The sequence below is a fragment of the Paenibacillus sonchi genome, from assembly GCF_016772475.1.
Taxonomy (GTDB): domain Bacteria; phylum Bacillota; class Bacilli; order Paenibacillales; family Paenibacillaceae; genus Paenibacillus_AQ; species Paenibacillus_AQ sonchi.
The window spans coordinates 1036487-1151829 of sequence record NZ_CP068595.1 but is presented as its reverse complement, the minus strand read 5'-3'; the positions used below and the strand labels follow the sequence as shown (position 1 = coordinate 1151829).

The window sequence follows — 115343 nt, the reverse complement described above, 5'->3', positions numbered from 1 at the left end:
ACGCACATCCGAATACATGAGCGAATTGAAGTACGCTTTTGAAGTGGATATCCGTGCTAATAAGACCGAAATCAAAAAAGCTGTTGAGGCTATTTTTAAAGTAAAAGTAGTTAGTGTGAACACAATGCGCGTACCCGGCAAACTGAAACGTTACGGCAAATATTCCGGTTACACTCCGGAGTGGAAAAAAGCCATCGTTAAGCTTAGCCCGGACAGCAAGCCGCTTGAGTTTTTTGAAGCGGTAGAATAAATTCTGTGAAGTAAGGAGGGAAATATAGTGCCAATCAAAAAGTACAAACCGACCTCTCCGGCAAGACGCGCAATGTCCGTGTCTACGTTTGAAGAAATCACAACAAACCAGCCAGAGAAATCGTTGCTTGCGCCTCTGAGCAAAAAGGCAGGACGCAATAACCAAGGTAAAATTACGGTTCGTCACCATGGCGGCGGACACAAGCGTAAATACCGTATTATCGATTTCAAACGGACTAAAGACGGCATACCAGGTAGCGTTGCTACAATCGAGTATGACCCGAACCGTACATCGAACATTGCTTTGATCCACTATGCTGATGGAGAGAAACGTTATATCATCGCTCCTAAAGGCCTTAAAGTTGGGGATAAAGTAGAGTCGGGCCCTGCAGCCGATATCAAAATTGGTAACAGCCTTCCTCTGGAAAACATTCCGGTAGGTACAGTTATCCACAATATCGAGTTGAAGCCAGGCAAGGGCGGACAACTGGTTCGCGCTGCTGGTACAGAAGCTCAACTGCTCGGTAAAGAAGAAAAATACGTTTCCGTTCGCCTGAACTCCGGTGAAGTGCGCAGAATCCTCAGCGTATGCCGCGCAACGATCGGTTCCGTAGGTAACGAAGATCATGAATTGATCAAAATCGGTAAAGCCGGACGCAGTCGCTGGCTTGGCCAACGTCCAGAAGTACGCGGTGTTGTCATGAACCCGAACGATCACCCACACGGTGGTGGTGAAGGCCGCGCTCCAATCGGACGGAAATCGCCTATGTCTCCTTGGGGCAAACCAACCCTCGGCTACAAAACGCGTAAGAAAAACAAGGCATCTGATAAATATATCGTTCGCCGCCGCACAAAATAAGACGCTTCTGGTAAGTTAGCTTAGCGCGAAGCGTCGATTCGCGGTTTTGAAGAACCGGATGAAGGGAGGATTCATACATGGGTCGCAGTTTAAAGAAGGGGCCGTTTATCGATGGCTACCTGCTGAAAAAAGTTGAGGAATTGAACGCGGCAGATAAGAAGGTCGTTGTTAAAACCTGGTCCCGTCGCTCAACTATTTTCCCTCAGTTTATCGGACATACGTTTGGTGTATATGACGGCCGCAAACACGTGCCTGTATACGTAACGGAAGATATGGTAGGGCACAAGTTGGGCGAGTTCGCGCCAACACGTACTTACAAAGGCCATGCGGGTGACGATAAGAAAACCAGAAGATAATTAAGGTCTTCGTTTGAGAGGAGGGACAACAATGGAAGCAAAAGCACATGCAAGATCGGTGCGGATTTCCGCTCGCAAAGCGAAACTGGTTGTTGACTTGATTCGCGGCAAGCAAGTGGGGGAAGCAATTGCAATTCTTCGCCACACTCCAAAATCCGCTTCTCCGGTAGTGGAGAAACTGCTTAACTCGGCAATTGCCAATGCTGAGCATAACTATTCTATGGACGTGAACAGTTTGTTCGTTAGCGAAGTTTTCGTTAACCAGGGTCCTACTATGAAACGTTTCCGTCCACGCGCCATGGGCCGTGCAAGCCGGATCAATAAACGTACCAGCCACATTACTTTGGTGGTATCTGAGAAATAAGGAGGGATAACACGTGGGTCAAAAGGTAAATCCAGTCGGACTCCGAATCGGTATTATTCGCGATTGGGAATCTAAATGGTATGCAGGCAAAGATTTCGGTACTCTTTTAATGGAAGACGTCAAAATCCGGGAATACCTTAAAGGTAAGTTGAAGGATTCCTCTGTTTCCCGCATCGAGATTGAAAGAGCGGCAAGCCGGGTGAATGTTACAATTCACACTGCTAAACCAGGTATGGTAATTGGTAAAGGCGGAGCAGAAGTAGAAGTACTTCGCAGCGCAGTTACAACTATCGCTGGCGGCAAAAAAGTGCACATCAACATCAATGAAATCAAACACCCTGAACTGGATGCAATTCTGGTTGCTGAAAGTATTGCACAACAATTGGAACGTCGCGTATCGTTCCGTCGTGCACTGAAACAAGCAATTCAAAGAACTATGCGTTCCGGCGCAAAGGGAATTAAAACTCAAGTTGGCGGACGTCTTGGCGGCGCTGAGATTGCCCGTTCAGAAGGTTATAGCGAAGGAACAGTTCCACTTCATACGCTTCGTGCCGATATCGACTACGGAACGGCTGAAGCACATACAACTTACGGCCGTATCGGTGTAAAAGTATGGATCTACCGTGGAGAAGTTCTTCCCCAGCTAAGAAACAAGCTGCTCAGGAAGGAGGCAACTAATCATGTTGGTACCAAAACGCGTTAAACACCGCAAGCAACAACGCGGTCACATGAAGGGTATGGCAAAAGGCGGTACTGAACTTAACTTCGGTGAATTCGGTCTGCAGGCTCTGGAGCCTTCTTGGATTACTAACCGTCAGATTGAAGCTGCACGTATCGCAATGACACGTTACATCAAACGTGGCGGTCAGGTTTGGATCAAGATTTTCCCAGATAAGCCTATTACTCAGAAGCCTCTTGAGGTTCGTATGGGTAGTGGTAAAGGTAACGTTGAGAAATGGGTAGCTGTAGTTAAACCGGGCAAGATTATGTTCGAACTCGGAGGCGTGTCGGAAGAAATCGCTCGTGAAGCGATGCGTCTTGCCGCTCACAAGCTGCCTGTAAAGACTAAGTTTGTGAAACGTGAAGAATTGGGTGGTGAAGCAAATGAAAGCTAATGAACTTCGCAACTTAACCACTGCCGAGATTGAACAGAAGATCGCTGGCTTTAAAGAAGAACTCTTCAATCTCCGTTTTCAATTGGCAACTGGCCAACTGGATAACCCGACTCGGATTCGTGATGTGCGCAAGGAAATAGCTCGTGCTAAAACCGTTATCCATCAAAGAGTACTTGGGATCAGTTAAGTGACGGCGGATTCTTAATCCGTAATCAGGAAGGAGGCTAACTATGAGCGAAGAACGTAATGCACGTAAAGTGCTGATCGGTAAAGTAGTCAGCGACAAAATGGATAAAACCATCGTAATTGCTGTTGAAACCTATAAAAAGCACAATTTGTACCACAAACGCATCAAGTCCACGAAGAAATTCAAGGCACATGATGAAGAAAATGTTGCAAAAATCGGTGATATCGTGAAAGTCATGGAAACTCGTCCATTGTCTAAGGACAAACGCTGGAGACTGGTTGAAGTGGTAGAAGCAGCGGTTATCATCTAAGACGACCTATGAAGCTTGATCGGAAGGAGGAAATTAATAATGATTCAACCATTTACACGTTTGCATGTGGCTGACAACTCTGGTGCGAAGGAACTGATGTGTATCCGCGTACTGGGTGGTACTGGACGCCGTACAGCAGCAATCGGTGATCTGATCGTTTGTTCCGTTAAACAAGCAACACCAGGCGGCGTTGTCAAAAAGGGTGATGTTGTTAAAGCGGTAGTTGTACGTACCAAACGTTCGGTTCGCCGTAAAGATGGATCTTACATTTCATTCGATGAAAACGCAGCTGTTGTTGTTAAAGACGACAGAAGCCCGCGCGGAACACGTATCTTCGGACCAGTTGCTCGCGAACTTCGCGATAAAGACTACATGAAGATCGTTTCCTTGGCACCGGAAGTAATCTAAAGGAAATGTCCCAAAAAGCGTCATAGGAGGTGTAATAAATGCCTAGAGTGAAAAAAGTTCTGGAATCCCATAACAATAAACTGCACGTGAAAAAAGATGATGTGGTGCTTGTGATCAGCGGGAAAGACAAAGGTAAAAAAGGCCGTGTCATCGCTGCTTATCCTCGTGAAAACCGCGTCCTGGTAGAAGGCGTGAACATGGTGAAAAAACACCAAAAGCCGAACCAGCTGAACCCACAAGGTGGAATCATCGAGCAGGAAGCTTCGATTCATGTGTCTAACGTAATGCACATTGATCCGAAGAGCGGTAAGGTTACACGTATTGGTTACAAAGTGCTCGATAACGGTAAGAAGGTTCGGGTAGCTAAGAGATCCGGAGAGATTATCGACTAATACAGTCCCAAAGAAAGGAGGTAAAGCTTCATGGCGGCAAGAATGAAAGAACGTTTTCTGAATGAAATTACACCTGCTTTGATGCAGAAGTTCAACTATACAACTGTTATGCAAGTGCCTAAGATCGAGAAGATCGTCATCAACATGGGTGTGGGTGATGCTGTTCAAAACTCCAAGGTACTTGATGCTGCAGTAAACGATATGCAACTGATCGCTGGTCAAAAGCCGGTAATCACCAAAGCAAAGAAATCCATCGCCGGTTTCAAACTGCGCGAAAATATGCCGATCGGGGTTAAAGTAACACTGCGCGGAGACCGCATGTATTACTTCCTGGACAAATTGCTTAACGTAACTCTTCCACGCGTACGTGACTTCCGTGGGGTTTCGTCTAAATCATTTGACGGTCGCGGTAACTATACACTTGGTCTTAAGGATCAACTGATTTTTCCCGAAATCGAATATGATAAAGTAGATAAAGCACGCGGTATGGACATCGTTATCGTAACAACTGCTAAGACGGATGAGGAATCCCGCGAGCTTCTGACTCAGCTGGGAATGCCTTTCACAAAATAAGGACGGTTCATCCATTTCTCCGAAAATGTTTAGGAGGTGTCAGGCTAAGTGGCAAAAACTTCAATGAAAGTTAAACAACAACGCGAGCCAAAGTTCAAAGTACGTGCATATACACGTTGCGAGCGTTGCGGTCGTCCACATTCGGTACTGCAAAAGTTCAAAATTTGCAGAATTTGTTTCCGTGAGTTAGCTTATAAAGGCCAGATTCCTGGCGTGAAAAAAGCAAGTTGGTAAGAAGTTTATAAACGGGAAGGAGGTTTACACAAATGACTATGTCTGATCCTATCGCAGATATGCTTACTCGTATTCGTAACGCCAACACTGTGCGTCACGAAACAGTAGAAATGCCTGCTTCGACAATGAAAAAACAAATCGCGGACATTCTGAAGCGTGAAGGTTTCATCCGTGATGCTGAATTCGTTGAAGACAGCAAACAAGGGATTATCCGTATCTTCTTGAAATACGGCCCGAACCAGGAGCGCGTTATCTCCGGTCTTAAAAGAATCAGTAAACCAGGCCTTCGCGTTTACACGAAGAGCAATGAAGTGCCTCGTGTACTCGGCGGTCTTGGAATCGCGATTATCTCCACATCTAAGGGAGTTATGACCGACAAGGAAGCTCGTCAGTCTAAATCGGGCGGAGAAGTTGTCTGCTACATTTGGTAATAAACGTCACAAGATAAGGAGGTGCAACACATGTCTCGTATTGGTCGCAAACCAATCGCAGTACCTAGCGGTGTAGATGTCACTTTGGACAACGCCGTTATTACAGTAAAAGGTCCTAAAGGCACTTTGACTCGTGAGCTTCATAAAGACATGAAGGTTACAGTTGAAAATAACGAAATCACCGTTGTTCGCCCGTCGGACAACAAATTGCATCGTTCACTTCACGGCACAACCCGCTCCGTTGTCAACAACATGGTTAGCGGTGTGACTGAAGGTTTCTCGAAATCTCTGGAGCTGGTTGGGGTCGGATATCGTGCAAGCAAATCCGGAGATAAAATCGTACTGAACGTTGGCTACTCCCATCCGGTAGAAATCACACCGGAAGCAGGCATCGAGTTCGAAGTTCCTGCGAACACCAAGATTATCGTTAAAGGGATCGACAAAGAACGTGTTGGCGCATATGCTGCCAAGATCCGTTCCGTACGCGAACCTGAGCCGTATAAAGGTAAAGGTATCAAATATGAAGGCGAGCGTATCATCCGCAAGGAAGGTAAAGCCGGTAAGAAAAAATAATCGGTTTGATCTTAATTGTAAGATACCCCGTGCATCTTAAAGTGAAGCTGATTACGGCAAACTGAAGGGAGTGAAAGGGAAGTCATGATTACAAAAGAGGATAAAAACAAGGCTCGTCTCAAAAGACACCTGCGTGTTCGCAAGAAAATTCAGGGAACTGCTGAGCGTCCACGTTTGAACGTGTTCCGTTCTTCGAAACACATCTACGCTCAACTGATCGATGACGTGACAGGCGTTACACTCGTATCTGCCTCGACACTGGATAAAGATCTGAGCGCTACTATCGGGAATGGCGGCAGCGTTGAAGCTGCAGGCAAAGTGGGTCAATTGATCGCTGAGCGCGCCAAAGAAAAAGGACATACTGTGGTTGTATTTGACCGCGGAGGATACTTGTACCATGGACGGATTCAGGCTTTGGCTGACGCAGCTCGCGAAGCTGGTCTTGAATTCTAGAATATTTCTAAAAGGAGGTTAACGACTTGCGTATAGATCCGAACAGTTTAGAGCTGACAGAAAGAGTTGTACACATCAACCGTGTAGCAAAAGTTGTAAAAGGCGGACGCCGTTTCAGCTTTAGCGCACTTGTTGTTGTGGGCGACGGCAACGGCTATGTCGGTGCAGGTATCGGTAAAGCCGGCGAAGTTCCGGACGCCATCCGTAAAGGCATTGAAGACGCCAAGAAAAACCTGATCCACATTCCAATCGTAGGAACTTCGATTCCCCATCTGGTTACTGGACATTTCGGCGCAGGACGCGTGCTGCTGAAACCAGCATCGGAAGGTACTGGCGTTATTGCCGGCGGTCCTGTTCGTGCGGTATTGGAATTGGCAGGCGTTGGCGACATTTTGACAAAATCTTTGGGTTCTTCGAATTCCATGAACATGGTCAATGCAACTCTGGAGGGACTTTCCCGCCTGAAACGCATTGAAGAGGTCGCGAAGCTTCGCGGCAAATCTGTCGAAGAATTACGCGGTTAAGGAGGGGAACGTCAATGGCAAAATTGCAAATCACCCTCGTACGCAGTGTGATTGGACGTCCGGAAACACAACGTGTTACTGTTAAGACGCTCGGCCTGCGTAAAACCAACTCGTCCGTAGTTCACAATGACACTCCTGCAATTCGCGGGATGATCAACAAAGTGAGCCACTTGTTATCCGTTACTGAAATTGAAGGCTAAACGCCTCTCATAAATTAACAAAAATAAGGAGGTGCAAACGATGAAGTTACATGAACTTGCTCCAGCTCCTGGTTCACGCAAAGAACGCAACCGCGTTGGCCGTGGTCCAAGTAGCGGGAACGGTAAAACTTCCGGCCGCGGTCATAAAGGGCAAAACTCCCGTTCCGGCGGCGGTGTTCGTCCGGGCTTCGAGGGTGGACAGAACCCGCTCTATCGTCGTCTGCCTAAACGTGGTTTCATCAATCCTACCCGTAAAGAGTATGCGATTGTGAACCTGGAAGATCTGAACAGCTTTGCTGAAGGAACAGAAGTGACTCCACAGTTGCTGATTGAAACTGGTGTTGTTAAGAATTCCAAAAGCGGCATTAAGATTCTCGGTAATGGCGAACTGGCCGTTAAATTGACTGTACAAGCAAATAAGTTCTCTCAATCTGCGGTAGAGAAAATCGAGGCTGCCGGCGGTAAAACCGAGGTGATCTAATGTTCAAGACGCTTAAGAATATATGGCATATTGAAGATTTGCGCAAAAAGATCCTGTTTACCCTGTTCGTTCTGATCATTTACCGCATCGGTTCTTTTGTACCGGTTCCTGGTGTGAACAAAGAAGTACTGGAATCAACAAATCAGGGCGGCGAAGCTTTGATGGGTCTTTTGAACACCTTCTCGGGCGGAGCGCTCAAAAACTTCTCAATCTTTGCGATCAGTATTTACCCGTACATTACGGCATCCATCATCGTGCAATTGCTCTCGATGGATGTTGTTCCCAAGTTTGCCGAATGGGCTAAACAAGGGGAGCACGGGAAAAAGCAACTGGCGCAAATTACCCGTTACGGCACCGTAGTACTCGGTCTGATTCAAGCCTTTGCTACATCGATCGGGTTTAACCGGATATATGGAACTGAGATGATTCCAAATGCAACCTTTGCGGATTACCTGCTTATCGCGATCATATTGACGGCGGGGACATCGTTCTTGATGTGGCTGGGTGAGCAGATAACAGAAAAGGGAATAGGAAACGGGATTTCGATCCTGATTTTTGCGGGCATCGTCGCCGCCATCCCGGGATATATTACCACTACGGCACAGTCAAGCTTTATTCAGCCGGATCAGGTGTTCCTGAATATTCTTAAAGTCGTTATTATACTGATCGTGATTGTAGCGATTATTACAGGGGTTATCTTTGTACAGCAAGGTATCCGGAAAATCCCTGTACAATACGCTAAACGAGTGGTCGGTAACAAAATGTACGGTGGACAGAATACACATATCCCGCTTAAGATTAATGCGGCAGGTGTAATTCCGGTTATCTTCGCCGTTTCGCTACTTCAATTTCCGATTGTAATCTCGAGCTTTTGGTCAACTCATGAATGGGCTAAATGGGTCACCAACAATCTTGCTCATGATAAGCCGCTAGGCATGGTTCTTTATGTGATCATGATCATCGGATTTACGTTCTTCTATACGTTTGTTCAGATGAATCCCCAGCAAATGGCTGACAACATGAAAAAGAATGGTGGTTACATCCCAGGAATCCGTCCAGGTAAGGCAACTGAGAAGTATTTAACCAGAGTGATGTCACGCCTGACGATGTCCGGTGCACTGTTTCTGGCTGTAATCTCTATCCTGCCTGTATTGTTCGGTTCTTTGTCCGGGTTGCCTCGGCAGGTACAGATTGGTGGTACAGCCCTGCTGATCGTAGTCGGTGTAGCACTGGATACGATGAAGCAGATCGAGAGCCAACTGATCAAACGCCATTACAAAGGCTTCATCAATAAATAGTCGATAGGTTCCGGAGAAGCATGAACTCACTGACTTTCCGGCACCTATTGTGCTGTTTCTTGCTTGGTGGCGAACTTTTGGGGGAGAAGAGAAATCGTGAACATTTTATTCATGGGCCCTCCTGGGGCAGGCAAGGGGACGCAGGCAGCTGTAGTTGTAAAAGAGCTTGGTATTCCTCATATTTCGACGGGAGATGCCTTCCGCTTGGCAATCAAGCAAGGTACACCTGTTGGACTCAAGGCCAAATCTTATATCGATCAAGGCTTGCTTGTACCTGATGATGTGACCATTGGAATTGTTGAAGAACGGCTGCAGCAGTCCGATTGCGAAAAAGGTTTTTTATTGGATGGCTTTCCAAGAACCCTTTCGCAAGCGGAAGCGCTGGAAGATATCTTGAGCCGCTTGAATCGTTCGCTGGATCATGTAATCAACTTGAATGTGGACCGTGGACTGCTGATGGCGCGTCTTACCGGGCGCCGGATCTGTACCGTCTGCGGAACATCCTACCATTTGATTTTCAACCCGCCGAAGCAGGAAGGCATTTGCGACATTGATGGCGGTGCATTGTATCAACGTCCGGATGACAACGAAGAGAGCGTAGGCAAGCGCCTGGACGAGTATGATAATAAGACAGCGCCTTTGCTTGCGTTTTATGACAATAAAGGTCTTTTGCGTCAGGTGAACGGGGAAAACGAAATCAATGTCGTTTCTTCCGAAATCGTATCTTTGCTGCGGGGTTAATGTAATGATCATTTGTAAATCCGAACAGGAACTTGCCTTTATGAGGGAAGCTGGTCGAATTGTTGCCGAGAGTCACCGGCTGATTGCTGAGGCTATTGAGCCAGGCATTACGACTGGAGAGCTCGACAGAATCGCCGATCAATACATTCGCAGTCAAGGTGCTGTGCCGTCTTTCAAAGGTTACAACGGTTTTCCTGCCAGCATTTGCGCTTCAGTCAACGAACAATTGGTGCACGGATTTCCGGGTAAGCGTAAACTGATCGAAGGCGATATTGTTACGCTGGATATTGGTGCAGAGTACCGCGGTTATCACGGTGATTCCGCCTGGACCTACGGTGTGGGCAGCATTTCCGAAGAAGCTCAGCGTTTGCTGGACGTCACGGAAGGCTCCTTGTACGCGGGACTGGCGTTAGTCAAACCGGATGTGCGCTTGTTTACAATCTCCCACGCCATTCAGCAATACATCGAGGATGCCGGGTTCTCCGTCGTGCGCGAGTATGTTGGCCATGGCATTGGGGCAGAACTGCATGAAGAACCGCAAATTCCGAATTATGGCATAGCGGACCGCGGACCACGTCTGAAGCCGGGTATGGTACTCGCGATTGAGCCGATGGTGAACGCAGGGGACAGATATGTCAGAACGCTGGAAGATAACTGGACGGTCGTTACGGTAGACGGTTCATTGTGTGCTCACTTTGAACATACAGTAGCTGTTACACCGGACGGCATGGAAATTTTCACAAAACTGAATGCGTAGGTGATCTTCATGAATATTGGGAGCAGCCCGCAGATTGGTCAAATCGTGAGAATTCTCAAAGGCAAGGATGCCGGAGAGGCTGCCGTTGTTATCGCAGTTGTGGATAGCAGATTTGTATATATTGCAGATGGGGACAAACGCAAGTTTGATGCGCCGAAGAAGAAGAATATTCAGCATTTGGAGCTCATACCCTTCATCAGCAGTGAGATTGTAGACAGTTTGGAAGAAACCGGCCGGGTGACGAACGGAAAACTGCGTTTTGCAGTCATGAAGTACGGTAAGCCTGCTGGAAAAAGTGCTAATGAGAAAGGAGACTAACTGTGGCTAAGGAAGATGTCATTGAAGTGGAAGGTACGGTCATTGAGCCGTTGCCGAATGCAACGTTTAAGGTAGAGCTTGAGAACGGTCATCAAATACTTGCCCATGTGTCCGGGAAATTGCGGATGCACTTTATCCGTATCCTAACCGGGGACAAAGTGGTCGTGCAGTTATCGCCTTATGATTTGTCTAAAGGCCGTATAACTTACCGTAAATAGATGGGAACTACAACAAAAGTTTTGCTTCGCAAAACTTTGAGGAGGTAATTAACATGAAGGTAAGACCTTCTGTAAAGCCCATTTGCGAAAAATGCAAAGTCATCCGCCGCAAAGGGACTGTTATGGTAATTTGCGAAAATCCGAAACACAAACAAAAACAAGGTTAAGAAGGGGGTGTAGCGTAAAATGGCTCGTATAGCTGGAGTGGATTTGCCACGTGATAAACGCGTTGAGATCGCCTTGACTTATATTTTCGGAATCGGTAAAACGACTTCCCAGAAAATTTTGAATGAAACAGGCATTGACGTTAACACACGTGTCCGTGATTTGACGGAAGATGAAGTCAGCAAATTGCGTGAAATGATCGACAAGTCAGTGAAGGTTGAAGGTGACCTGCGTCGTGAAATTTCCTTGAATATTAAACGTCTTACTGAGATCGGCTGCTACCGCGGTGTTCGCCACCGTCGTGGATTGCCTGTTCGCGGTCAACGTACCAAAACAAATGCCCGTACCCGGAAAGGCCCGCGTCGTACGGTAGCAAACAAAAAGAAATAAGAAGGGGTGATAAGAGACAATGGCTAAACCGAAAAAAGTCGTACGTACCAAACGTCGCGACCGTAAAAATATCGAGAGCGGCGTGGCACATATTCGTTCCACGTTCAACAACACTATCGTTACGATCACGGATCCTCACGGAAATGCAATTTCCTGGGCAAGCTCCGGCGGTCAAGGATTTAAAGGTTCCCGTAAATCGACTCCATTTGCAGCGCAAATGGCAGCCGAAACTGCTGCAAAAGCAGCTATGGAACACGGCATGAAGTCCGTTGAAGTTATGGTTAAAGGACCGGGCGCGGGCCGCGAAGCAGCCATCCGTTCCCTTCAGGCCGCTGGCCTTGAAGTCAACCTCATTAAAGACGTAACTCCGGTTCCTCACAATGGATGCCGTCCGCCGAAACGTCGCCGCGTATAATGAAATCAGAATTGTGATTGTGGTATAATTCTGACGCATCTGCTAATAATAGGTGTTTAGGCATACTACATGATGCACCTGATGGGGTGACAGTTTCATATAGGAGCGACGTTTGAAGGAGGGGTACACTCGTGATAGAAATCGAAAAGCCGAAGATTGAGACCGTAGAAGCCAATGATGAAGGAACCTATGGGAAATTCGTAGTTGAACCGCTGGAACGTGGATATGGCACGACTCTGGGGAACTCGCTTCGCCGGATCCTGCTTTCCTCCCTGCCGGGAGCCGCAGTGACTTCGGTCCAAATTGACGGCGTTCTGCATGAGTTCTCGACCGTTCCTGGCGTAATGGAAGATGTGACGGAGATCATTCTGAACCTTAAAGCTCTTTCCCTGAAGATTCATTCAGACGAAGAGAAAGTGTTCGAGATTGATGCTGAAGGTGAAGGCATCGTTACCGCAGGTGATATCCGTGCGGACAGCGATGTTGAGATCCTGAACCCGGATCTTCATATTGCAACGCTGGGACCTGGCGCGAGACTTCACATGCGAATTTTTGCAGGCCGTGGCCGCGGTTACGTCCAAGCGGACCGTAACAAACGCGAAGATCAGCCCATCGGCGTTATTCCGGTGGATTCCATCTATACGCCTATCTCCCGTGTGAATTACGGCATCGACAACACTCGTGTCGGTCAAGTGACCAACTACGACAAGCTGACGATGGAAATTTGGACGGATGGCAGTATTAGACCGGAAGAGGCTGTAAGCCTGGGAGCCAAAATTTTGAACGAGCACCTCGTTTTGTTCGTAGGTCTTACGGATGAAGCGAAAGACGCCGAAATTATGGTGGAAAAAGAAGAAGACAAAAAAGAAAAAGTGCTTGAGATGACAATCGAAGAGCTGGATCTTTCTGTTCGTTCTTACAACTGCCTCAAACGTGCCGGTATTAATACCGTACAAGAGCTGACTACGAAAACGGAAGAAGATATGATGAAGGTCCGCAACCTGGGCCGCAAATCTTTGGAAGAAGTTCAAGAGAAGCTTGAGGAACTGGGACTGGGACTCCGTACAGAAGAATAGCTGGCAGATTGCTTGAGTAAAGGAGGGAAAACAAATGGCATACCAAAAATTGGGCCGTGATTCCAGTGCGCGCAAAGCGTTGTTCCGCGACATGGTAACGGATCTGTTTCTTTATGAGCGCATCCAGACAACAGAAGCTAAAGCGAAGGAAGTCCGTTCCATCGCTGAAAAGCTGATCACCAAAGCGAAAAAAGGCGATCTTCATGCCCGCCGTCAAGTCGCTGCATTTGTTCGTCGCGAGACTGTAGATGGTGAACAGGATGCAATCCAGAAATTGTTCGCTGATATTGCTCCTCGTTACACAGAGCGTCCAGGCGGATACACTCGTATCCTGAAGCTGGGACCTCGCCGTGGCGACGCTGCGCCTATGGTTTATCTTGAACTGGTAGACCGCGCGTAGGATCACAAGTTATGATTTCCGGATGTACCCCTTAACGCACATACTTTTGATTTAGTATGGGCAGAGAAGTATTAACGTTATTGTGCTGCAGGGGCAATTGAGCCCTGCTGTGCAATATCCGCGGGAATCACCTTGTATAGAGTAGAAGGAGCTCCCGCCGGGGCTCTTTTTTTAATGTTGAACAGCTGCTGCAGTATGGAAATGGTGAAAGGAAGAACGGAATGCGTAATCTGTTGATGAAGGTCAATTATGACGGCACCCGCTATGATGGCTTTCAGACCCAGCCTCAGGGCAATACGATTCAAGACCATCTGGAACATGCCATTCTCCATCTAACCGGCGAGACGCTTAAGATTACGGGCTCAGGACGGACAGATGCAGGGGTGCATGCCTATGGCCAGCCGTTCAATTTCCTGACTGCTTCTAAAATTCCGCTTGAGCGGTGGTGTCTGGCGCTTAATGCCCGGCTGCCGCAGGATATCGTAGTCACTGAGGCACGGGAGGTCTCGCTTGAGTTCCACTCCCGCAGAGGGGCTAAGCGCAAAACTTACCGTTACACGATTAACGGCAACCGGTTCCCGGACCCGTTCCAGCGGCGCCTGCAGTATCATCATCCGGTGAAGCTGGACCTTCCTGCAATGCAGCAAGGTTTGGCCCATATCATTGGTACCCATGATTTCACGTCGTTCGCGTCCAGAAAGTCTACTAAGACTTCTCATGTCCGGACGATTTTTGAGGCTCATATGGAGGTTGACCATAGTATGTGCCGGAACGGGACTGCAGACCAGGGAGTGATTCACACTTATATTACGGGCAGCGGCTTTCTGCAGCATATGGTCCGCATTATAATGGGAACGCTGATACATGTGGGTGAAGGCAAAATCCGTGCGGAGGCGGTTGCGGATATTCTTGCAGCCTGTGACCGTGCGGCAGCGGGGCCTACGGCTGTAGCTCAGGGATTGGCACTGTGGAGCGTGGAATATGACGAGGCAGGGCTATAGGGTTCAACGCATTTATTTTTCTGAAAAAATATGCATTGAAAATTAGAAATCACTTGCGCTTGTTATGTTTATGCTGTAATATAAAAGTTGTGTTTTCTTGATGGCTATCCCACAGCCCCGATCAAGGAAATGCCAAAACCAAGCTTTTTTTAACTCACATAATCGTAATTTAATGAGAACTTAGATATACGAAACAGATGATTTTCGTACGAGAACAAGGAGGAAACATTCATGCGTACCACCTATATGGCGAAGCCGAACGAAGTTGAACGCAATTGGCACATTATTGATGCCGAAGGCAAAACACTTGGTCGTTTGGCCAGCGAAGCCGCTGCTTTGATCCGTGGCAAACACAAACCGCAATTCACTCCACATGTTGATACGGGAGATTTCGTAATTGTTATCAACGCTGAGAAGATTCACCTGACCGGCAAGAAATTGCAAAATAAGAAATACTACCGTCACTCGATGCACCCAGGCGGCTTGAAAGTTACTGTTGCTGAGGACCTGCTGAAAACAAAACCTGAACGTGTCATTGAATCCGCCGTACACGGTATGATTCCTAAGACTCGCCAAGGGGATCACATGAAGCTGAGACTCAAAGTATATGCAGGCGCCGAGCATCCACATGCAGCACAAAAACCTGAAGTTTACGAACTTCGCGGATAAGAATAGAGGAGGACAGTTTCATGGCACAAGTACAATACTATGGGACAGGTCGTCGTAAACATTCGGTAGCACGTGTTCGCCTTGTACCGGGTGAAGGACGCATTGTCATTAACAAACGCGAGATGGACGAATATTTCGGTGTGGAAACATTGAAGATGATCGTAAAACAACCTTTGAACCTGACTGAAACACTGGGCAACTACGATGTAATCGTTCTTGCTCACGGTGGCGGCATTTCGGGTCAAGCCGGAGCAATCCGTCACGGGATCGCCCGTGCCTTGCTGAAAGTTGATCCTGAATACCGTGGATCTTTGAAGAAAGCCGGATTCCTGACTCGTGACCCACGCATGAAGGAACGTAAGAAATACGGCCTTAAGGCTGCACGTCGTGCGCCTCAGTTCTCGAAACGTTAAGATCTCTTGTATATTAAGCCTCTGGCCCTTTGGGCCAGGGGCTTTGTTAATTTTTAAGAAAACCGCCATTCCCCAAAATACTCCAAAAACATTTCTCCCTTACACTACAGATATCCCGAGTTAGTATGTATCATAATCATTCATGCCTACATTGGCCCTGCCGGATTGCCGGCGGGGTACTTTTTTATTCCGAAACAACTGGAATCGGTGGCGCTCAAACTCTGTACACAACTTTCACCCAAAATGGATAAAACTATTGACTTCAGCTCTGAATGTCTTATACTATTCCATATAAGATTAGTTGGAATTAGCGGATTTGTTTGTTATGTGGAATACCAGGATGGAGGAATATAATAATGAACTTATTGGAGAAAGAAGATTTAATCAGAGTAAAGGCCGAAGAATTGGAACATGCAACACCGGAGGAAATCATCCGCTGGGCCGTAGAGACTTTTCCTAATATAACCTTTGCCTGCAGCTTCGGTGCCGAAGATGTAGTGCTGGTAGACATGCTTCAGAAGGTTAGTCCGTCCACAGATGTTTTTTATTTGGATACGGATTTTCATTTTAAAGAAACGTATGAGACCAGAGATATAATGGCCGATAAATACGGTATGGAATTTGTTCGTGTATCGCCGCAGATTACGCCGGCAGAGCAAGCCGTTCAATACGGCGAGGCGCTGTGGAGCACCGACCCCAATCAATGCTGCGCAATCCGCAAGGTAGAGCCGCTTACCCGGATTTTGTCGCAGTATGATGCCTGGATTACAGGAATCCGCCGTGACCAGGCACCAACCCGCGCCAATGCCAAAAAAGTCGAATACGACAATAAGTTCGGTCTTGTTAAGTTTAATCCGATTGCCAACTGGACTTCCGAGGATGTCTGGAATTATATCCGTGAGAACGATGTCGTTTACAACCCGCTGCATGATCGCAATTTCCCGAGTATTGGGTGCGAACAATGCACACGGGCGGTTATGCCGGGTGAAGATCCGCGTGCGGGCAGATGGTCAGGTTCGGATAAAACAGAATGCGGACTGCATAAATAAGGACAGAATTTGAATTGCACAGAAGGAGAGAGCGCATAAATGACTTCGATACTTCCTCATGGAGGAACACTGATTAGACGTGTAGCTGAAGGCGCACAGAGAGAAGAACTGCTTCAGCAGGCTTCAGGTTACAAATCAATACCCGTGAATACCTGGACTTTATCGGATTTGGATTTAATCGGGGTCGGTGCATTTTCGCCGCTTACCGGCTTTCTGAATGAAGAAGACTACCACTCTGTTGTCAAAAGCATGCGTCTTGCTGACGGCACGGTATGGAGCATCCCGGTTACGTTGTCTGTCGAGGATGAAGTGGCTTCCGGACTTGCCGTGGGCGACAGAGTGTCGCTGATCGGTGCGGAAGACGGGGTTATTTATGGACTGCTTGATATTGAGAGTATTTATGAGGCGGATCAGCAGTTTGAGGCGCAGAATGTGTTCAAAACGACGGACCCTGCACACCCTGGCGTGAGCAAATTACTGGCTAGGGCGTCAACCTATGTTGGAGGACCTATTACTGTTCTGAACCGTCCTGCGCCTGAGAAGTTCAAAGAGTTTTACTTCGATCCCGCAGAGACACGGCAAATCTTTGCTGAGAAAGGCTGGAGAACCGTTGTAGGCTTTCAGACCCGCAATCCGGTGCACCGCGCTCATGAGTACATTCAGAAATGCGCTATGGAGGTTGTGGATGCGTTATTTCTTAATCCTTTGGTGGGGGAGACGAAGTCTGATGATGTGCCGGCGGATGTACGCATGAAGAGCTATCTTGCTTTGTTGGAGAACTATTATCCGAAGGACCGCACCTTTCTAGGCGTGTTCCCCGCTGCCATGCGCTATGCCGGACCGCGGGAAGCGATCTTTCATGCGATGGTGCGTAAAAATTACGGCTGCACCCATTTTATTGTCGGCCGCGATCATGCGGGGGTGGGTGACTACTATGGCACCTACGAAGCTCAAGAGATTTTCTCGAATTTCACGGCGGATGAGCTGGGAATCACTCCTCTGTTTTTTGAACACAGCTTCTTCTGTGTAAAATGCGGAAATATGGCTTCAAGCAAAACCTGTCCGCATCCGGGGGATCAGCATTTGACGCTTTCAGGCACCAAGGTCCGGGGACTTCTGCGGGATGGCAAGTGTCCGCCACCGGAGTTTACGCGTCCTGAAGTAGCAGAGATTCTCATCGAGGGAATGTCTGTAGAAGTCACCGCCCAATCCTAAATAGCCAGTACTATTTGGCCCTCTTGTCCCATATAGATGAGTAGAATCTATCGGGACGAGGGGGTCTTTGTTATGTCTGGCCGAAAGCAGGGGAAAGTCTCGGTCTGGATCTCGTGGAGCAGCATTAAAAAAGGCATGCTTGGTGCTGTCCTGCTGGCGGTGATGATCGGGATTATTGCCTATGATATGCCAACCGCCAAAACACTGAATTACTGGAGTCTGCCGCTGTCGGGCAAAGTCATTGCCATTGATGCCGGGCATGGGGGCCCTGATGGGGGAGCGGTCAGCCGGGAGGGCCTGATTGAGAAGGATATTAACCTTTCGGTTTCTCTATATTTGCGGGATTACCTGCAGCAGGCGGGAGCGATAGTGGTTATGACCCGTGAAGGGGATTACGACCTGGCCCAGCAGGATACGAAGGGCTACTCCAAACGGAAAACAGAAGACCTGAAGCAACGGGTAAGAAGCATTGAAGAGAAGAGGGCAGATTTGTTTGTAAGTGTGCATATGAACAGTGTGCCTTCAGGACGCTGGAGCGGTGCCCAGACCTTCTATTACCCGAATAACACAGGCAACAAGGCTTTAGCGGGTTTTGTGCAGGCTGAGCTGAAAGCGACACTTGAGAATACCGACCGGATAGCCAAGACTGTAAATACTGTATATTTGCTGAAAGCTTTGAAAATGCCTGCTGTGCTTGTGGAGGTTGGCTTCCTGTCCCATCCACAGGAGTCGGCGCTGCTTGGAGACGATGTCTACCAGCGGAAGGTGGCCACCAGCATCTACCGCGGGATTTTGCGGTACGCCTCGGAACAGCCTTAGCCGTTACTACGTTTTGCGGAAGGGTAATGTTATAATAGATCCAAAATACCGGAACCTTACCCGTCCGGAGAGAAAATAGAGGTGCTTTCCATGCTGACCAGGGAACAAATTCAGGAACTATTGCAGCCGCTTACTGACCCGGAATCCGGAAAAAGCCTTATTGAATTGCAGCTGATTCGCGATATCATGGTCAAGGAAGACCGGATATCCCTATCGCTCGTATGTCTGGATACCGATGAGAAAAGCCGTATGGAGCTCGAGCAGAAGGTTCGTGATCTGCTGACAGAAGGAGGCGCGGGCAATATTCATATCCGGCTGCGTGATGCAACCGATTATGAGCGCTCTATCCTTCGCGGAGAGAGCACGGAGGACAAGCCGGAGCCGGAACAGGGCGGGGCGCTCAAAGGACACGCAGCGGGCCTTGAGGGGCACGAGCTGATCAATAAGGATTCAGGAGTGAACTTCATCGCGATTGCCAGCGGCAAAGGCGGAGTAGGCAAGTCTACTGTAACCGTTAATCTGGCGGTCGCACTGGCCCGGAAAGGCAAAAAAGTCGGACTGATTGATGCGGATATCTACGGCTTCAGCATTCCGGATATGATGGGAATTGAAGAAGGACCGATCGTGGAAGAAGGAACGATTATTCCTGTAGAACGTTTCGGAGTAAAAGTCATGTCTATGGGCTTTTTTATCCGCGAGAATAGCCCCGTGATCTGGCGCGGGCCAATGCTTGGCAAAATGCTCCGCCAGTTCTTCAGCGATGTCGGCTGGGGTGAGCTTGACTATATGCTCCTCGATCTGCCCCCAGGTACAGGCGATGTGGCACTTGATGTCCATCAGATGCTTCCGCACAGTAAGGAGATCATTGTTACCACCCCTCATGCGACAGCAGCCTTTGTGGCGGCCCGAGCGGGCTCAATGGCCCTGCAGACCGATCATGAGGTCCTTGGAGTCATTGAGAATATGGCTTATTACGAGTGTTCGTCCTGCGGAAAGAAGGATTATATCTTCGGCCGGGGAGGCGGAGCAAGACTGGCGGAAACCCTGCACACGGAGCTGCTTGCCCAAATACCTCTGGGTGCACCGGATAATCATATTTCCGAGCCGGACTTCTCGCCGTCAGTATATAAGGCGGAGACCGCAACGGCGCAGCTGTTCGCTGAAATTGCTGACAAGCTGATTGCCAACAATGAGCAGTAAACCAAAAGAGGCCGTTCCCTTTACCGGGAGGGCCTCTTTTGTCTTAGGAACCTGAATCATCGCCGCCTTGTTTACTTCCGCCGCTGCCCTTGTCCTCTCCTTCTTTACCCGCCCCCTTTTTTCTACCTTAGGCTGCAGTTCGTCCTGGACCACAGTCTTCAGAAGATCGAGCACCTCCATGCGGAACAATGGATTCTGCATGGCTTCCTGCATGATGGTCATGGATTGCTTGCGGTAATCGGAGGTTTTGGTAAGATCAAGGAACATCTTCATCATTTCAGGTGATTTCATGATTTCGGCGACTGACTTTTGGTATGTTGGATCTTTGATTAGCTGAAGGTGAAGCTCCTTGCTTTGTGAATTGACCGCTTTGGCAAAGTCACCTGCGAACTTCGGATCGGTCATGATTTTTTCAATTTCCTTCTGGTACTCCGGTGCTGTAATTGTGTCCTTTACCGCGACGCGGATTTGCTCAGTGGTTTGCAGCGGCATCATTTTCATGCTTAATCCGCTGGTGCTGGTTCCTTCAGAGCCGGAGCTTGGGGTGGACAGAGCCTCCTCGACCGCTTTTTTTCCCTCTTCGCTTTTCAATATATCTACAACCATGGTCTTCATTTCCTTGTAACTGACTTGTCCGGAAGAGGAACCGCTCTGTTCGCTTCCACATGCCGTTAAGGCCATAACCATGCTAAGCACCAAGCTTCCAGTCCACAAAGTCCTCCACTTCATTGGCGCTGCCCTCCTTTATGGGATTCCTGCATGTAGTATGCCGCAGAGACAAGCTTTTATGTTGCCTGGCAATGGTTTTTTGTCGGTAAGCTTGGTAAAATAAATCTGACATGTGGGAGGTGAACAGGCTGAATATAAAGAAATGGTTTTTTTTATTCTGGACGACGCTCTTGATCGGGGCTGGAGGGGCAGTCATTGCCGGGTTGGCACTGCAGACCGTAAACGGCACCATTCATTTTAAAAGCACAGCCGACACTTTGATCTACCCTTTGATTCTCCTTGGCTACGGTATGCTTGTGAGCGTTTACGCCCAACTGGGGTTTTTTGCGTATCTGATTCTGAACTACATGGGAATCGGGGTGTTCCCGCGGAGGGTTTGGCAATACGTTCAGTTAGTTTTGGCTGTACTTGCACTGCTTGAGCTGATTTTTCTGCGTACCTTTGTTGGGAGCGGACGGGATGTTTCCTCCGATTGGCTTTTAGGCATCGGCATTCTGCTTACTGCCCTTATTGTTGCTTATTTCAAAGTGCGGAGCACGAACCTCACAGCCTGGATTCCGACATTTTTCTTTATGACAGCCATCACCATCGTTGAGATCATTGGTGTACTTCAGATTGGGGTGGACAGTGCCACTGTATTTATTGTGATTCCGCTGGTTGCCTGCAATGCATTCCAAATTCTGATGCTGCACCGTATCCTGAAGCCGATATCCGCATAAGCTGCAGCCAATAAACCCCGGTCCTCAGTCTTGAGAAGTCGGGGTTTTGTTGAAAATATAAGCAGGACGGCGTTGGTCCGAAGCTTAATCCGATTAGAATCGGGAGCATCAGGTTAATCTTTAAGAACAGTTACATAACTAAAAAACGGTTGAGACGACTAGGAGGGAATATATGAACATCAAGCGCTATATGATAAAAGACACAAATGAATCTGTCCTGAAAAAACTCGACCCCGACGAGAGCGGGGACTTCAAATCCAAGGAAGAGGCAGAAGCCAAAACGGCAAAGCTCAAAGAGCGTCTTGCTGAACTCCAGGATGTCCTTTTTGCCCAGAAAAAGCATTCCCTGCTAGTCATTCTTCAAGGAATGGACTCCAGCGGAAAGGATGGCACGGTCAAGCACATTTTCTCCGGCATTAATCCTCAAGGGTTCATGGTCACCAGCTTTAAGAAACCTTCTCTGGAGGAAGAGGCTCACGACTTTCTGTGGAGAGTGCATATGAAGACGCCGCCCAAGGGATACATCGCCGCGTTCAACCGGTCGCACTATGAGGATGTTCTAGTGCCGCGTGTGCATGGAGATTTGAAAAAGAAGAAATGAAGCGCCGCTTCCGCTACATTCGCGAGTTTGAAGCTATGCTGGCCGAAGAAGGCACAACCATCATTAAGCTCTTTTTGCATATTTCCAAAGATAAGCAGCTTGAGAAGATCCAGGAGCGGCTGCACGACCCGGCCAAACACTGGAAATTTGATGCCAGTGATCTGCAGGAGCGGCAGTATTGGGATGATTATCAGGCAGCCTATGGTGATGTCTTCAAGGAAACCAGTATAGATACCGCACCCTGGTATTGGATTCCGGCCAATCACCGGTGGTACCGCAATTACCTGGCTTTAGCCATTGTTGTCAAAACCCTGGAGGGCTTGGATCTGAGCTACCCGAAACTGGATACCCCCACACCCGATATTTCGCAGCTCATCTCTCCAAGACATTAATAACTGTTGGCCCGCATCTGTACCAGGAGCACTGCGATACCACCTTGATTTCTACATCCCGGCGGCATCCTCCAAACCATCATTTAACATGGCGGAATCCCGGACTTCTTTGCCTTCAGCACTGCCCTGGCTGATTAGTTCGGAGACAGTGACAAATTCATAACCCTGGCTGCGCAGATTATCGATAATCTGAGGAAGGGCCTCATGGGTCTGCTTGCAGGAATCACTGGCATGCAAAAGCACAATATCACCGGGATGCGCCTTGCTGGTCACTCTTCTTACGATATTGTCCACGCCGATGTTTTTCCAATCCAGCGAGTCAGTATCCCACTGAATGACCTTGTAGCCCAGATCGGTTGCCACCTGAAGCACTCTTTTGTCAAAATCACCATTCGGCATCCGGATCAAATTTGGCTCTTTCCCGGTTAGCTCCGTCAATACAGTATGGGCTGTGGTGATTTGGTTTTTTATTTCTTCATTGCTTAAGGCACTGTAGTTCACATGCTTGTGGCCGTGGCTGCCGATTTCGTAGCCTGCGTCTTTAATGCTTGTAACGATTTCCTGATGCGTCTTGCTCCAGGGGGAAGAGAGGAAGAAGGTCGCTTTATCTACCTTTTTATCTTCGAGCACCTTCAGAATCGGTCCGGGCCGTTTCTCTCCCCAGCTGATGTCAAACGTTAAGGCGATGAGCTTCTTTTCCGTCGGCACACTGTAAATGGCGGAAGGGGCCGTTTCCGAAAAAACGGTAATATTCCCTCTCTCGACATAGACGACACCGGCAGCAAGAAGCGCAGCGGCAAAGATATAAATGAACCGTTTTATCTTTTTGCCGCTGAATACATAAAAAGAATTCATAATGTCAGCGCTCCTCTCCCATGCGAAATGCTTGTTTGTTCTAAATGTATGCTCGTACAGGGCGCTTATGACCGTAGATATGTCCAACATACTTTTAGGAGGTAATTATGCTATCTTTTCCCGCTTTCGCCAAAGATTTATCCACCATCCGCAAGGCCTTATTGTTCGCACTTTTATTATTTGTGGCGGGAGGAGTTATAGGCTGGATTGGCACCGGCAGTCTGCAAAAGCTGCTTTCCGGTCAGTTGGAGAGTTTAAGTAAAATCAGCGGTAGCCTCAAGGAATCCGCACATCCGCAGTGGAGCTTTTTTCAATTTATATTTCTGAACAACAGCATCAAAGGCGTGCTCATAATCTTCCTGGGTGCTATTTTTGGCATCCTGCCTGCATTGTTTTTATTGATTAATGGCGGCGTAATCGGCTATCTGATTCATATCTCGGCCATGCAGGGCATGGATTTGTTTGACCTTATTGTCAAAGGACTGCTCCCCACGGCATTATTGAAATTCCGGCCATCATCATCGCCTGTGCCTTTGGTTTGCAGTTTGGCTGGAATGTAATCTCCGATCTATTCAGTTCAGCTGCTGCAAGAGAAAAGAGAAGCGGGGCGTGGCCGGCCTTTATGCGCCAAACCTTAAGAGCCTCCATATGGATAGTGATCCTGTTATTCGTAGCGGCCATCATTGAGAGCACAATTACATTTTCACTTTTATCATAAAATTCCACAGAAATGAGCATAACATTAAAGGCATCCGATTTTGGGTTTTGCCGGGGAGGAACACATGCGGGGATTTCGGAGAAAGCCATAAGGAATTTTTTTATAATTATGGTTACAGACACGACGCTCCGGTTAATCTAGTTTAAGTGGATATATAAACCCTCTCTTCCCCTCCAATGGACTATCTTCAATTGCACAAGCAACGGCGCTTACGGATTTTGTTGGACTTAATTTCATGAAGGAGGCCAAGCATATGTTGGGAATGTTGTTCAACGAGAAGGAATGCAAGGAGCTGGACTATGTTTTGCGTAAAGAGCTTGATGAAATGCTCCTTGATTTAAGTGATCAGCGCTTGGACCACAATATCAGGCATGCTATTGCCAATCGATATAAGACTGTATTTCGGATGTATGCACGGTTTGCACCGCAGAAGGAGCTGTCCAAGTATGCATGGGGAGGACGTTATTCCCAGTCTAAACATTAGAACCTTTGATTTTAATTAAATAGGTTGACTAAAAGGGAGCCGCTGTGATACATTATATCTTGCGCTCCTTTTCAATGTTTTGGAGAGCGGCAAATGGCAGGCAAAGTTGAAAAAAACTTTTTTCAAAAAAAACGCTTGCCAAATGCATATACGCTGTGATATATTATAAAGGTCGCCGCTGACAAGCGACGATGAATGAAAAAGACATTGATCTTTGAAAACTGAACAACGAGTGAGTGGGATTTCACGCATGTGAGATCCAAAAGAGATGAGTTTCACAGCGTGTTTCACGCTTTAGAGATTTCATCAGAGAATGCAAATTCTCGTCAGATGTTTCAAAATGAGCTATCGCTCTTTTAATAACATTTCGGATGGTTATTTTCTTGAAGCAATTCAGGGAAGTAGTCGCTCGAAAAAACCTTATTGGAGAGTTTGATCCTGGCTCAGGACGAACGCTGGCGGCGTGCCTAATACATGCAAGTCGAGCGGAGTTATGAAGGAGCTTGCTCCTGATTAACTTAGCGGCGGACGGGTGAGTAACACGTAGGCAACCTACCCTCTAGACTGGGATAACTACCGGAAACGGTAGCTAATACCGGATAATTCCTTGACCCACCTGGGTTAGGGATGAAAGGCGGAGCAATCTGCTGCTAGAGGATGGGCCTGCGGCGCATTAGCTAGTTGGTGGGGTAACGGCCTACCAAGGCGACGATGCGTAGCCGACCTGAGAGGGTGAACGGCCACACTGGGACTGAGACACGGCCCAGACTCCTACGGGAGGCAGCAGTAGGGAATCTTCCGCAATGGGCGAAAGCCTGACGGAGCAACGCCGCGTGAGTGATGAAGGTTTTCGGATCGTAAAGCTCTGTTGCCAGGGAAGAACGTCCGGTAGAGTAACTGCTGCCGGAGTGACGGTACCTGAGAAGAAAGCCCCGGCTAACTACGTGCCAGCAGCCGCGGTAATACGTAGGGGGCAAGCGTTGTCCGGAATTATTGGGCGTAAAGCGCGCGCAGGCGGCTGCTTAAGTCTGGTGTTTAAACCTTGGGCTCAACCTGGGGTCGCACTGGAAACTGGGCAGCTTGAGTACAGAAGAGGAAAGTGGAATTCCACGTGTAGCGGTGAAATGCGTAGAGATGTGGAGGAACACCAGTGGCGAAGGCGACTTTCTGGGCTGTAACTGACGCTGAGGCGCGAAAGCGTGGGGAGCAAACAGGATTAGATACCCTGGTAGTCCACGCCGTAAACGATGAGTGCTAGGTGTTAGGGGTTTCGATACCCTTGGTGCCGAAGTTAACACAGTAAGCACTCCGCCTGGGGAGTACGGTCGCAAGACTGAAACTCAAAGGAATTGACGGGGACCCGCACAAGCAGTGGAGTATGTGGTTTAATTCGAAGCAACGCGAAGAACCTTACCAGGTCTTGACATCCAACTAACGAAGCAGAGATGCATTAGGTGCCCTTCGGGGAAAGTTGAGACAGGTGGTGCATGGTTGTCGTCAGCTCGTGTCGTGAGATGTTGGGTTAAGTCCCGCAACGAGCGCAACCCTTGACTTTAGTTGCCAGCAGGTAAGGCTGGGCACTCTAGAGTGACTGCCGGTGACAAACCGGAGGAAGGTGGGGATGACGTCAAATCATCATGCCCCTTATGACCTGGGCTACACACGTACTACAATGGCCGGTACAACGGGAAGCGAAGCCGCGAGGTGGAGCCAATCCCAGCAAAGCCGGTCTCAGTTCGGATTGCAGGCTGCAACTCGCCTGCATGAAGTCGGAATTGCTAGTAATCGCGGATCAGCATGCCGCGGTGAATACGTTCCCGGGTCTTGTACACACCGCCCGTCACACCACGAGAGTTTACAACACCCGAAGTCGGTGGGGTAACCCGCAAGGGGGCCAGCCGCCGAAGGTGGGGTAGATGATTGGGGTGAAGTCGTAACAAGGTAGCCGTATCGGAAGGTGCGGCTGGATCACCTCCTTTCTATGGAAAATCGTTCTCTGCAATGAGAACATTCAAATCGGAAGCTTTGCTTCCATTAGAACCCTCGGGTTCGAACACTCACTCGTGTTCAGTTTTGAAAGAGCAAGTCTCTTTCGTATACGTTTGGTGGCGATAGCGGAGGGGTTCCACACGTACCCATCCCGAACACGACCGTTAAGCCCTCCAGCGCCGATGGTACTTGGACCGAAGGGTCCTGGGAGAGTAGGACGCCGCCAAGCGGACAATCAATCCTTTGATTGATTTCCTTATGTTATATATGTTATATGGGCTTTTAGCTCAGTTGGTTAGAGCGCACCTCTGATAAGGGTGAGGTCGGTGGTTCGAGTCCACCAAGGCCCACCATATAACATTAAATTCTTTTGGGGCCATAGCTCAGCTGGGAGAGCGCCTGCCTTGCAAGCAGGAGGTCAGCGGTTCGATCCCGCTTGGCTCCACCAAACTTGTTTCAAAAAAGTATATGCAAGAACTTGATCCTTGAAAACTGGATACCGAAACGAAAATGCGTTTTAGAACATCTTTTAGCTGAAACTTGTGTGAACAAGTTGAAATAGTTATTAGTGACCGATATTTTCCTAACGGAAATAAAGAGCTTTGAATTCATTCAATGTTCGATATTTCTCCTACGGAGAAAATCGTGGTTAAGCTAATAAGAGCACACGGAGGATGCCTAGGCGCCAGGAGCCGACGAAGGACGTGGCGAACAACGAAACTGCCTCGGGGAGCTGTAAGCAAGCTTTGATCCGGGGGTGTCCGAATGGGGAAACCCGGCTGTGGTAATTCGCAGTCACTCACACCTGAATTCATAGGGTGTGAAGAGGCAGACCAGGGGAACTGAAACATCTAAGTACCCTGAGGAAGAGAAAACAATAGTGATTCCGTCAGTAGCGGCGAGCGAACGCGGAACAGCCTAAACCAAGGAGCTTGCTCCTTGGGGTTGTGGGACGTCTCACATGGAGTTACAAAGGAACCGGGTAGGCGAAGAGGTCTGGAAAGGCCCGCGATAGAGGTAAAAGCCCTGTAGCCTAAACCCTGTTCCCTCCGAGACGGATCCCGAGTAGTGCGGGGCACGTGAAACCCCGTATGAATCCGGCAGGACCATCTGCTAAGGCTAAATACTACCTGGCGACCGATAGTGAAACAGTACCGTGAGGGAAAGGTGAAAAGCACCCCGGAAGGGGAGTGAAATAGAACCTGAAACCGTGTGCTTACAAAAAGTCAGAGTCCTCTATATGGATGATGGCGTGCCTTTTGTAGAATGAACCGGCGAGTTACGTTTAACATGCAAGGTTAAGGTGAGAAGCCGGAGCCGCAGCGAAAGCGAGTCTGAATAGGGCGACTAAGTATGTGGACGTAGACCCGAAACCGTGTGATCTACCCCTGTCCAGGGTGAAGGTGCGGTAACACGCACTGGAGGCCCGAACCCACGTACGTTGAAAAGTGCGGGGATGAGGTGGGGGTAGCGGAGAAATTCCAATCGAACTCGGAGATAGCTGGTTCTCCCCGAAATAGCTTTAGGGCTAGCCTCGGTGAATGGAGTCGTGGAGGTAGAGCACTGATTGGGTGCGGGGCCCGCAAGGGTTACCAAGCTCAGTCAAACTCCGAATGCCATGGACTTCTTGCCGGGAGTCAGACAGTGAGTGCTAAGATCCATTGTCAAAAGGGAAACAGCCCAGACCATCAGCTAAGGTCCCCAAGTGTGTGTTAAGTGGGAAAGGATGTGGAGTTGCACAGACAACCAGGATGTTGGCTTAGAAGCAGCCACCATTGAAAGAGTGCGTAATAGCTCACTGGTCGAGTGACTCTGCGCCGAAAATGTAACGGGGCTAAACACACCACCGAAGCTATGGCTTGGATCGACTTCACTGCGCCTTTGAGGCGTGTGTATCTAACTAGACATTGATGCCGGAAATCATCTCAAGGGATGAGCGGCTAAATGCTTCCAGGGGATACACACAGGCTTCGAAGCTGGAGTGAAGTCGATCCAGGGGTAGGGGAGCGTTGTATGTGGATTGAAGGTGTACCGGAAGGAGCGCTGGACTGCATACAAGTGAGAATGCCGGTATGAGTAACGAAAAGATCAGTGAGAATCTGATCCGCCGAAAGCCCAAGGTTTCCTGAGGAAGGCTCGTCCGCTCAGGGTAAGTCGGGACCTAAGGCGAGGCCGACAGGCGTAGTCGAAGGACAACAGTTTGAAATTACTGTACCACCGTAATCCGCTATGAGCGATGGGGTGACGCAGGAGGGTAGTGACGCGGACTGATGGATGTCCGTCCAAGCAGTGAGGCTGGTGTGTAGGCAAATCCGCACACCGAAAGGCTGGGCTGTGATGGGGAGCGAAAATTACAGTAGCGAAGGTCATGATCTCACACTGCCAAGAAAAGCCTCTAGCCAGGAGAAGGTGCCCGTACCGCAAACCGACACAGGTAGGCGAGAAGAGAATTCTAAGGCGCGCGGAAGAACTCTCGTTAAGGAACTCGGCAAAATGACCCCGTAACTTCGGGAGAAGGGGTGCCTCGGTAGGGTGAATAGCCCGAGGGGGCCGCAGTGAAAAGGCCCAAGCGACTGTTTAGCAAAAACACAGGTCTGTGCGAAGCCGCAAGGCGAAGTATACGGGCTGACGCCTGCCCGGTGCTGGAAGGTTAAGGGGAGCGGTTAGGAGGCAACTCCGAAGCTGTGAACCGAAGCCCCAGTAAACGGCGGCCGTAACTATAACGGTCCTAAGGTAGCGAAATTCCTTGTCAGGTAAATTCTGACCCGCACGAATGGCGTAACGACTTGGGCGCTGTCTCAACGAGAGATCCGGTGAAATTTTAATACCTGTGAAGATGCAGGTTACCCGCGACAAGACGGAAAGACCCCATGGAGCTTTACTGCAGCTTGATATTGAATTTGGGTACGATCTGTACAGGATAGGTGGGAGCCGTAGAAGCCGGAGCGCAAGCTTCGGTGGAGGCGCCGTTGGGATACCACCCTGATCGTATCTAGGTTCTAACCTGGTACCCTGAGCGGGTACGGGGACCGTGTCAGGCGGGCAGTTTGACTGGGGCGGTCGCCTCCTAAAGAGTAACGGAGGCGTTCAAAGGTTCCCTCAGAATGGTTGGAAATCATTCGAAGAGTGCAAAGGCAGAAGGGAGCTTGACTGCGAGACCTACAAGTCGAGCAGGGACGAAAGTCGGACTTAGTGATCCGGTGGTACCGCATGGAAGGGCCATCGCTCAACGGATAAAAGCTACCCTGGGGATAACAGGCTTATCTCCCCCAAGAGTCCACATCGACGGGGAGGTTTGGCACCTCGATGTCGGCTCATCGCATCCTGGGGCTGAAGTAGGTCCCAAGGGTTGGGCTGTTCGCCCATTAAAGCGGTACGCGAGCTGGGTTCAGAACGTCGTGAGACAGTTCGGTCCCTATCTGTCGTGGGCGTAGGAAATTTGAGAGGAGCTGTCCTTAGTACGAGAGGACCGGGATGGACGTACCGCTGGTGCACCAGTTGTTCCGCCAGGAGCATGGCTGGGTAGCTACGTACGGACGGGATAAGCGCTGAAAGCATCTAAGCGTGAAGCCCCCCTCAAGATGAGATTTCCCAGTATGTAAGACCCCTTGAAGACGACGAGGTAGATAGGTTGGAGGTGGAAGCACGGCAACGTGTGGAGCTGACCAATACTAATCGGTCGAGGGCTTATCCAATAAACTAAAATGCAATTTTCGTTTCGGATTCAGTTTTCAGGAATCAAATTCCTGAAGCATTTACGCTGTAAATGCCCGTTTGGTGGCGATAGCGGAGGGGTTCCACGCGTACCCATCCCGAACACGACCGTTAAGCCCTCCAGCGCCGATGGTACTTGGACCGAAGGGTCCTGGGAGAGTAGGACGCCGCCAAGCATATATTCCCTGATAGCTCAGTTGGTAGAGCACTCGACTGTTAATCGAGTTGTCACAGGTTCGAGTCCTGTTCGGGGAGCCATGCTCTCATAGCTCAGTAGGTAGAGTGCTTCCATGGTAAGGAAGAGGTCACCGGTTCGAATCCGGTTGAGAGCTCCACAAATTTTTACGGCCCGTTGGTCAAGGGGTTAAGACACCTCCCTTTCACGGAGGTAACATGGGTTCGAATCCCATACGGGTCACCAATTATTTTCCCTTGAGGACAACCATACATATGGAGGCTTAGCTCAGCTGGGAGAGCATCTGCCTTACAAGCAGAGGGTCGGGGGTTCGAACCCCTCAGCCTCCACCATAATCGTTCTCATATTGAAAGTGATTGTGGGCATACTATAGGTATCCATCATAGGGGATTAGCCAAGCGGTAAGGCAACGGACTCTGACTCCGTCATCATAGGTTCGAATCCTATATCCCCTGCCAAATGGGAGCCATTAGCTCAGTTGGTAGAGCACCTGACTTTTAATCAGGGTGTCGAAGGTTCGAGTCCTTCATGGCTCACTTTTATCAGTATCATGCGCGTGTGGCGGAATGGCAGACGCACCAGACTTAGGATCTGGCGTCTTACGACGTGGGGGTTCAAGTCCCTTCACGCGCACCATGTTTTTGCGGACGTGGCTCAGCGGTAGAGCATCGCCTTGCCAAGGCGAGGGTCGCGGGTTCGATTCCCGTCGTCCGCTCCATAATTTTAATTTTGCGCCCTTAGCTCAGCTGGATAGAGCGTTTGACTACGAATCAAAAGGTCGGGAGTTCGAATCTCTCAGGGCGCGCCATTATTACGGGATGTAGCTCAGCTTGGTAGAGCACCTGGTTTGGGACCAGGGGTCGCATGTTCAAATCGTGTCATCCCGATTTTACACCTGTGCGGGTGTAGTTCAATGGTAGAACTTCAGCCTTCCAAGCTGATAGCGTGGGTTCGATTCCCATCACCCGCTCCATAATTTTATACGCTTCGGGATGTAGCTCAGCTTGGTAGAGCACCTGGTTTGGGACCAGGGGGTCGCATGTTCAAATCGTGTCATCCCGATAACTCAGCTTGTGAGCTGACAATGAACTCTTACTTTTGTAAGAGTTTTTTTGTATTAGGAAATTATGATTTCCTTTTCTTGTGGTTTCGGAAATTATGTAATGCTAAACCATGTGGATATCTTGGAAGCTTGAGATGATATAGACGATGTAGGAGGATTGCGCTCCAGCCAGGGGTGATTTAGATCTAGGTAGGGGGAGAAAAAGTGTGGGGAGCAGCAGTAATGGCTCGAGTAAACCAGTTTACCTTATTCCTCTTGATAGAGTCAGAGGATGTATGAAGGGCCCACCAGGCAATCCAAAACTGGAATCCAAACTGCCACGATATTTTGTGAATGGCGGCGGAGGGGAGGGATAGTATTTTTAATTCAGATAAAAATCGATGAAATATTAATTAATGGTATATATTATCATATTTCGCCTATTAAAGAACGTACGTTCTTTACTCATCTAAAAAAAGATGACTTCCGGTGGGATGCCAATCCGCAGGTAATAGCGCAATAAAGGCTCCTCTAGTTCGGGTGAACTCCCCGATGACAAAAGCTTGATGGCAAATAAATTAGCTTGGCGTTCCAGCTTTCCAGGTGAAAAATAAGAATTCTCCTCCAGGAAGAACCGGTTGATTCCTTTATGCAGGCGGTCATGGCCGAGCTCATGCGCACAAACAAAACGCTGCCACTCCAAAGGAAGCTCATTATGAATCACGATAAATCTTCGTCTAAGCTTCCGGTAATACAAGCCTTTCGTACTCTGTCCAAGGTTCATGAACCGAATATGAATGCCCAGTGCTTTGGAGAGCTCGAAGGGGCTGTTCGTTTTATATTTTTTGATCAACTTATTGATGATCTCATCCATATTCTTCACCCGCGCATAATAATGTATGTGATGTTATTCAACTCTTGCCTCCGTTTGAATCGTGCTTGGGTATAGTTCTTTTGTTCATCTGCTTGGCATCCCAGAAAAGGCCGGTCAGCACATCTTTAATCCGCTGTTTGTCTTCTTTATTCAAGGGAATCCCGTCAAACATAAGCTCCCCGTCATCCTCCAGCATTTTGCGGAAATCCCGCTTATCCTTACTTGTGGCCCATTCCGGAACCTTATCCTCAGCACCGCTCTGCATATCCTCGGATAAATAGCCTGCATGTTCCATTAGCTCCTCATAAGGTACAACAGCAGCCTCTGCGATCTTGCGCAAGGTAGCTGGTTTCGGCACCCCTCTCCGTCCGTTTTCGATCCGGGAGATCTGCGCACCGCTGATGCCTGCAAGAGAGGCCAGTTGATTGATTGTCAGCCCTTTATGTTCCCGAAGCTGTCTCAGATAATTGCCGAATTCTTCTGCCATCGTTGATCACTCCTTATCGCCTATTGCTCTATTAATAATAATATAAGCTATTATTGTCAATAGGTAAACATAAAGTGAACAATAATGCCAAAAGGTAATACTAGTCGTCTGTCTAAGATAAATCGTGATAATAGCTATTTTTTCCTTACAAACGGCCTTATATGGGATTTTACGGAATTGGTAATCAGGTGGTATATTATTGAAAAAGGCGAACAATATACGAACAATGAGAATTTTACCACATCTCACAGGAAACTTCTGCAATAATCATCCGAAACCAGCCCAAATGCAAAGGAGTGCATATATGATGATGAATTTATCTTCTTTACCTGAACTGGACCGCCGTCGTACTCAAACCACTATAGAGAGCATGTTGGAGAAGTACCGTATTTTTAAGACGGTTACTTTTGAAGCAAAGGAAGCGGGGATTACGTATTCCTACTCCGAGAGATTTCACGGTCCGACCCATACCATTACTGACCAGACTGCGGCCATAGCCGCTCATAACGTAGATGTTCCTGCCGCAAGAAGAGCCTACTGTGCTGCATTGGATTCTGTAGTGGACAGGCTGGACAAGCGGGAGCAGCAGCTCGTGCGGGAACGCTATATGCGTAGAGATGAGGTATATGATTACACCGTGTACAATCATGTGTTTGATCCGCCGGTCAGCAAGGATACCTATGTTAAAATACGGTCTAAGGCATTCTACAAGATGGCGCTTGCACTGACGGATCTGGGGCTGTTATCGCTCGATTCATTAATGAAAAACGGATCATCTATGAAGCAAGAGGAGCTGATGAGCAAGGGACTGCCCAGCGTATATTAAGGGTGTGAAGTGTAAAATAAATAAAACATTGAAGTTCAAATAAAAAGCGAAGGCTGTATTGTCCGAAGGGATGATGCAGCTTTTTTTGTTGGGGAGGAATGTACCCTGGCAGCCCATCGAAAGGGACTTAAGTTATCACCGCCTAAAAACCGCCCAGAATCCTCTCAATGTTCTCTCTAATCTCGTCCTAATACCGGCTCCATGCGGATATAAAGGGGGTATGATGTTAGCATGGCAAATGAAGCAGAAGAACACCGCAGGAGCATGAATGCTCCAAGGATTCAGCCTCGTTAAAAGGCGAATGATTGATTTTTCGCGGTGAAAGCTTCTTCTGGCACCTGCCACAACAAGGCGGATATTACTCCTGCAGAGGGGGATATATCCGTTTTTAATTTACCTATGAGGGGGAATACAGCGCTATCTATTAATGGACTTAAAGGTAAATGCCATCGGGTGACCGTGCCAGCAGGGTCAGGAAAGGATGCTTAATATGTCTGTACAACAATTGCGGAATCATATCAATGCTGCTCTTGGCCGCTACTTTCCGGACGTACCGGTATATGTCAGCGGGGAAAAGCCGCAGGGTGCTTATTTTGAGCCTGGGTTAATCTCGGCAACTCTGGACAGGCAGCGGGAAGGCAGATATCTGGCGGTCTATCGTTTTGGTATCCGTTATGAACAAGGCAGCCGCTTGAATGCGGAGAATATGGCTGATGGATTAAGTGAAGCTTTGGCTTCAATGGAGCGTGAAGGCGAGGCCTTTCGCGTAATCAGACAGGCTTGGGAGGCAGGCACAGAAGGGAAAGGGCCGCTGTTTACGGCTGATTTCATGATCTATCTGCAAACTGCAGCAGTGGAGAGGGTGCCTATGAGGCATATGACGGGAGGAGAAAGGCTGAAATGAATACAAATGAAGTTAGTGATACAGCCTTCAGCACAAAGCAGATTGTAAACTCGCTGCACTTTTCCCCGGGGAAAAAGATGTGCTGAATGTTATTTTGCTGGAGGATCAGAGCTACACGCTGGAAGAAGCAAGAGAGCAACTGAAGAGCTTTTTAACTAAGGAGGTTATCTAATGGCTGGTGGAACATGGACAACGCAAAATAAGGTGCGCCCTGGGGTGTATGTGAATGTAGCATCAAATCAGAGTGCAATTGGAAAAATGGGGACACGCGGCATTACAGCGCTCGCGCTTTCTCTTTCGTGGGGAGCACCGGGAGTCATTACAAAGATTACAGCCCAGGAGGATTTTGAAAAGCTGCTTGGCTACGATTTGGGACATCCCACCCTGCTGCCGGTACGTGAAGCACTGAAGCGGGCCAGCACTGTGCTGCTATACCGATTGAATGAAGGCGTGAAAGCAACGGTAACGAATAATGGTCTGCAGGTTACGGCCAAGTACGGCGGCGAGCGTGGGAATGATATCTCTGTAATCATTGAAAAAAATATTGAAAATAATGTTTTGTTCGATGTAAAAACACTCTTGGCTGGAACAGAGCTGGACAAACAAACTGTCGGCGACGCCGATGAACTCGCAGCTAATGATTATGTTACGTTCCAGAAGAACGGGACTGAAGGCTTGACCCTGACGGCAGGTATACGTCTTGCGGGTGGAGCGGGCGGTACAGTAACGAACGCTGCGCATAGTGATTTCCTGGGTGCCCTTGAAGTTCAAGAGTTTCAGACCGTCGGGCTGCTGTCCAAGGACAATTCACTGAAGGCGCTGTATAGCGCTTTTGTGAAACGGCTCCGGGATATGGAAGGCAAAAAGGTACAGGCTGTAGTGTCTGATTATGCTGCTGCCGGCCATGAGGGCATTATTAGTGTGAAAAATGGGGTAGTACTCAGCGATGGGACTGCAATTGATGGTGAGCATGCGGTTGCCTGGGTAGCCGGTGCCACGGCAGCTGCTGCCGTAAACGAGTCTCTAACTTATCAAGCTTATGATGATGCCGTAGACGCCGATGTGCGCCTCAGCCATTCTGAGACGACAGATGCCCTGCTGAACGGTGAATTCCTCTTCACTTACAGCGGCGGCAGGGCTGTTGTAGAGCAGGATATCAACACTTTTACAGCATATGCACCGGATAAAGGCAGAGCCTTCTCCAAAAACCGTGTACTCCGTGTGCTGGATGGAATTGCAAATGATCTGAAGTCTATCTTTGAAAAGTACTATATTGGCAAGGTTGCCAATAATGAAGATGGCCGGACATTATTCTGGTCGCAATGTGCGACTTATATGAATGACCTGCAGAATATCGGGGCGATTGAAGATTTTAAGGCCCAGACGGATGTTGTGGTTGCTGCCGGTACGGACAGTGACAGCATCGTTGTGGATGTAGCTGTAAAACCAGTCGATTCCGTGGAAAAAGTATATATGAAAGTGAAGGTGGTCTAAGATGGCATTTTTGAAGGCTAGCGATACTCTTTCCGGCCAGGAAGGCCGTGCTTACGCTGTGATTGGTACACAAACAGAAGAGATGTTCTATGTAAAAACGCTTGAGGCTACCGTGGAGAAAACAAAAGCGGAAGTGAAAACACTCGGACGCCGGGGGTGCAGCATAAAGCGACCGGATGGTCGGGTAGCGGCACGATGACGATTTTTTATATGACCAGCCGTTTCCGTCAAATGATGCTTGACTACATGCATACCGGTGTGGACCAGTACTTCGATATTGAGGTTACCAATGATGATCCTTCATCGAGTGTCGGGGCGCAGCGGATCATTCTGAAAGGTGTTAACCTGGACAGTGTAATTATGGCTTCACTGGATACGGAGTCGGATGCGCTGGAGGAAGAAGTCAGCTTTACCTTTGAGGATGTGCAGATTGCCCAGGCATTTGGCAGCCCTGCTCTTCAGTAATAAGAGAAATACAGATCTGAGCAAGAACGGCCCGGACGCGGCAGGCGGCGGGTCTCTTCTCTGTCTGTCCGGTAAAACTTAAGCCCATAAACTTAAGCAAATGCTTCCGAAGCGAGTTATATTGCGGAGAAGCTCAAGCAGATAATGCTTCATATAACTTTTAGGAGGATCATCATGAGTGAATTAAGTATGTTTTTTGCGCAAAATGTGGCTTGTGATACAACGGAGGAATTTGTGGTTTCCCAGCGCTTTAAGGATAAAGAGGGCCAACCCGTGGCCTGGAAGCTGCGCAGTATGACCGAGGATGAGAACCAGGAATGCCGCAAGGCGGCTACCCGCAAGGTTAAGGGAAAAAGCGGGGTGTATACCTCCGAGATTGATCCCAATGACTACATGGCCAAGTTGATGACTTCGAGCGTAGTGCACCCCGATCTGAAAAATGCGGAACTGCAGCGTTCCTATAATGTGCTTGGTGCAGAGGCCTTGCTGCGTAAAATGCTGCTGCCCGGCGAATTCGCTGCGCTTGGTGAACGGGTTCAGGCGCTTAACGGCTTCGGCACCGATATGAACGAATTGGTGGAAGAAGTAAAAAACTAATTAACGGGGGCGACAGTGAGGCCAACCTGGCCTACTACGCCCTCCATGAGCTGCATATTTTGCCGCATGAACTGATGAGGCTGTCCTCACGCGAACGGGCTGCCATCTATGCGATGATCGCTGTCCGGGTGGAGAAGGAGAAGCGGGAGCATTCGCGGAGCAAGGGGAAGAGGAGATAGGGGATGAAGGGGGTGGAAGAATGAGAATAGATGTTTCTAAAGCGGTGATGCTTCCGGTCAAGTCGCTTGCGATCTGGAAAGTGATAAATAAACAGTCCCTGCGCATTGGTGTCCAGCTGGATTTTGCTAATCGTTCGATTAAGGGAATGCAAGCCGCACTTACACGCTCCAGCGATGAATTAAACCGCTCCTTGGACAAAGTTAACCAATCTTTGCTGGATATTAATGATACGCTGCTGGAAGGCTTCAAGCGAATGCCGCAGCAGATTCTGGTCTCCAGAGACATTGTTGTCGGACAGAGTCAGCAGGTTAGTCAGTCCCAGCAGCTTGGGGTGCGTATGCTGAATGCTTCTCCAACCGTACAGGCGGCTAAGAAGGAAGAAGAAAAGGCCAAAAAGGTGGAATGGTGGAAAGGGTTCGAAAAGAAAGCAAAAAAGGAAGAAAAGGAAGAGGAAAAGAAGCCTGAAGTTAAAGTTGAACCCGTACCTACACCCAAGATCAATTTGAAAAAAGAGCCTCCGGTTCCGCCGGCCCCTCCAACGCCGCCACAGCCAGATTCCAAGATACTGAATTTTTTGAAGACTGCGGACTGGGTTACCCCGTTCAACAAGATTAAGTCTTTCGGGGAGAAGGCAGTCAAGGCTGCTGTAAAACCAGGAGATATTGCAGACTGGAACAAGTTGAATAAAAATGTGGATAAGGCAATGGGCCAAATAGGTGTAAAGGCGCTGGGGGCCCTGCGGCCTGTAATGGATACACTGAATCAAGCGCTCACCTCCGGCCAACTGGCCCCAACGATTGACGCATTGGCAAATGGCTTTTTGGTGATAGCCAATGTAATCGGGATGATTGTGGATGGATTATTATGGCTGGTTGGTGTAGTGCAGGAGAATTGGGCGATTATTGAGCCGATTCTTATCGCGATAGCGGTTGTCTATCTGGCGGAAATGATCGTTCAGGTATATTTGCTTGCTGCAGCCTGGCTGGCTGCGAACTGGCCGATTCTAATCGTGATTGCGGTAATCGCGGCTCTGATCTTAATCTTTCAGAACCTGGGGATATCGGCGGGGCAGGTTGTAGGGGCTATCGCGGGGGCGTTCAGCTGGTTGATGGCGGTTTTCCAAAATATTTGGATAGGCCTGCAAAATGGATTTTATGTGGTTTGGGATGGCATTGTTAATGGATTTAATGCTGCTGTTCTTTTTGTGAAGCAATTGTTATATGGCTTAGGTATGGGTACGCTGGATGTCCTCTATAATATGGCGGTTGGTGTTGAGAGCTTTGCTGATGGTTTTGTGAAGGTTATGGTAGAGGCGATCCGTTGGGTGGTTGACAAGTTCAACGGCATGGCTGAAGCGTTAAGCAAAATTCCTTTCTTCGATAAGATGGGGATCGGCACTATCAAGCTTGATCTGGATGGGCTGAAGGTTCCCCATGCCGCCAGCGAGCTGGTGGATAAGTACCGTAAAGAATTCAAAACACTGGAGCCTCCTGAGGATATCACTAAGCAGGAAACGAAGCATAAAGAGTATGTGGATACGAAAGATGCTTTTAACTCCAGCTATACACAGGCTAAAGAATGGACAGACAACAAGGTCGAAAGTATTTCGAGTGCATTTTCTGATAAAGGGCGCGATGCCAAGAAATTAACAAAACCGCCAGCAGACGGGCAACAGATTCAGAACACTGCCGGTCTTTTTGCCAATCAGGGCGGCAACCTGAACAATGTGAACAGGGTAAATGAGGTCGGCTCCATCAACGACACCGTAGACATCTCCAGCGAAGATCTCGAAATGATGCGCGAGCTGGCGGAGATTCAGGCCATTCAGAACTTTGTGGAGCTGACGCCCACAGTGCAGGTGACTACCGGGAACATCAACAATGCCGGGGACATCGATACGATCATCAACAAGATCGGGCAAAAGCTGAATGAGGAATTTGTCTCTACGGCGCAGGGGGTGTATACGTAACGTGGAAGAATACGGTTTTTTCTTGAGTTTTAATGAGCTGGAGGATCTTTTCCGGTTGCCTGTGAATCCGGAGACGCTGGAAATCAAAGAGTCGGGAGACAGCAAAAGCTATACCATTGTCGATCTGGGTGAAATCAATGCCATTGCCTATCCGAAGCTGACGGAGATCACGATTGAGAGTATCTTCCCGGCGCAGCATTATCCTTTTGTGCTGGTGCGCAGTGAGGGGCCTAACCGGCTGCTGCGGCCTTTTGAATATGTAGAGATGATCCAGAAATGGATGAAGAGCCGCAGGCCGATCCGGTTTGTGTTGTCCGGGGTAAACTTGAAGGGGGAGCAGGATGACTCAGCCATACCGAATGATTTGGCCTTGAATATGGCCATGAGTATCGAGGGCTTTACTTGGAAGCTTAGCGCGGGCACCTCCGGTGACGTGGAGTATTCACTATCCCTCAAAAAGTACGTGTTCTACCAGGCCAGTCCTGTAAAGATCGTCAAGGGCCAAGTTAAGGCAGAGTCAAAGCGGGCGAGTGATAAAGCGGCCCCCAAAACATACACGATGAAAGCGGGCGACAGTCTGTGGAGCATTGCCAAGAAGGTTCTCGGTGATGGCCAGAAATATAAGGTGATACAGAAGCTTAACGGCATCAAGGACAGTGAGCTGAAAAAGCTCCCCATCGGCAAAGTCCTTAAGCTGCCGTAGGAGGGAAAGCGTATGGAACTGCTGTTGAAAAATAAAGAAGGACTCCTGTGGGATATTGCCGGGATTGTCTCAGATCTCTCCTGGAAGACGTCCCGGGCAGGCAAGCCGGCAACGCTGGACATGACTATTATCGACAGCGGCATCTATCAGCACCCCAAATTTAAGATCAGCAACGGGGATATTGTCCAGTTCCGCAAAGATGGCATCAATGTGTTCTACGGCTTCGTGTTCAGCATTGAGACCGGGAGTGACCAGCAGATCAAGCTGACGGCTTATGACCAGATCCGCTATCTGCTCGGCAACGGAAGCTACGTGCTTCAGGATGTTACAGCCGGTGAGCTCATTACAAAAATTGCCAAGGACTACGGATTGAAGACCGGAGTGCTTGAAGAAACCACATACCGCATGCCTTCTTTAATAGAAGATGATAAGAAGCTGCTGGATATTATTATGAGGGCTATTGGCGGTGAGCTGGAGAAGAAGGGGCGGCTAATGGCTTTTTATGATGACTTCGGCCAGCTGACGCTGCGGGGAATGGACTCGATGAAGCTTGATCTGGTGCTGGGAGCAGGGCATTATCTTTATGACTATTCGCTCAAAAAAAGCATTGATGATGATACCTACAATACGATCTATCTCTATAAGGACAACAAAGAGAGCGGCAAGCGGGAGTTCTACCCGGTCAGCGACCCGGAGAATGTGAAACGCTGGGGTATTCTGCATCTCTACAAAAAAGCCGATGACAAGGCGAACGCCGCACAGATTCAAGAGAACGCAGACAACCTGCTGAAGCTGCATAACCGGGAAAAAACAAGTCTTTCCGTACAGGCCATAGGCGATCTGCGGGTTCGTGCAGGCAACCTGGTTTATGTGCTGCTGGATGCGCTGGATGTCAGGCTGTTTCTGGTGGAGCAATGCAGCCATAAGATTTCTGGCGGGGAGCATACCATGTCCCTGGATATAAAGGTGGTGTAGAAATAATGCTCGATATTATTAAAAAAGCAAGTCTCGGCGCCGTAGGGAGTACCAACCCTGTGGCTTTTTCGTATGGGACGGTAACCGTGGCAGCACCGCTGCAGATTCAGGTGGACCAGCGGTTTATTTTGTCCGGCGCTGCTCTGGTGCTTCCCGAATCGGTCATGGAGAGCAAGCTCGAATGGGAGGGACGGGAAATTGTTCTGCGCCGGGGGCTTGAGAAGGGTGACCGTGTCCTGATGGTCCGGATGCAGGGCGGGCAGAGTTATGTTGTACTGGACAGGCTGGTGGATCCGGTATGATACCCGTAATTGGAAATGCAGGCCCGATCACCGCAACTCTTGAAGGAGACACCTCCCTGGAGAACACTGAAATGTCCAGTCTGACCTACAGAATGGATTGGGACAAAAAACGAATTACGAGCCGGTTGGACGGCCTTGAAGCTGTACAGCAGGCAGTGGCCAAAATGCTGCGGACAGACCGTTATGAGCATCTGATCTACAGTTCTGATTACGGGACTGAGTGGGGTCTTGTGCTGGGAAAAGACAGGCTGCTGGTGAGAGCTGAAATCAGGCGTATTGTCAGTGAAGCATTGCTTCAGGATGAGCGGATTATCGGGCTGGAGGACACTAAGGTTTCTTTTAACGGAGATAATCTGAGCTTTAGCTGCAAGGTAATTACGCAGTACGGAAATTTCGAGCTAAGAAAGGAGATGAGTGAGGGTGTATGAAGATCAGACGTTCGAGGCTCTGCTTGAGCGGATGCTGGACCGGGTGCCATCCAGCCTGGATAAACGTGAAGGCAGCATCATTTACGATGCGCTGGCTCCGGCGGCCGCCGAAATGGCCCAGATGTATATTGAGCTGGATGTAAACAGCAATCTGTTTTTCGCGGATACGGCTACTGGTGAATATTTGGAACGCAGCATTGCCTGGTCGGGAATAACCAGACGTGCCGCAAGCAAGGCCGAGCTTAAAGCAATGTTCTATAACAGTGCTAATGAACTGCTGGATATTCCGCCGGGCAGCCGTTTTTCGCTCGATTTGCTGCATTATACGGCGGTGGAGAAGCTGGCTCCGAGAACCTACAGGCTGGAGAGCGAAACAGCGGGGGAGGAAGGCAACCGGTATTTTGGCTCCTTGCTGCCTATTGATTATATTCCTGATCTGACACGCGGAGAGATAACAGCTCTGCTGATTCCCGGTGAAAATGCCGAGGATGACGAGGCGCTGCGCCAGCGTTATCTGGAGTCGGTCAGACGCCCGTCAACGAGCGGCAACAAATATCATTATATGGAATGGGCGCTGCAAATAGACGGCGTAGGGGGAGCGCGGGTTTTTCCGTTATGGAATGGACCGAAGACGGTAAAGGTGGTCATTGTGGATGCCGCGAAGCGGCCTGCCTCAGAATTGCTGGTGTCCCAGGTGCAGCAATATATCGATCCTGTCTCTGGACAGGGTGAAGGCCAAGCGCCGGTGGGTGCGGTAGTGACTGTGGCGGCTGCAGCCGGGAAAAACATCAGCGTGAGCGCCAAGGTTACACTTGCTTCCGGTTATAGTCTGCAGGCGGTAATCGATGCTTTTAAGGAGATCCTGGAGAAATACCGCAAGGAAAAGGCCTTTACTGCGTCCTATATCAGCCAATCTGTAATTGGCTCGCTGCTGCTGGATACAGAAGGCGTTGTCGACTATAGCGGGCTGAAGCTGAACGGCGTAACGGGCAATGTCACTCTAAGCGAAACTGAAGTGCCGCTGTTCAGCAGCGTCGCGCTGGAGGTGTAGGCTGATGGGATACCCGCAGCAGATCGATGAATTTACGGACAAGCTGAACAAAAAAGCAAACGGCGGCAGCTATGTTGTTGAGGAGAAACTGTTGCTTACAGATGGGGTTTACAGCGGTCTGCTCGCGCATGACAACATTAACAACCAGAGCATTGCGGTGTACACAGGTTCCCGTTACAGCGGAGTGGAGCTGCGGAATTTCTCGGTTTCTTTTCCGGATGAAACGCCTTGGCGGAGGATGATTAAGATTTTTGCCGAGGTCCCTGAAGTCTATGTCACTTATGAGACACCGGGCGATACTGTGGAAGCCGATGATATCAATGTCCTGCAGTGGGGGCTGACTGCTGCCCAAAGGGAGCTGGAACGCTACAAGGCAACGGGACGCATAGACGGAGGATCTTTTAGAAGAGAGGTGTAAAATGGCACAAACCATTCAAGTAAAACGCGGCACCCGGGCGGAGCTTGCCGCTTATGGAGTTCTGCAGGCGGGCGAGATGGGCTTCTGCACAGATACCAAGGAAGTCTATATTGGTGACGGCACCTCCAACTCCATGGTTGGCCGGGCGATGTCCGGTCCGGAGGCTTCACGTCCGGCAGCCGCTTCTGCGGGGCGGGTATACATTGTAACCAGCGGAACGAACAGCGGCTATTTGTATTTTGACGATGGCGCGGCCTGGCGCCGGATCAATGTGCAGAAGCTGAGTGATCTGACAGGGTCAGTGGACGAGGTTGCCGATGGGGCAACCTATGCCAAGGTACTGAAGGCAGACATCACGGCAGGACATGTAAATAAGATCTCTGACGGCACAAATATCAAAACTGCAGCTGAGATCAAAACCCATATCGACGATGCGTCCAAGCACCGTGTAATCAATGATGCGGGAACGGCTATTACCGATCTGTGGTCAGCACAAAAAATCAGGAATGAGATCGAGCTGGCCAAGCATAACATCGAGCCGCAGAGTTCAGTGAAGGACCAGAATCTGGCCATTCCCCCGGTGAGTCCTGCGGAGGGCGACCGTTACATTATTCCTGCGGCGGCAACAGGCGTCTGGGCGGGCAAAACCAGTCAAATTGCCGAGTATCAATCTGCGGCATGGGTGTATTATACACCGGCTGTGGGCTGGACGGCTTATGTTGACGATGAGCAGAAAATCTATAGCTGGAACGGCAGTGCCTGGGTTCGTACGGGTGGAGCATTACAGACGATTACAGCCGGCAATGGCCTTACCGGGGGCGGACAAGCCGATTCAGTAACACTGAACATTGGGGCAGGCTACGGGATTGGTGTGACCGCCGATGCGATTGCAGTGACCGCCGGCAAAGGGATCACCGTCGATGCGAACGGTGTAGCGGCCAATGTAGATGGAAGCAGCATCGTATACGACACAGTTAATGGCAACCGGCTGATGGTGGGTGCTATTGACGGCGGCACATTCTAGGGGGCGATGATAATGGCTCTGAAAACTTTAATTCAAATCCGCCGCGGCCAAGAAAGCGCACTGGGAACTCTTGCTGTTGGCGAACTCGGGTTCTGCACCGATACAGGCAAGCTCTATATCGGAACTGGCAGTGTCAACAAACTGCTTGTAGCTTCACAAAGCACCGGTGATATGCTGAAAAGCATCTATGACACCAACAACAACGGCAAAGTGGATTACGCGCAGGCGGCGGATACCGTACCTTGGTCAGGGGTAGACGGGAAGCCGGCGGTGTATCCGCCAGCGGCTCATACGCATGAGTACATGCCTAAAGGTCCGCTGAGCTGGAATCAGCTTAAAGGGGTGTAACTATGACCTATGGCGAGAATTTATACGGGACCCTAAGCTATTCTTCCAGTCCCGCCACACAAGACGGGCCGGAATTTAGCAAACCTGACCTGATGAAATACCTGCCGGAGTATTATCAGGGTGTACTTGAGATGGAACAGATCCAGGATAGCCATGCTGCGGAATGCGGACAGCTGGCCTATTCGATAGAGGATTCAGCATTGCAGACGAATGTGGAGTCGGCAACCTGGGGGCTTGCGCGCTGGGAAAAGGTGCTGGCCCTGACCACAGACAATACCAAATCCTATGCCGCCCGCCGGGAAATGATCAAAGCCAAGCTGCGCGGAAGCGGGACCACTACGCCGGAGATGATCCGGCGGACGGCGTCCGCTTTTTCCGGAGGGGATGTTCAGGTTGTGGAGGTGCCGGGAGCGTACAGCTTTGAGGTGCGTTTTGTAGGGACGCTGGGCATCCCGGAGAACATGGCAGGGTTAATCCAAATCATAGAAGAGATTAAGCCTGCCCATCTGGATTATAAGTTTGTGTACAGCTATACCTGGTGGAATTCGCTGAAGTCACTCACCTGGAATGCTGCGCACGCCAGAACATGGAATGAATTAAGAGTATACGAATAGGAGTGTGAACTATGCAGACTACGGGCAATTTGGGGCTGAAAAAGCCGGATGGCACAGATATAGTTGATATCGCCGATTTGAACGGCAATATGGATGTTTTGGATACTGCCGTTAAAAATGTGCAGGATCATACCGTGGATACGGTAAAGCATATTACAGCGGCGGAACGCACCGCTTGGAACGCTAAGGCTTCCACAGCTGCAGCCACTGCCAGTGCTGCCGGGCTGATGGCCGCAGCGGATAAGGCGAAGCTGGACGGAATAGCGGCCGGAGCCAATAAATATGTGCATCCCAATCATACCGGGGATGTGACCAGCACAGGGGATGGGGTTACCGCGATTGCTCCCGGGGTTATTGTAAATGCGGATATTAACGCGGCTGCGGCAATCGATGCAACCAAGATCGGCACTGGCGTTGTATCGAATGCGGAGTTTGGGTATTTGGATGGAGTCACCAGCGGGATACAGGGACAACTCAACAGTAAAGCGCCTCTGGCGACAACCCCGCAGCAGACGACGGCGGATATTACCTATTATGTGCGTACGGATGGGAACGATGGTAATAATGGATTGGCGAATACGGCGGGTGGGGCGTTTAGGACGATAGCGAAAGCTCTTAATGCGGTTCCGTCAGTTGTAAACCATACCGTTAACATAATGGTTGGCGCTGGAACCTATACAGAATCATTAGTTATATATGGATTCACTGGTCGCGGTTCGCTTTCAGTGGCAGGATCAATTTCTTCCGCCGCATCAACTTATATCGTTACAGGACAGATTGCTTCAATGAGAAATGCATGCCGCGTACAAATAATTGGATTTAAAACAACATTTTCAACTGGTTCAGCAATTTATGTAACCAATACAAACGAAACATTTATTCAATATTGCACAACAGATGTAAGTACATCTAACTTCGGCGTATACGTCGAAAACGCAAAGGTTTACTTGAATGGTTGTGTTGTTTCAGGGAAGACAGATGCGGCTTTTTATGCTCACGTAAATAGTGAAATATTTGTACAGGATTGTGGCGGATCGGCTAATAATGTAGGGCACAAGGCGGCATACGGCGGTAGAATACACATAGCGGGAACTTATGTAGGCTCTACTCTGATGCAAATCTCAGTAGAGGGCGGAATGGTCACGAAAGGAATTGGGGTTATCAACCCATGGGGCGATAATACACAAGATCAACGAGTCCATGCACGAGTGCAACTTTCGCAGCAATATGTTATGGTTCCAAGTGTATGGAGCAAAATAATATTTGATGCAAAGATTAAGGATCATCTAGGGAATTTCCAAACTTCATCTGGCACATATCGATTTGTAGCTCCAGCGCCAGGGATTTACAATATTAACACTGGTGTTACCGTACTCTCTTTGCCAGCAACAGGGAGCATACAACTTGTGTTAAGAGTTTCGGGCTCTGACTTTTACCGTCTTGGTTACAAGGATAACGAAAGTTCTACTGCCAGAAACTACTACATGAACGGATCTGCGTCACTTTACCTTGGTACCGGAGATTATGTTGAAATTTACTTTTATACTACACACTCGGTCACGTTGAGCGCTGGCGCTGATACATTTATCGACGTAACAAGAATCGCATAGATAAGGAGAAAAATGACATGTTGAATCCGGCTTTAGCAATCTTATATATGTATCCAAGTGCAGACCCAACCAAGGATTTTATGGTACAAGACGATGGAGACGGAAAAGGCCCATACATCGCCGCCTGGAATCTGGACAAACCCAAACCCACAGAAGCTGAACTGCAAGCAGCCTGGAAAGCCTACCAGGAAGCCGAAGCCAACAAGCCGCCGGAACTTACTGAACTTGAACAGCTCCAAAAGGAGAATCTTCTGCTGAAGTCGCAAAACAATGCTCTGTCCGAGCGGGCTGACTTTATTGAAGATATTATTGCAGAGATGGCGATGAGGGTCTATCAGTAATAACCAGCCTGTTCTATGTGGTTGAAGGTCAAAATGGGAAGAAGGTGATTTTTAATGACTATGTTTTTCGCACAGCGTGTAATCCTGGGGAAAACCAAGTTTGTTGAAGTTCCGGCTACATTGAAAGCTGGCGTAAAAGAAATCCTGGTGGATAGCGGACTTGAATATCTGGCCAAAGAAGAATAGGGTAATGCTGGCGCCCGCTGTGGCGTTTTTATTTTGCCCCCGGGGACAAGGGGATTATTCTAAAACTATATATATTGAATTTGAGAATCAATTAAGGGGAAAGTGACGGAGGAGAAGTTTGGAACTGGAAGAGCGGTAGCGTCCGCCTTTGTCTGCGGATTTCCACCGCGAAAAGCGGTATAAATTCAAGAAATCTGCAGATAACAGCGGCCGGAAGTCCAAACATTCCCCGCAGTTACGACCAGACCTAATATGAAAATCTAAAGTTCAACCTACTAAAAAGAAAGGGGTGAAACAATGGACAGCAACGATATTGCAAACTTGGAGAAAATTCTTCCCCTGGCTGATAAATATGGGCTGGCTTATATCGTGGCTTTGATCCTGCTGGTGATTGTTCTGGTGCTTTTGCGCTCGATTGTCAAAGGGAATCTGGTGCCGCGTGAACTGCTCGAGCGGGCTGAAGAAGACCGGGACCGTCTGCAAAATATTCTGGATAAAGAACGCTCAGATTTCATGGCACCCACGCTTGAAGTGCTGCAGAGACTGAAAGTTGATTACACATCAAGCGGTGTGAATGTAGTAAATGAAGAAGATCGGGGAGGATAACGTGCTGAGTAGATGGATCAAACGATTATCGCCCCTGCACCGGGAAAAGGAAAGGGAGCTGACCCAAGCCTCGGCCCGGGTAATGTTCTCTATCCTTCGATATAAGGACGTATCCAAAGAGATTCAGGAGGAGATCCAAAATAACGGATTTGCCGAATTTCTAATCTATGATCGGGGTGTCAACAATGGGCGTAATTGATGTTTTGCTGTTAATTGCATATTCGATGTCTTTGATTTGTGCGCTGCTGCTGATAGCTGCGCTTTTTTTGTATTTTCGCAGACGTCTGCGGGCAAAGGCGGTCAGCCTGTTTATGGTGGCAGCCTTTTTCTTTCTGAGTGCCTACACCTTCCAAATGGCAATCGCCTTGTGGATTTGCTTCACTGCAGTGCCTGGAGCAGGTGCTGTGCTGGCATCACTCCAAACAGAGGCCTTGGCGGTTGCCCAGACCGGAACCACGATTGGGCTGCTGATCCTAACCTTATTGGTGTTAACGAAACGTCAAGATTTGTTCATTGTTCTCCAGGAGGGCAAGAAGGGAGGAGCAAGCCATGCTGACCCTGACACAAATCAAAAATAAATCCGCTTCCCGCCTAATCGGCCTGCATCCCGTCGTACTCGCAGCAGTGGGTGCTCTAATCGAACGCAGTTACGCCTGCGGTGTCCCGATCCTCATTACGCAAGGACTCCGGACGGCTGCTGAGCAGGATGCGCTCTATGCTCAAGGACGCACGAAGCCGGGGGCGATTGTTACCAATGCCCGGGGAGGACAGAGCTACCACAATTATGGCTTGGCGGTTGATTTTGCATTGCTGCTGCCGAATGGCTCAAGCGTGTCCTGGGACATGGTGCGCGACGGAGACAATGATCAGGCAGCGGATTGGCTGGAGGTGGTGCAGCAGGCTAAGCGACTGGGGTTTGAATGGGGTGGAGACTGGACGAGTCTAAAGGATTATCCCCATTTTCAGATGAGCTTCGGATTAACGCTTTCCAAGCTGCGAGCGGGAGTACAGCCTTCATTACAAGCGGTGGAAGCAGCGTATAAGCTAATCAACGGAAGGACTAAGGAGGAACAGAATCTGAATAGTGATGTGATTACAATAGTAAAAGTAAATGGCGCAAAAATAGCCGACGGCCGGTTAGAGAACGGTGTAACTTATGTGCCTGTACGTGCTGTAGCGGAGGCGCTGGGAGCTTCGGTTGGTTATGATTCGGTTACCCAAACTATTGAGATTACAAGTGGCAAATGGCCGCTAGAATAACCGCAGCTGTATATTATGAATAATAAGCAATAATCACCCTGGATTGGAAATATTAACATATTTGAATGATAAACGCGAAACTGAAAGGAGTGACTTTTATGATCCAAAGTGATATTCTGGATAATGTATTGGCTTTTGCATCGGTATTAGCGGTATTTACACTTGCCTTGGTGCAGTTGATCAAAAATAATATCAATCTTCCGCGCAATGCAGTGCCTTTTATCGGACTTGGGATTGGGCTGCTCATAGGGGCTGCTGCGTATCCTTTTACCGACCTGGGGCTTACGCTCCGGTTATGGTCAGGGGGGCTTGCCGGATTATCCGCGACAGGTTTATTTGAATTAGCCTTCAATGACCGCCCGGGAACCACTTCAAAATAAAGCGTGAATTTAATTGACAGCCGGCTCCCTGGAGCTGGCTTTTTTTGTGTTTCTGCGTGATATATTATTACACCAAAACTACATAAACCCGACGCAGATCAGGCAGCATAAATAGGAAGAGCTACATATATTTTTTTAGACTGTATAAACAGCCGGATTGGTGTATAATCGTAATTGCTGTATCGCTTTACCGCGTAATGAAGTTGGAGATTTCCGGGCAGTTTTATTGTATGATATGAGGAAAGCTTCAAATAGACAATGTTAAAAGCATTGATCCGGAAGAGGATGGGGGGAGCAGCATGACCGAACTTACGACTGCCGTGAGCAAAAGCAACTCTAACAATCTGCTGCGGCGTGACGTACGGTTCCTGGGGAATATTTTGGGCGAAGTCTTGGTTCACCAAGGCGGCAACGAACTGCTGGAGATCGTAGAGAAGATCCGCGAAACCAGCAAATCGCTGCGCTCATTGTTTTTGCCTGAACTGCACAATGAATTCAAGGAGCTAATCAATTCACTTGATCCTGAGAATCGACACCAGGTGATACGGGCGTTCGCTATTTATTTTCAATTGGTGAACATTGCCGAGCAGAACCACCGGATTCGCCGAAAACGCGACTACGAACGTTCAGCCGGGGAGACTGTACAGCCTGGTTCTATCGAAAGCGCGATTCAGGAGCTCCGCGAGCGGGATTTCTCACACGAGGATGTTCATGAGATCATGAACGGCCTGTCACTGGAGCTGGTCATGACGGCTCACCCTACGGAAGCCATGCGGCGGGCGATCCTTGATATTCATAAGCGTATCTCCGATGATGTGATGGGTCTGGATAACCCTACCCTGACATTCCGGGAACGCGAACAGCTGCGTGAGAAGCTGCTGAATGAAGTTATTACCTTGTGGCAGACGGATGAGTTGCGTGACCGCAAGCCTACGGTATTGGATGAAGTCCGCAATGGAATGTACTATTTCCATGAGACGATTTTTCAGGTGCTGCCGGATGTGTATCAAGAACTTGAACGATGTCTAAGCAAATATTATCCGGGCCAGAATTGGCATGTTCCAACCTATCTGCGTTTTGGCTCGTGGATCGGCGGGGACCGTGACGGCAACCCTTCAGTAACGGCGGCTGTGACCTTACAGACTCTGCGTTTGCAGCGTAAGCTGGCGATTCGGGAATATCAGCGCATTATGCGCGAACTGATGCAGTATCTGAGCTTTAGTACAAGCATCGTTAAGGTAACGCCGGAGCTGCTGCAATCCATTGAACTGGATCGGGGCATTATTCATCTGGATAAGGCGAAATCCTGGCATAATGATAATGAGCCGTACCGGATTAAGCTTGCCTATATGATCGCGAAGACACAGAACGTTATGGATGATGAGAAAAAAGGTACGCCTGAGCGCTACGCTTCACCGGAGCAATTTATAGATGATTTGAATGTGATTGACCGCAGTCTGCGGCATCACTATGCCGACTATGTTGCGGATACCTACATTAAGAAATTGATTCGCCAGGTAGAGTTGTTTGGATTCCATACCGCAACTCTTGATGTCCGCCAGCACAGCCAGGAGCATGAAAATGCGATGACCGAGATTCTGGCCAAAATGAATGTTACGCAGGATTATGCCAAACTGCAGGAGAGCGAGAAGATCGAGCTTCTGGAAAAACTGCTGAATGATCCGCGTCCGCTAACTTCGCCGTATCAGACCTACAGCGAAAGCACGGAGGAATGTCTTGCTGTGTACCGTGCCATTTTTACGGCGCAAGAGGAGTACGGCAAACAATGTATCACTAGCTACCTGATCAGTATGGCTGAAGCTGCGAGCGATATTCTGGAGGTTATGGTGTTCTCCAAGGAAGTCGGCTTATTCCGCAAAGACAACGATGGAACGGTTGTTTGCACACTTCAGGCTGTGCCACTGTTCGAAACCATTGACGATCTGCATGATGCACCGCAAATCATGCGGACATTGCTCAACCTGCCGATCTACCGTGATGCGGTTAGGGCGATGAATGACCTGCAGGAGATCATGCTGGGATATTCGGACAGCAACAAGGATGGCGGCGTGGTTACCGCCAACTATGAGCTGCGGGTGGCACTTAAGGAAATTACGGCTACGGCGGATGAATTCGGCATCAAACTGAAATTTTTCCATGGCCGCGGCGGAGCCCTTGGCCGTGGAGGCATGCCGCTGAACCGCAGTATTCTGGCACAACCGGCCTCGACGATTGGCGGCGGCATTAAGATTACAGAGCAGGGCGAGGTCATCTCCTCACGGTACTCGATGCAGGGAATCGCCTACCGCAGCTTGGAACAGGCAACCTCCGCGCTGATCACGGCAGCGATTAATGCCAGATCACCGCAGGCTGATCTGTACGAGCCTAAATGGGAAGAGATTGTGGCCCGGATTTCTGAAGTATCACTGAGCAAATATCAGGACCTGATCTTCCGTGATCCGGATTTCCTGAACTACTTCAAGGAATCGACGCCGCTTCCTGAGGTTGGAGAGCTTAATATTGGGTCGCGTCCTTCCAAACGAAAGAACAGCGACCGCTTTGAAGATCTGCGTGCAATCCCGTGGGTTTTTGCCTGGACACAGAGCCGTTACCTGCTTCCTGCATGGTACGCTGCCGGAACGGGGCTGCAGAGCTTCTACGACGACAAGGAAGAGAACCTGAAGATCATGCAGCATATGTATGAAAAATTTTCGTTCTTCACTACGTTAATTGATACTCTGCAAATGGCGATTGCCAAGGCGGATCTGATTATTGCCAAGGAATACGCCGGCATGGGCAAAAATGAGGAGGCGCGTCAGCGCATCTTCGGACAGATCGAAGCGGAATTCAAGCTGACCTCCGAGCTGATTCTCAAGATCACCGGACAGCAGGATATTCTGGATAACGTTCCTGTCATCCAGGAATCCATTCGCTTGCGGAATCCTTACGTTGATCCGCTCAGCTACCTGCAGGTGCAGCTTTTGTCTGAGCTGAGAGCCCTTCGTGAAGCCGAGGGCGATGACGCCGAGCTTCTGCGCGAGGTGCTGCTTACAATCAATGGCATTGCCGCCGGACTGCGGAATACCGGCTGATATTATAGTGGACCTGGAAGCCGGCCCGTCCGCTTCCCAATCCCCGTCCGCCTCTGTACTGGAGGCCGGACGGGGATTTTGCTTTGGTAACCGGGACTTGGGAATCCGGTAGGGACGGATTCAAAAAACGAAGCTGCAAGGATCAAGCAGCTTCCTGCCTTTTGCCCCTGCCCATTGTTGCCGATATGGATTTTGGGCAAAGCGGCAAAGTAACGCTAGGGTATAGGTGAGGAGAAGGCATGGAGAAGAATTTTGGAACTGTAGGAGCGTCAGCGTTCGCCTTTATTGTCAGATTTCAACCGCTGCTCGCGGCTTCAATCAGGAAATCTGACAATAACAGCGGCCGGAAATCCAAATGTTCCACGGAGCCGCGATGAATCTGCGGATATTCCTGAATACCGCCGTATCCACCTGCCCCTACTGTGCAATTGCTTTTGCCCAATATATATAGAAGGTAACAATACTATCCTTGATTTTTACACAAACTTGAATTACGATTTAAGAGCTTGTACCGTGGACAATCAAGAGATGAACGACCAAGGGCGGCAAGTCTGGGGGAGTTAATCGGTGGAGAATTTGGAAGGCAGATTGACAAAGCTCGCCTTGAAGGGCGACCAAAGGGCATTTGCCGAGCTTGTGGAACTATATAAAGACAAAATATATCATTTGGCCTACCGGATGCTGAACAACCGCCATGAGGCGGAGGATATTGTTCAGGAAACGTTTTTACGCGTGTACCGGAATTTGGACCGTTACGATGACAAACAGAAATTTTCAACCTGGATCTACCGCATCGGCACGAACCTTTGTATTGACCGGCTCCGCAAGCGGCGGCCGACGTATTCATTGGATGCCGAGATGAATGACCAGGAGGGGATTGACGGCTATTCCATGATCCCCAGCGATAATGTGACCCCGGAAACAGAACTGCTGCTCTCCGAGACGCAGAGTCTGATCTATGAGGCCATCGACAGCCTGCCTGTGAAATACAGGTCGGTGATGATTTTGCGCTACCTGCAGGATTTATCTCTTCAGGAGATTAGTGACGTCATGGATATGCCTGTAACTACGATTAAGACCCGCGTGCACCGCGGACGGGAATTTTTACGTAAAAAATTAGGCCCCAAAATGTAAAAATAGATTATTTTTTATGAAACGCCTGACGGGCAGCGACGTATGTAAGTTAAGCAAGTCTTATGCGCTCTGCCCCTTTGCCATGTAATAATTAAATAGCACTCATGAAAGGATTGGCTCCTATGGAATGCAAACTGGCCGTCTCTATGATGCACGACTACCTGGATGACGACTTGCCCGAACTGCAGCAGAGGGAATTGAAGGAGCATCTTCTATCCTGTACAGATTGCCGTGCCAAGTTCAAAGAATTGGAACAGACCGATATGCTGATGTTTTCCCTGATGCACCAGAATCCTGTGGCTTCTGAGGATCTTGTAGGCCGGATTATGAATTCATTACCGCATGTCAAGAAGGAGCGGGCTTTTATTACCTGGATCAAGCGGCATCCTGCGCTTACAGCGGCGTCCGTATTTATTCTCGTAATGCTGATGAGCTCCGTTACTTTTTGGAATCAGGACCGGCAGCTTGTTGTCAGGGGAAGTGACCTGGAACAGGTTGTCATCAAGGGTGATACGGTTATTGTACCTTCCGGCAAAACAATATCCGGTGATCTGACGGTGGAGAATGGTAAAACTCAGGTGTATGGTGAAGTGAACGGCAATGTGACGGTGATCGACGGCTCCTTGTATCAGGCTTCAACAGCCCATATCTCCGGGCAAGTCAAAAGCATAGACCAAGCGGTAAGTTGGCTCTGGTATAAAGTGACGAACATGTTCTCTGAAGTTGCCTACCGTTAAATAACACTTGGTCACTTTTAGCAGAAATATCATTTGCGCCTCTTTTTCCGGAAAGATGGCGCTTTTTTGCTGCCTGGAAATATCATGCGGTGAATCCCTGCGGGTCTAAACTTGCAACCTGGGCTGGAACGTTATAACCTAGATATGTTAGAGAACTTACAGACATTTTACATAAACCCAGCTAATATGAATTGACGGGGGTTTTGGCATGAGTTATTTTTCAGACATGACATGGAAAGATTCCATTAAAGATATAATCGATATACTGATCGTCAGCTATATTATTTACAAAGTGCTCAATATGGTGCGCGGAACCCGGGCGGTTCAGCTGCTCAAGGGGATTCTGGTGCTGGTTGTGATTTGGGCACTGAGCACACTGCTCGATTTGTATACCCTCAAATGGCTGATGAACCAGATTTTTACCTTCGGGATCTTTGCGATATTTATTATCTTTCAGCCGGAACTGCGAAGGGGGCTGGAGCAGCTTGGCCGGGGCAAGTTTTTTGGACGGGCTGCCGAGAACGATGAAGAGATCAGCAAGCTGATCGGTGAAGTCATTAAAGCTGTGAATTATTTAGCGCAGCGAAAAATAGGCGCGTTAATTGTCTTCGAAAGAGCGACCGGGCTCAACGAATATACGGAATCCGGTATTCCTATGCGTTCTGTGGTCAGTTCCGAGCTGCTGATCAATATTTTTATTCCGAATACGCCGCTGCACGACGGTGCGCTGATTATGCAGGAAGGGCAGATTGCCGCTGCCGCCTGTTATTTGCCGCTGTCGGAGAATCCGTTTATCAGCAAGGAACTGGGGACCCGTCACCGCGCCGCGATCGGGATTAGTGAAGTAGCTGACTCTGTCTCCGTTGTAGTCTCGGAAGAGACCGGACAGATTTCGCTGGCGATTAACGGGCAGATCGTGCGCGATATTAAGGAAGAATCCTTGATCTCCAAGCTGTATGAGGAACTGCGTGCCACTTCATCGCTCAAGGAGAAAAGCTCCGCTTTCTGGAAACGGAAGGGGGATAAGAACAATGGATAAGTGGATGAAGAACAACAATTTTAACAAAATTCTTGCCCTTGCCTTTGCGATTATCCTGTGGACCATCGTCCATGTAGATACTGCACCTACCAGCCAGACCACGGTCAACAAGGAGTCCAAAATTATCGAAAATGTTAAGATAGAGGTCAAAGGATTCGATGAGGACAAATATGTAATCACATCCCAGGATGCCGTAAGCGTCAGACTCGAGGTCCTGGGCAAAAAATCGGATCTTACCTATAAATTTTCGGATGCCTATAAAGTGTGGATTGATTTAAGCAACATTCAACCGGGGGATACCACACTGCCGCTTCATTATTCACTTCCGAGCGGAGTGACGCTGCAGGATATTAACCCCAATGAAGTGAATGTCCGTGTGGAACTGCGGAATACCAAGTCTTTTCCTGTTTCCATCGTTACTAAAGGGAAGCCGGCGGCGGGTTATCAGGTGGGTGCACCTGTCATAGATCCAGCGGAAGCGCAGGTTACGCTGGCTTCAAGTGAGCTTAGCAAGGTGTCCAAGGTACAGGGGACCATTGAACTGGATGGAGAAAGCGAGACGATTAAGGATAAAAAGCTGAAGCTGTACGCAGTTGACAGCAGCGGCAATGAGATTAAGGATGCGGTCATCGAGCCGTCCGCTGTTACTGTGGATCTGCCGGTCACTATGCCATTCAAAAGCCTGCCGCTTGACATCAGCTTTACCGGCCAGCTTCCAGGAGCGTTGGCGTTGTCCCGGGTGTTGCCCGGGCAGGACACGGTAACGGTATATGGAACCGAAGAGTCCTTAGCCGGTTTATCCTCCTATGAAGCAACGCTGAATTTAAGCGCAATAGATTCCGCAGGTACAAAAGAGCTGAAGCTGGAGCTGCCTGCTCCGGAAGGCACGGTGAAGATTGAACCTGCAGTCTTGAATGTGTCTGTAGTGACCTCGGAAGTAGCCGAGAAAACCATCGATAATATCCCCATTAAGCTGGAGGGGGTAGACAACGGGCTATCCGCTCGGATCACAGATCCAGCCAGCAAAGCTGTTGCTCTGACAGTATCTGGAGCCCCGGCTTTGCTGAATCAGCTGGACAAAAATAATATCAGTGTGGTGGCGGATGTTGTTGGCCTCACGGCCGGTAACCATGCCGTAACGCTGCATGTCTCGCTGCCCAGGTTCATTGCTCTCGCAAATGCATCGCAACGGCTCACGGCAACGGTAGAACTGCTGGCTCCGGCCACGCCGGAACCCACAGCAACGCCGGATAACAGCAGTGCAGCAGTGACCCCTGAGCCAAGTACGGAGCCAGCCTTCGTTGAAGAGAGCCCGACAGCACCTCCACAGAGCCCGGACACTGCTGAGCCTACAGTCACGCCAACCCCTTCCGAAGGGGTACCGGAGAACGGTGCTAATTCAGGTGCTCTTAACGGAGTTGGCAACAATATAAGCAGTACGGATGGAACGTAACTTTTTCAGCCGGTCGGCGTCTAACCTGTGAGTCAGAAGCACACGAAACAAGAATTCATTCATACAATAATTCATTAAGCTGAAGCAGCGTATTCTAAAGGAGAAAACAGATGGGTAAGTATTTTGGAACAGATGGCGTGCGCGGAGTTGCAAACCGTGAATTAACTGCAGAAATGGCCTATAGCATCGGCCGCTGCGGAGGATATGTATTGGCAGGAAATGTGGAGAAGCCTAAGGTGGTTATAGGCATGGACACGCGGATTTCGGGTCCACTGCTGGAATCGGCGCTTGTAGCGGGCCTGTTGTCCATTGGGGCCCGGGTCATTCGTCTGGGTATCGTAAGCACGCCTGCGGTGGCTTATATCACCAGATTGCTGAAGGCTGATGCGGGAGTGATGATTTCTGCTTCGCATAATCCGGTTGAAGACAACGGGATTAAGTTTTTTGGCGGAGACGGCTTCAAGCTGACAGATGAAACCGAGCTGCGGATTGAAGAGCTGATGGATGCCGAAATCGATGAATTGCCGCGCCCTGTAGGTGCGGGTCTGGGGACAGTAAGCCTAGATAATGATGCAAAATATTTATATTTGGACTATCTTAAAACAACGATTTCCCATAGCTTCGCTGGACTTAAGGTGGTACTGGACTGCGCTCATGGAGCAGCCTATGAACTCGCGCCGCGCTTGTTCAGAGAGCTGGGGGCGGAAGTGATTGCCATCGGTTCGGAACCGGATGGACTGAACATTAATGACGGCTTTGGCTCCACACATCCGGAGACGCTGCGCGAGGAAGTTCTGCGTCAGGGCGCGGATCTGGGACTTGCTTTTGACGGGGATGCTGACCGCTTGATTGCCATTGATGAGAATGGTGACGAAGTCGACGGAGACTTTATCCTCTGCATTTGCGGGGATGCAATGAACCGTGCCGGCAAGCTTAAGGATGGCACCATTGTATCCACAGTAATGAGCAATATCGGGTTCTACAAAGCGACAGAGCAATTGGCGCTGAACACGGCAAAAACCGCAGTCGGTGACCGCTACGTAATGGAAGAAATGCGCCGGGGTGGATATAATTTGGGCGGGGAACAGTCCGGTCATGTTATTTTCCTGGATTACAACACCACAGGTGACGGTATTCTGACCGCGATCCAGCTGGTGGACACAATGAAGTCATCGGGCAAGAAGCTCAGTGCGCTGAAATCGATGATGACCAAATATCCGCAGGTGCTGGTGAATGTTCGCGTACAGGATAAGACCAACTATCCGAACAATCCGGCGATTGAAGCGGCTATTCAGGAAGTGGAAGGCAAGCTCGGCGATAATGGCCGTGTGCTGGTGCGTCCTTCCGGTACAGAGCCGTTGATCCGCGTGATGGCGGAAGGTCCGGATAAGGCGGAGCTGGATCTTTATGTTGGTCACATTGTTGATGTTGTTCAGCGTGAACTGGTGTAATTAATCAGATTAAGTTAGAGTTGTTCGGCCGGTGAAGGAAGTGCTTGATCTGCTTCAGCGGCTGAATATTTAAATTTATGTCCATTCATCTGTACGAACTGTCAAAAGTATTCCTGTGATACAGCATTGCAAAAACGATGTAAGGTGCATATAATAGATTAAGTGTCATTCCAGAAGGAAAGCGGGGATAGTAAGGTTGGCAACAGCAAGCGCCAGAGCTTGATCTTGCGCGGGGAGAAGGGACAGCAGTTGCCCGTAGGGCGAGGCTTGAACGGATCACGGCAGATGTAAGCTGACGAGGTGGAGGTGTTCGAAATGTTCGGCGGGGACCTCCCGGTGATGCACCAGAGCCGTAAACGGGAACGGAAAATGCGAGGGCGACCTTTCACACAACGTTTCTGTGGGTGCAACCAGAAGTTATTTTTCATTTCATGGGCTAGTGCAGTAACGGAGAGAAACACAGAGCGTTCTGCTGCGGCAGAGGAGAAGACTGTGCATTTCATGAACATAGACACAAGGGAAACGGATACTGTTCTTTTTTAAGGATGGCGTAATCGTGTGAACTTGGTGAGCCTGAAATACAACAGAATATTTGCTTTTTCTCAAAAACATGCCGCACGGCACGTTTCTTTCCTTATGCCGCCCACAATATAAATTGGACGGGGGAAATTATAATGTGTGGTATTGTAGGATATATCGGGAATCAGAATTCGCAGGGGATCTTGGTAGAGGGCTTGAAGAAGCTGGAGTATCGCGGTTATGATTCGGCAGGGATTGCCGTATTTACCAAAGAGGGCCTTCAGGTTGTAAAAGCACAAGGCCGTATGGCGAACCTGGAATCCAGACTGGAAGCAACTCCACTTACCGGCAGCGCCGGAATCGGGCATACACGGTGGGCGACGCATGGTAAACCTTCCGATGAGAACTCCCACCCGCACACCGACGAGAGCAAGAAGTTCTCGGTCGTACACAACGGGATTGTGGAGAACTACCTTGACCTTAAGGAAGAACTGATTGCCGGGGGATGCCACTTTACTTCCGAAACGGATACGGAGGTGATTTCCCACCTGATCGCCCGCGAATACAATGGTGATATCGTAAAAGCTGTACAAAAAGCGATCACCTTCATGCGCGGTGCATTTGCACTGGGAGTTCTTACTGAATATGAGCCCGACAAACTGGTGGCTGTGCGTCAAGCAAGCCCGCTAATCATTGGTCTGGGCGAAGGCGAAAACTTTATCGGGTCCGACATTCCTGCTTTGCTGGAATATACCCGCAACGTATATATTTTGAACGACGGCGAAATGGCTGTACTGACACGGGATGCTGTCGAATTGATGACGATTGAAGGCAACTTTATTTCTCGGGAAATGATTACTGTCGATTGGGATGCAGTTACCGCAGAAAAAGGCGGCTATGAGCATTTCATGCTGAAAGAAATCCACGAGCAGCCAAAAGCATACCGCGATACGATGCGTGGACGTACGAATGCTGAAGGCAGCAAAGTGATTCTGCCAGAGCTTAACCTGACGGAAGAGCAGATCAAGAACATCCGCAACATCCAGATCGTTGCCTGTGGTACGGCTTATAATGCCGGACTTGTTGGACGCAATCTGATCGAGTCCCTGGTACGTATTCCTGTAGAAAATGATATCGCTTCGGAATACCGTTACCGTTCGCCGATCGTTACACCGGAAACCCTGGTTATCGTAGTTAGCCAATCCGGCGAAACTGCGGATACACTGGCAGCGCTGCGCGAAGGGCAAGCGAACGGTGCGCATGTACTGGCAATTACTAACGTAGTGGGCAGCTCCATTGCCCGTGAAGCTAATGATGTGCTGGTAACCCTGGCTGGACCGGAAATTGCCGTAGCTTCCACCAAAGCCTACACTTCACAGATTATCGCATTCACGCTGCTTGGTCTGTATCTGGCTGAAGTGCGCGGTACTCAGAGCGAAGCACAGGTCGCTGAGATTTTGGCCGCTATGCAATCCCTGCCAGAGCAGGTAGAACAAATTCTCGCCCAAAAAGAAGCGATCAAAACCTACGCTGAGCAGATTGCTGATCATAAGCACCTGTTCTTCATTGGCCGCGGCGTTGATTACGCTGTTGCTCAGGAAGGCTCGCTGAAGCTGAAAGAAATCTCCTATATTCACTCCGAAGCTTACGCTGCGGGCGAATTGAAGCACGGCACCCTGGCGCTGATCGAAGAGGGCGTTCCGGTGATTGCCCTGGCCACCCAGGAATCCGTTCTGGAGAAAACCGTCAGCAACATCAAGGAAGTAAAAGCCCGCGGCGCAGACGTCCTGGCGATTACGCACGAAGAGCATGTTACCGACCTGTTGAAATCCGTCGATCAAGCCTTCGTGATTCCTAAGACCCTGCCGCTGCTGACCGCTGCATTGTCCGTAGTTACGCTGCAATTGCTCGCCTACTACGCTTCGCTGGCCCTGGGCCACGATGTCGATAAACCACGAAACCTGGCGAAAAGCGTTACGGTGGAGTAAGGGGTTAAGGTATTATAAAATCTTTGTCCGGTGAAATAAAACAGTGGAACCAGTAATAAATGTCGTGAACCACTATGTAAATGTAATACGCCTAGAGAGCAGCCTGAAAGAAATAATTCAGGCTGCTCTCTTTTTATAAGGACTATGAAAAGTGGCGGTGAAAAAGATGAGCGATTGCGATTTTTATCAACAACCGAACATTGAATGTCGCAGTAGCTATGGTGGCTTGGTCTTACCGCAAATGAAAGAAAAAATGTTAAACGAATTAAAGGTTTTTTTGTTGAAAAGTTTGGAACACGTTTATACAGATAACGAGAAGAACATGTTTTTCCCCATTTTTGCACAAATCAATATTGAGCAGTCTGCAGGCTAGCAGGCTGTTCATTTTTTTGTAATCTTTCGGACAGATTAGTTTGTCCGTTAAGGAACCAATGTTAACGTGGCTATTACATATTGGAAGCCAATCTCTACTTCGTATACTTTAAAAGGCGACTGATCATACCTTTTCTTTAGTTATTCGGGGTACTGCGATGTTTTGAGAGTATTCTGTAATGCGTAAAGATGCACATTATTGGATCCGATCCCCAGATAAATACAGCTCTCTTGCAGTCTGAATGAAGAGTTTCACCCCGTGCGAGGACTCCTTTAAAGAAGGAACAGCCAGGTGAATCTCTCTAACGGGTTGCGGATCAATTGTCCTGATGCGGACATTTGGCGGTAGTGACGATAGTGACAAAGATGTTCTCGAAACGATCGAGACGCCAAGCCCTTCTTGAATCATACTCAACGCCGTGTTTATGTTGTGGCCGTTATATTTGGCGTGCAAAGTGGTTCCGAATTCTTTGAATAACTCGATAATCGGCGTTACAAAACCACCTTGGCACACAATCATAGGCTCATTATCTAAATCCGTTATATGAATTGTTTGACGACTTTGCAATGGATGATCATCCCGGTGGACCAGACATAATTCATCACGAAAGAAAGGAATCGTTTCAAGTTCGTTGCATGGCGGAATAATCCATCCGACATCGATTATTCTGGATTCTAGCCAATTTTTAATCTCTTCGATTGTCCCTTCAAACAGTTCGAATGTCAGCCCCGGATGTTTCTCCCCAATGATTCGCAGTATTTTCGGCAAGAAGTACGCGGACACAATTGGGAATACACCAACACGAACGGTGCCAACTTCAAATCCTTTTTCAGCGGTAACCTCCTGCTCAACCTTATTAAATCCATTTAAAATCTCTCTGAATATGACAAGCAGGCGCGCGCCAATATCGGTAAGATGAATAACCCCGTTTCTTCGTTCCCGTATCATGAGAGTAACTCCTAATTCTGATTCAAGTGTAGAGATGGCGCGGCTTACAGCAGGTTGCGACATATGCAGTTGTTCCCCAGCCTTGGTAAAGCTACCGGTCTCGACGATCTTCACAAACAATATGAGTTGAGAAATATTCATAACAAATTTGATATCTCCTTAATGACAATAATGCATTTTATTTATTTTTCGAGATATTGTACCATAAGTGAACATCATTATACAAAGGGGACTGATAATTCATGCAGCTTTCAAAAGCACATACTTTTTTGCTTTTAACGTTTTTAGTAGCAATGTGGGGGGTGAACTGGCCGTTATCTAAATATGCGCTCGAATTTGCAACACCATTGCTCTTCGCCGGTTTGAGGATCACGATCGGAGGTTTCATTTTGCTTCTGTTCGCTATACCACGTTATAAATACATTAATTTGAAGGATACTTGGCATATTTACCTGATCTCCGCATTGCTAAATATTATTCTCTTTTTCGGCTTTCAAACGTTTGGACTGAATATGATGCCTGCCGGTTTATTTTCGACGATCGTGTTTATGCAACCCGTTTTACTTGGAATCGGAGCTTGGTTGTGGTTGGGTGAATCCATGAACGGTTTCAAAATAGTTGGCCTTATTCTAGGCTTCATAGGAGTTGCTGTTATCAGCATAACTGATGGCTCTAGTAATATTTCGATCCTTGGCATCTTGCTTGGTTTAGCCAGCACAATTACTTGGACATTCGGTACGATTTATATGAAGAAAACATCCACTAAAGTCGATGCGATCTGGTTGACTACTCTTCAGATGATCTTTGGTGGAATTGTATTGTTAATTGCGGGGACAACCGTTGAGAATTGGACGGATATCATTTGGAATCAGCAATTCATCTCGACATTGTCGATTATTGCGATCTTCTGTACGGCGCTAACCTGGCTTGTTTTCTTTTTGCTTGTCAGATCAGGCGAAGCCGGAAAAATCGGATCGTTTAACTTTCTGGTCCCACTCATTGCAATAGTGATCAGCGTTTTCTTTTTGGGAGAAACGATTACTACGAAGATGGTGGTGGGACTTGTTCTAATTATCTTAGGTATTGGACTGGTAAATTTCAAAATGAAATCACTGCAAAAGCATAGCAATATGCACAGGGGATAATTAGATGAGACAAATATCAAGAACTTCCTTTAAGTCTCACATTTATTTTAAGATTAATTTTTACCAAGAGATCGGCTGGCGTTTTTCTTAAAGTAGCTTGGACTTCAATAGATCTAAGAAAGCGACCGCTATACTCTTTTTAATGAAGGGAAAAGTGGCGAAGGAGAAGTTTGGAACTGTAGGAGCGGTAGCGTCCGCCTTTGTCTGCGGATTTCCACCGTTAATAACGGTATATAATCAAGAAATCTGCAGATGGGCAGCGGCCGGAAGTCCAAACATTCTCTGGAGTCACGACCAATCCCAAATAGAAAAATCACAAGTTCAATTATATAGTTTATTTATCACAGGCTTTACCACAATTTCTTGAAAGGATATCGGAAGCTCTTGGATGAGGTTCAGCCAAATTTTGACGCCATAACCGCCATCAGTGAAAAATATGATGTGGTTGGATATCATTTGTTCACGTTGGATACTCCAGACGGTGCTGCTGCGGAATGCCGGAATTTTGCGCCGCTGTACGATGTTTCCGAGGAAAGCGCGACAGGAACATCCAACGGTGCCCTGCTCAGCTATTTGTACCAACATGGCCAACGATCTTTGCGGGAAGTGGAGCATGTCATGTTCAGGCAAGGGTATTCGATGGATTGTCCTTCAGAAATCAAGGCACGATTGCGCCTGAGCGAGAGCGGTGAAATCAACCAAGTTCGGGTTGGCGGTGCAGTGGCTGGCATTGAACGAAGACATATCATCATATAAGCGGAATCAAAAAGCCTGTTTGCAGCCACCATATTATAGGCAGCAAATAGGCTAATTCTGCTATTGGCAAGGCGAGTCTAGATAGCAGAGGATGCATGCGTGAGCAGACGGGTTAACAGTTCTTCTTAATTCAACCAATCATCTTCCTAGAATTTGATCACTTTGCGTTTCTCGGTGCCATCGAAAAAGCCCTCCGGCAATGCTAGGTCGCTTGCGTTGAAGATCGTGAACGACACATAGTTGCATTGCGCTTCCTCAGAATGATTCAGTTTCCTCACTCAGACTCATGAATTCGCAGGATTTCATCCTGTAGTTAGAACGAAGAAGACAATGTAGGGGGAGCTTGGGTCAGGGGGACGTAAAACTGGGCATGCGGGAATAAAGGTGAATATTCATGCACCTATATTGTTCCATATGTGCACGTTTCCACGTCGCCCTAGCGATTCTCACTCCCATGTCTCAACGGGTCATAGCCCTTTTTGCGCAACGTCTCCCGATACTCCGTGCTTCTTGTCATCCTGCAAATACTTGAGCTGGTGAGGATCGAATGATCTTAGGCAGCCTGTAAAAGGATATGATTGTTATAGGCAGTGCCAGCCTTTCCCATTATCTGATTCAGAATAACCTTATCGACGGGTATCGGATTAATGTAGAGCAAACGCTATTGACAGACCGACTACTACGTGTTACTTTATAGTGGTAGTAAGTAACACTGCATACCTGTCGTACAGAATAGTAAGGGGTGATTGTGCTGGAAAACCTAACGGAAATGCTCAAAGGCGTGCTTGAGGGCTGTGTCCTTGAAATTATAAGCCGCAAAGAAACCTACGGCTACGAAATCACGCGGCGGCTGAACGCCCTCGGCTTCACAGATGTTGTGGAGGGAACGGTGTACACCATCCTGATCCGGCTTGAAAAAAACAAGTTGGTGGAGATCACAAAGAAGCCATCCGATATGGGACCGCCGCGAAAGTTTTTCGCGATCAACGATGCGGGGCGCGAGGAGCTGCGGAGGTTCTGGGAAAAATGGGAGTTCGTATCATCAAAAATTAACGAGTTAAAGGAGAGAAAATAATGAACTTTTGGGAAAAAATCACCGGCAGCGACATGACTAAAGAATTCAAAACTTTTGAAACGCGAGCCAAAAAGCTGCCGGCTGATTATCAAGCGGCATGGGAAAAAATTAATGCCAATCTTTGGCCGCATTCAGATTTTACCGGTCGCAACCTCTTGCCAATTCTTGACGGTGTGCTTGGTCTGCTAGAAGAAACGGCGGCGGACGGTCAAAGTGTCCAAGAGGTTTTAGGCGACGATATCAAAGGCTTCTGTTCAGCGCTGGCCGGCGAAGAAGGGGCAAAGTCGTATCGCGACAAGTGGCGTGAGCAACTCAACAATAATATTGCTAAAAAATTAGGTAAATAGGAGGAGGATAAAATGAAAATACGAGATATCATCGAAGGCAAAAAAGAGTGGCGAGCACACGTGGCGCGTGTCAAAGCGCTCCCGCAAGATTATCAGATTGTTTATAAAGAGATTCAAAAATATCTCTTTAAGGTCGGCCCTGCCCAGCTGACCGAAGGGACGGGGTTGCTCGCGGGGATTGTCGATCTTTTTGAAGATGGCGCGGCCTTGGGGAAAGGCGTGCTCGAAGTGACGGGCACTGACGTAGCGGCTTTCTGCGACGATCTAATCAAAGATTCAAAAACTTACGCTGACATCTATCAAGAATCTGTTGCCAAAAAGATAACAAGGCCATGAAAAAGAGTACGGATAAAACAAAGTAAAAGGGGGATACCGGGATGGGAAAAGCAATTGAAGTGAAAGGTCTGCGAAAGTCTTTCAAGGACACAGAAGTCCTAAAGGGCGTCGATTTTGAAGTGAAGCGAGGTGAGATTTTCGCTCTGCTTGGTTCTAACGGCGCGGGCAAGACGACGATTGTCAGAATCCTCACCACGCTGCTCAAACAGGACAAGGGCACCGCCACCGTAAACGGATTTGACATAGCGTCAAAACCCGGGAATGTGCGGCATGCGATCAGTCTGACCGGGCAATTTGCCGCCGTAGACGAGATATTGACCGGGCGGGAAAATCTGATCATGATTGCCAAGCTGCGGCATCTGGATCATCCGCGTCAAATTGCGGACGATTTGCTGAAACGTTTCGGCTTAACCGATGCGGCCGACCGTAAGCCATCTACTTATTCGGGTGGTATGCGCCGTAGGCTCGACATCGCCTTAAGCCTTGTGGGAAAACCGCAGATTATTTTCCTCGACGAGCCAACCACCGGGCTTGACCCCGAGGCACGTATCGAGGTTTGGAAAATTGTAAAGGAGCTTGCGGACGGCGGCACTACGGTATTCCTGACCACGCAGTATTTAGAGGAAGCCGAGCAGCTTGCCGACCGGATTGCCATTCTGCACGAGGGCAGGATTATCGCCAGCGGTACGCTCGCAGAACTGAAAAAGCTGTTTCCATCCGCAAAGGTGGAGTACGTTGAAAAACAGCCGACACTAGAGGAAATATTTCTTGCAATCATCGGTAAAAAGGAGGCCATCTAATGGAGGCGGCAAAAAAACATTTTTTCAGCGACATGAACGTTATGCTTGGTCGTTCCATGCGTCATATTTTCCGCAGTCTGGATACCATCTTCACGGTCTGTATCACTCCGATTGCAATGATGCTGCTGTTCGTCTATGTGTTTGGCGGCGCAATCGAAACGGGTACGGATAACTATGTGAACTATCTGTTGCCTGGCATACTACTTATGGCTATTGCCAGCGGGGTGGCCTACGTGGCTTACCGCCTGTTTATGGATAAGCAACGGGGCATCATTGATGAGCGGTTCCACTCCATGCCGATTGCGCGTTCGACTGTGCTGTGGGGGCATGTGCTAACCTCGGTAGTATCCAACGTCATTTCTATTGTGGTCATCATTCTCGTAGCACTTATTATGGGCTTTCGCTCGTCGGCAGGGGTACTGTCCTGGCTTGCCGTAGCCGGTATACTCGTGTTGTTTACGCTGTCTTTGACTTGGGTTGCGGCCATTGCCGGACTGTCCGCAAAAACGATGGAAGGTGCAAGCGCCTTTTCCTATCCATTAATCTTCCTGCCGTTTATCAGCTCGGCATTTGTACCGACTGACTCGATGCCGAAAGTTGTTCGCGTCTTTGCCGAAAACCAGCCGGTGACGTCTATCGTAGAGACCATCCGTGCACTATTGTCAAGTCAACCGGTAGGCAATGATATCTGGGTCGCTTTAGCGTGGTGCTTAGGGATAATGATCGTCGCATATCTATTTGCGATGCACGCATACAAACGGAATGCAGCTTAATGTTTGTATGCAGGGCCTTCCACATTGTCAAAGCGTTAGCTTCACCAGTTTGCCCGTTGAGATCAAGGCTGTCGAAGTGAAGTGATGTTTTATTACTCCTTTGGAGGCCGTTAAGCTAAAGGGAAACAATAGTTGAATAAAACAGCGGTAGTCTAGGACTTTATTCGTCCAAGGCTGCCGCTGTCTTTATTGTTGGGTCCAGTCTATTACTTATTTTATGGAATGTGTCGTTTTTTAAAATTGAAAAGCTGCTTGGAGCAGACATGTACCACATCCATGAACAGGTACTTTCTCGATATCGAACGCTCGTGATACGGACAAACTCCTTGACATTAACCCCCCGGGGGGTTAATTTCTTAGTATGTCTATATACCAAGGAGTATGGAAAGGATCGATTGATGTGGCAAAGACAATAGAAATTGCAGATACCACTCCAAAAGAAAAAATACGGATTATTTTAGCACTCGGTGTTCCTGCTATGATTGAAAATCTTCTTCAAACAGTAGTTGGTTTTGTGGATACCTTATTTGTTTCGAAAATTGGTTTGAACGAGGTCACGGCAGTAGGCGTATCCAACACGATACTCAATGTTTATATCGCGATCTTCCTCGCTATTGGTGTCGGGACTTCTTCGATGATTGCCAAGCGGGTCGGTGCCGGAAAAATAGAAGAGGCCAGGCAGATTGCCCGGCAATCAACATGGCTCTCTATCATCGCCGGACTTTTGTTCGGCATCATCACCCTGTTTTTTGCCGAACCTCTGCTGCGCATCATGGGCGCTGAACCGGAAGTGTTAAGCAGTGGAGTGGTTTATTTTAGAATTGTCGCTGTTCCATCAATTTTTATTTCAGTGATGACCGTGTTTGGCAGTATATTACGCTCTGCCGGTGATACCAAAACACCGATGAAAGTAGGGATATGGATCAATTTGGTACATATTATTCTGGACTATGTACTGATCTTCGGAATATCCGGTATCCCGGGCTTGGGGATTGCCGGGGCTGCATTAGCCACAGTACTGGTACGTATAATCGGCTGTTTTGCGCTGTACAAGTATATCCGGAAGTCGCCGCTCTCCTTTTCACTCTTCAAAAAAGATGGGAATGAATTTACAAAACCGCTCCTAAAACTCTCCGGGCCAGCTGCCGCAGAACGCTTAATTATGCGGCTGGGTCAGGTTTTATATATGGGGCTGATCGTCAGAATTGGAACTGAAGTGTACGCAGCGCATACGATAGCCGGGAACATTGAGATTTTTTCATATATGCCGGGTTATGGATTGGCGATTGCTGCGACAACTTTAGTCGGACAATACCTGGGAGCGAACCGGCACCGGGACGCATACCAGTTTGGAATATATACTTCTGCTGTTGCGGTTGTCTTCATGGGAATAGCGGGTGTCCTGCTGTTTGTACTTGCTCCGATTGCCGCAGCATGGTTCACCGGCGAGCAGGGAGTGATAGATATGGTTACTACAGCTCTTAGAATTGATGCATTCGCTCAACCATTTTTGGCGGTAGGACTGGTCTTGGCGGGAGCACTTCAAGGTGCTGGAGATACGAAAAGTCCAATGTACAGCACTGCCATCGGGATGTGGCTGATCCGGGTAATCGGGGTCTATGTACTTGGTATTCAGCTTGATTTGGGCATCGCGGGAATTTGGTTGTCAATAGCCATTGATCTGGCAATCAGAGCCGTCTTTTTGTTTTACCGGTTCAGAAAGACGGTTGGTTCCATGCCAGAGGCTGTTTCCGAGTAAACTTTCAGGGGGCAAATACGTAAAATGCTTATCCAAAGAATAGCTGCTGGTGTTTTATATTTTGTTTTGTTTGTACTTATTTTCATATACAGGGGTGAAATTATGCCATGGCTGAAGGATCTGGATTCAAGCAGCTGGCCAATCATCCTGCTGATCTCTGTTATGCTTGGAATGGTTCCCGTTATCCCCTTTGCTTTGGTATCGAGCATATTAGGAGTCAAATACGGACTATGGGGAGGAAGTGGCATGAGCGTCATCGCCTCATCACTTGCTGCCATTTTCGCCTACTGGATTTTTGGGCAAGGAGGAGCTGGTGGAGGGAAACAGAGTTCCATAAATAGGATTAACACATGGAATGAACGTATACGAAACCATACCTTCTTTTTCGTTCTGATCGGGCGTATGCTACCTTTTATCCCTGCTGTTTTCATCAATGGATATGCGGGGTTGTTTAAAATCCCGTTCGCTCCGTTTTTAACGGCCACTGTCATTGGTAAAATTCCGATGATGCTTGTGTTTGCCTATGTTGGTGTTTCCGTAACTTCCGGTTCGCTTTATTGGGTTCCCTTGCTTCTAATCTATAGCGGATTTTTAGGTGTAATTTACATGATCTATAAACGTCTGTTTTCTCAAACAACTTGAAAGGTTAGAAAAAGGGCTTCAGCCATATTTACTTCCGTTCATCGATAACCGCAGATGCCTTGGAGGAAGGTGCCCCATGCAGGTTTTAGTAACGGAAACTTCATCTTCTCAGAAAATTACAGCCTATCCCTCTTACAGATTGAAATTTCTTTTTAGCTATCTGCCCGATTGGACAGTCTCCAAAGACAACGGTACTATTTAGATATGCCTTAAATTGCGGTAGTAGTGCATATATCAAGGATTCAATTAGGGAGGTAAGACATATGTCTGAAGAGCATCATCATGAACATAAATATCGGAAAGATATTATTAACCGCTTGTCAAAAGTGGAAGGACATTTGCGTTCAGTCAAAGAGATGGCCATCAATGGCCGTCAGTGTCCTGATATCCTGTTACAGATTGCAGCCGTTCAGAAAGCACTGGATGGTGCCGCAAAGCTTCTGTTAAAGGATCATTTGGAGAACTGTGTGGTTGACGCAGTTCACCATGGAGATGAAGCACAGGTTATTGCGGAGCTAAATGCAGCGATTAATAGTTACATCAGATAGCAGACACGGGTTGGCTCCTTCATACGTTTAAAGGAGCAAGATCAATGAGAAAGAAGCTGAGTTAAAGGCAATCCAGGCGCAGCTTAATCCTTAATTTCTTCAAAACTATTTCCGCAACAAATCCGGCAATCTCTGATATTAGCCCAGTTCCTTTCGCATACGTTTTTTCATTAGACAGCAAATACACCCCGGGAAGGCGCTGAAGTGCACCCCTTAGAATAGACATTGGAATAAACCCCTGGTTTATCCGATGAATTCTAGGGGGTGCATTTTTTATGCCAGCGATTAAAGGAAAGAAGTCTAAAACGTATTCTTATGAAACAAAGCTGGAGGCAATACGTCTTCATATGGTCGAAGGTTGGACCTATCGTAAAATTATGGAGAAGTTCGAAATTACAGACAGACATCGGTTGAAAACATGGATGAGGAAATACCGGGAACTGGGAGAGTTCGGACTTGTGGACCAGCGAGGACGGCGAGAACAATATGTCGATCAAGAAAGACAGGTCAAATGGCTCAAACAGGAGAACGAAATGCTAAAAAAGTGCTTGGAAATCTGGATGCAGGAGATGAAACAGAGCGGTATGTAACAATTGAGAGAGCCTCAAGTGAATATCCGGTTCGTCATTTGTGCAAAGTGTTTGGGGTCTCCAGAAGCGGATATTACGCCTTTCTAAAGCGCAAAGCATTCGATCGGGACCGAGAAGATAGAGAACTTGTGAAGAAGGTTTACGAGCACTACAACGGAGTTTACGGATACCGACAGATCCAGTTATTCTTGCTGCAGGATCATGGAGTCTGGATGAATCATAAGAAGGTGCTACGGCTCATGCAGGTACTTGGAATCCGGTCACGAATAAGGCGAAAACATCGCTGTAATTACGCATCTTCGGACGGAGGGCGAGTCGCTAAAAACCTACTGAAGCGAGATTTCAAGGCGGATGCTCCTAACCAAAAATGGGTTACCGATGTGACTCAATACCGGGTGGGAGAATCGTGGCTCTATCTTTCTGCGGTGAAAGATTTGTTTAACAATGAAATTGTAGCCTACCACATGAGTCAGAAAAATGACAATCCACTGGTTCTACAGACCTTTGAGAAAGCCTTGAACAAGACAAAAGACGTGACCGGACTGATCGTTCACAGCGACCAGGGATTCCAATACACGTCTCATGCATACCATGACATGCTGCCAAAGGTTGGCGCCCGAATCAGCATGTCCCGCCGAGGAAATTGTTATGACAATGCCTCCATGGAGAGCTTCTTCTCGCATCTCAAAACGGAAGGGCTCTACCCTTATGATATCCGAAATCTGGACGAGGCACAAAGACGAATTGAAGCCTATATTCAATTTTACAACCAGTATCGACCGCAACGAAGACTAAATAAGCTGCCTCCGGTGGAGTACCGGAAGCAGCTTACAGCCTAGGGTCTTTTTTCAGTGTCTACAAAATAGGGGCTTGACCAGCGCCGAACAGGTGCCTTTCCGGGGTTTTACTTTTAGCCAATCAAGGGGCATAGGCGGCTGGTGCCTGAACGAAATCCAATAAAAGTGGAATTTTACCCAATGATCGGTTCCTTATGCCTGCGGACCATCGGTTCTATAATTATGTATGCGGTTACACGAAACCGAGGAATCAATATAAAGGGGAGGCAAAGTATGAAAAGTATGAAACGTGTTTTAGTAGGGATCTCTACTATGCTTGTGATGACAACTGCTCTTACAGCGTGCGGCGGAAACTCGAATTCTAAATCTAACTCATCCAGTCCAAGCGAAGCTCCAGCAGCTTCGGCTAGTGCATCAGCGGCACCAGCCAAGGGAGATGGCTCGAAGGTCACCATCAATCTCTGGAGCTTCACGGACGAGATTCCGAACATGGGCAAAAAGTATCTGGAAACTCATCCTGACGCAAATGTGGAATTTAAAACTACGGTGATTGCAACCACAGATGGCGCGTATCAGCCTGCTCTTGACCAGGCCCTGGCCGCTGGCGGGAAGGATGCTCCGGATATTTTTGCGGCTGAAGCGGCGTTCGTCCTCAAATATACACAAGGCGATGCATCCGGCTATGCTGCTAACTATGCGGACCTGGGCCTTGACGATCAGATGGTTAAGGATGCAGGGATTGCCCAATACTCGGTCGACATCGGCAGCAAAGACGGCCAACTGAAAGGACTCGGCTACCAGGCGACCGGCGGAGCCTTTATCTATCGCCGCTCGATTGCCAAGGATGTTTTTGGATCGGATGATCCGGCCACCATCAAGAATGAAGTTGGACCTGGCTGGGAGAAGTTCTACGAAGCGGCTGCGAAGCTAAAAGCCAAAGGGTATGGCATCGTTTCCGGAGACGGCGATATTTGGCACGCGATTGAGAACAGCTCTGAGAAAGGCTGGATTGTCGACGGCAAGCTGCATATCGATCCGAAGCGTGAAGAGTTCCTTGATCTCTCCAAGAAGCTGAAGGATAACGGTTATCACAACGATACGACGGACTGGACGGAAGCATGGTACGCAGATATGTCCGGCTCCGGGGCCCAACCGGTCTTCGGTTTCTTCGGTCCCGCTTGGCTCATTAACTATACGATGAGCGGACAAGTAAAAGACACGAGTGGCGACTGGGCAGTTACCGAGCCGCCGACAGGCTTCTTCTGGGGAGGCACCTGGCTGCTTGCCAACAAAGACGTTACCAAGGACGATGCCAAGAAACAGGCGGTTGCAGACTTTATCAAGTGGGTGACGCTCGATACCTCCGAAACCGGGCTCCAATATTACTGGGCTAACGGAACGATGAAAGAGGGCGAGCAAGGCACGAAGGACAGTGTGGCATCCTCTGTCGTCATGGCGAAGTCCAACGGCGAAGTTCCGCTGCTCGGCGGACAGAACATGTTCGATGTGTTCGTTCCGGCCAACGCTAACGCTTCAGGCAAGAACTTAACCCAGTACGACGAAACGATTAACAAGCTATGGCGCGAGCAAGTACGCGAATATACTGCGGGCAACAAAGACCGCGCTAAAGCGATTGAAACCTTCAAGCAGCAGGTCAAAGACCAGCTTGGTATCGATAGCGAATAAGAAAGAATCGAAGGGACGGGAGTTATCCCGTCCCTTCATATAACTAAAGGGGTGAGAGCATGCGCCGCAAAGGTGTGAACTACTCAAAATTCGGCTATATCTTCACGTTGCCGTTTGTTTTGGCATTTCTGATCTTCTCGTTATATCCCATTTTGTACACCGCAGTCATCGGGTTCACCAATATGCAGGGGCTGATACCCAAACCGGTTCATATTTTGGATAACCCGTTTCAGAATTTCAAAGATCTCCTCTTTGATAACGTCTCATTCCGGAAGTCTCTAATCAACACCGGGTTGCTCTGGATCGTCAATTTCATTCCTCAGATCGTTCTCGCGCTTTTACTCACTGCCTGGTTCACGAACAAGCGCCTCAACATAAAGGGACAAGGTGCGTTCAAGGTTCTGCTCTATATGCCGAATATTATCACAGCAGGTACAATCGCCGTGCTTTTCAGCAGTTTGTTTGCTTATCCGATGGGTCCCGTAAACAGTATTTTTGAGATGCTGGGATGGTCCGACGCTCCGATTTTCTTCCTTCAGGATAAAACAACAGCGCGGGGCATTGTGGCGTTCATCCAGTTCTGGATGTGGTACGGCAACACCATGATCATTCTTGTCGCAGGCGTTATGGGCATAAATCCCGCGCTCTTCGAGTCTGCGGCGATTGACGGCGCCAACGGATTTCAGACCTTTTTCCGTATTACGCTGCCGAGCCTCCGTACCATCTTGCTATTTACGCTGATTACATCGATGATCGGTGGTTTGACTATGTTCGATATTCCGCAGCTGTTTCTTGCAGGCGGACCGGACGACTCCACGCTTACCACGTCCATGTTCATCTATGGGCAAGCGTTCAAGGGAAGCTATATGTACAACCGCGCTGCAGCCGCAAGCATGATCATGTTCGTCATTGCGGCCATATTGTCTGGATTAGTGTTCTATCTAATGCGTGACCGCGACGCGGGGAGAATAAAAAAAGCGGAAAAGAATTATAAAAAATCTGCCAAAGCAGCAGCCGTGAGGGAGGTATAGCAGATGGACCACAATCATAAAAACGGAACCGTTACCCGAAAGCTAAACAAGTCGATTATCTATATCGTCTGCATCTTTTTGGCGGTGCTGAGTATCCTCCCTTTTTGGATCATGTTTGTAAATGCTACCCGCTCTACAGCGGAAATCCAAAGCGGTCTGTCACTGCTTCCTTCGACCCATATGATGAGCAACCTGCGGGTGCTGCTCGATAAGAGCTTCGACCCTATACAAGGGTTCCTGAATTCGTTTACTATCTCCAGTTCAGCAACCATCTTAACCGTTTACTTCTCGTCCTTGGCGGCCTATGGGCTTGTGACTTATGACTGGAAGCTGCGCAAGCCATTCTTTACCTTTATCTTATGTGTGATGATGATTCCTTCTCAGGCAAGTGCCATCGGATTCTATCAGTTCATGTATAAAATACATTGGACAAACAGCTTTCTTCCCCTGATTCTGCCTGCGATAGCAGCCCCGGCGGTGGTGTTCTTCATGCGCCAATACCTGCTCGCAACGCTGTCGATAGAGATCGTAGAAGCAGCGCGCGTAGACGGGTCCGGCGAATTCAAAACCTTTAACCGGATCATCCTGCCGCTGATGATGCCGGCTGTGGCGACGCAAGCCATCTTTGCCTTTGTGGCCAATTGGAATAACTTGTTTATGCCGCTGATTTTGCTGACACAGAAGGAAAAGTATACCATGCCGGTCATGGTGAGCTTACTGCGCGGCGATATTTATAAGACGGAGTTTGGCTCGATCTATATGGGGCTGGCCTTGACGGCTTTACCGCTGTTTGTGGTGTACTTCCTGTTATCCCGCTACATTATCGCAGGCGTAGCGCTCGGAGGCGTCAAAGAATAACCCCTTTCCGGGCAATTAAGTCTAATGGCGGCCAATTTTAATCATTTGGTCACCCGTTTAAGGATGTCTTGAAGCTAATGCTTCGGAGACATCCTTATTTGTGTTTCTGTGTAAACTCATGACTCTAAATGTTTATTTTGCACTGACTGGCCCAGGCAGCTTAAGCGTAAAAGCCGACCCCACCCCCGGCTCGCTGCTGACCTCAATCCTTCCTCCGCTTAAGCTGATAATGCGGGCAACCAAAGGCAGGCCGAGGCCGTTGCCTTCGGCAGAGCGGGCGGGGTCGCCCTGGTAGAATTTCTCGAAAATATGCTTGCGGACCTTCGGGGTCATTCCTATTCCTGTATCGGAGATGACCGCCGTAATCCAAGGGGTGCCGGGCCGGAGAGAAACCGAGATTTCTCCGCCTTCCGGCGTGAATTTGATCGCATTGCCAAGCACATTGAGCCATACCTGCATCATCAGCTCTTCATTCCCGTAATAGTGAAGCTCGTCCAGATCAATGTTAAGGTTCAACTGCTTAGGCCCCCAAGCCGATTCCAGCAATAACAATGCCTGCCGGAGCTGCTCATCCAGGCGGTATTCTGTTTGTTCTGTGAGCAGTTCCTGGTTTTCGAGCTTGGATATTTTGAGGATATTGCCGGATAGGGCGGACAACTGCCTGGCGCTGTCTATAATCATTCCGGTGTATTCGTCATGCTCTTTTTTACTGAGATTATCTTCCTGCAAAAGGGTGGCATACCCCTCGATCGCCGCAATGGGTGTCTTGAACTCGTGAGACACATTGACCACGAAATCATTACGGAGCGTCTCGATGCTGCGCAGCTCCTGAACCATAATATTGAAGTGGTGAGCGGCCTCGCTGATTTCGCCCACCCGGTGCGATTCATCCAAATGAATCTCGAAGTTGCCTTTGGAGACTTCCTTGGCCGCCTTGATCAGATCCGCGATGGGAGCCAGTATTTTCCGGCCTACGGTCACAGTGATCGTCGTCCCGATGACGAGGCTGAATAATATAATGGTCAGGACCGGCGGGAAAGGATTTCTATGCTGCATGGCATCGTTGCCCAGACGGATATATAGATAAGCCAAGATCGCCATGACTAAGAGGAAGGACACAACAATTACAAACACCAACGATACAAAATGCCACCACAAGCCTCTGTTTTTAGGGGGGCTTATCCTCATCCCAGCTTCACCGCCTTATAGCCGAGTCCTCTTACGGTGACAATTTCAAAGTCAGTGCTCTCCCTGAAACGCTCGCGCAAGCGGTTAATATGGACTACCACCGTATGCTCGTCAGATTCCGTATCCATTCCCCATATTTCATCCATCAGCTGCTGTTTGGTAAAGATTTTATTCGGATAGGAGATTAGTTTATAGAGTAAATAAAATTCCTTCTGCGGAAGAAGGATGCTCTCCTGTCCCTGGATAACGGTTAAAGCGTCATAATCCAGTACGGTTGCTCCCCACTCAATCCGGCGTTCGCTGATAATTTTGGCACGCCGCAGCAGTGCCCCCACACGCAGAAGCATTTCATTCACATTGATCGGCTTCACCATATAATCGTCGATCCCAACGAGAAATCCCTGTTGTTTGTCGGCAAAGGTCTCCCGTGCAGTCACCATAAGAACCGGAAGATTATTGTTATTGTCTCTGAGTGTCCGCGTCAGCTCGTAGCCATCCATGAGCGGCATCATAATATCGCAGATGATCAAATCGATGTATTCCTTATCCAGTACCGTGAGTGCATCCTCGCCGTTAACTGCCGGGATTGCCCGGTATCCATTTTTGGTCAGGACTGTACAGAAGAGCTGCCGTAATTTGCTGTCATCCTCAACTACAAGAATATTAAACATGAGGTTTCCTCCCGGGATGCTTCATAGGGTTCAGTATATAGATGGCTTAAGTATACATCATGAACATCAAGTGAATCTCAACTGCGAAGTTGAGGTTTAGTTTATATTTAGCGCTTATACTGGGGCCAGCAAGACAAGAACAGAGAAAGAATAGAGAGAGCAAAGAGTACAGGGATAGAAAAAGGAGACTGGATAAGATGCTGCAATTAAAAAACATCACGAAAAGCTATAAGACCGGAGATTTCACGCAGGTTGCACTGGATAAGGTGAATCTGAATTTCAGGGAAAGTGAATTTGTTGCGATTTTGGGCCAAAGCGGATCGGGCAAAACCACACTGCTGAATATTATCGGCGGGCTGGATCAGTATGACAGCGGAGAGCTGGTTATCAACGGGCAGTCAACAGAGCACTTCAAAGACGGTGATTGGGATGCGTACCGCAATAATAGTGTTGGCTTTATTTTTCAAAGCTATAATCTGATTTCGCACCTGAGCATCACGGATAATGTGGAGATGGGGATGACGCTCAGCGGGGTAACCGCAGCCGAGAAGCACCGCAAGGCGCTTGAAGCCCTGGAGAAGGTCGGACTCAAGGAGCATGTCCACAAAAAGCCGAACCAGCTCTCCGGCGGACAGATGCAGCGGGTAGCGATTGCCCGCGCCCTGGCCAACAATCCGGATATTATTCTCGCGGATGAGCCGACGGGGGCGCTGGATACGGAAACCAGCGAGCAGATCATGGAGCTGATCAAAACCATAGCGGAGGATAAGCTGGTCATCATGGTTACGCATAATCCGGAGCTGGCTGAGAGTTATGCGGACCGTGTCATTCGTTTTTCGGACGGTCATGCGGTTTCGGACAGCAACCCGCTGGCGAATCAGAAGACCTCAAGCTCTTATAAGCTGAAGGAAACCAGCATGAGCTTTTTTACCGCCCTGAAATTATCCGGGAAAAATATCGCGACCAAGAAGTGGCGGACGGGCCTGACTGCTTTTGCCTCAAGTATCGGAATCATTGGCATTGCCTTGATCCTGTCCTTGTCGAATGGATTCGATAAGCAGATTAACACCTATGAAACGGGGGCGCTCTCCAACTTCCCGATCCAGATTTCTCAGACGCCAATAAATGTAGAACTGGGACCGCCAGCCGGCAAAGATTCTGAGCTTCCCCCGTACCCCAAAGAGAAAAAGCTATACCCCTATGATCCCAGCGAGAATTCATCACAGCATACAAATGTGCTCACCAAAGAATATATCGGGTATTTGAATCAGATTGACCCGGAGCTTATTGATGGTATTTCCTATACCCGCACCGTGAATATGAATGTACTGGTTTCGGATGGGGATAAGGCGGCTGTTCTGGACAAAAGCAATATCAGCTTCACCGCATATCCCAGCAAACAGGGGAGTGAGGCGGGGAGCTATCTGGAGCAATATTATGATGTGCTGGAAGGAACATTCCCTGCCAAGCCGACGGATGTTGTACTCATTGTGGATGAATACAACCGCCTGACCGATGCTGCGGTTCATGCCCTGGGGCTGGATTATACAGCGGACAGTATCGGTCTTGGAGATCTTATTGGTAAACAACTGAAGCTTGTTATGAACAATGACTATTACCGTAAAAACGGCGGGCAGTTTACTGTAAACGGAACAGCTGCGAATGTAATGGACCTCTATAATAACCCCAAAGCAGTAACTCTGAACATCGTTGGGGTATTGCGGGGCCAGGAAGGTTCAAGCATATCTACGCTGTCTCCGGGCATTGCCTATTCGGATGAGCTTGCCGCTTCGTTTATAGCAGATGCACAGAAATCGGAAATTGTTCTGGCGCAGGAAAAAGCAGATTTCAATGTGCTGACCGGCCAGGCATTGTCTGATGGTGTCACAGGCGGCGGGGCAGGAGCCAGCCCAGGGCCGATAGGGAGAATGAGTTCTGCGGGAAGCTTAGTACCGGGCGCTGCTTCCTTAACTAAAGAGGATGTGCTGGCGTCTCTGGGGGCAACGGACATCCCTAACTCGGTTTCGCTGTACCCGATTGATTTCAGCGCCAAGGAATCGGTCACGGCTTATCTGGATAAATGGAATGAAGGACGTGATACCAAGGATCAGGTGAAATATACCGATTTGGCCGCTATCGTTACCAATATATCCGGCGGTATTATGGACGGGATTACGATGGTGCTTGTTGCTTTTGCGGCGATTTCCCTGGTGGTGTCGCTGATCATGATCGGGATCATCACCTATATCTCCGTCATGGAACGGACGAAGGAGATTGGAGTCCTGCGCGCGCTGGGTGCCCGCAAGAAGGATATCACACGGGTATTCAATGCCGAGACCTTTATTATCGGAGCCTGCTCAGGCCTCCTGGGAATAGGTATTACCTACCTGCTGACGATTCCGGTAAATGCCATACTCTATAATCTGACTGAGCTGTCGAATGTCGCCCAGCTGAATCCGCTGCATGCGCTAATTCTGGGTGTGATCAGCGTGGGGCTTACAATGATCGGCGGATTCATTCCGGCCAAGATGGCCGCGAAGAAGGATCCGGTTACTGCCTTGCGCAGTGAGTGACGGCTATAGCGGCGAAGCTGTGAACTAACTACAGACGCCGGAGCCCTAGAATGAATGCAATTCTAGGGCTCCGGCAATTTTTTTGTGAAGAAGCGCTGAGGAGAAGAGGAGTATGGAGGCGCCCGCTATGCGGAAAGAGAGTCTTCTCCAGCCTCCGCTCTCGCCTATCGCATCCGGACGTAATGATCCTTGGACGGATCGAGCAGCTTAAGCTCCTTGGCCTGAACGATTGCTTTGGTGCGCCGGTTGACTTTTAGTTTGGCAAAGATGTTTTTGACATGCACCTTTACTGTGCCTATGGCGATAATCAGTTGATCGGCAATTTCCTTATTCGATAATCCTGCCGCCAGTAAGGCGAGGACCTCAAGCTCACGATCTGTGAGCGGCTCTTCCATTATAGGGGACAATAGCGGGGGTTCTTCGATTAGCCCCGGCTCCGGGAGGGATGGCTCAGCCGAGTTTTGCAGCATGCACATCAATATTCCGTTTGAAGCCATAGCCTGAAGAACAGCCATCCGCTCGTACGCGAACACACCGCTTGCCAGCCTGTTTTCGAGATAAAGAATCCCGAGCATATTACTATGAACGGTTACCGGTATGCAGAGCGCGGACCCGGGGCGATGCTTCGCAATATACGGGTTATGAATAAGCCAGCTGTCCTCGTCCCCGGAATAATGGACATCCTCCTGCGTACGAAAAACATATCTGATAATGCCCTCAGGCAAGAGAGAGCTGTCATTCAACTCTAATGGTGTGGGGGCAACCTGCGCTTCAGAATCAGCATATACCTGTATATAGAGTCCATCATTACTGCCCATCAGCAGAGCACCCTTGCTGGCACCGGCGTACTTCATTATGGTATTCATGATCTCTGCAAGCACCGTATCGATGTCCATCTGATTGGTTATCGCCTGGGTGGTTTTGAGGATCGCCGCAAGATCAAAGTTTTCAAAGGCATTTGGCATATTACGAGAGGCGGATGTTTCTGCCGCTTGCCGTGCTTTGTCAGGCTCTGCCGGGCTCTGCAGGCTTTCGGATGCTGTATCGGCATCCTCATCCCGCTGCCAGCGCCGCATAAGCTTTTCTAACTGCGCGAGCTTCACTTGTACGCCCCACCCGGTATATGCCTCCAGGGCCAATTGCAAATAAAATACAGCCGTTTTTTTATTACCGCGACTCCAGTAGTGGCTGGCGGCAAGCTCGCCCGATAGGCTGGTCACCTGTATATCATCTTGCTCCCTGGCTTCACGAATGGCTTTGTCATACAATTCTTCAGCTCTCATGAATTCGCCGGAAGCACGGGCAAATTCGGCTTGAAGGAGCTCGTATCTGGGCCGGTAATTATCCGGGCTCCATGCCGCCCATTTTTGGAAACGGTCGAGATGGCTTAGGAGACGCTTCCTGGTATGAGCCCCGGCCTCTTTCCATGGCTGTGCAGAACCGGCCAATATGGCGAGCGACTCATAGAAAAGGCATTCCGGCAAATGCGGCAAATGTGTCGCGTAGTCTTTATAGGATTCCGCCCGCCGCGCCCATTGAATGGCATCCTCATAATTACCGAGCAAGTAACAAAGCTGGGTTTTATAAGTGTTGTATTGAAATAAGGTGGTGGCTGAGGTCTCCTCAGTCTGAATCCGGCAGAGAAACTCTTCCTCCTCAATACCAGCGCTGCTGAAGGAGTCTGGCGCAGCCGTCCTCCCTTGAAGGGCAAGAATAAATTGTTGATACAGATAGAAGTTTTGCTTCACGAACCCGTCATTTGTAGTATCAAGGACCGCCATATATTCGGCTATGGTTCTTGCAAATTCACTTAACGGTGCTCTGGTATAGAGCGAATTAACATGCGCACCAATTGCATAGCTGGCAAACACATAGTCTCCCGATTCCAGGCCAAAGCGAAGCGCCTTGGTCAGGTATCCCTCACCTTCGAGTGCATTTCCGGCAAATTGGCAGAGTACTCCGCCGAACATAGTATAGGTTTTGCTTTTAACTGAAGTGATATTATAACGCTCTGAAAGCTCCATGCCGACCTTGCCAAGGGCGTAGCCCTTATCGAATTTGCCCCATGCACTTCCCAAAAGCATGCCATAAGCTGAATAAACTGCTGCGGAAACAGGGGTATTTCCATATTTAATGGATAATTGAATAGCTCTGCACATCAGAAGGAAATAGATCTTTTTATTCGTGAAGAAGGTGGAGGGAATAATCGCAAGAATGAGATTCATTGCAGCTATCCGGTTATGATCGGACATTTCCTCCAAATCAGCGAGCTTATCGTACCGGTTGCGTAGAAGAACCTCAATTCGCATCGCTTCTATCATCAGTACGAATTTTCCCGGATCGGGCGGAATGATGATATGATGCTCCCGCAGGCTTTCGAGACCGAGTGCAGTGCCCTCCAAATATTTGCCTTGATTAATATACTGCATAATCCGGATCATTTGAACTCTGCTCCGCTCCGCCGGATTGCGCGCAGACCTGAGCAGGGAATCGATTTGCCGGTCAGACTCCTTGAGATTTCCACATAAATATTCACATTCTGCTTGCTCCGCATGCAGTTCGAAGCAGAGCCCGAAGGTTTTGTTCCAGGCTTCTTCGGACAGCAGTTCTACCCCTTTTCTGAAATAAACCAGCGCAACATCGTAGGCGGAAGCAGCCTTGGCACGATTGCCCGCGTCAAGATTTAATTGTACGAGTCTAAGGTTCTCCGCTTCATCCATGTTTTTACCGGAGCCTTTGTTCAAATGGTTGACCACATCAAACAAGTCCTCTTCATCCCCGGCAGCCTGCAAGGTTGTGCCTATTCGGATATGAATGGCCTGCTTCGTCTCATCCTCCATCTGACTGTAAATCAGTTTCTGGATATTATCGTGGGCAAAACGGAACTTATCTGTATCATATGGCAAAATCATGCCTTCGGCTTCAATCACGGCCCATTCCGCATTGACCTCCCCGGTCTTCTGCTTAGCAACGCGGGCTATCAAATCCGGGTGGAAGGTGCTTCCCGCGCAAGCCGCAATTTGGAGCAGCTCCTGCGCAGCGCTTGAGAGACGCCGCAGCCTGTGCTCCATCAAATCATTGATGGCATAGCTCGGTTCCTGCCCGATAATCTGTCCTAAATTCCATTGCCAGCATTGACTCCCATGGTTATATTCCAGGATACCGTCGTCTTGAAGGTGCAGCAATATTTGCTTGAAATGAAACGGGTTGCCGCCTGATTCAGGATACAACAGCTCCGTAAAGGATAGTGCAGTATCCTTCCCGCTATTGAGCGTCTCCATTACAATATGGTTCATTTGCTCAAGATTAAGCGGTGACAGATGAATATGGCGGATAACTGCCTGGTCGGTAACGCTCCCGTCCAACTCGTATCCTGGCAGCTTGCTGCAGTCTGTTTCGTTAGGGCGATAGGCGCAGATGAACATCAAATATTGGCATTCCGGGTCGCACAGCAGCGCATGAATTAACTGCATCGATGAAGAATCCGCCCACTGCAAGTCATCGATAAACAGGACGAGGGGATGTTCTTTGGAGGCCAGAGCTTGTACAAATTTGCGGAAAACATAGATGAACCGTTTCTTTGATTCATTGGCCGGAAGCTCCTCCGCAGGCGGCATTGAGCCGAGGATCAGCTCCACTTCAGGGATAATCGCAGAAATTACGTTAGCGCTTGCCCCAAGTGTTCCCTGCAGCTTTTGTCTCCATAGCTTGGACTGTTCCTCGCGTTCTCCCAGCAAATGCCTCATCAATCCACGAAAGGCTTGGATAATCGGATGATAGGGGCTTTCTTTAGATATTTGCTCGAACTTTCCGGCGACATAGAAAAAATTACGGGTATGCTGCTGTTTGCGGAAAACCTCGTCCATGAGGCTCGTTTTGCCGATTCCGGCTTCCCCCGAAACGTAGACCATCTCTGTTGATCCGAAGCAAGCAGAATAGAAGGCTTGGGTCAGCATGGAAATCTCATATTCTCTTCCGTGAAACCCCGGTTCCATGAAAATAGTTTCTTGGGAACGTCCAATTTTGTCCAAGTCTGCCAGTAAAAAACCGACATTCTGGTAGCGGTTGTCCGGATTTTTGTCGAGCAGCCTCATTACAACAGCCTCCAAGCCGTCAGGTAAATGTGACTGTTTCTGTGCAAGTGGAGGAGGGGCTTGTGCCAGGTGCATATACACCCATTCCAGAGGATCTTCGGTAAGAAAGGGCAGATGTCCGGCCAATAATTCGTAGAAAATAACGCCGATAGAATATAGATCACTTCGCTCATCTACTGTCCGCAGCATTCTGCCTGTGTTCTCAGGTGAACAATAGGGTAAACCCGTGTCAGACATACTATAGCCAGCCGTAGGGACGTAACCGTTATCTGAGCGATGCAGCGCATAACCTGAATCTATTAAATAAGCCTCTTGGCCAATGGAACGAACCCCGATCCGCTCCGGCCGCAAATCGAGATGAAGGGTCTGTAGCTGGTGAAGCTGCAGGACACCTGCCGTGATAGACCTGGCAAGGGGGAGAAACACCTCCGGTTTCACGCAGGGCTGTCCCTTCATGAATTCTCTTAGCGTTATATCTGCGTCATGCTGCAGGTTAAAACCAGAATCAGCATTTTCGGATAGTGAGCTTCTGATAACACTGTGGATTTGTTGATTTACTTTCATTTTCGGACACCTCTAATGTTAGGCTTAGTAGCGAATACATTTCATTGTAATGGAAGATACAACTTTTTAGGTATAGAGAATTTTAAATATTAATTCTATGCTAAAGGCATGGCTAATTGGCTGATTTATGAAATGGGAGAGGTCTAGGTGAATAAATGGAGAATGCCCTAATTGCTTTTATTAGTATTCTTCTTCTTGGCGTTGTGATCTTTGTGAAGATTTGGTGGGATGGACCCGGGATAAGCTTTAAGTTTACAAAATGGTATTTTGGCATTTTTTTATTAGCGGCGCTGATTGTCGGGGGAGGCACTTTTTTCGTGAGTTAAGTCATTATATCGGTAAACCTGTCCGGTTTTGGTAGATAAAAATGCAACTTGCATAAGCGTTATTTCGATTTATGGGGAAATCAAGAATGGAGGATATTTAGTGAAAGGTATACAACGATACAAGCGCTGGCTTGCCTTGACCCTGATTTTCATGGTGCTTCTTGGTCCGGCTTCTGAAGGGTATGTATCCGCAGCAGATCCAATGCTATTGGATCAAAAGCAGGAAAATGCAACAGGGAATGTATGGGTTAATTCGGATTATGGAAGATATCAGACCTTTACTCCGGCGATTACCGGGAATCTCAGCAGGATTGATCTGAACATTATGGATACCTATGGTTCCCCGGGAGCCCTGAAGCTGAAAATATATAAGGAAAGCGGCCTTTCGACATTGCTCGCTGAAGCGCAACTTGCTTCCTATAGCCCAGGCTGGGTGTCGGTTGACTTCTCAGGAGCATCGCCTTATTTGCAGAAGGACACGATGTATAGAATGGTTGCTTCCACGGAGTTCGGAGGATCGAGTGGTTTCGGGTGGTATGGAAGCTCAGGGAGCCCGTACCCAAGAGGATATTCAGCGGCTGCCAATTATGACTTCTCTTTCAGAACGTACATGATTGCTGATTATTCCACATCCCCTGCATTAAGTGAGATCTCCAGTGCTGAATCTAGTCTTGTAGCGGACGGGACGAGCCAGACGACAGTGACGGTGAAGCTGAAGGATGCGCAAGGCAATGCGCTGACCGCCGGAGGGGCGACGGTGGGAATCACGTCGACATCCGGTACGGTGAGTCCAGTAACGGACAACCATAACGGGACCTACACGGCGACGCTGACAGCGCCGACCACGGCCGGAACGGCGACCGTAAGTGCAACCGTCGGCGGTGCAGCATTGACAGAGACGGCAGCGGTCCAGTTCGTGGCGGGGCCTCCGTCGATTGCGAACAGCACAGTGGAAGTGGGCACCAGTTCATTGACGGCGGATGGCACGAGCCAGACGGCAGTGACGGTGAAGCTGAAGGATGCGCAGGGCAATGCGCTGGCGGCTGGAGGGGCGGCAGTAACGGTTGCAGCGACGCAGGGTACGGTAGGTCCAGTCACGGACAACCATAACGGGACCTATACGGCGACGCTGACAGCGCCGACCACGGCCGGAACGGCGACCGTAAGTGCAACTGTCGGCGGTGCAGCATTGACAGAGACGGCAACAGTCCAGTTCGTGGCGGGAACTCCGTCGATTGCGAACAGCACAATAGAAGTGGGCACCAGTTCATTGACGGCGGATGGCACGAGCCAGACGGCAGTTACGGTGAAGCTGAAGGATGCGCAGGGCAATGCGCTGGCGGCTGGAGGGGCGGCAGTAACGGTTGCAGCGACGCAAGGTACGGTGGGTCCAGTCACGGACAACCATAACGGGACCTATACGGCGACGCTGACAGCGCCGACCACGGCCGGAACGGCGACCGTAAGTGCAACTGTCGGCGGTGCAGCATTGACAGAGACGGCAACAGTCCAGTTCGTGGCGGGAACTCCGTCGATTGCGAACAGCACAGTCGAGTCAGGAGATGCTTCGTTGACGGCAGACGGAACGAGCCAGACGACAGTGACGGTGAAGCTGAAGGATGCGCAGGGCAATGCGCTGACGACTGGAGGGGCGACGGTGGGAATCACGTCGACATCCGGTACGGTGGGTCCAGTCACGGACAACCATAACGGGACCTACACGGCGACGCTGACAGCGCCGACTACGGCCGGAACGGCGACCGTAAGTGCAACCGTCGGCGGTGTTGCATTGACAGAGACGGCAACAGTCCAGTTCGTGGCCGGGTCCCCGTCAATTGCGAACAGCACAATAGAAGTGGTCACCAGTTCATTGACGGCGGATGGCACGAGCCAGACGGCAGTTACGGTGAAGCTGAAGGATGCGCAGGGCAATGCGCTGGCGGCTGGAGGGGCGGCAGTAACGGTTGCAGCGACGCAGGGTACGGTAGGTCCAGTCACGGACAACCATAACGGGACCTATACGGCGACGCTGACAGCGCCGACCACGGCCGGAACGGCGACCGTAAGTGCAACTGTCGGCGGTGCAGCATTGACAGAGACGGCAACAGTCCAGTTCGTGGCGGGAACTCCGTCGATTGCGAACAGCACAGTCGAGTCAGGAGATGCTTCGTTGACGGCAGACGGAACGAGCCAGACGACAGTGACGGTGAAGCTGAAGGATGCGCAGGGCAATGCGCTGACGACTGGAGGGGCGACGGTGGGAATCACGTCGACATCCGGTACGGTGGGTCCAGTCACGGACAACCATAACGGGACCTACACGGCGACACTGACAGCGCCGACCACGGCCGGAACGGCGACCGTAAGTGCAACCGTCGGCGGTGCAGCATTGACAGAGACGGCAGCGGTCCAGTTCGTGGCGGGAAGTCCGTCGATTGCGAACAGCACAGTCGAGTCAGGAGATGCTTCGTTGAAGGCAGACGGAACGAGCAAGACAACAGTGACGGTGAAGCTGAAGGATGCGATGGGCAATGCGCTGACGACTGGAGGGGCGGTGGTGTTGGTCACATCGACATTAGGTACGGTTAGCACCGTAACGGACAACCATAACGGGACCTATACGGCGACGCTGACAGCACCGACAACGGTAGGGACCGCAAAGATAAGTGCCACTGCCGATGGCAGTGCGCTAGCCTCAACGGTAACGGTTCAGCTTTTACCGGGTGAAGTAAGCTCATTTCACTCTACAGTTACGGCAAGCGATCTGGTCGTACGGGCGGATGGCAAAAGTCAAGCTTTGATCTATGTGAAGCTTAAAGACGAATATGGCCATCCGCTTGCTGGAAAACGGGTGCAGCTTCAAGCTCAAGATGGAAGCTCTGTTATTAAAGAAGTTTATGGAAGCTCCGTCACCAATGAAGTATATGGATTGACCAACGCGGAAGGCCTTGCCGCATTTGCGGTCAGCAATGTAGTGGCAGAGAAAGTGACATATTCTGCTAAAGAAGAAAGTGGTCTATTAATGGACCAAACGGTGGATATAACATTTACGTACGACCAGCCTCCAGTGATCAAATTGCAGGTTGATTCTGCCGCTCCAACCTTCTCCAGTGTGCGTGTTGCGGTTTATGCGTCAGTATATGGCGAATACAATAGCATTTCTTCAATTAAATGGGCAGCAGGAAGCCGTCCGGTCTCTTATTTTGATACAGAGGGAACACCAATTAAGGACCATTTCACCGTACAGGAGAATGGAATTTATTCAGTCTATGCGGCAGATACAGCGGGCAACGCGAATGTTAGCCTGATTGAAATCCAGAATATCGTGCCTTTGAGCAGCAATTCGAACTTGATGGGCTGGCAGCTAATCGGACTTGGCGGGACGGTGAAGTTTGATTTTGACGCGGGGAAACTAAACAACACGCTCGAAGTCAGTGATTCGGTGTATGGTTTGAAGATGCTGCTGACCCCTGCAAATGTATATGCTGCCGTTAGTGTGAACGATCTCCAGGTAGACAGTAATGTCCCAACCAGAGAGTATGTTCTTGCAACAGGTCCAAATAAGTTTGAGATCCGTGTCAAGGCGCAGGACGGTTCAATTAAAACCTACACGCTCAACGTGATTCGTTCAGCGGCCAGTAAGGTTCCGGATTCCGGATCAGTTCCGGGCAGCCCTTCGGTTGCTCCCGGCCCTTCGAGTCAGCCGTCGCCTGGCAATGCACCGGTGGTTTGGATTAATGACAAAAAAGTAACGGGGCTTGCCACACGTAAAGTAAATGCCGATGGAGCAAAAGCTATTGATGTTCTGCTAAATATGGACAATCTGTCCCAGGTCCTTGATTCGCTATCCAATACAGCTGAAGCTAATCTATCGATTTCAGTAGAAGAAGAGGCGGATCAACTGGCGCTCAGGCTTACCGGCAGTATAGTCCCAATCCTGGCCGGCAAGACGGCTGTAATTACTATAAAAACACAATTTGGCCAATATCGCCTGCCACTGGCTGAAATGATTAACCGGGAGACCACTTGGTCAAACGATGTGGAGGCCCGGATTATCATCGAGCGTGGCAAGCGGGAAACAGGACTGCAAGTGGAGGCCAATATAAATGGTTTTCAACTGGCAACCGATCCAGTACATTTCAATGTCCTTGTAACGGGGAATGGCAAGAAAAAAGAAGTTACCGGCTTTAACCATTATGTAGAAAGAGTCATTTACTTACCCGAGAATGCCGGAGCGGCATCAACAGCTATCCTATGGGACCAGAACTCAGGGGTGCGCCCAGTACCAACGGAATTCACCATAGTTGACGGGCACCGGGCTGCTGTTATCCGCAGTCTCACGAACAGCACTTATGTAGTGGTATCCAAAACATCCCCATTAACAGATATTCAGGGACACTGGGCGGAAGCGGAAATTTCCCGAATGAGTAACAGAATGATTGTACAGGGGACAGAAGGAGGACGCTTCGCTCCTGAAGCAGAGGTTACACGGGCCGAATTCGCTGCAATGCTTGCAAGAGCGCTGGGGTTGCCGGAAGGAGACAATTCTGCAGGGTTCCGGGATGTAAACGGCTTGAGCTGGTACAGCGGGGCTGTGGCGGCAGTAAAAGCATCCGGGATTATGAATGGTTTCAGTGATGGGTCATTCAGACCTGACCAGAAAGTATCGCGGCAAGAAGCGATCGTAACGATCATGCGGGCGCTGCGTGTAGCGGATGCTGCTCCAGCAAGCAACATTGGAGTACAAGTCGATCTGTCCCTTTACACTGACAGCAGTCAAATTGGCGGCTGGGCAAGTGAAGCGCTGCGGACAGCGATTTATGAAGGTCTTATGAAAGGGTATGGCAATGAATTGCGCCCGCAGCAGGCATTAACCCGTGCTGAGACGACCGTATTGCTGCATAGAATGCTGCTGCAAACAGGACTAATTAATGGGTGATGTTCCTGCCTTAGCCTAAGATGGCTGCAATGTAAGCACAACCGCCAGGTTGCCTAAGAAGCAACCTGGCGGTTTTATGCTTTTTTTTAAAGGGCCTATTTCATACCGTAACTAAGCTGATCAATGTGCCGGTAGGTCTGCCGGTATTTCAGCGGTGACCGGCCGGTGATTTCCTTGAACACACGCCCGAAGTGGGTCATGTGTATTTGTGGATTGCCAATTTTGAAGACCTCGTTTAGTATATAAGCACAGGCTTATATGTCTGGGGATGGAGAGGCTGTCATGGAGGAAACTACTGTCATTGCAGATATGTCCGAGCTCGCTGATGACCTGAAGCTGTTAGGTGATAGAACGCGTCTCCTGATGCTGTCTCTATTAAAGGAACGGGAATGGTGCGTGTGCGAATTTGTTGAGATTTTTGACATCTCCCAGCCTGCCATCAGCCAGCACCTGCGGAAATTAAGAAGCAAAGGCATCGTCAACGAACAGAAGAGAGGCCAGTGGGTACACTATTCCCTTAATGTTGAGGACAAGCCCCATATCCAGGCCGTGCTTCGGTTTACACCTGATGCTTCCACTATCCTGGCCATGCTGAATAAAACACAGGTGACAGCTTGCTGTGAATTATTGCATTAATCAAGACGTTTTTTGAAAGGCCCGGATGAATTCCGGATGTACACTGGAGGTTAACTTTTGGGGATTTTAGCAGGTCTTATCTTTGTTGTAACACTGGTATTTGTCATTTGGCAGCCCAGGAATCTGTCCATCGGGTGGTCTGCCTGCGGCGGGGCGATACTCGCTTTGCTTGCCGGTGTAGTCCGCTTTGGCGATGTTATCGATGTCACCCTGATTGTCTGGAATGCCACATTGGCATTTATCGCGATCATTCTGATTTCTTTAATCCTCGATACAATTGGTTTCTTCGAATGGTCTGCATTGCATATGGCCAGAGCCGCACGCGGGAGTGGTACCCGGATGTTCTTCTTCGTCACGCTGCTTGGGGCAGTGGTGGCCGCGTTTTTTGCCAACGACGGTGCGGCGCTCATTCTAACCCCGATTGTGCTGGCTATGGTCCGTGCGCTGAATTTTGATGAGAAGAAGGTCTTTCCGTTCATCATTGCCGGAGGATTCATTGCCGATACCACTTCATTGCCGCTTGTTGTGAGTAATCTGGTGAATATCGTATCGGCGGATTTTTTCGGGGTGACCTTTAGGGAATACGCTGGCCGTATGCTAATCCCTACCCTGTTCTCCTTGGGGCAAGTGTTCTTGTTCTGTATCTCTTTTTCAGAAGAAGCATCCCGCGGAATTTTGACAGCTCACAGCTGAAAAACCCGGAAGAGGCTATTAAAGACAAGCAGATGTTCAAGCTGTCCTGGTTTGTGCTTGCGGTTCTGCTGGCCGGATATTTCGTCAGTGAATTCCTGAACATTCCGGTGTCGGCCGTGGCCGGGATTGTCGCAATCTTTTTCCTCGTTATGGCAAGGAAGAGCCCTAATGTGCATGCTATGGAAATAGTGAAGGGTGCGCCTTGGGCGATTGTGTTCTTTTCCATTGGCATGTATGTTGTCGTGTATGGTCTGCGCAATGCCGGTCTGACGGATGTCCTGGCTGATGTGATTCAGGCTGTAGCCGATCAGGGGCTGTTCGCTGCGAGCGTGGGGATGGGCTTTATTGCCGCTGTCATCTCTTCAGTAATGAATAATCTGCCTACCGTGATGATAGATGCGCTGGCGATTGATGCAACGCATACCTTCGGGCTGATCAAGGAAGCTTTAATCTATGCAAATGTTATCGGCTCCGATCTGGGACCCAAGATTACACCAATCGGCTCTCTGGCAACGCTGCTGTGGCTGCATGTGCTGTCAGCCAAAGGGGTAAAAATATCCTGGGGAACCTATTTCAAAACAGGTATTATCCTGACCATCCCCACGCTGTTCATCACGCTGCTTGGCCTCTATATAACCTTGAAGCTATTTTAAAACTCAAAGGAGATTGTGAATCATGGACAAGAAAACCCTTTATTTTTTGTGTACAGGGAACTCCTGCCGGAGCCAGATGGCCGAAGGCTGGGCCAAGAAATACTTGAGCGATGAATGGAAGGTGTACAGCGCAGGAATAGAGGCCCATGGTCTGAATCCGAAAGCCGTACAAGCCATGAATGAAGCGGGGATTGATATTTCAGCGCAGACCTCGGACATCATTGACCCGCAGCTGCTGGGAAACGCTGACCTTGTCGTTACGTTGTGCGGCGATGCCGCTGATAGATGCCCGGTTACACCACCACAGGTGAGACGTGAGCACTGGGGATTCGATGATCCGGCAAAAGCGCAGGGAACGGATGAAGAGAAATGGGCGGTTTTCCAGCGGGTACGCGACCAGGTGGGCGAGCGCATTAAGCGGTTTGCGGAAACCGGCGAGTAAATAGGGGAACGGCCAAGTGGCGGGAGCGATTGCTGCGGGGGAACATAGGAGAGAACTATAGCGGCGAATTATCACCGAGCTCATTACGGGCAAAAGCGAATTTCAGCGTGTTCACCCAAAAGGGTGGAAATTAGCCAGATTCGTTTGCTCTTTTCCAACTAGCGCATGAAAAGACGCAGGTGAGCAATGCTAAGTGGAAAAAGGGAACTTATTTTTCCTGAAAATCAACAATTGAGTGATTTAAGTGGAAAAAGGGAACTTAAGTGGGTCATATTACCTTGTCAGGGGCGAAATGAGCGGAATTAGTGTCCCTTTTTCCACTTCATCTGCCCGAGGGTAGGGTACTTCGGCAAATTAGGTAACCTTTTTCCACTTAAAGAGTTGCCGTAGGATTCATGGGGAGTCGTTCTCCAGGTAACGCTAGAACCAAGACGGCTGCGCTGTCCCGTGGAGCACGGCACAGCCGTTTTGTTCTTCTGGGTTTACAAAGGTGTGAAAGGTCTTTACTATCTTCTTATAAATTGAGGTAAACACCACTACCCAGATGAAGATGAAGGGAATGGATCAAATTTGGCAAAAAGAAGCTTTCTGATACTGTATGGACTTGGGGGCAGCGGACCGGATCATTGGCAGACCTGGCTGTCTCACGAGCTGCTGGAACGGGATGAAACGGTATATTACCCCGAATTTCCTGAGAAGGATCAGCCGCAAAGAAAAGACTGGATGGAGACGCTTGATCAGGTGACCGCGGGCATTCCTGAAGAAGAGGAAGTTACCGTGATTGCCCATAGTCTGGCCTGTATCCTATGGTTCCATTACGTATGCTCGGCTCCCCGCCGCACTATGAAGCAGGCCATTCTGGTATCTCCTGTATCTCCAGCGACAGATTTCGCAGAGGTGGCAAGCTTTTTTCCGATTCCCGCAAATCTGGAGGAAGTGGTGAGCGGCGCAGAGCGAACGGTGTTCATTCATTCCTCGGCAGACCCCTTTTGCTCAGTAGAAGATGCGGTGCCTTATATGAAACTGGGCTTGCCCAATCTCATCCTCCCGAACAGCGGGCATATCAACGTGGAATCCGGTCATGGTCCTTGGCCTATGATGCTGGAGCTGTGTCTTCGCAATTCGGTCATTTTACCATAACCTATAACAAGGGATGCTGGACCGCCACAGGTAAACCTTATGGCGATGCAGCATCCCTTGTTTTGTAAGGTCAGGCGGCTTTTTTTACAGAGCGCCTTTCGCAAGCTCCCGGCGCACAATCGGGGCAACCTTTGTGCCCAGCAGCTCGATGGCGCGCAGGACTTCGCGGTGCGGCATGGTGCCGACATTTACATGCAGGAAGAAGCGGGTAACGCCGAGATTTTTGCGCAGCAGCAGAATCTTCTCGGCGACATATTCGGCATCGCCTACATACAGGGCACCCCGCAGGCTGCGGGCATCGTCATAAGTCGCACGGTTATAGGCTTGGCCCCAGCCCCGTTCGCGCCCGATCACATTCATCTGGGCCATTGTTGACGGATAGAACAAAGCGGCCGCCTGTTCAGTGGTTTCACCGACAAAGCCATGCGAGTGTGTGGCGATCTGCAGCTTGTCGGGGTTATGCCCTGCTTTGGCGGCAGCGTCCTTGTAGAGCTGGACCAGCGGAGCGAAGCGCTCCGGCATGCCGCCGATGATGGCGAACGCGATGGGAAGGCCGAGCATGCCTGCCCGGATCGCAGATTCGGGATTGCCGCCGCTGGCAATCCATACCGGCAGCGGGTCCTGGACGGCGCGGGGATAAACCGGAAGGTTGTTGATCGCCGGACGATGACCGCCGCGCCAGGTAACCTTTTCCGAGGCTCTAATCTTCAGCAGCAGCTCCAGCTTTTCTTCGAACAATTCGTCATAATCATCCAGACTGTAGCCGAAGAGCGGGAAGGATTCGATAAAAGAGCCCCGGCCCGCCATGATTTCCGCCCGGCCGCCCGAGAGGCCGTCCAGCGTAGAGAAGGCTTGGTAGACGCGCACCGGATCATCCGAAGACAGTACAGTAACGGCACTGGTGAGCCGGATATTCTTCGTCATAGCCGCCGCCGCAGCGAGCACTACAGCAGGGGCGCTGCCGGCATAATCCGCGCGGTGATGTTCCCCGATTCCATATACATCCAGGCCGACCTGATCGGCGAGTACAATTTCTTCTACCGCTTCACGCAGTCTTTCGGCGTGGCTGATGACCTCGCCGGTCACCGGGTCCGGTGTAGTCTCCAAAAATGTGCTGATGCCGATTTCCATACTGTTTTCCATCTTGGACATTTCAATCCGCCTCCTTTTTTCGTATCTTTATCTTACTATATTTTTTAATGTTTCTCAACTTTAGTAAGTGGAATTGGATCATAAAAAATACCCGCCACCCATTAAGTATGGGCGGCAGGCGGATGCAGTAGTGCTGTGTTTAGGATTTTTTTTTGCCAACGGCAAGCTGCACAATCATGATGACAAGAACGAGCAAGGCAATGAGCTGGTCTGTACTCATAGGGGTCCGGCCTCCAATCCTTAAGTATAGGATGGCTCTTCGGACCGCATCCCCTCTCCCAAGGAGCTGCTTTGTTCCCCTAATACAGACTATGAAGGGATAACTGAGGTTATTACTTCATCCCCTGAATCATTATGCTGCTGAATGGATCTCCTGTGGAACCTGTGATCCTTCCTCCTCATGCTTTTCGCTCCGGCCCGCCATATCCCGGATAGGTGACGACAGGCCATTTGATCTTGCGCAGCGCATCTATCAGCTCCGGCCCCACGTTCAGATTGCTGCTGACAAGCTCTTCAGGCGTGAGGGCCATCCATTGGTTCAGTGAAACATCGGCAAAGCGGTCACTTTTGAACATTTCCAGGAACCAGAGGGTTTCCTTGCCGGTATTCTGGATATAATGTCCGAAGGCAAAAGGAACATAGCCGACATCTCCGGCCCTGTAATTGAAGGTACGGGCGGCACCGTTGCCGCCAAAGACCGTCATGCGGCCTTCTCCGGCCAGATAATACTGCCACTCATCGTTGTTCGGATGCCAGTGCAGCTCGCGCATCGCCCCCGGCTCAATCTCGACGAGCGCTGCGGCGATCGTCCTGGAGATGGGGAAATTCGAGCTGTCAATGATCCGCACGCTTCCGCCCGGCGTTTTCAGCGGAGGCTGGGCCAGCAGCCGGTGCTTGAAGCTCAGCGGAATTTCGCCGAAGGGAGATTGTACCTTTTGACTCTGCAGGGAGCCGGGGACCTGGTCCTGGTAGATGTAGACCTGATCCTTCGGAAGATAGTCAAAGGCCGAAGGCGGCACCCCGAAATTGGCCGACAGCACTTCCTTCGGTGTATGGGCGAACCAGTCGGAGAGGGACAGGGTATTGAGATCGGAGAACGTGCCGTCGTCAAAAACAAGCAAAAATTCGCAGCCTTCTGTAAGCCCTTGAATGGAGTGGGGAATACCCGGAGGAAAATACCACAGATCCCCCGGGCCGATATCGGCAATAAAGTTCCGGCCGTTCTGGTCCACCGCTGTAATCCGTGCACTTCCAAGCAGCATATAGGACCATTCGGCCTGCTGATGCCAGTGCAGCTCCCGTACGCCGCCCGGAGTCAGGCTCATATTAACTGCGGCAAGGGTGGTGGCAACGGGCAATTCTCTAACCGTTACCTCTCTGGACCAGCCGCCGTGATTAAGCTGCATATGGGCGTCGGAGAAAGAGAATTTCAGATTGGGAATGAGTCCATTGTCCGTAACCGGAGGGATGAACATATCCGGGTTCTCCCGGTCCCGCATCACATCGCGGGGGCCAAGGTCTACGTTGCCTGCGCCGTCGCTGCGTATCGGCTGGGGAATGCCTGCTTTTTTGGCTGAACCATGTTCCGGGGATTCCATGGGTCTGGCTCCTTTCCTGATTGCAATTGCTTAATAGAGAATATATGCCGGAAGGCCGTTTGAAGATGCCCACAATTGCAAATCAGGAATTGACAGAGACCGCTCGAAGATGGATTCTTAATAATGGAGTACTAAGAGAACATTAACCAGAAGATTATAGAGAGCAGGGTATACACATATGACAGACAGCGGACCAATACGCTACCGCTTCAGCGAAGCCCCGATATGGGAGCTGCAGCGCAAATATTATGAAGAGCTGGGGATGCAGGCCTGGAAAAACGACCAGGTTCCGCAGTATATTACAAGCAATCCGATGATCGGGACCGGCTATGCGGAGATGATCTTCGGGTTTTTGCAGGACCGGGCGGGGATGGGGCACACCACGGAGCCGGTCATTATTCTGGAGCTGGGTGCAGGTGCCGGGCGCCTCGCGTTCCATGTGCTGCAGAAGCTGTGTGAATTAATGGATTATGCGGGGCTGCCGCTGCCTCCGTTTACCTATGTCATGAGCGATCTTCCGTGGAAAAATATCACCGGCTGGCAGCAGCATCCCGGCCTGATCCCTTTTGTGGAGCAGGGCATCCTCGATTTCGCGCGTTTCGATGCCGTTGCGGATACTGAACTGCATCTTATAGAAAGTGGAAAGGTGATAACACCGGGGATGCTGGCACAGCCGCTGATGGTGATCGCCAACTACTTTTTTGACAGTATCCCGCAGGAGCTGCTCTATGTAGATGAAGGCAAAATATATGAGTGCGAGGTATCGCTGCAGTACCCGGAACAGTCAGACACGATGGGGCCCTCCGAGGTGCTGAGGGATCTGATTCCGGAGTATCACTACCGCCGGGCAGCAGGCTATGAAGAGAAGTTCTACCCGTACCGCGAGGTAATCGCGTTCTATCAGGAGAAGCTGGAGGATTCGCATGTACTTTTCCCGGCGGCGGCGCTGGAATGTATGGAGCGGCTGAGTGCGCTGTCCGGGGCAGGCTTCCTGCTGCTGACCGCCGACAAGGGCGACCACCGGCTGGAGAACTGGGAATTTGCTGAGCCGCCGAAGCTGATCCATCATGGCAGCATCTCACTTACAGCCAACTATCATGCGCTGGTGTGCTATTTTGAACAAAAAGGCGCATTGGCTTCATTTACCGAACATCATTATAAGAACCTGAATGTGGGCTGCATCTTTATGCTGGAGGAGCCGCTGCGCCATGTCCAGACCCGTCTGGCCTACCGCAGGTTCATCGAACGTTTTGGGCCCGATGACTTCTTCAGTCTGAAGCTCTGGATCGACCAGAACTACGACACCATCGGGCTGCAGCAGATTCTGGGCTTCTGGCGGCTGGGCGGCTATGATGCCGAGCTGTTCATCCAGAGTGCCGAGCGGATTTCCGGCCTGCTGGAAGATGCCAGCGATGAGGAGATTCTCGATTTGAAGCTGGGGATCGACCGGATGTGGACAGGCTTTTATCCGATGCCGCAAAAATATGATCTCGCCCTGGACAGCGGGCTGCTGCTGTTCGAGATGGGACTGTACGAAGATTCGCGGCGTTTTCTGGCGCAATCGCTGCGGGAGACGGAGGATGAGCCGGTCGTCACAGTGCTCTATTGCCTGGCCATCTGCAGCTATGAGCTTGAGGATCTGGAGGCCGCGCTGGAGTACACCCGCCAGGCGCTGGTGCTGGAGCCGGAGCATGAGGAGGCATTGGATCTCCTGGCGGCGCTCAGCGGGGGCTGAGGCTGTCTTTACAGCAGCGCAGTTATTTTGTAAAATACAAGAAATTATAATCAAATGCGATGATGAGAAGAGTAGATATATCCGTTCTTTTACAGAGAGCCCCGGACGCTGAAAAGGGGCAAGGAAAGGTGTATTGAACCAAGTCTCTGAGCGGCGTACCGGAACTAAGCAGATGCCGGGGATGGTGCGACAGGAGCTCCTGTTACAGAGCTAGAGTATAAGCCTTGCCTGCCGGCAATGCCGTACTTAATGAGATTAATATGGCGACATATTAATAAACCTGGGGTGGTACCGCGAGAATCTCGTCCCCAAGACCATACGTCTTGGAGGTGGGGTTCTTTTTTGTTGGGAAAGATTCAGAGCGGTCATCACATTCATACAGGAGGTACACACATGGGGAACGACAATGCAATGGAAACCGCAGCAGCGGAAAACTACATGGATAAGCTGATCAAGGAGGATATAGAGTCCGGCATCTACAGCAGGGAGATCTGCACAAGGTTCCCGCCGGAGCCGAACGGATATCTGCATATCGGCAGTGCGTTTGCCATTCACACCAACTACGGGCTTGCACACAAATACGGCGGCACCTTTCATCTGCGCTTCGACGATACGAATCCGCTCAAAGAGGACATGGAATATGTAAAAGCGATCATTCAGGACATCGAATGGCTGGGCTGCAGCACCGGAGAACATATTTATTACGGCTCGGACTATTCGGAGCAAATCTACAACAGCGCGCTGAACTTAATCCGCAAAGGCAAAGCCTATGTCTGCGATTTGTCGCCGGAAGAGGTGACCGCCTACAGAGGCACACTGACGGAACCGGGAAAAAACAGTCCTTACCGGGAACGGTCTGTGGAGGAGAACCTCCGCTTATTCAGCGGGATGAGGGAAGGGGGTTATCCTACCGGTTCCCGGGTGCTGCGGGCCAAAATCGATATGGCTTCACCGAACATCAACCTGCGTGATCCGGTGCTGTACAGAATTATTCATGCGGAGCATTACCGCACAGGGGAGGCGTGGTGTATCTATCCGATGTATGATTTTGCCCACCCGATCCAGGACGCTATTGAAGGCATCACCCATTCCTTATGCTCGCTTGAGTTCAAGGACCACCGCCCCCTCTATGAGTGGGTGCTGGAAGAACTGGGCATTGAAGAAGCCCCAAGGCAAAGGGAATTCGGACGGGTCAATCTCACAGGGGTGGTTACCAGCAAACGTTATCTCAGAGCACTTGTTGCGGGGAACTACGTGGACGGCTGGGATGATCCCCGGCTGCCCACACTGCGCGGTCTGCGGAGACGGGGATTTACCCCGGAGAGCATCCGCAGTTTTGTCAGAGAGATTGGCATGGTCAGGAACCAGACGATGGTGGACTTCTCGATGCTGGAGCATTGCCTGAGACAGGACCTCAAAGCCAGTGTGCCAAGTATAATGGCCGTGCTTGATCCGCTAAAGGTCGTAATTACCAATTACGAGGCGGGGGAAACAGAGTGGCTGACTCTAGCCAATAATAGCGAAAATGCAGAGCTGGGTGTGAGAGAGGTACCGTTCTCAGGCACTGTCTACATTGAGCGGGATGATTTCATGGAGGAACCGGCACCGGGGTTCCGCAGGCTGGTCCCGGGCGGTGAGGTCCGGCTGAAGGGGGCTTATATCATCAAATGCAATGAAGTCATCAAGGATGCCGGAACCGGTGCGGTCCGCGAGCTGCGCTGCACCTATGATCCCCTGACCAAAAGCGGCGGGGCAAATAGTGGACGCAAGGTCAAAGGCACCCTGCACTGGGTCTCGGCCAGTCATGGCATACCGGCGGAGGTATACCTGTATGAGAAGCTGCTGGAAGACAACGACGGTCCCAAGGCGGAAGGCGAAGCCTGGGAGGAGTACATCAATCCGGACTCCATGAGGCTGATGCGGAGCTGCCTGCTGGAGCCTTTTGCGGCTGGCGCCAAGCCAGAGGATAAATTTCAATTTATGCGCCAGGGCTACTTCTGCGCCGACAACAAGCTGAGCCGTGAAGACCGGCTGGTGTTCAACCGGATTGTTCCGCTGAAGGATACGTGGAAGAGCGGGAAATAAGCCGCCGTGAGCGGGATGAAGAGACAGGTAATCGCAGCGGGCGGGAGCCGGGGTGGCCCGGACCCCGCCCGTTAATTTTTGAGCAGAAGCAGATGAACGGAAGTTTCACTTTATAGGGCTTTGTTACATAAGAATAAAGTAACCTGCTCTAGGCTGGAGAGATATTCGCATGAGTGTATTTTGTGCAACTGATTTCTGGGGTTCTGCTGCCTGTACTACGAAACATTAAGCGCACAAGGGTTAATAAATAGGGTATGGAAATGATGCCAAGCATTAGTTTCGTAAAGGCATTTACATTTTTCAAAACACAGATTATAATAAAACTAAATTAAATGTTGCACCAGGGAAACTTTCATGTGTATAGACAACTTTTCCGGGCAAGAGGAGGGATTGATAATGATGGAGCAGAATTTGGCAGAAACACCTCCAATGATACACAGACAAAAAAACAGACTCACCGCGCAGGCAGTACTGAACGGGGATGTCAAAGGATTGAAGAGGCTCCTTCCTTTCCTGGGCCCGGCTTTTATCGCTTCAGTAGCCTATCTGGACCCCGGGAATTTCGCTACCAATATTACAGCAGGCTCCAAATATGGTTACCTCCTGCTGTGGGTTATATTCGCGTCGAATCTGATGGCTGTTCTGATCCAATCGCTGTCCGCCAAGCTTGGCATAGCTACCGGCAAGAATCTGCCCGAGGTAGCACGGGAGAGATTCCCGAAGGGCGTATCCATCTTTTTGTGGATTCAGAGTGAGCTGGTGATTATCGCCACCGATCTGGCGGAGTTTATCGGGGCAGCGCTCGGACTGTATCTGTTGTTCGGCATTCCGATGCTGCCAGCCGCATTGATAACCGCTGTTGGTTCATTCGCCATTCTGGAGCTGCAGCGGCGCGGGTACCGCACACTTGAGGCCGGAATCGCCGGTATGGTGCTGATTGTCGTACTGGCCTTTACGTTCCAGGTCATCATGGCCAAGCCGGATGCCGGGGCAGTCGCCGCCGGGATCTTCACCCCGCAGTTCCAGGGTGTGGACAGCATTCTGCTGGCTGCGGGCATCCTGGGTGCGACGGTAATGCCGCATGCGATCTATCTGCATTCTTCGCTGACACAGAGCCGCGTAGTCGGAATCGATGACAAGGAGAAAAAACAGATTTTCAAGCTGGAGTTCATCGACATTCTGATTGCCATGCTGATTGCCGGTGCGGTCAATATGGCGATGGTGGTTGTGGCCGCCGCGTTGTTTTTCAAGAACGGCTTAGTGGTCGAGGATTTGGATATCGCCTTTGAGCAGTTCCGCCATTTGGCAGGACCGGTTACTGCGATTTCCTTCGGACTGGGTCTCTTGATTGCCGGACTCTCCAGTTCGTCAGTGGGGACGATGGCAGGGGATGTGGTCATGCAGGGCTTCATTAATAAAAGAATCAATCTCTACCTGCGGCGGGCGATTACGATTATTCCTCCGCTGGCCATCATCGCCTTCGGCATCAATGCTACAAGCGCCCTGGTCATGAGCCAGGTGGTGCTCTCGTTCGGGATTGCCTTTGCCTTGATTCCGCTGGTGATCTTCACCAGTGACCGCAAAATCATGAACGGGCTGGTGAACCACCGGATTACTACGGTTCTGGGCTGGATCATCTCCGCACTCGTTGTATCGCTGAATCTGTTCCTGATTGTAGAGATGTTTGTCTAAGTCTTCCAACCAAGAGCGTAACTGTATTTCATACAATTAAACTACAGCTAGCGCTAAAAAACGAATAGTAAATTTGCTTTTAACTGCAGTAAATACATCTATCGAGTCAAAGGGAATAGATTGTTAGGATTAGGAAAAAGCCCGCCCCCGGCATCTGTCAGGTTGTACCTGAACGGATGACCGGAGGCGGGCTTTTTTGAAATATAAGAAAGTTCCCGCTGGAACGCTGCCTTCCCTCAAAAGGAAGGCAGCGTTCCAGCTTGGCTGCCCAGCATGGATTATTTGCGCTGAAGACTAGGCTCTGCTGAATGGAGGTAAGATTACTGCTTCACGATATCCTGTACGGATTTGTCGAGCTTCTCCAGGAGCTGATCGTGATTCAGCTGGCCGCCCAGATATTCCTGCATAGCTGCGCCGAAGCCTTGAGTCACGCCGTCAGGGAACATATCCCAGTTCCAGCCGAGGGCTTTATCGGATTGCTCCTGCACGGCGACGGCGACCTGGCCGATATCCGCTGCATCCGTTTCAACGTTGGTTTCAGCGGGGATGAATTTGAATTCCTTAGTCAGATATTTCTTGCCGGTTTCCGAGCTCACGAGCCAGTTGAGGAATGCTTTGGCTTCTTCCGGATGTGCCGATTTGCTGTTCACAATATAGTTGTTAGGCACACCTACGAGAATGGTTCCTTCTTCGTCGCTGATCGGCAGAGGGAGCAGGCCGAGGTTCAGGTCCGGATCAATTTTGTCGATATCCCCTTGCGTCCAGTTGCCCTGCATCATCATGGCCGCTTTGCCGGATGCGAAGTCTGCAATCTGAGTAGCATAATCTGTAGTCATTTTATTATCCTGTGCATTGTCAAAAATCACATCCACCAGGTCAAGCCATTGCTTGAACACCGCGTTGCCTTTAAAGGTTTGGGTACCGGCTTTGAGATCATCGATGAATTTCTTCGGGTCCGGCTGATGAGCCAGGCCTACGTTCACCAGGTGCATCCCCATGGACCACCACTCATTGGTCGCTTCAAACGGCGTGATGCCTGCAGCTTTCAGCTTGGCTGCCGCGTCTTTGAGCTGTGAAAGTGTTTTGGGTTCTTCTGTAATCCCTGCTTTGGTGAACAGGTCCTTATTATAGATGAGTCCGTAGCCTTCAACGTTCATCGGCATCCCGTACAGCTTGCCGTCGACGGTAGCCGGCGTTTTGGCGGTTGGAATCAGATTGGCCACCCAAGGCTCGTTCGACAGATCGGTGGCACGGTCCATATAAGGAACCAGAGCCGTATAACCGCCATTGTTGAAAATTTCCGGTTCAGAGCCGGAAGCAAGCTCTGCTTTGAGCAGCGCGCCATAATCTTCACCGCCGCCATGTGTTTCCACTTCAACTTTCACACCGGTTTCTTTCTCATATTCTTCGGCCAGTGTGTTTAATTGCTCGGCAATCTCGACCTTGAACTGGAACATTTTGATCGTTACATCCTTGGCAGGAGCTTTGGTGGACTCGGGTGCAGCTGTCTCTGTTCCTGTGTTGACAGCGTTTCCACCGTTTGCGGAATTATTATTGCCGCCATTGCCGCAACCTGCGATAATAAGTGTGCAAACGGTTGCGATAACAAATGCGAACTTTCTTTTCATAGTATAACCTCCCTGGTCTAGTGGTCCTACAATCTGATCGTAATGCAAATTTGAATGAGCTTACACTTAATATTTTGCTCAAAAAAGTGGATATTATTGCAGAGGGTCTAACCCTTAATGGAGCCTGCGGTGACACCTTCAACAATATAACGCTGCAGAGACAGGAAGAACAAGAGAATCGGCGTAATGGCCATGACCAGTCCGGCGAGAGCAAGATCCCATTTCTTGGTGTACTGGCCGAAGAACTTGGTAACAGCCACCGGCAGTGTGGTCAGGTCCTTATTGCCTCCAATGACAAGCACCGGCAGCAGGTAGTCATTCCAGATCCACAGGGTGTTCAGAATAATGACGGTAACAATGATCGGCATCAGCAGCGGGAAGACGATTTTGAAGAAAACGCCATAAGGGCTTGAGCCGTCAACACGTGCAGCTTCCTCCAGCTCTATAGGCACACTCTTGATGAAGCCATGGAACAGGAACACGGACAGCGGCATTCCGAAGCCGAGATAGCAGGCCACAATGCCGTACAGCTCACCGCGCAGCTCCAGCATGCTGGTCACCCGGACCAATTGCAGCATCAGAGACTGGAACGGAATGATCATCGCCGATACAAGCAGCAGGAACACAAAGGAATTGAAGCGTGACGGCTTTCTGACAATCTGGTAGGCTGCCATGGAGCTGAACATCACGATGAAGATTACGCTCAGGACTGTGATTTGCAGGGAGTTCCAGAACGCCTGGGGAAAATTGATCGCATCCCATACTTTGGAGTAATTATCCCAGTGAAACATCTGCGGGAACGATGCCGCATCAATCAGGATTTCCTTCAGCCTCTTAACCGAGTTGCTCAGCACCAGGTAGAACGGAGACAGGAAGACCACAGCCAGAAGAATGGCGAATATCTCAAGGATGAAATTGCTCAGACGATATCTGCTAGTCTGCATTATGCGGACACCTCTTTCCGTTTGGTGAGCCAGACCTGTGTGACGGTGATCAGCGAGACGGCGAAGAAGAAGAGCAGCGCTTTGGCGGTGCCGAGGCCGTAACGGTTGTTGATCAGTGCTTCCGCGTAGATGTTGTAGGCAAGCGACTGGGTTGAGGTTCCCGGCCCGCCTTTGGTCAGCGACAGGTTGAGATCGAACATTTTGAAGGCATTGGAAGTGGTCAGGAACAGGCAGATGGTGATGGATGGCATGATTAGCGGGACATAGACACTCTTGAACAATTGCGGAGCGCGTGCCCCGTCGATCTTGGCCGCTTCAATCAGATCCTTCGGAATTCCGGCCAATCCGGCGATGTAAATGACCATCATATATCCGGCTGTCTGCCAGACGAATACGATCACGAGACCCCAGAAGCCGGTGCCCGCTGTACCCAGCCAAGGCAGCTGGAAGAAGGAAATACCGGTCATCTCGCCGATGGTAGCGAAACCTTTGGTGAAGATAAACTGCCAGATGTAACCGAGCAGAATGCCGCCAATTACATTGGGCATGAAGAAGATCGTGCGCAGCACCTTTTTGGTCTTCAGCGCCGTCATCAGCAGGAATGCAAGCAGCAGTGCCAAGACATTGGCTGCAATAACGGATACTACCGTGAAGCGTAAAGTAAAGAAGAGGGAATCCCAAAACTTGTCATCATTCATAAAAATCCGTTTCCAGTTGTCCGCACCGGTCCAGACCGCTTTGTCCAAATCCAGTCCGTTCCAGTTGGTGGAGGAATAGTAAAAGCCGAGAATAAAGGGTGTGACCACAATGGTCAGGAAGAAGAGCAGGGCGGGCCAGAGGAAAATAATTTGCTGTCCCCAGCCCCGTTGCAGACGCAGAGCTTTTCTCATATGGAGTCTCCTTTTTGTATAGTTAATCTTCGGGTTCACATCTTCATTATAGGAACCGGCAAGTATGACTAACACTCAATTTGATGATGATAAAAGTGGATTATATTGCAGGGATGCTTGCGCGGCGGATATTCGGCACAGTAGTATACGGGAAGAAGCAACCTTCGGCAAAACCTACAGGAGGACAAAGCATGTTCAAAAACAGCATACGGACCCGGCTGATGGCGCTTGTGCTGCTGGCCTCTGTGATTCCATCAGCGATTTCAGTTACGTTCTCTTATCTCTATACCAAGGAATCGGTCACGGAGCAGTCCGTGAAGCAGAATACGAAGCTGCTGACGCTCGGGGAAGCCAAACTGAGCAGCTACTTCAGCGGTATGAATCAGCGGGCGATGTCGCTGTACAGCGGAATCAATGTGCCCAGCTCTTTTTATACCATTCTGCTCACCTCTAAAAGCCAGCAGGATGTTCCGCCCGGCTCCGCAGTCCCGGATAACCGGGCTGTGATCTCCACCCAGCTTTCCAACCTGTTTCTCTCGGACCGGAACACTTTTCAGATTCATCTGTATGTGCGGGCAGCGCAGCAGTCCAATCTGCTGCGGGGCGGGTATTTCCGCCAGGAGGCTAACAGCCGCTATGCTTTGGGTGAGCACCTTGAGGGGACGTACCGCCCCTACATCGAGGTCACCCATATAGAACATCAGTACGGGATAAGGTCCGGTTTTCCTAATTTGAAGCCGGGGATTGAACCGGTATTTACAGCCCATTTTCCAATTTACAAGACCCCAAGCTCCGACGTTCTGGCCGACCTGTCGATTGACTATCGCCTTGCGGAGCTGGAGGGGATTGTCAAATCCATGTACAATTCCGATACGGAACGCCTGTATGTGTTGAATGATCAGGGGCAAGCGTTATTCGCATCTGATCCCGATTGGATCGGTAAGCCGGTTAAGGCGGGCTGGAGCCAGCTTCCCGGGAACAGCGGCAGCGGTCATTTTACCTGGAAAAAGGACGGATTCAAGGGGATTGTCATGTACCGGCATATTGAGGACCCGTTGTTCAAAGGCAGCATTATCAAGCTGGTTCCCTATGAAGATCTGTACGAAGATGCCCGGGTCATCACCCGGTTCAATACCGGTATTGGTATATTGTTTCTGCTCGTGGGCGGAATCAGCGCAGTGCTTATCTCTATTGGCTTCACCAGACCGATCAAGAAGCTGATCTCCTTCACCCAGAAGGTGCAGATCGGACAGCTGGATGCGCGTATGGATGTGGAACGGGAGGATGAATTCGGCCTCCTGACGCGCAAGATTACGGGGATGACCCGGACGATCAACGATTTGATCCTCAATGAGTACAAGCTGGAACTGGCGAATAAAACCAACCAGCTAAAGGCGCTGCAGGCTCAGGTTAATCCGCATTTCCTGTATAATGCCCTGCAGTCCATCGCCAGCTTGTCTTTGCGGTACAATGCGCCCAAGGTGTATGATCTCATCTATTCCCTTGGCAGCATGATGCGTTATTCGATGAATACTGAACGCACACAGGTCCCGCTCCGCGATGAAATCGAGCATGTGCAGAACTATGTCATCCTGCAGACGGAACGGTTCGGTGAAGAGAATCTGCGCCTGGATGTCGATGCGGAGGAGGAAGCGCTGGATGTGGTGGTGCCCAAAATGATTCTGCAGCCGATCGTAGAAAATATCTTCAAGCACGGCTTCGCGGACGGCATCCAGGGCGGGATCATCTCCATCAGGTGTGCGCTGGATGGCCAAGGCCGGTTAATGCTTGCCGTCAAGGATAACGGCAAAGGAATTGCGCCGGAACGGCTGGAAGCCATCTTGGCCGGACTGGCAGAGAGCGGCAGAACGGAGCGTGAGGAGATCGGGCTGTACAATGTGCTTGCCCGGCTCCGCCTGCAGATGAGCAGCGGGGCGCAGCTGCTCCTGAGCGGAAATGAGGACAGAGGCGTAACCGTTACACTCCTTATTCCGCTGGACAGCATATAAATCACTTACAGAAAGGGGCGGCGGACAATGAAGGTGCTGATCGTAGATGATGAGAAGCATGTGCGGGAGGCCATCCGCTATTTTGTTCCGTGGGAGAAGTATCATATTACAGATATTTATGAGGCGTCGAACGGGCAGGAAGCGATGCGGATCATGCAGGAACAGCAGCCTGCGATTGTCTTTACGGATATGCGGATGCCGCTCATGGATGGAGCAGAGCTGCTGGAGTGGCTGCACAGCCATTATCCGCATACCAAAACCATCGTAATCAGCGGCTATCAGGACTTCAACTATGTGAAGCCGGCGATTGTCTACGGCGGAACGGATTATTTGCTGAAGCCGCTGAACAGCAAGCAGCTGATTGCCGCCGCTGAACATGCCTTCAAGCTGTGGCTGGAGGAGGAACAGGAGCGGCACCAGGCGCACCGCCAGAATATGCAGCTGAATGTGCTGCGGCCGCTCTACTGGGATAAGATGCTTTCGGATCTGGTGGCGGGACAGGCTTCTTTTCAGGAAGTAAGAAATTCACTGTGTGAAGAATTGGGGATGCCGCTATTCGTGGCTGAATGCCGGGTTGCGCTTATCTCGCTCCAGGGGGCAGACTGCCGGCTGCTGCACAGATTTCAGGGCGATGTGGGGCTGACCTCATTCGTGCTGGCGAATGTCTGCAACGAGGTGCTGGCGCCGAAGCAGAACGGCTTCGCCTTCCGCAGCTGGCAGGGCGGAGCGGATATTGTTCTTCTGCTGTGGAGTGCTGTTGCTGAGGCGGAAGAAGAGATGCACCGTATTAACGAGTCCATTAGACAGACTTACGGCGTGCAGATGGATATCGGACTCAGCCTTCCGGTTGCTTTTCCGGAAGGGCTGCAAAGGGCTTTCCGCCAGGCGCGGCAGAGTCTGAACGAGCGGAATCTGCTGCAGCGGGAAGGACGGATTCATCTGTTCCGGGAGCAGTCCGGATCAGGTGGTCCTGAAAAGAACTACGCATATGAAACGCAGCTGGACAAGCTGAGAGTCGCTGTCCTCTCCGGTGACCAGGACAAAATGGAACGGGTCGTGGATGAGTGGTCAGATCAGCTGGCCGGTCTGCCGCTGCTTACGGAGAGCCAGTTCCAGCAGCTTCAGGCGGATATTTCGGAAGTTCTCCGCCGCTTGCGGCCGGACGGGGAGATTTCGTTTGAGCTTTGCTATGACAGCGAGGGGCTTTTTTCTGTGGAGAACTGGCGGAGCCAGCTCAAGACATTGCTCCAGCGCCTGTCGGAGGGGAATGCCCAGACGCCGGACAACCGGCTTGTCGAGGAGATCCGGCAGTATCTCCAGCAGAACTATGCCCGGGATATGACATTGCAGCATATTGCGGAACGCTTTTTCATCAGCAGGGAGAATGTCTCGCGGAAGTTCAAGCAGATTACAGGGGAGAACCTGTCCGATTATTTGACCGGCCTCCGGGTAGACAAGGCCAAAACACTGCTGCAAAATACAAATCTGCGGCTGTCGCAAATTTCGGAGCTGGTCGGCTATGAGGATGAGAAATATTTCAGCCGTGTATTTAAGAAGTCTACCGGGCAATCGCCCAGGGAATACCGCAAGCAGGGAGAGAACTATATAAGTTGAACTTAAAGAATTCATAAAAGGGAAGAAGTGCGAATTCTTACGACAACAGCGGCTGGAAGTCCAAACATTCCCCGCAGTTACGACTATACCCCACAATGTAAAAATAAAGTTCAACTTATATAGTAACAATTTTTCCAGCTTTAACCCTTTCAGCATTTCCAGCTTTTGACCGATAGTAAAGATAAGGGAAATATTCATTCGGTTGATTCGGGAGGACGGGGTATGGAAAGGTATTTAGGCAAAAAAATAAAAAATGACTTGATCAATTCCTACGGGGTAACGGTAATTCCCGCGAACAGCATTCTGAATGCTGAACATTTGGAGCTGATCCGCAAGCAAAAAATCAATATTCTCGATATCATCTTTGCGGGTGAAGAGGGACAAGCACCTTCCTGCAAGGAACTGGCTTACAACGTGGTGAATAAATCGAAGGATTTATTTGAGTCCTTCCGGATCTCCCGCAAGGTTCCGCTCGCGGATATCCGGAAGGAAGTTGTGCCTGCGATTCAGGAAATATCCCGTCATTCCGATATTTTTGCGTTATTTGATGCGATTCAGGGCAAGGACGACTATACATACCAGCACAACATCGGAGTAGGTGTATTGTCGACACTGATCGGCAGATGGATGAATATGAGCGAATCGGATCTGTCGGTGCTGTCACTGGCCGCAACCCTGCATGATATCGGCAAGCTAAAAATCCCTTCCGAGATTTTGAACAAACCGGGCAAGCTGACCCCGGATGAATATGAGTTAGTTAAGAAGCATACGATTCTGGGCTACGAAATGCTCAAGGAAACCACGGGAGCGAACTCCCATATCACGCTGACGGCGCTGCAGCACCATGAACGGAATGACGGCAGGGGGTATCCGCTGGGGCTGAAGGAAGAACAGATCGATGCCTACGCCAAAATCGTCGCCGTCGCCGATATCTTTCATGCGATGTCCTCCAGACGCCCCTATCATGAGCCTGTGCCCTTCCATATCATCGTTGACCAGATGAGAAGAGGCAGCTTTGGTGCGCTGGACCCGCATATTGTCTCGGTATTCCTGGAGAATATTGTGAAGCGGACGGTTGGCCGCGAGGTTATTCTGACCGATGGGCGGGTCGGTGAAATCGTCTACTTGAACCCCCACGATATTGAGACCCCTTTAGTTAAAGTCGATGATGAATATATTGACCTCAGCAAGCTGAATACGATTAAGATCAAGGAGATCAGTATCGAGTAGCAAGCAAGGAGCCCCTGTATTTAGTCAAAATAATCCGCCAGCCCGTCGGCGATGGCCTTGGCTGCTTTTTTCTGATATGACGCAGTTCGGACGATAGATTCGTCAGAGCGGTTGCTCAGAAAACCCAGCTCCACCAGCGTCGCCGGGAGGCTGTTTTCCCGCAGAATGTGATAGTCCCCGAAAGACAAGCCGTTGGACTTCAGACCAATGCCCTGCCGGAGCCGGTTCTCGATGGAGCGGGCCAGCCGCAGATCATTATTTTCCGAATAAAAAAAGGTGAGCGTCCCCGACACCTTCTTCGGGAAGAATTGTAATGAATGCTGACAAAAGCATCCGCCCGGAGCTGCTGCCCGATCTGCACCCGCCGTGACAGGGAGGGCTTTTGGTTCCCCCGCGTGCGGGTTAGCTCCACCCTTGCCCCTTTTGCCCGCAGATAATCGCGCACATAAAAAGCCGTCTGCAGTGTCAAATCCTTCTCCATTGTGTCGTAGCTTGTGCCCAGCATTCCCGGGTCGCTGCCCCCATGTCCGGGATCAATGACAATCAGCTTGCCGCGGATGCTTCCGGAGCGGTTGCTGCTCCCGCTGTTTCCTGTGCTCCCTGTGTTTCCTGTGTTCCCTGTGCTTGAGCCTCCTCTGGCAATATACTGCCCTGCTACCCAGCCGACCTCTCCGCCCGTGGTGCGGATTCGCGCCCAATCTCCCTGACGCAGCAGAACTGTGACGGAATCCCCTTCTTTTAAGGAGCCCAGCACTTTATAACCCGTTCCCGGGCCTCCCCTGATCCGCAGCGATGAAGCGGTGACCTGTACGGTTCCGCCGGCACTGCCGGAGGAGCGGCTTGAGGTCTTCACGGAAGCGGCTCCGGCCGCGCTCCCTGACGCTGGAGAGGCTGTTCCGCCGGTTCGCTTAAGATAGTACCCGGCAACCCAGCCGGAGACCGAACCGGCCCGCACCTTAAGCCAGCCGTGCTGCTCGTCCGTTACAGTGACCAGCGCTCCGCTTTTCAGCGCTCCGGTCACAGACGCGCTTGCGGCCGGTTCACTTCGCACATTCAGCGAAGAGGCGTAGACCTTTGCCGTATAAGCTCCGGCTGCATGGGCTGATTCAGGCTGTCCAGGGTTGGACAGTAATAAAGTGACTGCCAGCATGGCAGTGGATAATGTTTTTTTCATATTATGTAAGATCCTCGTTTCAGAAATAGGTTAAAGGTTTATTACCCGTTCCTGCCGGAGGGAAACAGCAGACGCTTAAAATTTTAAAAGAAAAACAGCCTCTGTTCCAGAATTGCATTCACCTGTATAATTGTTACATATTGGAAGCCGACAAAGGAGTGCCGACGTGACCAGACCGAAATTATTCATTGGATCTTCAAGAGAATCTATCCGTTACGCGCGGGCCATCCACGAGCAGCTGAAGCGGGAGGCCCAGGTGAATCCGTGGTATGCCAATGCCTTCCGGGCAAACGAATACACCATGGAAGCGCTCGAACGTCATCTGGATGAGAGTGATTTTGCCGTATTTGTATTCTCGCCGGATGATGTAGCGAGGATCCGCGGCAAATATTATTATGTGACCCGTGACAATACACAGTTTGAAATGGGGCTGTTCTGGGCGAGGCTGCGGCGGAGCCGCGTCTTCTGCCTGCTGCCGGACCAGGTGCCGGTTCGCAAGGATCTGATTCCCGGCGAGAATATTGAGGAATATCATCTGCTCTCGGATTTGTCTGGACTTACGCCTCTGGAATACGAATGGCAGCATGAGAACCCCGTGGCTGCTGTGGATGTCAGCTGCGGTAAGATCATCGACAGCATTCAGGCGCTCGGCAGCTTCCGTGATCCGCAGCAGGAGCTGGAGCAGCTGAAGCTTGAGCTTAGGCGAAAAGAAAGTATCCTTCACTTCTTCTGGCAATATAATAGTAATGTGACTTCTCCGGAGGACCGTGAAAATTACCAGGCGCTCAGCGAAGCGGTCCGCAATTCGTTTCTGCCTCCCAAGCACTGCCGGGTGATCGGTGCGGCCATGTGGCAGGCCCGCGGGCAGGAAGCTCTGGTGCAGGTCGGCGGAAATGTGGGACGCGGGCATGCCTATCCATTTTCACCGAATGAAGAAAAGGGCTCCCGTCCAGGTGTGCTTGAGGCTTTTCTGACCAAGGAATGGACCTTTTTTCAGCGTACAGAAGTTGCTGAGGTCTATATCCTATGCTATCCTTTAGGTGAGAGGCATGTCCTTTCTGTGCATTTTTCCGGAAGCGACGGATTATCTGCGGAGGATCTGACCGAGGTCGTGGCGTACAACCGGGATTTGTTCCGTACCGTCAATCATTTAGTGGGAGGGGACTGACACGATGAAGAACATGAAGAATGCAGTAAGTTTGTCCAGTGCTGTCCGCCGAACCGCAAACGGCAGCAGCAGAGGCGCCAAAGGCCGCACGAAGCGCAAGGCAGGGACCGGAAGTCCCACTAATCTGTCGCCTTCAGCCATCAATGTCTATATTGCGCCTTCGCTTGAAGGTGGAGATGACGAATACAAGAAACTCATCAGCGGGAAGGTTGATAATAACAAACCTTCGTTTGCTTAACCGTAAATAGGGCCCCCGGTTCATGCTGGGGGCTTTTTTTTATGTAGGAAATTATACAATGTCAAAAAATGCGGAGATCTTGGAAGCCTCAGAGGATATAAGCGATGCAGGAGGATGGGGCTCCGTCAGCGGACTGAAGCGGACAGAGGGGGCCTTATTTTGCCAAAAATCTTGTTTTTTCAGCGGTTACGGACTCAGGAGCCGTTATATCGTTCGATGGAGCCTGGAATAAAGGGGAAAGGGACAAATAAGGGCATCTCAGTCCGTCCTGCGGAATAGGCGAATCTTCTATCCATAACGGCTTTCCTGTCCGCAACGGCTGCGGATGGATCGAAGGGAGCACAGCGTGTCCGCAGAATGACCCACACCATAATCATACGGCCCCCAATGCATGTCTTAATGGACTTTTGGGCAAGGTTGTGTATGTGGTTTTACAACACTCTGGGCGAGCATTGCGCATGTGGTATAACAATATGAGCTCTAAGCAAGTCAAAGGACGCTAAGCCTGCCTAAAGTACAACGATCCGTCGTCAGCATGCCCGGTTGATATTGGAGCGGTGGGAATCCCTGTGGCCGTAAGTCTCATGTTGTTATTTACCAATCAGGGGGAATTTTATTCTGAAAATATTACGCCAGAATTTTATATGCTGTTTGTTAAGCGAATTCACTTAAAAGGGTGGAAAATCAGCCAGATTCGCTCGCCTTTTTCCAACTGGCGCTTGCGAAGCAGCAGGTGAGCAGTGCTAGTTGGAAAAAGGGAACTTATTTCTCCCCAAAATCAACAATTGTGAGCTTGAAGTGGAAAAAGGGAGCTTAATTGGGCCACATTTCCTGATAAAGGGCGAAATGTGTTAAATTAGTTATCCTTTTTCCACCTCACCTGCGGAGAATAGGGGTGCTTGAGCAAATTAGTGATCCTTTTTCCACTTGGGATTGCCGAAGGATTCATAACAGGGTTCTCCAGGCGAAGCTAACTGAATCCCAAACAACTACCTATTCCAGCCAAGGACGGCGAATCCTTTTCTGCTTGGCGGGCGGGCAGAATTCGTCACACAAGAACTGAAAAGGTAAGCGGAAATGCAGCTGCCAGTCCTTTTTGGCCGTCTGCGGTTATAACAACTGCTCTCGTCTGCGGGAGCCGGTTCACCCACTGGCGGTCCAGCAAAAGTTGAAGGATAGCAGCGCCCAGTGCCCCCGCGAGATGGTAACGTCTTTCGCTCCAGTCCAGGCATTTGGGGGCAAAAGCGCGCCGGCATTTTTTTACCTGGTCCAGATCTATTCCCAGCCTCTTCAAGGCGTGCTCCCCCTGGGCTGTAACGGAGAAGCCATTCGCTTCCTCGGCAATAATCCCCTCAAGCCGCAAAGCCTCCGTTAACTGCACCCGAATTTTCCCGCCAGATGGTCGTAGCAGGTTCTGGCATGACGCATGGCCTGATCCTGTACGGAGTGGCGGAGTGAGCTGACCTTCACCGGAGGCGAGATCGACAGCAGCAGCTCTATCACCTGGGCGATTTCCGGACTGGAGATGCCATAATAACGGTGTCTGCCCTGGGTATGAACGGTGAGTATGCCGCCTTCCGCCATCTTGCCGAGATGGAAGCTGGCGGTTTGGGGTTTGATCCCGGCGGCAGAAGCCAGCGCTGAGGCTGGGTGGAGACCGCCGTCCATCAATGCGGTCAGAATGCTTGCCCGGGACGGTTCTGTGATCAGAGATGCCACTTGGGCAACGGCTGGATTGGCTTGCATGGTATATCCTCCTTCTGCATTCCATATTTCGATGAATATTGTAAGAGTTCTATTTTACAATACAATCAATACATTTGCAGAGGAGATTTTAAGATGATGAATCCATTTGTGCAACCCCGGGGGACGGTAACTATACAACCAAAAATTCTTTATTACGGGACACCGGTCATCCTGTTGACGACACTCAATGAGGATATGACCGTAAACATAAGTCCGATTTCATCCTCATGGGCTTTGGGGGAGCATATTATCCTGGGCCTGGGGACGGGCGGAAAAGCACTGGAAAACCTGCAGCGGAAGCCTGAGTGCGTGATTAATCTGCCTGACGCTTCGCTATGGGAGCAGGTGGAGGGGCTGGCCCGGCTCACAGGAAAAAATCCGGTTCCTGCTGAGAAGAAGGAGGCCGGATTTATTTTTGAAAAGGATAAATTTGCTTACTCAGGACTTACAAAGGCCGAATCCGCTACAGTACAAACGGCCAGAATTGCTGAATGCCCGATCCAGATTGAAGCACGGGTGAACCATATCCGTATTCCGGAAGATGCAGCGCATTTTGCAATTGTAGAGACGCAAAGCATGCAAGTACATGTCCATAAGGAACTGGTTGCCGGTGAACATCATATTGATCCGGCCAGCTGGAACCCGCTGATCTATAATTTCCGCCATTACTTTGGCCTGAGCCCGGAGCTTGGCAAATCCTACCGGTCGGAAACGTAAATATTACGGTGTTCAAAGTCCACGTGCGGGAGAGATGCCGCTGTTCTTCTTCGCAATTTCCCGCCGCACAACCGGAGCAACCTCGGTGGCAAGCAGTTCAATAGCGGCTGCCACCTTGGCATACGGAAGTCCGCCGATATCGAGCTGGGTCATGAAGCGGTTATGGCCGAACAGCTCATGCTGGTAGAGAATCTTTTCGATAATCTGCTGCGGGCTGCCGACAGCCAGTGTATTGACCGGAGATACGAAGCGGCCAAAATCCCGGCGCGAGACACGGTATTCCTGACCGGGATGCGGACTGATGGCATTGCGGTAGCTGTAATAATAAGGGTAATATTCGTCCAGCGCCTGCTGTGAGGTCTTGGCAATATATCCATGGCTGGTGATGGCGATCTTCAGGTCTGCTGCGGCATGTCCCGCTTCGGCTCCGCTCCGGCGGTAGGTGTCGGCAAGGTTCTGGAAAGGCTCCGGACTGCCGCTGAGAATAGCAATCGCCATCCCAACGCCAAGGCTTCCGGCCTGTGCGGCGCTATCGGCGGAGCCGCCGATGCCGACCCAAAGGGGGAGCTTCTGCTGCAAGGGGCGTGGGGCTA

The 115343-nt window shown here is 49.8% G+C and carries 111 protein-coding genes, 14 tRNA genes, 4 rRNA genes, 8 pseudogenes and 1 other annotated feature (2 of these 138 running past the window's edge); of the genes and pseudogenes, 119 read left to right on the top strand and 18 right to left on the bottom strand.

Annotated features, from left to right (window positions below):
* From rplW to JI735_RS05230, 35 genes and pseudogenes are all read left to right on the top strand, one after another.
* Positions 1-250, top strand: the 3' portion of a protein-coding gene (gene rplW / locus JI735_RS05400) for a 50S ribosomal protein L23 (RefSeq protein ID WP_019908225.1). 44 nt of this gene lie to the left of the window's left edge; 250 of the gene's 294 nt are visible here — the last part of the coding sequence; the start codon falls outside the window, past its left edge; its stop codon occupies positions 248-250.
* A gap of 27 nt (positions 251-277) precedes the next feature.
* Entirely contained in the window at positions 278-1108 is an 831-nt protein-coding gene (gene rplB, locus JI735_RS05395) for a 50S ribosomal protein L2 (protein WP_020427065.1), read from the top strand.
* Positions 1109-1185: 77 nt separating this feature from the next.
* Positions 1186-1464: a 30S ribosomal protein S19 gene (gene rpsS / locus JI735_RS05390; RefSeq protein WP_019908227.1), complete on the top strand. Its 279-nt coding sequence runs from the start codon at positions 1186-1188 to the stop codon at positions 1462-1464.
* Between the two features lie 31 nt (positions 1465-1495).
* Positions 1496-1828 carry a 50S ribosomal protein L22 gene (gene rplV, locus JI735_RS05385; RefSeq protein ID WP_019908228.1) on the top strand — a complete coding sequence of 111 codons (333 nt, stop codon included), beginning with the start codon at positions 1496-1498 and terminating at the stop codon, positions 1826-1828.
* 13 nt (positions 1829-1841) lie between these two features.
* Positions 1842-2506, top strand: a pseudogene (gene rpsC / locus JI735_RS05380) (30S ribosomal protein S3).
* A 2-nt stretch (positions 2507-2508) separates the two neighbouring features.
* A complete protein-coding gene (gene rplP, locus JI735_RS05375; protein ID WP_020427064.1) occupies positions 2509-2943 on the top strand; it encodes a 50S ribosomal protein L16 in 435 nt (144 codons plus the stop codon).
* On the top strand, positions 2933-3130 hold the full coding sequence (gene rpmC, locus JI735_RS05370) for a 50S ribosomal protein L29 (RefSeq protein WP_019908232.1): 198 nt from the start codon (positions 2933-2935) through the stop codon (positions 3128-3130). The genes rplP and rpmC overlap by 11 nt, the downstream gene beginning before the upstream one ends.
* Positions 3131-3173: 43 nt before the next feature.
* Complete coding sequence (gene rpsQ / locus JI735_RS05365; RefSeq protein WP_020427063.1) at positions 3174-3440, top strand: 30S ribosomal protein S17; 267 nt, start codon at positions 3174-3176, stop codon at positions 3438-3440.
* Positions 3441-3479: 39 nt separating this feature from the next.
* A complete protein-coding gene (rplN, locus tag JI735_RS05360) occupies positions 3480-3848 on the top strand; it encodes a 50S ribosomal protein L14 (RefSeq protein WP_020427062.1) in 369 nt (122 codons plus the stop codon).
* A gap of 38 nt (positions 3849-3886) precedes the next feature.
* Positions 3887-4240, top strand: coding sequence for a 50S ribosomal protein L24 (rplX, locus tag JI735_RS05355; RefSeq protein WP_019908235.1), 354 nt, complete (start codon positions 3887-3889; stop codon positions 4238-4240).
* Positions 4241-4270: 30 nt separating this feature from the next.
* Positions 4271-4813 carry a 50S ribosomal protein L5 gene (rplE, locus tag JI735_RS05350; RefSeq protein ID WP_020427061.1) on the top strand — a complete coding sequence of 181 codons (543 nt, stop codon included), beginning with the start codon at positions 4271-4273 and terminating at the stop codon, positions 4811-4813.
* A gap of 48 nt (positions 4814-4861) precedes the next feature.
* On the top strand, positions 4862-5047 hold the full coding sequence (locus JI735_RS05345) for a type Z 30S ribosomal protein S14 (RefSeq protein ID WP_036589425.1): 186 nt from the start codon (positions 4862-4864) through the stop codon (positions 5045-5047).
* A gap of 32 nt (positions 5048-5079) precedes the next feature.
* Positions 5080-5478: a 30S ribosomal protein S8 gene (rpsH, locus tag JI735_RS05340; RefSeq protein WP_019908239.1), complete on the top strand. Its 399-nt coding sequence runs from the start codon at positions 5080-5082 to the stop codon at positions 5476-5478.
* Between the two features lie 30 nt (positions 5479-5508).
* A complete protein-coding gene (rplF, locus tag JI735_RS05335; RefSeq protein ID WP_038597058.1) occupies positions 5509-6051 on the top strand; it encodes a 50S ribosomal protein L6 in 543 nt (180 codons plus the stop codon).
* Positions 6052-6135: 84 nt separating this feature from the next.
* Positions 6136-6504 (top strand): 50S ribosomal protein L18, encoded by a 369-nt coding sequence (gene rplR / locus JI735_RS05330; RefSeq protein WP_039832602.1) that lies wholly within the window; start codon positions 6136-6138, stop codon positions 6502-6504.
* 26 nt (positions 6505-6530) lie between these two features.
* A complete protein-coding gene (gene rpsE / locus JI735_RS05325) occupies positions 6531-7028 on the top strand; it encodes a 30S ribosomal protein S5 (protein ID WP_019908242.1) in 498 nt (165 codons plus the stop codon).
* Positions 7029-7042: 14 nt separating this feature from the next.
* Complete coding sequence (gene rpmD / locus JI735_RS05320) at positions 7043-7228, top strand: 50S ribosomal protein L30 (RefSeq protein WP_019908243.1); 186 nt, start codon at positions 7043-7045, stop codon at positions 7226-7228.
* A gap of 40 nt (positions 7229-7268) precedes the next feature.
* A complete protein-coding gene (gene rplO / locus JI735_RS05315) occupies positions 7269-7709 on the top strand; it encodes a 50S ribosomal protein L15 (RefSeq protein WP_020427058.1) in 441 nt (146 codons plus the stop codon).
* A complete protein-coding gene (gene secY, locus JI735_RS05310; protein WP_020427057.1) occupies positions 7709-9007 on the top strand; it encodes a preprotein translocase subunit SecY in 1299 nt (432 codons plus the stop codon). The genes rplO and secY overlap by 1 nt, the downstream gene beginning before the upstream one ends.
* A 96-nt stretch (positions 9008-9103) precedes the next feature.
* On the top strand, positions 9104-9748 hold the full coding sequence (locus JI735_RS05305; RefSeq protein ID WP_025706581.1) for an adenylate kinase: 645 nt from the start codon (positions 9104-9106) through the stop codon (positions 9746-9748).
* A gap of 4 nt (positions 9749-9752) precedes the next feature.
* Positions 9753-10505 carry a type I methionyl aminopeptidase gene (gene map / locus JI735_RS05300; protein WP_020427055.1) on the top strand — a complete coding sequence of 251 codons (753 nt, stop codon included), beginning with the start codon at positions 9753-9755 and terminating at the stop codon, positions 10503-10505.
* A 9-nt stretch (positions 10506-10514) separates the two neighbouring features.
* Entirely contained in the window at positions 10515-10823 is a 309-nt protein-coding gene (locus tag JI735_RS05295) for a KOW domain-containing RNA-binding protein (protein WP_039832603.1), read from the top strand.
* Positions 10824-10825: 2 nt separating this feature from the next.
* Entirely contained in the window at positions 10826-11041 is a 216-nt protein-coding gene (gene infA / locus JI735_RS05290) for a translation initiation factor IF-1 (protein WP_018753971.1), read from the top strand.
* Between the two features lie 53 nt (positions 11042-11094).
* Positions 11095-11208 carry a 50S ribosomal protein L36 gene (rpmJ, locus tag JI735_RS05285; protein ID WP_003322638.1) on the top strand — a complete coding sequence of 38 codons (114 nt, stop codon included), beginning with the start codon at positions 11095-11097 and terminating at the stop codon, positions 11206-11208.
* Positions 11209-11227: 19 nt separating this feature from the next.
* Positions 11228-11596 carry a 30S ribosomal protein S13 gene (gene rpsM, locus JI735_RS05280; protein WP_020427053.1) on the top strand — a complete coding sequence of 123 codons (369 nt, stop codon included), beginning with the start codon at positions 11228-11230 and terminating at the stop codon, positions 11594-11596.
* A gap of 19 nt (positions 11597-11615) precedes the next feature.
* Positions 11616-12011, top strand: coding sequence for a 30S ribosomal protein S11 (gene rpsK, locus JI735_RS05275; protein WP_020427052.1), 396 nt, complete (start codon positions 11616-11618; stop codon positions 12009-12011).
* Positions 12012-12142: 131 nt separating this feature from the next.
* Positions 12143-13087, top strand: a complete 945-nt coding sequence (locus JI735_RS05270) for a DNA-directed RNA polymerase subunit alpha (protein ID WP_019908253.1) — start codon at positions 12143-12145, stop codon at positions 13085-13087.
* Positions 13088-13121: 34 nt separating this feature from the next.
* Positions 13122-13487: a 50S ribosomal protein L17 gene (gene rplQ / locus JI735_RS05265; protein WP_020427051.1), complete on the top strand. Its 366-nt coding sequence runs from the start codon at positions 13122-13124 to the stop codon at positions 13485-13487.
* A 221-nt stretch (positions 13488-13708) separates the two neighbouring features.
* The gene (truA, locus tag JI735_RS05260) at positions 13709-14488 is read left to right on the top strand and encodes a tRNA pseudouridine(38-40) synthase TruA (RefSeq protein ID WP_039832604.1); all 780 of its coding nucleotides are present in this window, start codon (positions 13709-13711) and stop codon (positions 14486-14488) included.
* Positions 14489-14719: 231 nt separating this feature from the next.
* Positions 14720-15157 carry a 50S ribosomal protein L13 gene (gene rplM / locus JI735_RS05255; protein WP_020427049.1) on the top strand — a complete coding sequence of 146 codons (438 nt, stop codon included), beginning with the start codon at positions 14720-14722 and terminating at the stop codon, positions 15155-15157.
* A 20-nt stretch (positions 15158-15177) separates the two neighbouring features.
* A complete protein-coding gene (gene rpsI, locus JI735_RS05250; protein ID WP_020427048.1) occupies positions 15178-15570 on the top strand; it encodes a 30S ribosomal protein S9 in 393 nt (130 codons plus the stop codon).
* A 356-nt stretch (positions 15571-15926) separates the two neighbouring features.
* Positions 15927-16619 (top strand): phosphoadenylyl-sulfate reductase, encoded by a 693-nt coding sequence (locus JI735_RS05245; RefSeq protein WP_039832605.1) that lies wholly within the window; start codon positions 15927-15929, stop codon positions 16617-16619.
* A gap of 39 nt (positions 16620-16658) precedes the next feature.
* On the top strand, positions 16659-17834 hold the full coding sequence (gene sat, locus JI735_RS05240) for a sulfate adenylyltransferase (RefSeq protein WP_039832606.1): 1176 nt from the start codon (positions 16659-16661) through the stop codon (positions 17832-17834).
* Positions 17835-17906: 72 nt separating this feature from the next.
* Positions 17907-18653, top strand: coding sequence for an N-acetylmuramoyl-L-alanine amidase CwlD (gene cwlD / locus JI735_RS05235; protein ID WP_039832607.1), 747 nt, complete (start codon positions 17907-17909; stop codon positions 18651-18653).
* Positions 18654-18743: 90 nt separating this feature from the next.
* Positions 18744-19853, top strand: coding sequence for an Mrp/NBP35 family ATP-binding protein (locus tag JI735_RS05230; RefSeq protein ID WP_039832608.1), 1110 nt, complete (start codon positions 18744-18746; stop codon positions 19851-19853).
* 43 nt (positions 19854-19896) lie between these two features.
* Here the strand turns inward: JI735_RS05230 and gerD are convergent.
* Positions 19897-20582 (bottom strand): annotated as a pseudogene (gerD, locus tag JI735_RS05225) (spore germination lipoprotein GerD).
* A 128-nt stretch (positions 20583-20710) separates the two neighbouring features.
* Here gerD and JI735_RS05220 point away from each other — a divergent pair.
* From JI735_RS05220 to JI735_RS36825, 3 genes are all read left to right on the top strand, one after another.
* On the top strand, positions 20711-21301 hold the full coding sequence (locus JI735_RS05220) for a KinB-signaling pathway activation protein (protein WP_039832615.1): 591 nt from the start codon (positions 20711-20713) through the stop codon (positions 21299-21301).
* Positions 21302-21473: 172 nt separating this feature from the next.
* Positions 21474-21902: a polyphosphate kinase 2 family protein gene (locus JI735_RS36830; RefSeq protein WP_267919162.1), complete on the top strand. Its 429-nt coding sequence runs from the start codon at positions 21474-21476 to the stop codon at positions 21900-21902.
* On the top strand, positions 21899-22294 hold the full coding sequence (locus JI735_RS36825; RefSeq protein ID WP_267919161.1) for a polyphosphate kinase 2 family protein: 396 nt from the start codon (positions 21899-21901) through the stop codon (positions 22292-22294). Before JI735_RS36830 ends, JI735_RS36825 begins: the two co-directional genes overlap by 4 nt.
* Before the next feature lie 51 nt (positions 22295-22345).
* Here the strand turns inward: JI735_RS36825 and pdaB are convergent, their stop codons facing one another.
* Positions 22346-23149 (bottom strand): polysaccharide deacetylase family sporulation protein PdaB, encoded by an 804-nt coding sequence (gene pdaB, locus JI735_RS05210; protein ID WP_039832611.1) that lies wholly within the window; start codon positions 23147-23149, stop codon positions 22346-22348.
* Between the two features lie 107 nt (positions 23150-23256).
* On the opposite strand from pdaB, the pseudogene JI735_RS05205 reads away from it, so the two are divergent.
* From JI735_RS05205 to JI735_RS05110, 20 genes and pseudogenes are all read left to right on the top strand, one after another.
* Positions 23257-23867, top strand: a pseudogene (locus tag JI735_RS05205) (stage II sporulation protein M).
* 253 nt (positions 23868-24120) lie between these two features.
* Positions 24121-24351, top strand: coding sequence for a hypothetical protein (locus JI735_RS05200; RefSeq protein WP_020427019.1), 231 nt, complete (start codon positions 24121-24123; stop codon positions 24349-24351).
* A gap of 420 nt (positions 24352-24771) precedes the next feature.
* Positions 24772-26330 (top strand): 16S ribosomal RNA (locus JI735_RS05195).
* A 122-nt stretch (positions 26331-26452) separates the two neighbouring features.
* A 5S ribosomal RNA gene (gene rrf / locus JI735_RS05190) occupies positions 26453-26569 on the top strand.
* A gap of 47 nt (positions 26570-26616) precedes the next feature.
* Positions 26617-26693: transfer RNA gene (locus JI735_RS05185), tRNA-Ile, on the top strand.
* Between the two features lie 19 nt (positions 26694-26712).
* A tRNA-Ala gene (locus tag JI735_RS05180) sits at positions 26713-26788 on the top strand.
* A 199-nt stretch (positions 26789-26987) separates the two neighbouring features.
* Positions 26988-30035 (top strand): 23S ribosomal RNA (locus JI735_RS05175).
* A 78-nt stretch (positions 30036-30113) separates the two neighbouring features.
* A 5S ribosomal RNA gene (rrf, locus tag JI735_RS05170) occupies positions 30114-30230 on the top strand.
* The 16S, 23S and 5S rRNA genes sit together here with 14 tRNA genes alongside, the layout of an rRNA operon.
* Before the next feature lie 6 nt (positions 30231-30236).
* Positions 30237-30312 (top strand) — tRNA-Asn (locus JI735_RS05165).
* Position 30313: 1 nt separating this feature from the next.
* Positions 30314-30389, top strand: a tRNA-Thr gene (locus tag JI735_RS05160).
* Positions 30390-30400: 11 nt separating this feature from the next.
* Positions 30401-30475, top strand: a tRNA-Glu gene (locus JI735_RS05155).
* Between the two features lie 31 nt (positions 30476-30506).
* A tRNA-Val gene (locus tag JI735_RS05150) sits at positions 30507-30582 on the top strand.
* 52 nt (positions 30583-30634) lie between these two features.
* A tRNA-Gln gene (locus tag JI735_RS05145) sits at positions 30635-30708 on the top strand.
* A 5-nt stretch (positions 30709-30713) separates the two neighbouring features.
* Positions 30714-30786 (top strand) — tRNA-Lys (locus JI735_RS05140).
* A gap of 16 nt (positions 30787-30802) precedes the next feature.
* Positions 30803-30886 (top strand) — tRNA-Leu (locus JI735_RS05135).
* A 7-nt stretch (positions 30887-30893) separates the two neighbouring features.
* A tRNA-Gly gene (locus JI735_RS05130) sits at positions 30894-30968 on the top strand.
* Between the two features lie 13 nt (positions 30969-30981).
* A tRNA-Arg gene (locus tag JI735_RS05125) sits at positions 30982-31058 on the top strand.
* A 6-nt stretch (positions 31059-31064) separates the two neighbouring features.
* Positions 31065-31137: transfer RNA gene (locus tag JI735_RS05120), tRNA-Pro, on the top strand.
* A 12-nt stretch (positions 31138-31149) separates the two neighbouring features.
* A tRNA-Gly gene (locus JI735_RS05115) sits at positions 31150-31223 on the top strand.
* A gap of 15 nt (positions 31224-31238) precedes the next feature.
* Positions 31239-31312, top strand: a tRNA-Pro gene (locus tag JI735_RS05110).
* 449 nt (positions 31313-31761) lie between these two features.
* Here JI735_RS05110 and JI735_RS05105 read toward each other — a convergent pair.
* Positions 31762-32166, bottom strand: coding sequence for an ImmA/IrrE family metallo-endopeptidase (locus tag JI735_RS05105; protein ID WP_202677133.1), 405 nt, complete (start codon positions 32164-32166; stop codon positions 31762-31764).
* Between the two features lie 37 nt (positions 32167-32203).
* Positions 32204-32653: a transcriptional regulator gene (locus JI735_RS05100; protein ID WP_039833326.1), complete on the bottom strand. Its 450-nt coding sequence runs from the start codon at positions 32651-32653 to the stop codon at positions 32204-32206.
* 310 nt (positions 32654-32963) lie between these two features.
* On the opposite strand from JI735_RS05100, the gene JI735_RS05095 reads away from it, so the two are divergent.
* From JI735_RS05095 to ppc, 24 genes and pseudogenes are all read left to right on the top strand, one after another.
* A complete protein-coding gene (locus JI735_RS05095; protein WP_039833338.1) occupies positions 32964-33479 on the top strand; it encodes an ArpU family phage packaging/lysis transcriptional regulator in 516 nt (171 codons plus the stop codon).
* A gap of 490 nt (positions 33480-33969) precedes the next feature.
* Positions 33970-34383 (top strand): phage tail terminator family protein, encoded by a 414-nt coding sequence (locus JI735_RS05090; RefSeq protein ID WP_039833327.1) that lies wholly within the window; start codon positions 33970-33972, stop codon positions 34381-34383.
* 171 nt (positions 34384-34554) lie between these two features.
* Positions 34555-35877: a phage tail sheath family protein gene (locus JI735_RS05085; RefSeq protein WP_039833328.1), complete on the top strand. Its 1323-nt coding sequence runs from the start codon at positions 34555-34557 to the stop codon at positions 35875-35877.
* Between the two features lies 1 nt (position 35878).
* Positions 35879-36342: pseudogene (locus JI735_RS05080) on the top strand (phage tail tube protein).
* A 174-nt stretch (positions 36343-36516) separates the two neighbouring features.
* Positions 36517-36939, top strand: coding sequence for a phage tail assembly chaperone (locus JI735_RS05075; protein WP_039833329.1), 423 nt, complete (start codon positions 36517-36519; stop codon positions 36937-36939).
* Positions 36940-37138: 199 nt separating this feature from the next.
* Positions 37139-39088, top strand: a complete 1950-nt coding sequence (locus JI735_RS05070; protein WP_039833330.1) for a phage tail tape measure protein — start codon at positions 37139-37141, stop codon at positions 39086-39088.
* 22 nt (positions 39089-39110) lie between these two features.
* Positions 39111-39791, top strand: coding sequence for a LysM peptidoglycan-binding domain-containing protein (locus tag JI735_RS05065; RefSeq protein WP_325175577.1), 681 nt, complete (start codon positions 39111-39113; stop codon positions 39789-39791).
* A 12-nt stretch (positions 39792-39803) separates the two neighbouring features.
* The gene (locus tag JI735_RS05060; protein WP_039833332.1) at positions 39804-40766 is read left to right on the top strand and encodes an XkdQ/YqbQ family protein; all 963 of its coding nucleotides are present in this window, start codon (positions 39804-39806) and stop codon (positions 40764-40766) included.
* Positions 40767-40771: 5 nt separating this feature from the next.
* Positions 40772-41068 carry a DUF2577 domain-containing protein gene (locus tag JI735_RS05055; RefSeq protein WP_039833333.1) on the top strand — a complete coding sequence of 99 codons (297 nt, stop codon included), beginning with the start codon at positions 40772-40774 and terminating at the stop codon, positions 41066-41068.
* Positions 41065-41496 carry a DUF2634 domain-containing protein gene (locus JI735_RS05050; RefSeq protein WP_039833334.1) on the top strand — a complete coding sequence of 144 codons (432 nt, stop codon included), beginning with the start codon at positions 41065-41067 and terminating at the stop codon, positions 41494-41496. Before JI735_RS05055 ends, JI735_RS05050 begins: the two co-directional genes overlap by 4 nt.
* Positions 41489-42547: a baseplate J/gp47 family protein gene (locus JI735_RS05045; RefSeq protein ID WP_039833335.1), complete on the top strand. Its 1059-nt coding sequence runs from the start codon at positions 41489-41491 to the stop codon at positions 42545-42547. Before JI735_RS05050 ends, JI735_RS05045 begins: the two co-directional genes overlap by 8 nt.
* Before the next feature lie 4 nt (positions 42548-42551).
* A complete protein-coding gene (locus tag JI735_RS05040; protein WP_039833336.1) occupies positions 42552-42965 on the top strand; it encodes a hypothetical protein in 414 nt (137 codons plus the stop codon).
* A gap of 1 nt (position 42966) precedes the next feature.
* Entirely contained in the window at positions 42967-43989 is a 1023-nt protein-coding gene (locus JI735_RS05035; protein ID WP_202677132.1) for a DUF2793 domain-containing protein, read from the top strand.
* A 12-nt stretch (positions 43990-44001) separates the two neighbouring features.
* Complete coding sequence (locus JI735_RS05030) at positions 44002-44337, top strand: hyaluronate lyase N-terminal domain-containing protein (protein ID WP_083886413.1); 336 nt, start codon at positions 44002-44004, stop codon at positions 44335-44337.
* Positions 44338-44339: 2 nt separating this feature from the next.
* Positions 44340-44951, top strand: coding sequence for a YmfQ family protein (locus tag JI735_RS05025; protein WP_039833340.1), 612 nt, complete (start codon positions 44340-44342; stop codon positions 44949-44951).
* Positions 44952-44962: 11 nt separating this feature from the next.
* Entirely contained in the window at positions 44963-46561 is a 1599-nt protein-coding gene (locus tag JI735_RS05020; protein WP_039833341.1) for a hypothetical protein, read from the top strand.
* A gap of 17 nt (positions 46562-46578) precedes the next feature.
* On the top strand, positions 46579-46902 hold the full coding sequence (locus JI735_RS05015; protein WP_051051535.1) for an XkdW family protein: 324 nt from the start codon (positions 46579-46581) through the stop codon (positions 46900-46902).
* 54 nt (positions 46903-46956) lie between these two features.
* Entirely contained in the window at positions 46957-47088 is a 132-nt protein-coding gene (locus JI735_RS36820; protein ID WP_267919160.1) for a CD1375 family protein, read from the top strand.
* 297 nt (positions 47089-47385) lie between these two features.
* Positions 47386-47694: a hypothetical protein gene (locus JI735_RS05010; protein WP_039832361.1), complete on the top strand. Its 309-nt coding sequence runs from the start codon at positions 47386-47388 to the stop codon at positions 47692-47694.
* A 1-nt stretch (position 47695) separates the two neighbouring features.
* Positions 47696-47893: a hypothetical protein gene (locus JI735_RS05005; protein WP_020426193.1), complete on the top strand. Its 198-nt coding sequence runs from the start codon at positions 47696-47698 to the stop codon at positions 47891-47893.
* Complete coding sequence (locus tag JI735_RS05000) at positions 47880-48272, top strand: hypothetical protein (protein WP_039832360.1); 393 nt, start codon at positions 47880-47882, stop codon at positions 48270-48272. The genes JI735_RS05005 and JI735_RS05000 overlap by 14 nt, the downstream gene beginning before the upstream one ends.
* On the top strand, positions 48244-48954 hold the full coding sequence (locus JI735_RS04995) for a M15 family metallopeptidase (RefSeq protein ID WP_039832359.1): 711 nt from the start codon (positions 48244-48246) through the stop codon (positions 48952-48954). Before JI735_RS05000 ends, JI735_RS04995 begins: the two co-directional genes overlap by 29 nt.
* A gap of 98 nt (positions 48955-49052) precedes the next feature.
* Positions 49053-49334, top strand: coding sequence for a holin (locus JI735_RS04990; RefSeq protein WP_202677131.1), 282 nt, complete (start codon positions 49053-49055; stop codon positions 49332-49334).
* A 299-nt stretch (positions 49335-49633) separates the two neighbouring features.
* The gene (gene ppc / locus JI735_RS04985) at positions 49634-52426 is read left to right on the top strand and encodes a phosphoenolpyruvate carboxylase (RefSeq protein ID WP_039832358.1); all 2793 of its coding nucleotides are present in this window, start codon (positions 49634-49636) and stop codon (positions 52424-52426) included.
* 295 nt (positions 52427-52721) lie between these two features.
* Here ppc and JI735_RS04980 read toward each other — a convergent pair whose 3' ends face one another.
* Positions 52722-52868 carry a hypothetical protein gene (locus JI735_RS04980; RefSeq protein ID WP_202677130.1) on the bottom strand — a complete coding sequence of 49 codons (147 nt, stop codon included), beginning with the start codon at positions 52866-52868 and terminating at the stop codon, positions 52722-52724.
* Positions 52869-52993: 125 nt separating this feature from the next.
* On the opposite strand from JI735_RS04980, the gene sigW reads away from it, so the two are divergent.
* The 7 genes from sigW to JI735_RS04945 all read left to right on the top strand — a co-directional run bounded on the left by sigW (position 52994) and on the right by JI735_RS04945 (position 61120).
* On the top strand, positions 52994-53560 hold the full coding sequence (gene sigW, locus JI735_RS04975) for an RNA polymerase sigma factor SigW (protein WP_020427142.1): 567 nt from the start codon (positions 52994-52996) through the stop codon (positions 53558-53560).
* Positions 53561-53682: 122 nt separating this feature from the next.
* Complete coding sequence (locus JI735_RS04970; protein WP_020427141.1) at positions 53683-54297, top strand: zf-HC2 domain-containing protein; 615 nt, start codon at positions 53683-53685, stop codon at positions 54295-54297.
* A 208-nt stretch (positions 54298-54505) separates the two neighbouring features.
* The gene (gene cdaA / locus JI735_RS04965) at positions 54506-55336 is read left to right on the top strand and encodes a diadenylate cyclase CdaA (RefSeq protein ID WP_020427140.1); all 831 of its coding nucleotides are present in this window, start codon (positions 54506-54508) and stop codon (positions 55334-55336) included.
* A complete protein-coding gene (locus JI735_RS04960) occupies positions 55329-56789 on the top strand; it encodes a CdaR family protein (protein WP_039832357.1) in 1461 nt (486 codons plus the stop codon). Before cdaA ends, JI735_RS04960 begins: the two co-directional genes overlap by 8 nt.
* Before the next feature lie 110 nt (positions 56790-56899).
* On the top strand, positions 56900-58240 hold the full coding sequence (glmM, locus tag JI735_RS04955; RefSeq protein ID WP_039832355.1) for a phosphoglucosamine mutase: 1341 nt from the start codon (positions 56900-56902) through the stop codon (positions 58238-58240).
* A 674-nt stretch (positions 58241-58914) separates the two neighbouring features.
* Positions 58915-60747, top strand: a complete 1833-nt coding sequence (gene glmS / locus JI735_RS04950; protein WP_039832352.1) for a glutamine--fructose-6-phosphate transaminase (isomerizing) — start codon at positions 58915-58917, stop codon at positions 60745-60747.
* 157 nt (positions 60748-60904) lie between these two features.
* The gene (locus JI735_RS04945) at positions 60905-61120 is read left to right on the top strand and encodes a hypothetical protein (protein WP_233476260.1); all 216 of its coding nucleotides are present in this window, start codon (positions 60905-60907) and stop codon (positions 61118-61120) included.
* A 195-nt stretch (positions 61121-61315) separates the two neighbouring features.
* Here JI735_RS04945 and JI735_RS04940 read toward each other — a convergent pair whose 3' ends face one another.
* A complete protein-coding gene (locus tag JI735_RS04940; protein WP_039832350.1) occupies positions 61316-62209 on the bottom strand; it encodes a LysR family transcriptional regulator in 894 nt (297 codons plus the stop codon).
* Between the two features lie 101 nt (positions 62210-62310).
* Between JI735_RS04940 and JI735_RS04935 the strand changes: the two genes are divergently transcribed.
* The 15 genes and pseudogenes from JI735_RS04935 (at position 62311) to JI735_RS04865 (ending at position 75211) form a co-directional block, all read left to right on the top strand.
* Positions 62311-63213: a DMT family transporter gene (locus JI735_RS04935; RefSeq protein WP_039832349.1), complete on the top strand. Its 903-nt coding sequence runs from the start codon at positions 62311-62313 to the stop codon at positions 63211-63213.
* A 384-nt stretch (positions 63214-63597) separates the two neighbouring features.
* A complete protein-coding gene (locus tag JI735_RS04930; protein ID WP_233476259.1) occupies positions 63598-63969 on the top strand; it encodes a PhzF family phenazine biosynthesis protein in 372 nt (123 codons plus the stop codon).
* A 769-nt stretch (positions 63970-64738) separates the two neighbouring features.
* Complete coding sequence (locus JI735_RS04925; RefSeq protein ID WP_280631852.1) at positions 64739-65044, top strand: PadR family transcriptional regulator; 306 nt, start codon at positions 64739-64741, stop codon at positions 65042-65044.
* The gene (locus JI735_RS04920) at positions 65044-65391 is read left to right on the top strand and encodes a DUF1048 domain-containing protein (protein WP_039832564.1); all 348 of its coding nucleotides are present in this window, start codon (positions 65044-65046) and stop codon (positions 65389-65391) included. The genes JI735_RS04925 and JI735_RS04920 overlap by 1 nt, the downstream gene beginning before the upstream one ends.
* Positions 65392-65403: 12 nt before the next feature.
* Positions 65404-65753, top strand: a pseudogene (locus JI735_RS04915) (DUF1048 domain-containing protein).
* 15 nt (positions 65754-65768) lie between these two features.
* The gene (locus JI735_RS04910) at positions 65769-66527 is read left to right on the top strand and encodes an ABC transporter ATP-binding protein (protein ID WP_039832566.1); all 759 of its coding nucleotides are present in this window, start codon (positions 65769-65771) and stop codon (positions 66525-66527) included.
* Positions 66527-67300, top strand: a complete 774-nt coding sequence (locus JI735_RS04905) for an ABC transporter permease (RefSeq protein ID WP_039832567.1) — start codon at positions 66527-66529, stop codon at positions 67298-67300. Before JI735_RS04910 ends, JI735_RS04905 begins: the two co-directional genes overlap by 1 nt.
* 361 nt (positions 67301-67661) lie before the next feature.
* On the top strand, positions 67662-69059 hold the full coding sequence (locus JI735_RS04900) for an MATE family efflux transporter (RefSeq protein ID WP_325175576.1): 1398 nt from the start codon (positions 67662-67664) through the stop codon (positions 69057-69059).
* A gap of 24 nt (positions 69060-69083) precedes the next feature.
* On the top strand, positions 69084-69701 hold the full coding sequence (locus JI735_RS04895) for a TVP38/TMEM64 family protein (protein ID WP_039832568.1): 618 nt from the start codon (positions 69084-69086) through the stop codon (positions 69699-69701).
* A 263-nt stretch (positions 69702-69964) separates the two neighbouring features.
* Complete coding sequence (locus tag JI735_RS04890; protein WP_039832569.1) at positions 69965-70249, top strand: metal-sensing transcriptional repressor; 285 nt, start codon at positions 69965-69967, stop codon at positions 70247-70249.
* 275 nt (positions 70250-70524) lie between these two features.
* Positions 70525-70839, top strand: a complete 315-nt coding sequence (locus JI735_RS04885; RefSeq protein ID WP_039832618.1) for a helix-turn-helix domain-containing protein — start codon at positions 70525-70527, stop codon at positions 70837-70839.
* Positions 70761-71678: an IS3 family transposase gene (locus tag JI735_RS04880; RefSeq protein WP_233476258.1), complete on the top strand. Its 918-nt coding sequence runs from the start codon at positions 70761-70763 to the stop codon at positions 71676-71678. The genes JI735_RS04885 and JI735_RS04880 overlap by 79 nt, the downstream gene beginning before the upstream one ends.
* Before the next feature lie 231 nt (positions 71679-71909).
* A complete protein-coding gene (locus JI735_RS04875; RefSeq protein ID WP_039838385.1) occupies positions 71910-73322 on the top strand; it encodes an ABC transporter substrate-binding protein in 1413 nt (470 codons plus the stop codon).
* Between the two features lie 59 nt (positions 73323-73381).
* Complete coding sequence (locus JI735_RS04870; RefSeq protein ID WP_039838386.1) at positions 73382-74353, top strand: carbohydrate ABC transporter permease; 972 nt, start codon at positions 73382-73384, stop codon at positions 74351-74353.
* A 3-nt stretch (positions 74354-74356) separates the two neighbouring features.
* A complete protein-coding gene (locus JI735_RS04865) occupies positions 74357-75211 on the top strand; it encodes a carbohydrate ABC transporter permease (RefSeq protein ID WP_039838387.1) in 855 nt (284 codons plus the stop codon).
* Positions 75212-75343: 132 nt separating this feature from the next.
* On the opposite strand, the gene JI735_RS04860 is transcribed toward JI735_RS04865, so the two are convergent.
* Positions 75344-76399, bottom strand: a complete 1056-nt coding sequence (locus tag JI735_RS04860) for a HAMP domain-containing sensor histidine kinase (protein ID WP_039838388.1) — start codon at positions 76397-76399, stop codon at positions 75344-75346.
* Positions 76396-77070: a response regulator transcription factor gene (locus tag JI735_RS04855; protein ID WP_039838389.1), complete on the bottom strand. Its 675-nt coding sequence runs from the start codon at positions 77068-77070 to the stop codon at positions 76396-76398. The genes JI735_RS04860 and JI735_RS04855 overlap by 4 nt, the downstream gene beginning before the upstream one ends.
* Before the next feature lie 197 nt (positions 77071-77267).
* On the opposite strand from JI735_RS04855, the gene JI735_RS04850 reads away from it, so the two are divergent.
* Complete coding sequence (locus tag JI735_RS04850) at positions 77268-79643, top strand: ABC transporter ATP-binding protein/permease (protein ID WP_039838390.1); 2376 nt, start codon at positions 77268-77270, stop codon at positions 79641-79643.
* Between the two features lie 164 nt (positions 79644-79807).
* On the opposite strand, the gene JI735_RS04845 is transcribed toward JI735_RS04850, so the two are convergent.
* Complete coding sequence (locus tag JI735_RS04845) at positions 79808-84193, bottom strand: helix-turn-helix transcriptional regulator (protein ID WP_233476257.1); 4386 nt, start codon at positions 84191-84193, stop codon at positions 79808-79810.
* A gap of 534 nt (positions 84194-84727) precedes the next feature.
* Here JI735_RS04845 and JI735_RS04840 point away from each other — a divergent pair.
* The 5 genes and pseudogenes from JI735_RS04840 (at position 84728) to JI735_RS04820 (ending at position 93130) form a co-directional block, all read left to right on the top strand.
* Positions 84728-89566, top strand: coding sequence for an invasin domain 3-containing protein (locus JI735_RS04840; protein WP_202677127.1), 4839 nt, complete (start codon positions 84728-84730; stop codon positions 89564-89566).
* A gap of 300 nt (positions 89567-89866) precedes the next feature.
* Positions 89867-90202, top strand: coding sequence for an ArsR/SmtB family transcription factor (locus JI735_RS04835; protein ID WP_411830111.1), 336 nt, complete (start codon positions 89867-89869; stop codon positions 90200-90202).
* A 57-nt stretch (positions 90203-90259) separates the two neighbouring features.
* Positions 90260-91548, top strand: a pseudogene (locus tag JI735_RS04830) (arsenic transporter).
* A gap of 22 nt (positions 91549-91570) precedes the next feature.
* Positions 91571-91990, top strand: a complete 420-nt coding sequence (gene arsC, locus JI735_RS04825; protein ID WP_039833354.1) for an arsenate reductase (thioredoxin) — start codon at positions 91571-91573, stop codon at positions 91988-91990.
* A gap of 570 nt (positions 91991-92560) precedes the next feature.
* Positions 92561-93130, top strand: coding sequence for an RBBP9/YdeN family alpha/beta hydrolase (locus tag JI735_RS04820; protein ID WP_039833353.1), 570 nt, complete (start codon positions 92561-92563; stop codon positions 93128-93130).
* 84 nt (positions 93131-93214) lie between these two features.
* Here JI735_RS04820 and JI735_RS04815 read toward each other — a convergent pair whose 3' ends face one another.
* Positions 93215-94282, bottom strand: coding sequence for an LLM class flavin-dependent oxidoreductase (locus JI735_RS04815; RefSeq protein WP_202677125.1), 1068 nt, complete (start codon positions 94280-94282; stop codon positions 93215-93217).
* Positions 94283-94680: 398 nt separating this feature from the next.
* Positions 94681-95880, bottom strand: a complete 1200-nt coding sequence (locus tag JI735_RS04810) for an oxalate decarboxylase family bicupin (protein WP_039833352.1) — start codon at positions 95878-95880, stop codon at positions 94681-94683.
* Between the two features lie 178 nt (positions 95881-96058).
* On the opposite strand from JI735_RS04810, the gene JI735_RS04805 reads away from it, so the two are divergent.
* The 3 genes from JI735_RS04805 to JI735_RS04795 all read left to right on the top strand — a co-directional run bounded on the left by JI735_RS04805 (position 96059) and on the right by JI735_RS04795 (position 101392).
* Complete coding sequence (locus JI735_RS04805; RefSeq protein ID WP_039833351.1) at positions 96059-97615, top strand: tetratricopeptide repeat protein; 1557 nt, start codon at positions 96059-96061, stop codon at positions 97613-97615.
* Between the two features lie 50 nt (positions 97616-97665).
* Positions 97666-97928 (top strand) — a binding site (T-box leader).
* Positions 97929-98008: 80 nt separating this feature from the next.
* Positions 98009-99700, top strand: coding sequence for a glutamine--tRNA ligase/YqeY domain fusion protein (locus tag JI735_RS04800; protein ID WP_039833350.1), 1692 nt, complete (start codon positions 98009-98011; stop codon positions 99698-99700).
* 429 nt (positions 99701-100129) lie between these two features.
* Positions 100130-101392, top strand: coding sequence for an Nramp family divalent metal transporter (locus tag JI735_RS04795; RefSeq protein WP_085979237.1), 1263 nt, complete (start codon positions 100130-100132; stop codon positions 101390-101392).
* A 320-nt stretch (positions 101393-101712) separates the two neighbouring features.
* On the opposite strand, the gene JI735_RS04790 is transcribed toward JI735_RS04795, so the two are convergent.
* From JI735_RS04790 to JI735_RS04780, 3 genes are all read right to left on the bottom strand, one after another.
* Positions 101713-103020: an ABC transporter substrate-binding protein gene (locus JI735_RS04790; protein WP_039833349.1), complete on the bottom strand. Its 1308-nt coding sequence runs from the start codon at positions 103018-103020 to the stop codon at positions 101713-101715.
* 107 nt (positions 103021-103127) lie between these two features.
* A complete protein-coding gene (locus tag JI735_RS04785; RefSeq protein WP_039833348.1) occupies positions 103128-103964 on the bottom strand; it encodes a carbohydrate ABC transporter permease in 837 nt (278 codons plus the stop codon).
* Positions 103964-104854: a carbohydrate ABC transporter permease gene (locus JI735_RS04780; RefSeq protein ID WP_039833347.1), complete on the bottom strand. Its 891-nt coding sequence runs from the start codon at positions 104852-104854 to the stop codon at positions 103964-103966. Before JI735_RS04780 ends, JI735_RS04785 begins: the two co-directional genes overlap by 1 nt.
* Positions 104855-105045: 191 nt before the next feature.
* Here JI735_RS04780 and JI735_RS04775 point away from each other — a divergent pair, with 191 nt between their 5' ends.
* The 3 genes from JI735_RS04775 to JI735_RS04765 all read left to right on the top strand — a co-directional run bounded on the left by JI735_RS04775 (position 105046) and on the right by JI735_RS04765 (position 109707).
* Positions 105046-106863: a sensor histidine kinase gene (locus tag JI735_RS04775; protein ID WP_039833346.1), complete on the top strand. Its 1818-nt coding sequence runs from the start codon at positions 105046-105048 to the stop codon at positions 106861-106863.
* Positions 106864-106890: 27 nt separating this feature from the next.
* Positions 106891-108477 carry a response regulator gene (locus JI735_RS04770; protein ID WP_202677124.1) on the top strand — a complete coding sequence of 529 codons (1587 nt, stop codon included), beginning with the start codon at positions 106891-106893 and terminating at the stop codon, positions 108475-108477.
* Positions 108478-108699: 222 nt separating this feature from the next.
* On the top strand, positions 108700-109707 hold the full coding sequence (locus tag JI735_RS04765) for an HD-GYP domain-containing protein (RefSeq protein WP_202677123.1): 1008 nt from the start codon (positions 108700-108702) through the stop codon (positions 109705-109707).
* A gap of 20 nt (positions 109708-109727) precedes the next feature.
* Here the strand turns inward: JI735_RS04765 and JI735_RS04755 are convergent.
* Positions 109728-110857 (bottom strand): annotated as a pseudogene (locus tag JI735_RS04755) (N-acetylmuramoyl-L-alanine amidase).
* A 190-nt stretch (positions 110858-111047) separates the two neighbouring features.
* Here JI735_RS04755 and JI735_RS04750 point away from each other — a divergent pair.
* On the top strand, positions 111048-112049 hold the full coding sequence (locus JI735_RS04750) for a TIR domain-containing protein (protein WP_039837827.1): 1002 nt from the start codon (positions 111048-111050) through the stop codon (positions 112047-112049).
* A 4-nt stretch (positions 112050-112053) separates the two neighbouring features.
* Positions 112054-112287: a hypothetical protein gene (locus tag JI735_RS04745; protein ID WP_020425662.1), complete on the top strand. Its 234-nt coding sequence runs from the start codon at positions 112054-112056 to the stop codon at positions 112285-112287.
* A gap of 194 nt (positions 112288-112481) precedes the next feature.
* On the opposite strand, the gene JI735_RS04740 is transcribed toward JI735_RS04745, so the two are convergent.
* Together JI735_RS04740 and JI735_RS04730 are read right to left on the bottom strand one after the other, a co-directional pair.
* The gene (locus tag JI735_RS04740; protein WP_157771447.1) at positions 112482-112664 is read right to left on the bottom strand and encodes a hypothetical protein; all 183 of its coding nucleotides are present in this window, start codon (positions 112662-112664) and stop codon (positions 112482-112484) included.
* Positions 112665-113335: 671 nt separating this feature from the next.
* Positions 113336-114033 (bottom strand): annotated as a pseudogene (locus tag JI735_RS04730) (ArsR/SmtB family transcription factor).
* Between the two features lie 96 nt (positions 114034-114129).
* Between JI735_RS04730 and JI735_RS04725 the strand changes: the two are divergent.
* Entirely contained in the window at positions 114130-114750 is a 621-nt protein-coding gene (locus tag JI735_RS04725) for a flavin reductase family protein (RefSeq protein WP_039837830.1), read from the top strand.
* A gap of 12 nt (positions 114751-114762) precedes the next feature.
* On the opposite strand, the gene JI735_RS04720 is transcribed toward JI735_RS04725, so the two are convergent.
* Positions 114763-115343, bottom strand: the 3' portion of a protein-coding gene (locus JI735_RS04720; protein ID WP_202677118.1) for an LLM class flavin-dependent oxidoreductase. 523 nt of this gene lie beyond the right edge of the window; the window shows 581 of its 1104 coding nt (coding positions 524-1104); its start codon lies beyond the right edge, outside the window; the stop codon is at positions 114763-114765.

Coding starts and splice junctions, on each gene's coding strand:
- rpsS (WP_019908227.1), top strand. CDS start 1,186: ATGGGTCGCAGTTTAAAGAAGGGGCCGTTTATCGATGGCTACCTGCTG.
- rplV (WP_019908228.1), top strand. CDS start 1,496: ATGGAAGCAAAAGCACATGCAAGATCGGTGCGGATTTCCGCTCGCAAA.
- rplP (WP_020427064.1), top strand. CDS start 2,509: ATGTTGGTACCAAAACGCGTTAAACACCGCAAGCAACAACGCGGTCAC.
- rpmC (WP_019908232.1), top strand. CDS start 2,933: ATGAAAGCTAATGAACTTCGCAACTTAACCACTGCCGAGATTGAACAG.
- rpsQ (WP_020427063.1), top strand. CDS start 3,174: ATGAGCGAAGAACGTAATGCACGTAAAGTGCTGATCGGTAAAGTAGTC.
- rplN (WP_020427062.1), top strand. CDS start 3,480: ATGATTCAACCATTTACACGTTTGCATGTGGCTGACAACTCTGGTGCG.
- rplX (WP_019908235.1), top strand. CDS start 3,887: ATGCCTAGAGTGAAAAAAGTTCTGGAATCCCATAACAATAAACTGCAC.
- rplE (WP_020427061.1), top strand. CDS start 4,271: ATGGCGGCAAGAATGAAAGAACGTTTTCTGAATGAAATTACACCTGCT.
- rpsH (WP_019908239.1), top strand. CDS start 5,080: ATGACTATGTCTGATCCTATCGCAGATATGCTTACTCGTATTCGTAAC.
- rplF (WP_038597058.1), top strand. CDS start 5,509: ATGTCTCGTATTGGTCGCAAACCAATCGCAGTACCTAGCGGTGTAGAT.
- rplR (WP_039832602.1), top strand. CDS start 6,136: ATGATTACAAAAGAGGATAAAAACAAGGCTCGTCTCAAAAGACACCTG.
- rpmD (WP_019908243.1), top strand. CDS start 7,043: ATGGCAAAATTGCAAATCACCCTCGTACGCAGTGTGATTGGACGTCCG.
- rplO (WP_020427058.1), top strand. CDS start 7,269: ATGAAGTTACATGAACTTGCTCCAGCTCCTGGTTCACGCAAAGAACGC.
- secY (WP_020427057.1), top strand. CDS start 7,709: ATGTTCAAGACGCTTAAGAATATATGGCATATTGAAGATTTGCGCAAA.
- map (WP_020427055.1), top strand. CDS start 9,753: ATGATCATTTGTAAATCCGAACAGGAACTTGCCTTTATGAGGGAAGCT.
- JI735_RS05295 (WP_039832603.1), top strand. CDS start 10,515: ATGAATATTGGGAGCAGCCCGCAGATTGGTCAAATCGTGAGAATTCTC.
- rpmJ (WP_003322638.1), top strand. CDS start 11,095: ATGAAGGTAAGACCTTCTGTAAAGCCCATTTGCGAAAAATGCAAAGTC.
- rpsM (WP_020427053.1), top strand. CDS start 11,228: ATGGCTCGTATAGCTGGAGTGGATTTGCCACGTGATAAACGCGTTGAG.
- rpsK (WP_020427052.1), top strand. CDS start 11,616: ATGGCTAAACCGAAAAAAGTCGTACGTACCAAACGTCGCGACCGTAAA.
- rplQ (WP_020427051.1), top strand. CDS start 13,122: ATGGCATACCAAAAATTGGGCCGTGATTCCAGTGCGCGCAAAGCGTTG.
- truA (WP_039832604.1), top strand. CDS start 13,709: ATGCGTAATCTGTTGATGAAGGTCAATTATGACGGCACCCGCTATGAT.
- rplM (WP_020427049.1), top strand. CDS start 14,720: ATGCGTACCACCTATATGGCGAAGCCGAACGAAGTTGAACGCAATTGG.
- rpsI (WP_020427048.1), top strand. CDS start 15,178: ATGGCACAAGTACAATACTATGGGACAGGTCGTCGTAAACATTCGGTA.
- JI735_RS05245 (WP_039832605.1), top strand. CDS start 15,927: ATGAACTTATTGGAGAAAGAAGATTTAATCAGAGTAAAGGCCGAAGAA.
- sat (WP_039832606.1), top strand. CDS start 16,659: ATGACTTCGATACTTCCTCATGGAGGAACACTGATTAGACGTGTAGCT.
- cwlD (WP_039832607.1), top strand. CDS start 17,907: ATGTCTGGCCGAAAGCAGGGGAAAGTCTCGGTCTGGATCTCGTGGAGC.
- JI735_RS05230 (WP_039832608.1), top strand. CDS start 18,744: ATGCTGACCAGGGAACAAATTCAGGAACTATTGCAGCCGCTTACTGAC.
- JI735_RS36830 (WP_267919162.1), top strand. CDS start 21,474: ATGAACATCAAGCGCTATATGATAAAAGACACAAATGAATCTGTCCTG.
- JI735_RS36825 (WP_267919161.1), top strand. CDS start 21,899: ATGAAGCGCCGCTTCCGCTACATTCGCGAGTTTGAAGCTATGCTGGCC.
- pdaB (WP_039832611.1), bottom strand. CDS start 23,149: ATGAATTCTTTTTATGTATTCAGCGGCAAAAAGATAAAACGGTTCATT.
- JI735_RS05200 (WP_020427019.1), top strand. CDS start 24,121: ATGTTGGGAATGTTGTTCAACGAGAAGGAATGCAAGGAGCTGGACTAT.
- JI735_RS05105 (WP_202677133.1), bottom strand. CDS start 32,166: ATGGATGAGATCATCAATAAGTTGATCAAAAAATATAAAACGAACAGC.
- JI735_RS05100 (WP_039833326.1), bottom strand. CDS start 32,653: ATGGCAGAAGAATTCGGCAATTATCTGAGACAGCTTCGGGAACATAAA.
- JI735_RS05095 (WP_039833338.1), top strand. CDS start 32,964: ATGAATTTATCTTCTTTACCTGAACTGGACCGCCGTCGTACTCAAACC.
- JI735_RS05090 (WP_039833327.1), top strand. CDS start 33,970: ATGTCTGTACAACAATTGCGGAATCATATCAATGCTGCTCTTGGCCGC.
- JI735_RS05085 (WP_039833328.1), top strand. CDS start 34,555: ATGGCTGGTGGAACATGGACAACGCAAAATAAGGTGCGCCCTGGGGTG.
- JI735_RS05075 (WP_039833329.1), top strand. CDS start 36,517: ATGAGTGAATTAAGTATGTTTTTTGCGCAAAATGTGGCTTGTGATACA.
- JI735_RS05070 (WP_039833330.1), top strand. CDS start 37,139: ATGAGAATAGATGTTTCTAAAGCGGTGATGCTTCCGGTCAAGTCGCTT.
- JI735_RS05060 (WP_039833332.1), top strand. CDS start 39,804: ATGGAACTGCTGTTGAAAAATAAAGAAGGACTCCTGTGGGATATTGCC.
- JI735_RS05055 (WP_039833333.1), top strand. CDS start 40,772: ATGCTCGATATTATTAAAAAAGCAAGTCTCGGCGCCGTAGGGAGTACC.
- JI735_RS05050 (WP_039833334.1), top strand. CDS start 41,065: ATGATACCCGTAATTGGAAATGCAGGCCCGATCACCGCAACTCTTGAA.
- JI735_RS05040 (WP_039833336.1), top strand. CDS start 42,552: ATGGGATACCCGCAGCAGATCGATGAATTTACGGACAAGCTGAACAAA.
- JI735_RS05035 (WP_202677132.1), top strand. CDS start 42,967: ATGGCACAAACCATTCAAGTAAAACGCGGCACCCGGGCGGAGCTTGCC.
- JI735_RS05030 (WP_083886413.1), top strand. CDS start 44,002: ATGGCTCTGAAAACTTTAATTCAAATCCGCCGCGGCCAAGAAAGCGCA.
- JI735_RS05025 (WP_039833340.1), top strand. CDS start 44,340: ATGACCTATGGCGAGAATTTATACGGGACCCTAAGCTATTCTTCCAGT.
- JI735_RS05020 (WP_039833341.1), top strand. CDS start 44,963: ATGCAGACTACGGGCAATTTGGGGCTGAAAAAGCCGGATGGCACAGAT.
- JI735_RS05015 (WP_051051535.1), top strand. CDS start 46,579: ATGTTGAATCCGGCTTTAGCAATCTTATATATGTATCCAAGTGCAGAC.
- JI735_RS36820 (WP_267919160.1), top strand. CDS start 46,957: ATGACTATGTTTTTCGCACAGCGTGTAATCCTGGGGAAAACCAAGTTT.
- JI735_RS05010 (WP_039832361.1), top strand. CDS start 47,386: ATGGACAGCAACGATATTGCAAACTTGGAGAAAATTCTTCCCCTGGCT.
- JI735_RS05000 (WP_039832360.1), top strand. CDS start 47,880: ATGGGCGTAATTGATGTTTTGCTGTTAATTGCATATTCGATGTCTTTG.
- JI735_RS04995 (WP_039832359.1), top strand. CDS start 48,244: ATGCTGACCCTGACACAAATCAAAAATAAATCCGCTTCCCGCCTAATC.
- JI735_RS04990 (WP_202677131.1), top strand. CDS start 49,053: ATGATCCAAAGTGATATTCTGGATAATGTATTGGCTTTTGCATCGGTA.
- ppc (WP_039832358.1), top strand. CDS start 49,634: ATGACCGAACTTACGACTGCCGTGAGCAAAAGCAACTCTAACAATCTG.
- JI735_RS04970 (WP_020427141.1), top strand. CDS start 53,683: ATGGAATGCAAACTGGCCGTCTCTATGATGCACGACTACCTGGATGAC.
- cdaA (WP_020427140.1), top strand. CDS start 54,506: ATGAGTTATTTTTCAGACATGACATGGAAAGATTCCATTAAAGATATA.
- JI735_RS04960 (WP_039832357.1), top strand. CDS start 55,329: ATGGATAAGTGGATGAAGAACAACAATTTTAACAAAATTCTTGCCCTT.
- glmM (WP_039832355.1), top strand. CDS start 56,900: ATGGGTAAGTATTTTGGAACAGATGGCGTGCGCGGAGTTGCAAACCGT.
- glmS (WP_039832352.1), top strand. CDS start 58,915: ATGTGTGGTATTGTAGGATATATCGGGAATCAGAATTCGCAGGGGATC.
- JI735_RS04940 (WP_039832350.1), bottom strand. CDS start 62,209: ATGAATATTTCTCAACTCATATTGTTTGTGAAGATCGTCGAGACCGGT.
- JI735_RS04935 (WP_039832349.1), top strand. CDS start 62,311: ATGCAGCTTTCAAAAGCACATACTTTTTTGCTTTTAACGTTTTTAGTA.
- JI735_RS04925 (WP_280631852.1), top strand. CDS start 64,739: ATGCTCAAAGGCGTGCTTGAGGGCTGTGTCCTTGAAATTATAAGCCGC.
- JI735_RS04920 (WP_039832564.1), top strand. CDS start 65,044: ATGAACTTTTGGGAAAAAATCACCGGCAGCGACATGACTAAAGAATTC.
- JI735_RS04910 (WP_039832566.1), top strand. CDS start 65,769: ATGGGAAAAGCAATTGAAGTGAAAGGTCTGCGAAAGTCTTTCAAGGAC.
- JI735_RS04905 (WP_039832567.1), top strand. CDS start 66,527: ATGGAGGCGGCAAAAAAACATTTTTTCAGCGACATGAACGTTATGCTT.
- JI735_RS04900 (WP_325175576.1), top strand. CDS start 67,662: ATGTCTATATACCAAGGAGTATGGAAAGGATCGATTGATGTGGCAAAG.
- JI735_RS04895 (WP_039832568.1), top strand. CDS start 69,084: ATGCTTATCCAAAGAATAGCTGCTGGTGTTTTATATTTTGTTTTGTTT.
- JI735_RS04890 (WP_039832569.1), top strand. CDS start 69,965: ATGTCTGAAGAGCATCATCATGAACATAAATATCGGAAAGATATTATT.
- JI735_RS04885 (WP_039832618.1), top strand. CDS start 70,525: ATGCCAGCGATTAAAGGAAAGAAGTCTAAAACGTATTCTTATGAAACA.
- JI735_RS04880 (WP_233476258.1), top strand. CDS start 70,761: ATGGCTCAAACAGGAGAACGAAATGCTAAAAAAGTGCTTGGAAATCTG.
- JI735_RS04875 (WP_039838385.1), top strand. CDS start 71,910: ATGAAAAGTATGAAACGTGTTTTAGTAGGGATCTCTACTATGCTTGTG.
- JI735_RS04870 (WP_039838386.1), top strand. CDS start 73,382: ATGCGCCGCAAAGGTGTGAACTACTCAAAATTCGGCTATATCTTCACG.
- JI735_RS04865 (WP_039838387.1), top strand. CDS start 74,357: ATGGACCACAATCATAAAAACGGAACCGTTACCCGAAAGCTAAACAAG.
- JI735_RS04860 (WP_039838388.1), bottom strand. CDS start 76,399: ATGAGGATAAGCCCCCCTAAAAACAGAGGCTTGTGGTGGCATTTTGTA.
- JI735_RS04855 (WP_039838389.1), bottom strand. CDS start 77,070: ATGTTTAATATTCTTGTAGTTGAGGATGACAGCAAATTACGGCAGCTC.
- JI735_RS04850 (WP_039838390.1), top strand. CDS start 77,268: ATGCTGCAATTAAAAAACATCACGAAAAGCTATAAGACCGGAGATTTC.
- JI735_RS04845 (WP_233476257.1), bottom strand. CDS start 84,193: ATGAAGGGACAGCCCTGCGTGAAACCGGAGGTGTTTCTCCCCCTTGCC.
- arsC (WP_039833354.1), top strand. CDS start 91,571: ATGGACAAGAAAACCCTTTATTTTTTGTGTACAGGGAACTCCTGCCGG.
- JI735_RS04815 (WP_202677125.1), bottom strand. CDS start 94,282: ATGTCCAAGATGGAAAACAGTATGGAAATCGGCATCAGCACATTTTTG.
- JI735_RS04810 (WP_039833352.1), bottom strand. CDS start 95,880: ATGGAATCCCCGGAACATGGTTCAGCCAAAAAAGCAGGCATTCCCCAG.
- JI735_RS04805 (WP_039833351.1), top strand. CDS start 96,059: ATGACAGACAGCGGACCAATACGCTACCGCTTCAGCGAAGCCCCGATA.
- JI735_RS04800 (WP_039833350.1), top strand. CDS start 98,009: ATGGGGAACGACAATGCAATGGAAACCGCAGCAGCGGAAAACTACATG.
- JI735_RS04795 (WP_085979237.1), top strand. CDS start 100,130: ATGATACACAGACAAAAAAACAGACTCACCGCGCAGGCAGTACTGAAC.
- JI735_RS04790 (WP_039833349.1), bottom strand. CDS start 103,020: ATGAAAAGAAAGTTCGCATTTGTTATCGCAACCGTTTGCACACTTATT.
- JI735_RS04785 (WP_039833348.1), bottom strand. CDS start 103,964: ATGCAGACTAGCAGATATCGTCTGAGCAATTTCATCCTTGAGATATTC.
- JI735_RS04780 (WP_039833347.1), bottom strand. CDS start 104,854: ATGAGAAAAGCTCTGCGTCTGCAACGGGGCTGGGGACAGCAAATTATT.
- JI735_RS04775 (WP_039833346.1), top strand. CDS start 105,046: ATGTTCAAAAACAGCATACGGACCCGGCTGATGGCGCTTGTGCTGCTG.
- JI735_RS04770 (WP_202677124.1), top strand. CDS start 106,891: ATGAAGGTGCTGATCGTAGATGATGAGAAGCATGTGCGGGAGGCCATC.
- JI735_RS04765 (WP_202677123.1), top strand. CDS start 108,700: ATGGAAAGGTATTTAGGCAAAAAAATAAAAAATGACTTGATCAATTCC.
- JI735_RS04745 (WP_020425662.1), top strand. CDS start 112,054: ATGAAGAACATGAAGAATGCAGTAAGTTTGTCCAGTGCTGTCCGCCGA.
- JI735_RS04740 (WP_157771447.1), bottom strand. CDS start 112,664: ATGATTATGGTGTGGGTCATTCTGCGGACACGCTGTGCTCCCTTCGAT.
- JI735_RS04725 (WP_039837830.1), top strand. CDS start 114,130: ATGAATCCATTTGTGCAACCCCGGGGGACGGTAACTATACAACCAAAA.